We start from the raw sequence: 111,152 nt of genomic DNA on the forward strand, positions 1-111,152 counted from the left end.
TGGTGCTCGTCTGGTTCCGTAAAGGCGAGGACGTGACCCTGCTGGGCGCCGGGTTCGGGATCTCCCGCGCGACCGCGTACCGGTACCTGGCTGAAGGCGTCACGGTGCTGGCCGCGCAGGCCCAGGATCTGCACGCGGCCCTGCGCCGTGTCGCCGACGACGGCTGGTCGTACGTGATCCTGGACGGGAAACTGTTCGACTGCGACCGGGTGGCTGAAACCACCGTCAGCGTCAAGGGCGACACGATCGACGCCTGGTATTGCGGCAAGCACCGCGACTTCGGCGGAAATGTTCAAGCGATCATGCGTCCGGATGGACTGCCCGTGTGGACCTCCGAGGTGATGCCGGGGCACCTACACGACCTCACCTGCGCCCAAGTGCAGGGCATCACCGCCGCCCTGAACTGGGCCGCTTCCGAACTCGACCTGCCCACCCTGGCCGACTCCGGTTACGAAGGCGCAGGCCAAGGCGTCAAAGTCCCGATCAAGCAACCCACCGGCAGGCAACAACTCGCTCCCGACAACCGCGCCTACAACCGGCTACTACGCGGACTGCGCTGGCAGGGCGAACGGGGCTTCGCGATCCTGACCGGACGCTGGAAAACCCTCCGGCGCACCACCGCCAGCCCACGCCGGATCAGCGACATCGTCGCCGCCGCACTTCACCTGACCCACTTCGAGTACAAGTACCTACCGCAAAGTCGCTGAGATTACTTCATTAGCTTATAGCGAATTGATTACTCTTGATGGGGCAATGAAGGCAAATTTGCCGGGTAGTATTAGCGGTGCCATCGACCAAGATCCCACGAAAACGCATATTCCGTTCAGTGGGTGGAGGAGCTGGTCTTCTTGGGATCGGCCATGAGTGACATTCGATTTCCCGAGATGCGGCATGAGATGGTTCGGGCCGTGAAGGCCCTGGCAGACCCGGCGTATCAGTGGTCTGCGTGGATCCGACGCGAACTACCTCCCGGCGAGTATGACGAGTTCACTCATCGTATCCACATTCTGTGTGATGATACGCAGGTACTGGAAGATCCGGACGCCGCAATCGGCACCTACCTAAGATCTCAGAAGGAAGTCAATGCGATGCGATGCTTGGCCCAAGCAATCGATTCGTTATTCGACGAATTGGGCACGGATCTTTCCGACGAGGAATATTTACGGGCGCCGGGCTGGACAGCGATCGTGGATGCCGCAGGTGCGGCGCTCTCAACCCTGAGGGCTAATGGCTAACGTGGTCTGCGTCGATGCACTCTTCTGGGTGACATCGTTACGATCCGTGCCCTCGCCGCTCCTAAGTGCGCCGAGGGTGATGAGCGTTCGCGGACGTTGCCGTCACGGTTGCCGTCGGGGACTCGACACCAATCTAGATGTATAGGTGTGATGGTTTGCAGTGGAGGGCTAGCGGGTTTTGCGGTGGCGTGTCGCGTAGCGGTGCGGTGTCGATGTATGCCCGGCATGGGTGATTGCTTGGGGGTGATAGTCCCCTGGGGAGAGAGGTGGTGCTTGCCCCGAGCCGGAGGCAACGGCGTCGTTGTGAGGCGGGGTCGGGAGGAAGCCCGAGGCGAAGCCCTGCACCGAGGGATACGATCCGTGTAGTGAGGCGGGGCGGCTTGGGTGAGTCGGCATTGCACGACGAAGCCCGTCACCATCGATAGGGCCGTCACGTAGTCGCGGCGGGTGTAGGGGGAAAGTGATCGTTCTTTTCCGGGGAGGTCTGTCCGGGTGTTGCCGCCGCTGGTGGCGACGGTCTCGGCGGTGAGGGCGGGGTGGACTGGGCAGAAGTCAGCAGAGGCCGTAGTACCGGCGGGGGTCGATGTTTCATGTCGGGATGGGCTGAACGTTAAGTGAGGCGAAGGATCTGGTGTTGCTCGTGTCGGTCGTGGTGATCGCAGCCATCCTGCGGACGCGGGCTCGTTGTGGGCGGTGAGGGTGGGTCCGTCCAAGGCTGCGGTGGAGTGTGGCGGCCGGTCGGCGCGCATTGGGGATAGCGTCTTGGCGGTCGAGGGGCTGTCGTTGTGGGAGCAGGTGCTCTCGCCGCGGAATCTTGGTCGTGCGTTGAAGCGTGTGGAGTCCAATCGGGGTGCATCTGGTGTGGGTGGTCTGGTTACGCACGAGCTTCGTGGGTGGCTGCGCCAGCACTGGGGGCAGGTCCGGGAGGCTCTGGACGCGGGTACGTACCAGCCGCAGCCGGTGCGCCGGGTGGTGATCTCTAAGCCCGGGGGCGGTTCGCGGAATTTGGGTGTGCCCACGGTGCTGGACCGGTTGATCCAGCAGGCGATCGCGTAGGTGCTCACGCCGATCTTCGACCCGCATTTCAGTGGTGCCAGCTTCGGGTTTCGTCCCGGCAGGTCCGCCCATCGGGCGGTGCAGGTCGCGCGGCGAGCGGTCGATGACGGGCTGTGCTGGGTCGTCGATGTTGATCTGGACCGGTTCTTCGACCGGGTTCAGTTCGATGTGTTCATGGCGCGGGTGGCTCGCAAGGTTGACGACCGTAGGCTGCTCAAGTTCATCCGCCGGTACCTGGAAGCCGGGGTGATGGTCGATGGGGTCAAACTGGCGACCGAGGAAGGGATGCCGCAGGGCTCCCCACTCTCGCCGATCTTGTCGAACATGATGCTCGATGACTTGGACCGGGAGCTGTGGCAGCGCGGTCACCGGTTCGTTCGCTAGGCCGACGATGTTCGCGTGTTCGTGCGTAGCGAACGAGCCGCCCACAGGGTGCTCGCCTCGGTCACGAGGGTGATCGAGGAACGGTTAAGGCTCAAGGTGAACCAGGACAAGTCCTCAGTTCGCTCGGCTCCGAAGGCAACATTGCTCGGATTCGGGTTCTACTGTTCCGGGTCCGAGGTCAGGATCCGGGTCGATCCCAAGGCGGTGCTGCGGCGCAAGCAGCGGCTACGCCAACTGACCCGCCGCAACTGGCGGGTGCCGATGGGCAGTCGGATCGAAGAACTCAACGGGTTCATGCTCGGGTGGATGGGCTACTTCCGGCTCGTCGGCACGCCGACTGTGTTCCGCCGGATGGATGCCTGGCTACACCGCCGGCTGCGGCAGGTGCGCTGGAAGGAATGGAAACTTCCCACACGCAGAGTGCGAGCCCTCAAGTCGATGGGGATCCCGACTGGCCAAGCCCACCAGTGGGGCAACAGCCGCCGGGGCCATTGGCGTATGGCCAGGTCTACCGCGCTCAGCGTCGCCCTGCCCGGCGCCTACTGGGACAACCTCGGCCTGCACCGGCTCTTCGGACTCTGGCAACGGTTCAACCGAGCGGCTTGACGAACCGCCGGATGCGGGCCCGTATGTCCGGTGGTGTGAGAGGGGGTCGGGCGACCCGGCCCCCTACTCGATCCCCGAACCCACTGCGGTGCTGATCCACTGAGGGGATCGTCCCCGGCCTGTTGCCGCGCCGTGGTTGGTTTGATGCTTCTGGTGGTCCGTCGGGTGCGTGCGCGCGGGGCCGAAGGTGTAGCGCGTGCGCGCGGCCCGGCCCAAGCAGGGCCGTTCTTGATTAGGTGAAGCAATCTTTAGCCCAGTGGCTCCGTCGGCGGCGGGGTCGGTTGGTCGGGGTTTCGGGGCTGCGCCGCTTCTCTCATGCTGAACGGTACCGCATGGTACGGTGTGGTGTATGACGAGGATTACGTTGCGGGAGTTCCGTGATGGCGCGGGTCGGGTGCTGGACGGGGTGGAGCGCACCGGTGAGCCGGTTGTCATCACGAAGTACGAGCGGCCCGTGGCCGTCCTGGTCGGTATTGACGAGTGGGAGGAGATCGAGGCGTTCCGGGACCGTCGGGACGCTGCGGTGATTGCTCGTTCCCGTGCTGAGGGTGAGTTCGTGCCGTTGTCGGCGGCTCTGGAGTCGCTCGGGGTGGATCCTCGTGAGGTGGAGGCGCTGCTGGCCGACCGGGCCGGCGGCGCGGCGGCGTGAAGGTGTAGATCGACCGGGATGTGCTGGTCTGGCTGCACAAGCAGCCCCGCAACGTCTTCCTGACCGTCCTGAGCGCGATCCTCGGCCTGGTCTCCGACCCTGCGCCGCAGAACTCGACCGAGATGCGCGACGGATCCGGGCGTCGGTTGCGGGTCGGTGACTACCGGGTGCTCTACCGCCTCGACGGTGACGAATTGACCGTCCATGATGTCGGGCATCGCAAGGACGTCTACTCATGAACCGCCTGGCTCCGGTGGCCATGTCCGGCCGTCATGGGCTCGCGGTCAAGGGCCATCCAGGGAGCGGTCGCCCGACGCCGCCGGGATGCGCTTGAGCCGGCAGGGGTGGTGGCGTCCATCAGTGGTGGTCCGGGTCAACGGGCTGCCCTTGTTGCCGGGCGTGCGTCGGTGTTGCTGTCATGACTGCTGTCAGCATCGACGACGCTGATATTCGACGGGTAGAACCGTTAAGCGAATGTGCAGGTGGGACCCGTCATTATCTAGTGTCCTGCGCCGGGAATTCGTTGATTAATTGTAGGATTGGTGGGTGGCGCGTAGAGGTCGGCCGGTGGTTGTGGTGACGTTGACCGATGAGGAACGCGCGACGTTGGTGCGTTGGTCACGGCGGGCCACGTCGTCGTAGGCCCTGGCTCAGCGGTGTCGGATCGTGTTGGGCTGCGCGGAAGGCAAGTCCAATCAGGATGTTGCTGCGGAGTGGGGGATCTGGCCGCAGACGGTGGGCAAGTGGCGTAACCGGTTCGTGGCCCGCCGGTTTCAGGGTCTGGTTGACCAGCCCCGGCCGGGCGCACCACGCACGATCGGTGATGAGCAGGTCGAGCAGGTCGTGGTTGCTACCTTGGAGCGCACGCCGACCGACGCCACGCACTGGTCGCGGGCGTCGATGGCGGCCGAGTCTGGGCTGTCGCGCTCGACGGTGGGTCGGATCTGGAAGGCCTTCGGCCTTAAACCCACCTGGCCCCCACGCCGCCGGCAACCGCGCCCTGGAACTAGTAGTGCTTTGTTAGGTCGTTGTGGCGTGTCGCTTGTGTGAGCATGGTGGCGGTGTTTGGCTGCGGTGCGTGGATGAGCGGGAACTCGCCCGGGTGCGGGGGCGGTTGGAGGACTTCGCGGCGGGGATCTTCGCGGGGTTGCGGGCGGTCGGATCAGCGGGCGACGGGTCTGCGGTATCTGCGGGGGTTGATGCTGGATGGCCGGCGGAAGTCGATGCAGCCGATGGCGCAGCGGCTCGGGGTGGATCATCAGCAGTTGCAGCAGTTCCTGACCTCGTCCACCTGGGATGTCGGCGGTGTGCGGCGGCGGCTGGCCACGGCCGCGGTCGAGGTGGTGGCGCCTGAGGTGTGGGTGGTCGACGACACTGGATTCCCGAAGGACGGCAAGGCCTCGGCGTGTGTGGCCCGGCAGTACTCCGGCACTCTCGGAAAGGTCGCCAACTGCCAGATCGCCGTCACGGTTCACGTGGCGACTGACACGGCGTCGGCGGTGCTGAACTGGCGGTTGTTCCTGCCGGAGTCCTGGGATGAGGGCTGCGTGCCCGGCCCGGACGGCAAGCCCGCCAACGTGCACGCCCGCAGACTGCGTCAGCAGCCGGTCACCCTCGATGCGGCCGGGGCGAAGAAGCCCAACACCCGGGTGCGGCCGGCCGCGCCGAGCAGATCGCGCAGATCCGCCGCCGGCGGGCGGCATCCAAGGTCCCCGACACCGAGCGGTACCGGCCGAAGTGGCTGATGGCCCTGGACATGCTCGACGAGCTGGCCCAGTGGGGACTACGTCCGCCGCTGCTGACCGCCGACGCCGGCTACGGGCAGGTCGCCGAGTTCCGTCAGGGATTGACCGAACGCGGCATCGGCTACATTGTCGCGACCACGTCGTCGACCACCGCGCAACCCGGCGACGCCCAACCGGTGCAGGTGCCCTACGCCGGTGTCGGCAAGCATCCCGCACCGCGCTACCCCCACCCGGCCCGCAGCCTGATACACCTCGCACTGGCCCACGGCGCCGACGCCACGACGCTGGTGCGCTGGCGCGCCCGGCTACCCACACCCGACCGCGACCCGGACCGGCCTATCGGTGAACTATCCGGGCACTTCTTCGCCCTACGGGTGCGTCCCGCCGGCCGGGCCATCCGACGCGGACCCCACCGCGGCGACGACGGGGTCCTGCCCGAATGCTGGCTACTCGTGCAATGGCCCCCCGGCCAGGACGAACCCAGCGACTACTGGCTGTCCGACCTCCCCGCCGACACACCGCTTGCCGAACTGGTCCGCCTCGCCAAAAGCCGCTGGCGCATCGAACACGACTACCGCGAGCTCAACACCGCCCTCGGCCTCGACCACTTCGAAGGACGATCCTGGACCGGCTGGCACCGCCACGTCACCCTCACCGCAGCCGCCCACCTATTCCTCACCCACCTGAGGCTGACACGCCCAAAAGCAGCGGGGCAGACCTGAGCCTCTACGCCGTCCTGCGCGAACTGCAATACCTACTCGCGACCTGGCTCGGGTTCTGCCCCCTCTGCCACCAACTTGTCCCAACCTAACAAAGCACTACTAGGGCCCGGGGCGGGAAAGGTCGCGTACGCGCTGGCGGACCAGGGTGTGTCCGTCGTCGCGCTCGGCATCTCACCCACGATGTGTAAACGCATCGAACAACACCGGGGTACTCGTGCGGTGACCCCCGTCGTCGGTGACATGACCGTCATCGACGTCGACGGCTCGTTTGATCTGGTCTACTCCACCACCAGCACACTGTTCTCACTGCTGACCCAGCAGCAGCAGATCGACTGCTTCACGAGCATGGCCCGGGTGCTGACCGAGGAGGGCACCGTGGTCGTGGAAGCGTTCGTACCACTGCGGCAGTGCGCCGTGCTCAACCGCCAGAATGTGGCGCTACGCGCGTTCGACACCGACAGAGTAGACATTTTGGCCACCATGCACGATCCGGTCAGCCAGCGGATCACCTTCCGCGAGCTACGGATGGCAGACGGGCAACCCGCAGCGGTACTACCCGCCGACATCCGCTACATCTGGCCGTCAGAGCTCGACCTGATGGCACAACTGGCCGGACTCACACTGGTCAACCGGTACGGAGGGTGGGACAAACGCCCGTACGAGGCGTCCTGCCCACGGCACGTGTCGGTCTACGGCAGGCCGTGAGATGACGGTGCTGCCCTCTTGGGACCTTCCTCCTGGGACCGACGTGCTGGCCGACCTGACCGACCTGTACCAGCGGTACGAGATCGCGGCCGGTCCACCACTGGCAGCCGACCCGCACCTGCTCGACGTGTTCGACCTGGTACTGACCCGGACCAGCGCCCTGGCCTACCGCGAACGGCTGCTGAGCCTGACCCACGCCGGCCACTGGTGGGCCGGCGACCGAAGCGAGAACACCTCCGGCCTACCTGCGGGTCCAACAGCACCTCGCCCCGATCGCCGGCCTACACGCCCGGTTACAGGCGTGGGCGGCCCGACTGCCGGTGGGCTGGCTGACCACCCACAGTAGTACCGCCGCCGCGCACCGGCAATGGCTGCGGAACTGCCGCGCCGGCCGTTGGCTGTCCCCGGGTGAGGAAGACCTCCTGGCCGACCTGGACAGCACCACCGCCTGGCGGCAGCTCTACGAAGACACCGCAGCACGGGTCACCCAAACCAGCCGCGGTGCCACCGCGTGGGCGGGCATGGCCTCGGTCGCCGCGGCCTGCCGGAGTTGATGCGGGCGCGCCGGTAGCGAGGACGGTGGCAGCTGTGAGAGGTCAGCTTCCGGAGCGCCGGCTGGCGGTGAAGGCGCGGGCCATGCCGACCGAGGCTGGGGCGGTTTCGGTGAAGCCGAAGCGGGTGTACAGGTGGCGGGCGTCACCGTCGGCGATGAGGGAGACGTAGGCGCTGTCGGGCACTTGGCGTTCTAGTTCCGCGGTGAGCGCTTCCATGATCCGCTTGCCGAGCCCATGCCCCTGGTGCTCGGGGCGTACGCAGACATCGACCACCTGGAAGTGGCAGCCGCCGTCGCCGACCACGCGACCCATCCCGACCGGTTTACCGTCGTGCCGGACAACCACGCCATACCACGTGTTCGGCAGGCCGGCGGCGGCTGCGGAGATGGTCTTCGGGCTCAGCCCACTGGCTTCGCGCAGCTCGCGGTAGACAGTGACGGACGGCACCTCCGCCGCCACAATGTAAGGAGCGAATCCGTTAGTCATTCCTGACATGGTACCGGCCGGCCAGATCCCTGACCGGCCGGTACCCGCGAGTCAGTTGGGGTTGGTCGCGCGCTGGAAGCTGCCAGAACGACGAGCGGGCCGGCAAGGCGGCGGCTTCAGCCTGCCAGCGCTGCTAATCGGGTTCTCTCACCCGCATGTCCCTGCCATGCCGAGCCAGAATCGAAGCCGCGATGGGCGCGGAGATCGCTTTGGTGCAGCCGGGCGTGGTCACGTCGTTGGAGAACGCCCTCCTCGTCGGGTGGTGCGTACTTGGCGGCGCGGCGGACAATGTCCTCGGCGTCGAAGGTCGCCGACCATGGACCACGCCGACCTGACCTTCGTGCCGGCGCCGACACAGTACGAACTCGACCGAGGGCTCGGCGCCTTCCGGCGGCGCCGGATCAGCCGACGGTGATCCTGGATGCGCGGCCGTTGATGACGCGGTTGGCCCAGCAACGGGCCTGCCTGCGGTGATGGCCCAAGTCGGGTCAGGTGGTGATCGGCCTGCCGCCGGCGCAGCTATGCAACCGTATGGTCGTGTCCGCCCGGCGGATCATCGTCGAGCATTGGCCGCGGGCGGATCGGTGCCCGCTGTCCGCTGTCCGGTGTGTGGGTCGGTGGTGGTACCAGTCACCTAACTGGGCCAAAGGTATTTCGCCCCAGGCCAGGCCGGAGTCTGATGCGACGGCGTACAGCGATGGTGTGTCCTGGGCGGCCGCGGGCCAGCAGCGACCGCCTACGTGACTGAACTGATCTCAGCGACGCGAAGGTGTTGATTGGTGCGACACGGGCGAAAGCGATGAGATCGGACGGTGCTGGAAGTGGGCGTGGGGCCCTCGGTAGGTAGTTCTCACCACAAGATCACCCACACGGTGAGGACCCCACGTGATCGCATATCGTGCCACGGCCGACGTCCCCAGGGAACTCGTGCAGTACCTCGGCCGGCTGCTGGCCGCGCAACGCAACGCCAAGGGGACACGACGCGACACTCGCGCGTTGACCTGCTTCCACCAAGCGCTCCTGGTGCTCGTCTGGTTCCGTAAAGGCGAGGACGTGACCCTGCTGGGCGCCGGGTTCGGGATCTCCCGCGCGACCGCGTACCGGTACCTGGCTGAAGGCGTCACGGTGCTGGCCGCGCAGGCCCAGGATCTGCACGCGGCCCTGCGCCGTGTCGCCGACGACGGCTGGTCGTACGTGATCCTGGACGGGAAACTGTTCGACTGCGACCGGGTGGCTGAAACCACCGTCAGCGTCAAGGGCGACACGATCGACGCCTGGTATTGCGGCAAGCACCGCGACTTCGGCGGAAATGTTCAAGCGATCATGCGTCCGGATGGACTGCCCGTGTGGACCTCCGAGGTGATGCCGGGGCACCTACACGACCTCACCTGCGCCCAAGTGCAGGGCATCACCGCCGCCCTGAACTGGGCCGCTTCCGAACTCGACCTGCCCACCCTGGCCGACTCCGGTTACGAAGGCGCAGGCCAAGGCGTCAAAGTCCCGATCAAGCAACCCACCGGCAGGCAACAACTCGCTCCCGACAACCGCGCCTACAACCGGCTACTACGCGGACTGCGCTGGCAGGGCGAACGGGGCTTCGCGATCCTGACCGGACGCTGGAAAACCCTCCGGCGCACCACCGCCAGCCCACGCCGGATCAGCGACATCGTCGCCGCCGCACTTCACCTGACCCACTTCGAGTACAAGTACCTACCGCAAAGTCGCTGAGATTACTTCACTGTGTCCATTGCTCCCTTTCAGTGGTCTCCGGCATTCGGGACTCCTCGCCGGCGATCGCCGCTGTGCGCCGGCCGGTGCCGGCGGGGTCAGGTGGATGAAACTGAAGAGGGCGGTTCGGAGTGTTAGGTCTGGTTCGGGGCGAGGGTGAATACTCCGGGTTCGTTTTCGGTGAGGACGTGGCGGTTGACCATGTGTTTCAGCTTCGCGCGGGTGCCTTCGACGTTCTTGGGTGAGGGCTCGACGTCCAGTGCGAGGCAGATGCCTTTGGCGCGCATGCCGTGGGGCGCGGTGCCGAGGACATGCAGGATCTGCTGGTAGGTCCACTGGCGATGGTGAGATCGTCGGAAAGAACGGCTTGAAAGACGTGGCCGCGGACCGGTGCGGCCCGGCCGGACGCATCGAAGTCAGCAAATCAGCGACGGTGACGCCGTTGCGGGCGTGGAATTTGTAGAACGTGCTGACCGCGGCGAGCTTGCGGCTCACACTGGCCGCCGTCAGTGATGCTCGACCGTCGGCAACACCGCCACCGCCCCACGGGCCACCGGCGGCAGCCGCAGCCAGGCCACGAAACCAGCCACCACCTCCAGATCCGCCCGCTGCCAATCGCCGGCTCGGAGAGAGGACAGGTCAGCGCTGGCTCCAGATAACGGCCGACGATCTTCTTCCCGGCGTCGGGGCCCTGTGTGGGCAGGGGGACGTTGGTGGAGGTCTCACGCTCTGGCTGTCCATGATGGAGGCAGTGGGTGTGATGGTGCGGCCGTGGTGGTCGCGGACGAGGCCGGTGAGCTGGTAGTTGAGTTCGGTGAAGATGCCTTCTTTGCTCCAGGCGGCGAAGTAGCCGTAGACGGTGCGGTAGGGCGGGAAGTCGTGGGGTAGGTAGCGCCAGGCGATGCCGGTGCGGTTGACGTAGAGGATGGCGTTGAAGATGTCGCGCAGGTCGTGGGTGGGGGTACGTCCGCTGACGCCGGCGTCGGTGCGTGCCTGTCGTCAGGCGGTCAGGCGGGGTGCGATGAGGGCCCAGCGGGCGTCGGACAGGTCGGACGGGTAGGGGCGCCGTTCAGTCATGCAGTAGGCGTACGGTGTCCGGGCCTCGACCTGGCGGACGTCATGTCCGTCGGTGCGGGATGAAAGTGAGGCAGACACGATCCCGGGGTGATATCCGCTGAACCCGGTCAGGCCTACGTCCATCGATATGTTCTCTTTCTAGGTCGGGTCGGGCATCTCGCGCTACCGAGGTCGAGGCGCGAATCGGTCATTAACGGCTCGAAGACCCGCGAACTGCTCGTGCACCGCTCCTACGTTCCGCCCGAGCGGGCCATTCGGCAAGGGCAGGACCCGGATCGTGCAGTTGCCTGACGCATGGACGCGCTCAATTGCCCATCGCACACCGTTGTCGTCGGTCGTGAAGCGGACGATGTCTCCCTCCGCGATGCCGTCCAGCTTCATCCCGGACCTGCCTGTCTGGCGCTATCGATGCCACGCCGTATTCACCTCACGAGTAGCCGAAGTGCCGGATAGACCACGTCTACGGGTATGAAGGATAGGCGTCGCGCAGCGCGTTGGATCCGCCCGGCCCAGCGTCAAGCCCGTGATGGCCGCCTGGTTCCGTCGGGGGTATGTGATCGTAGCGTTCGTTGAGGTGCTGGACGCGTTCTGCCGGGTAGGCCTTCGTGACGGGTCGACAGTGGTGATCGGCTGTCAGCGGGTGCCGTAGAAGGCGGGCGGGGCGGCTGGGTCGGAGTCTTCCTCGCTGGCCATCTCCCTCGCGACCTCGGCGGCGGTCGGGCTGAGGGCTGCCATGGTGGCCGCGATGCCGAGGGCGGCGATCGCCACGCCGATCGCCGCACTGAGGAACAGGGTTTTGAAGGTGTTCATCTGGGCCTCCCCATCGGAATGAGAACCTGTACCTACGTCACCGACCCGGGGTGTCGCCGACGACCCACATCGAGAAGAACTGCGACCCGCCGCCGTACGCGTGACCCAGCGCCGTCTTCGCTCCGGCTACCTGGTGCTCGCCGGCCCGTCCCATCACCTGCCTGGCGGCCTCGGCGAAGCGCAGCATGCCGGAGGCGCCGATCGGGTTGGAACAGAGCACTCCGCCCGACGGGTTGACCGGCAGGCGCCCACCGATCTGGGTCTCGCCCGACTCGGTGAGTTTCCAACCGTGCCCGGCCTCGGCAAAGCCCAGGTTTTCCAGCCACATCGGCTCGAACCAGGAGAACGGCACGTAGATCTCCGCCACGTCGACCTCGGTGAGGGGGTCGGTGATTCCGGCCGCCTGCCACAGTGCCTGGGCGGCCTCGGCGCCGGCCCTCGGGTTCACGTGGTCCTTGCCGGCGAAGTAGGTCGGCTCGGTGCGCATCGCTGTCGCCCGGATCCACGCCACCGGCCGCTCGCTCGCCTCGGCTGCCGCCTGGTCGCCGATCACCATCGCGCAGGCACCGTCGGAGGAGGGGCAGGTCTCGTCGTACCGGATCGGGTCCCACAACATCGGCGAGGCCTGCACCGAGTTCAGGGTGATCTCCGGCTGGCGCAGGTGAGCGTAGGGGTTGAGCGCACCGTTGCGCCGGTCTTTCACCGCGACCATCGCTCCGACGTGCTCGGGTGCGTTCGAGCGTCGAATGTAGGCGCGGACGTGCGGCGCGAAGTAGCCACCGGCCCCGGCCCCGATCGGGGCGGTGAAGGGCGGTTGGATGGAGAGCGCCCACATGGCGTTGGACTCCGACTGCTTCTCGAACGCGACCGCGAGTACGCGGTGGTGTATGCCGGCCCGGACCAGGCTGGTCGCCACGACCCCGGTGGCGCCGCCCACCGAGCCCGCCGTGTGCACCCGCAGCAACGGGCGCCCGGCGGCTCCCAGCGCGTCGGCGAGGAACAGCTCCGGCATCATCACGCCCTCGAACAGGTCCGGCGCCTTGCCCAGCACGACCGCGTCGATCTGCGGCCAGTCGACGCCCGCGTCGGCCAACGCGCGGTCGATCGCCTCCCGGCACAGCCCGGCCATCGACACGTCGGTACGGCGCGTCTGGTGCTGCGTCTGCCCGGTACCCAGCACGGCTGCTCGTCTCATGACCTCGCCTCCAGCAGACAGATGAGGTTTTGCTGCAACGCCGGCCCGCTGGTGGCGTGTCCGGCCGCCCGCCGTGCCTGGCCGCTCATGACCTGTTCGGCGGCGGCGCCGATGCGCGCCAGCCCGGCCGAGAACATGGGGTTGCCGCAGAGCGCACCCCCGGATGGGTTGATCCGGACTTCGTCGCCGAGGCCGAGTGCGGTGCGCAGCAGTAGCTCCTGGTGGGTGAAGGGGGCGTGCAGCTCGGCCACGTCCAGGTCCGCCGGCAGGGCCACCGCCTCGGCCGCGGCGGTCGCGGACGGCACCGTGGTCAGGTCCCGCTCGCCGAGGCCCTGCGGGTCGACCCGGTGCGCCACGCCGCTGATCCAGGCCGGCCGCTTTCGGTGTCGGCGGGCGCGCTCGCCGGCGGCCAGCACCAGCGCGGCGGCGCCGTCGGAGACGGGTGCGCAGTCGTGCGCCCGGAGCGGATCGGCGACGTAGGGCGTGGCGACCAGGTCGTCCACGGTGAACTGGCCGGACACCTGGGCGTAGGGGTTGGTGCTGGCGTCGGCCCGGCTGCGGGCCGCCACGTCGGCCATGGCCTGCTCGGTGACGAGCCCGGCGTCGATGGCGAGCCGGGCCTGGAGCGCGGCGACACTCACCGAGTCGGGCCAGAGCGGCGCGGCCACGTAGGGGTCGAGCTGGAGCGTCAGCACCCGGCGCAGCAGACCGGCCGAGGACTTGCCGAAGCCGTAGACCAGCGCGGTCTCCGCCTCCCCGGCCAGAATCTTCACGTACGCCTCGTAGAACGCCCAGGCCGCGTCCATCTCCACGTGCGACTCACAGATCGGCGGGTACGCCCCGATCGCGTCGATCGCGTTGACGAAGGAAAACGCCCGGCCGGCGAGGTAGTCCGAGGAGCCGGAGCACCAGAAGTCCACCTCGCGGCGGTCGAGGTGGGCCGCCGACAGGGCCTGGTGGAAGAGCGGGACGAGGGTTTCGACGCCACTGGTGGTCCCCGCGGATGGTCGGCAGGGTGCCTGGGCGAAGCCGATGACGGCGACAGCCGGGTTCACAGGTGCTCCTGGTAGGACTCGTACGGCGCATCCGGTTCGCCGGTGGGGCGGAAGTGCGCGATGTTCTCCGGGGTGGTGGACCAGGTCGCCGGGTCCCGCCAGACCGCGGCCACCCGCATGCCCATCCGGACGTCACCGGCCTCGCCGAGGATCAGGTGGGGGATCGGGATGTCGGCACCGTCGAGGAGGACCTGGGCGACCACGTACGGCGGGTCCAGTCGCTGCCCGGCGAAGGGAACGTTGACCACGCAGAACGTGGTGACCGTGCCGTGGTCGCGGACCGGCACCTCCTCCTCGGTCGGCACGCCGTCGGCCGGACAGACCCGGGGCGGTACGTAGACCTTTCGGCAGGCCGGGCAGCGCTGGCCGAGCAGCCGTCCTTCGGAGAGTGCGTGCAGGTATCGACTCTCCTCGGCGGAGGTGGTGTGGGTGTAGGAGAGCCGAATCGGCGTCGTTATGCCGGTGACGAGCTCACCGTTGGCGCCAGCACCGCTGCTGGTGCCGGGATCGCCGCTGGTGCTGTCATCGGGCGGGTGGGGCGGCCCCGCGTCGGGCTCGAAGCAGGCGATGTCCCGGATGTGTCCGGATCGCTCCGCGGCCCAGCGGATGCGGACCCGCATGCCGGTCCGCATCGACTCCCGGGTGCCGGCATCGACGGCGTGCAGCAGCGCCGTGTCGGCTCCGTCGAGTCGGATCAGTGCCCAGCCGAACGGTCGCTCGAGAGGCTGCCCGTCGAGCGGGCGGTCGGTCCAGGTCCAGCTGGTCACGGTACCGGTGGGCGGGACGGGAACGAGCTCGGTCACCGGCGCGTGGGTCGCCGGATCGTATTCGAGTGGGGGAACGTGGACGCGGCCGTCGGCGGTGCGGGCGCCAAGCACTCGACGGTCGCGCAGGCCGGTCATGAATCGCCCCAGGACCGGGCCGAGGGAGCGGGTGTAGTCGAAGGCGATGTCCAGCGGGGCGGCGAGCGGGGGCGCCGAAGCGGTATCCACGAGGGCCAGTGAAACATGTTCTAGCAAGGCGAATCAAGGTCACTCCAGTCTGCTGTTCAGGAAGTGGAACACGTTATAGAGTCTGGTTTATGACTGGCATCGGGCTGTGGAACATCGCGAGTCAGGATCCGGATGGGATCGCCGTCGTTGACCCGGATGGCCGGGGCGTCACGTATGGCGAGTTGGCCGCCGAGGCCAACCGAATCGGGCGCGGCCTCCAGGCGCTCGGGCTGGCACCCGGGGACACCGTGGCGATGCTGCTGCCCAACAGCGCCGACCTGCTCGCCGCCGAGTTCGCGGCCCTGGAGACGGGGCTGTACTCGGTGCCACTGAACGGGCACCTGACCGCCGCCGAGATCGCCTACATTCTGCGCGACAGCGGCGCCCAAGCCTTCCTCGCGCACAGTCGATTCGCCGAGGTCGCCGCGGCTGCCGCCGTCGAGGCCGGCATCCCGGCCGACGGATGTTTCGCCGCGGCCGGTGGGGTTCCCGGGTTCCGTCCGCTCGCCGACCTCGGTGCCGGCAGCTCCGCTCGCCCCGCGCCGCGCACACTCGGTGCGTTGATGGTCTACACCTCCGGAACGTCCGGGCGGCCCAAGGGCGTACGCCGTCCGCTGACCGGCGCCGACCCGGACACCGTTCCGCCGGTGTCGCTCTGGTTCTTCGGGCTGTTCGGCCTCGAACCCTTCGACTCCCACGTGCACCTGTGCTGCTCGCCGCTCTACCACACCGCGGTGATGAACTTCGCGGTCATCTCGCTGCAGCTCGGCCATCCGGTGGTGCTGATGGACCGGTGGGACCCGCACGAGATGCTGCGGCTCATCGAACGGCACCGGGTCACCCACAGCCACATGGTGCCGACCCAGTTCCGTCGCCTGCTCGCCCTGCCGGAGAAGGTTCGGACGGCGTACGACCTGTCGTCGATGCGGGTGATGATCCACGGCGCCGCGCCGTGTCCGCACGAGGTCAAGCGTCGGATGCTCGACTGGTGGGGGCCGGTGGTGGTGGAGTACTACGCCGCCAGTGAGGGCGGCGGCACCCTGATCACCGCCCAGGACTGGCTGACCCGGCCCGGTTCGGTCGGGCAGGCCTGGCCGGGCTCGCAGGTGCGGGTGCTCGACCCGGACGGCAACGACGCGCCAGTGGGCGAGCCCGGGACGGTGTATCTGCAGATGGGTGACACGACCTTCGAATACCTCGGCGACGCCGAGAAGACCCGGCAGTCCTGGCGTGGCCGTATGTTCACCGTCGGCGACATCGGCTATCTCGACGACGATGGTTACCTCTATCTGTGTGACCGAAAGAGCGACATGATCATTACCGGCGGGGTGAACGTCTATCCGGCCGAGATCGAGGGGGAGCTCGCCGCTCATCCGGCGGTGGCGGATGTCGCGGTCTTCGGCATCCCGCACGACGAGTGGGGTGAGGAGATCAAGGCCGTGGTGCAGCCGGAGCTGGGGGTGACGGCTGGCTCGGAGCTGACCGGTGAGCTGCTGGAGTTTCTGACCGGCCGGCTGGCCCGCTTCAAACTGCCCCGAAGCGTGGACTACGTCGAGGAGTTGCCCCGCGACCCGAACGGCAAGCTCTACAAGCGACTGCTGCGCGACCCGTACTGGGCCGCGCAGCACCGCTCGATCTGACCTGGCTACCGCCCCTCGAACTGGGGGGTGCGCTTCTCGACGAAGGCGCGTGGGCCCTCCTTGGCGTCGGTGGTGCGGAACACCGCTGTCCCGATCGGGGCCTCCAGGGCGAACGCCTCGTTCTCGGCCAGGCCCTCGGTCTCCCGCATCGTGCGCAGGATCGCCTGCACCGCCAGCGGGCCGTTCGCGGCGATCATCCCGGCCAGCTCGAGGGCCTTGTCCAGGGCCTGCCCGTCCGGCACGACGTGACCGATCAGGCCCACGTCCCGGGCCTCGTCTGCACCCAGCTGACGTCCGGTGAGCAGCATCTCCGCCGCGACGGCGTACGGGATCTGTCGGACCAGCCGGACGGCGGAGCCGCCGAGCGGGAAGAGGCCCCAGCACGCCTCGGAGACCGCGAAGCGGGCGCTCGCCCCGGCCACGCGGAGATCGGTTGCCTGGAGGATCTCGGTGCCGCCCGCCACCGCCGGCCCCTCCACCGCGGCGATGAGCGGTTTGGTCAGCCGCCGTCCCTTGAGCAACGCGTCGATCCGGGAGAGGTCAGCGCCGTTGAACCGGTCACCGGGGTGGGACTGGGTCATCGCACGGAGGTCGGCGCCGGCGCAGAAGGCGCCCCCGGCCCCGGTGAGCACGCAGGCCCGGATCTCCGGATCGTTGTCCGCGCGGTCCCATGCGTCCCGCATGAGCGCGAGCATCTCGGGGGAGAGCGCGTTGCGGACCCGTGGCCGGTTCATCGTCACGATCAGGATGTGTCCACGTTGCTCCACGAGTGCGTGTGGCTGGTCGGCTGCCGATTCCACGGGCGCCTCCTTCGACGATTTCCAAGGCTTGTCAACAACGATAACAGGTTCTACTTTTAAGTGATGGTGGCAAATATCGCAGACCTGTTCGAGCATGCGGTTGACGCCTTCGGTGACCGGCCCGCCGTGTTCCTCGGCGAGCAGGCGATCAGCTACCCGGAGCTGGAGGAGCGCGCCAACCGGCTGGCCCACTTCCTCCGTGACCGCGGCGTGCGCCCCGGTGACCATGTCGGCCTCTACGCTGGTAACTCGATCGAGGCCGTGGTGGCCATGATCGCCGTCTACAAGCTGCGCGCCGCGGTCGTCAACATCAACTACCGGTACGTCGAGAACGAGCTACGCTTCCTCTTCGCCGACGCCGAGTTGTCGGCGTTGATCCACGACCGTCGCTTCGCGCCCCGGGTCGCTACCGTGCTGGCCAGCGCCGCCGGTCCGCACACCGTGGTGGCCCTGCCCGACGGCTCGGCGGAGGAGATCGGTGGATACGGCGGCGTGCCGTACGCGGACACGCTCGCCGCCGGCGACCCGGCTCGGGATTTCGGTGAGCGCTCGGCGGACGACATCTACCTGCTGTACACCGGTGGCACCACCGGCTATCCGAAGGGTGTGCTCTGGCGGCACGAGGACGTGTGGCGTGCCCTCGGCGGTGGCGTCGACTTCATGACCGGCATTCCGCTCGAGGACGAGTGGGCCCAGTCCGCCCGGGGCGCCGGCGCAGCCCCGACGGTCCGCCTGTGTCTGGCGCCACTGATCCACGGCAACGCGCAGTGGGCCGTGCTCGCCGCGCTCTTCGCCGGTGACACCGTGGTGCTGCTGTCGCACTTCGACCCGGAGGAGGCCTGGCGGACGGTCGAGCGGCGCCAGGTGAACGTGATGGTGTTGATCGGCGACGCGATGGCCCGTCCGGTCATCGAGGCATACGTCGCCGGTAGCTACGACAGCTCATCGCTGGCCGCGGTCTCGTCCAGTGGTGCACTCTTCTCCCCGGGGGTCAAGCGGCAGTACCTGGAACAGTTGCCCGACGTGCTGGTCACCGACGCGATCGGGGCGTCGGAGACCGGCTTCATCGGGCTGGGCGTGGTCGCCGAGGTGCCCGGCGGCGCGGTGCAGGACCCACGGGTCACGCCCGGGCCGAGCACGGTGGTGCTCGGCCCGGACGGGCGGCCGGTGCCGCCGGGCGGGGAGGGCCGGCTGGCGAAGAGTGACTTCCTTCCGCTCGGTTACTACAAGGACCCGGTCAAGACCGCCGCCCTGTTGATCGAGGTGGACGGTGTGCGGTACGCGCTCCCCGGTGACCTCGCCCGAGCTGAGCTCGACGGCACCATCACGTTGCTCGGTCGGGGTAGCACCTGTGTGAACACCGGCGGCGAGAAGGTCTTCCCGGAGGAGGTCGAGGGGGCGCTGAAGACGCACCCCGACATCTTCGACGCACTGGTCGTCGGGGTGCCCGACGAGCGGCTCGGGCAGCGGGTCGCGGCGCTGATCCAGCCCCGGCCCGGCAGCACACTCGACCTGGCGGCGGTTCGCACGCACCTGCGGGAGCAGATCGCCGGCTACAAGGTGCCGCGGTCGATCTGGCTGGTGGACGAGATCTCCCGCACGATCAGCGGTAAGGCTGACTACCGGTGGGCGCAACGGCACGCGGAACACCATCCAGCCGAGGAGGCGAGCCATGCGGACTGAGTTGTGTGATCGGCTCGGCATCGCGCACCCGATCGTCGGCTTCAGCCCCTCTGAGCACGTGGTTGCGGCGATCAGCCGGGCCGGTGGCCTGGGCGTGTTGGGCTGTGTGCGATTCAACGACCCGGACGAGCTCGACGCGGTCCTCACCTGGCTTGACGAGCGGACCGAGGGGCGGCCGTACGGCGTGGACGTGGTGATGCCCCGCACCGAGCCGGCCGAGGGCGCCCCGGCCGATCTCGACCGGCTGATTCCGGCGGGGCATCGCGACTTCGTGGAGCGAACCCTGCTGCGCCTCGGTGTGCCGCCGCTCGGCGGCAACGGCTCGCACCAGCCCGGCGTGCTCGGTTGGCTGCACTCCGTGGCCCGTAGCCACGTCGAGGTGGCGTTGCGGCACCCGGTCCGACTGATCGCCAATGCTCTCGGTCCGCCGCCGCCCGACGTGATCGCCCAGGCGCATGCGCGGGACGTGCTGGTGGCCGCGTTGGCCGGCCGGGCCGACCACGCCCGCGGGCACGTGGCGAGCGGGGTCGATCTGGTGGTCGCCCAGGGATACGAGGCCGGCGGCCACACCGGTGAGATCGCCAGCATGGTGCTGGTGCCGGAGGTCGTGGACGCGGTCGGCGCGCAGGTGCCGGTGTTGGCCGCGGGGGGCATCGGTAGTGGCCGCCAGATCGCGGCGGCGCTCGCGCTCGGCGCGGGTGGCGTCTGGATGGGCTCGGTCTGGCTCGGCACCGCCGAATACCAGAGCAGCTCCGCGTTGCGGGCGGCGCTGCTGAGGGCCGGGTCGGCCGATACGGTCCGTAGCCGGATCTACACGGGCAAGCCGGCCCGGCTGCTGCGCAACCGGTGGACCGAGGCGTGGAGCGAGGAGGGGGCACCCCGGCCGCTGCCGATGCCGCTGCAGAACCTGCTGGTGGCGCCGGCGCACGCCCGTCTGATGGATTCCGACGACCCGACTGTCGTTCCGATGCCGGTAGGGCAGATCGTGGGTCGGATCAATGAGGTGCGACCCGCCGCCGACGTGCTGGCGGACCTGGTCGCCGAGGCGGAGGAACGACTGGCCCGCCTCGGGACGTTGTGCCAGGGGCAGCCAGGGGCCGGGGAAACTGGATCAAGCGGCGCCGAAAAGCGCCCTGATCAGGCGGCCACGTTGACGGAAAAATAGAACACGTTCTATTATCGTTTCGTGCTTACTCAGCCATTTGTCAACGCCATTGCGGAAGCCGAGCGCGTCGTCGCCGAGGCGGCCCACGTCCGCGGCCAACAGGATCTGGTCGAGGGCTACGACTACCTGGCTGGCGGCGTGCGGAGCTCGATTCAGCTGGCCTGGGCCCACGACCGTGAATTCCCCTACTTCGTCCGCTCCACCGGCCCGTACACGAAGATGGGCCTCGACAATCCGGACACCCTCTACTTTCACGCGTGGCTGCGCGACGACGCGGAGTATGTGGTGACCGGCCGTCGGGGCAGCACCGCCGACCTGAGCTTTCAGATCCTCGACGGCTCCTACTCTCCGGTCAACGTCCCGGGCAGCCTCACCGCCTTCGACGACCGCGAGATCGAAATCGGTGCGGACGGCACCTTTGAGATTCGGTTCGGGCCGGGGCTCTCCGGCCCGAACGCATTCCCGCTCGCCCCCGGCTCGGCCATGCTCGTGGTGCGCGAGGTGTTCAGCGACTGGGCGGCCGAACGCCCCGGGACGCTGCGCATCCACCGCACTGACACCGTCGGCGTGGCTCCGCCGCCGCTGACGGAGGAGACGCTGGCCAAACGCTACGCCGTGGCGGGCAAGATCCTCACCGGTCGGATCCACACCTTCCTCGCGTTCGCCGAGCGGTTCTACCTGAACCTGCCGGTGAACACCCTGACCCCGCCCCGGCTCACCCCCGGCGGGCTGGCGACCCAATACTCCTCGGTGGGCCACTACCAGCTCGCCGAGGACCAGGCCATGGTGCTCACCGTGCCGGTCTCCGACGCGCCCTACCAGGGCATCCAGCTGGGCAGCATGTGGTACATCTCGCTGGACTACAGCAACCACCAGACGAGCCTCACCGTGCCCCAGGCCCGGATCGATCCGGACGGCATGATCCGGTACGTGATCAGCGAACGTGACCCGGGGGTGGCGAACTGGCTGGAGTGCACCGGCCACGATCGCGGCTACGTGCAGCTGCGTTGGCAGCGGCTCTCGCACGCGTTGACCGCCGCGGACGGGCCGCGGGTGGAGGTGCTCGCGGTGGATGACCTGCCCAAGCAGGTGCCGTACTACGAGCGGATCGGGCGGGCGGAGTGGCAGGAACGCATCGCCGCCCGACAGGCCGCGACCGCGGCCCGGATGCTGGGCTGAGCCGTGCTGCTCGCGGAGAAGATCGTTGTGGTGGCCGGGGTCGGCCCCGGGCTGGGTCAGGCCATCGCGGTGCGGGCCGCTCAGGCCGGCGCCGACGTGGTGCTCGCCGCCCGCACCGAGTCCTTCCTCACCGAGGTGGCCGGCACGGTGCGGGCAGTGGGTCAGCGGGCCCTGGCGGTACCCACCGACCTCACCGACGGGGAGTCGAGCGCCGCCCTCGTGCGGGCCGCCCTCGCCGAGTTCGGCCGCGTTGACGTGTTGGTCAGTAACGCCTTCGAGATGCCGCCGATGCGTGGTCTCGGAAAGGTCGAACTGGCCGACCTGCGATCGGGTTTCGAGGTCAACGTGCTGGCGGCGCTGCGGGTGACTCGGCTGCTGACGCCCGCGTTGGTGGAGTCCGGCGGCTCCGTGGTCATGGTCAACTCTGCGGTGCTGCGGCACTCCCGGCGGCCGTTCGGCCCATACAAGCTGGCCAAGGCCGCGCTCCTCGCGGCCGCCCAGAATCTGGCCAGTGAGCTCGGGCCGAAGGGCGTGCGGGTCAACTCGGTGGCACCCGGCTGGATCTGGGCCGACAGCCTGCGGCTCTGGTTCGACTACCAGGCGAGCCAGCGGGGCGTGCCACCCCAGCAGATCTACGACGAGGTTGCCGCCACGACCGACCTGCGCCGGCTACCGGTGCCGGACGAGGTCGCCGACGCCGTGCTGTTCCTCGGCTCCAGCCTGGCTCGGGGCATCACCGGCCAGTGCCTCGATGTCAACTGTGGCGAGTTCCATCACTGAACCCCGGGAGCGAGCATGCGCAGCACCCGTACGGACGTCGGCACGATCGAGGACCTGCACGCCTCGGCGACCCGGCTCACCGGGCTCGACGACTTCGGTGACGACGACTACCGCGAGGGGATGGGCGAGCTGCTCGCCGCGTACCGGAACGAGGCGGCCCTCACCCCCACCGGTAGCAAGGTCTCCCGAGCGTTTCTCCGTGCGGCACTGGTGTCCCGGCTCCTCAGCGAGGCTGCCTGGCGGCAGTTCCCGGAGTACGCCGAGGTCCCGGTCACCCGTCCGGTCTTCGTGACCGGCCTGCCCCGAACCGGAACCACCGCCCTGCATCGGTTGCTCACCGCCGACCCCGTGCACCAGGGGCTCGAGCTGTGGCTGACCGAGGTCCCCCAACCCCGCCCGCCGCGCCACACCTGGGAGTCACATCCTGTCTACGCCGGCTTGCAGGCCGGCTACGAGCAGTACCACGAGACCAACCCGGGCCTGCGGGGTGCGCACTACACCGCGGCCGACCAGGTGGAGGAGTGCTGGCGGTTGCTGCGTCAGTCCATGATGTCGGTCTCCTTCGAGTGCCTGGCCTACCTGCCGAGCTACTCGCGGTGGTTGAGTGCGCAGGACTGGACCGCCGCCTATCGGCGGCACCGGCGTAACCTCCAGCTCATCGGCCTGCACGATCGAGATCGTCGCTGGGTGTTGAAGAATCCGAGCCACCTGTTCGCCCTCGACGCGCTGCTCGCCGTCTACCCCGACGCCGTGGTGATCCAGACTCATCGCGCGCCGCGGGAGGTGGTCGCCTCGGTCTGCAGCCTCACCGCGCAGGCGTGCGCGGGCTGGTCGGAGGTGTTCCGTGGGGAGGTGCTCGGTGGGGCGCAGGCTCAGCTCTGGTCACGGGGGCTGCGGCGGTTCATGGCCGATCGCGAGCGACACGACCCGGCGCACTTCATCGACGTGTACTACGACGACTTCGTGGCCGACCCGATCCGGGTGGTTGAGGCGATCTACGACCGGTTGGGGGTCCGGTTGACCGCTGCCGCGCGCTCCGCGATGAGCTCGCTGCACCAGCAGCGACAGCGTCCCGGGCACCGCTATCACCTGGCCGATTTTGGACTGACCCCGGCTGCGGTGGATGCTGTCTTCGCCTAGCGGATCCTGCTGATGACCTCGTCGGCGAAGCGGCGGATGCCGTCGCGCTTGGCCGTGAGTTCGCCGTCGAAGCCGACGCCGTAGAAGCGCCAGGGCATCACGATCGCGTCGGTCACGCCGGCATCGGCCTGTTGCTGGAAGCCCGCCAGGCCGAATCGGTCGACGCAGACCGCCTGGATCTCGAACGGCTGGTCGGCCCGGTCGTACTCGCGGCGTAGCCGGGCAAGCTGGTCGATCGTCGCGCACAGGTCGTCGAAGCGCATCATGGCGGAGGACCAGCCGTCGCCCAGCCGGGCCGCACGGCGCAACGCCGCGTTGCTGTGACCGCCCACGTAGATCGGGATCTGCTCGGTCGGGGCTGGGCTCATCTGTAGCCGGCCGAAATCGAAGTGCTTGCCGTGGTGCTCCACCATGCCACCGCCCAGGATCAGCCGTAGCACCTCAATCGCCTCGTCGCCCCGGGCGCCCCGGGCGGCGAACGGCGCGTCGCACCAGAGTGACTCCTCCGGCGACCAGCCCAGCCCGACGCCGAGCCCGAACCGGTTACCGGTCAGGTTCGCCACCGACCCGACCTGCCGCGCCAACAGGACCGGGTTGCGGGGACCGAGTTTGAGCACCTGGGTGTGGAACCGGATCCGGGTGGTGACGGTGCCGAGTGCGGCGGCGGTCACCAGCGGGTCGGCCCAGGGCGTCTCCGCGTCCCAGAACCGGCTGCCGTCCGGCGTGTACGGATACCGAGCGCTGACCTCTTCGGAGTAGAAGAGGGAGTCGGGGAGGGCGATGGCCGAGAACCCACACTCCTCAGCCGTGTGCGTCAGGTCGACGAGCTGGTCGAGCGGGCTGAGCGCGATACCGAGGCTGAATTTCATCTATAGACTGTAACGTGTTCTACTCTCTTGCGGAAAGGCCTGAGGTGGCGTGGTCGAGTTGCGCATCCTGGATCGACCAATCGATTGTTTGCGGGTTAACATCGGCCGATGGAGGCCCTCGATTTCACCGGTCGTGCGGTAGTCGTCACCGGGGGGACGCGAGGCGTCGGTGCCGCGATCGCCGCTGCGTTCCTCGCGGCGGGCGCTCGGGTGCTGGTCTGCGGCCGGTCCCAACCGTCCTCGGTGGTGCCCGACTTCGTTCCGGCTGATGTCCGTGATCCCGGACAGGCCGCCGCGTTGGTGGCGGCGGCGGTCGACCGGTTCGGCCGCCTCGACGTGCTGGTGAACAACGCAGGTGGTGCGCCGCCGGCGGCGGCCGCCAGCGCCTCGCCCCGACTACACGCCAAGATTATTGAGCTCAACCTCGTTGCCCCGTTACATGTTTCCCAGGCAGCCAACACGATCATGCAACAACAGCCCGGTGGCGGCGTCATCCTCATGGTGGGGAGTGTCAGCGGCACACGCCCGTCGCCCGGCTCCGCGGCATATGGCGCGGCCAAGGCCGGTCTGCACAATCTGGCGACGAGTCTGGCCGCCGAGTGGGCGCCGGCGGTGCGGGTGAACAGCATCGTCCCTGGCCCGGTGGCCGGTGATGCGGGCCTCCAGCTGGATCCGGCAGCGGTGGCGCGCACCGTGCCCCTGGGGCGACCCGCGACGCCGGCCGAGGTCGCCGGAGTATGTCTGTTGTTGGCCTCTCCACTGGCCTCCTATGTGACCGGGGCGGCGGTGGCAGTGCACGGCGGTGGCGAGTGGCCGGGCTATCTTGCGGATCTGCGGGCGCAGATGCCTCCACCGGCCCAGAGGTAGCTTCGTCACGGCGCTCCGGACCTCGCCGTCGGACCACGGCCCCGCTTCGGGCGGCGCGCCGAACGGCTCAGGTCCCCAGCCGGCGGTGGTCCCAGCTGACCACCCGCCGCGGCTCCACCAGATAGGCCGTGCGTTTGGGCGCCGCGTGTGCGACGTAGCCGTCGAGCGCCGTGGCCACCTCGCCGGGTGGCAGGTCGCCCACCGCCAGAGGGCTGGGCATCCGCGCCGCGATCAGGCGGCCGACAGCGGTCACCTCCGCCAGATCGCCGATCCGGGTGACCTCGCCGGTAACCTGAACGCCGCGCAGCTCGAAGTAGCCGTCGCCCTCCTCCACCAGACAGGTCACCCGCGGGTCACGGGCCAGGTTTCGGGCCTTCTGGGAAGCGCGATAGGTCCAGAACGCGATGCGTCCGTCGTGCATCGCGTAGAACATGCTGACCAGGTGTGGCGTGCCGTCCCGATTGAGGGTCGCGAGCTGGAGCTTCCGGCTCTGCGCCAGGTGCTCTTCGACGTCTGCGGGTGGCATCGCCACCGTCGCGCGTTGGTTCACGAGTCCTCACTCTCCGGGCCGCTACTCGCGCCGGTCACGGCCGTCCCTCGTTCCAGCAGGGTCATCTCAGTACCCTGGCCCGGACAGGAGCCCGCCGTCGGCCACGAACTCTGCCCCCGTGGTGTACGACGACTCGTCCGAGGCGAGGAACGCCACCAGCCGGGAGATCTCCACCGGCTCGGCGAGACGGGCGATCGGCAGCGAGGTGAGGAATGCGTCCGCGCCGACGGCGGGCATGGTGGTGGCGGCGGCCAGCGCCATTGAGGTCAGCACGCCGCCGGGATGAACCGAGTTGACCCGGATGCCGGCCGGCCCGAGCTCCTGGGCCGCGGACCTGGTGATGCCGCGGATCCCGAACTTGCTGGCGCTGTAGGCCGAGAGGCCGGCCGCGCCGACGAAACCCTCGATCGACGACACGTTCACGATCGATCCGCCGCCGCCCCTTCTGATTGCGGGAGCCACGGTGTGGATGCCGAGCCAACAGCCGGTGAGGTTGACGTCGATCACGTGGCGGAACTCGGCCGGATCCATCGTGGTGATTGCTGCGTGCCGGAAGACGCCGGCGTTGTTGACCAGCACGTCGAGTCGGTCGAACGCCGCCAGCGCGGTGGCGACCGCGGCAACCCACTCCTGCTCGCTGGTGACGTCGTGGTGCACGTAGCGGCAGTGATCATCGCCGAGGCCGTCGGCGACGGCCGTGCCGCGGTCGTCGAGGATGTCGCCGATGACCACCCGGGCGCCCTCGGCCACGAACTGCCGGGCGTGCGCTTTGCCCATGCCGCGTGCGCCGCCGGTGATGAGTGCCACCTTGCCGTCCAGTCGCCCCATCAGGCCTCCTGCCAAGCGCTTGCTTGGTAGTATAGCATCGGCGCGACACCGGTGCCGCAACAAGAACGGCCGCCGCGGCTCCAGCCGCAGCGGCCGTCGACAATCGCGTTGTCGCTGGACTTGGTGGGGATTCGTCAGGGGACGAGGACCACCTTGCCGATGTTGCGACGCTCGCCGATCCGGCGGTGCGCCGCGGCGGCCTCCTCGAACGGAAAGACCTGATCGATCCGGGGCTTGATCGCACCCTCGCGCCATAGGTCCAGCAGCGCCGTCAGCTCCTCGTGCAGCAGGTCGGTGCGCTCCCACAGGTGCCCCAGATTGACGCCACTGACCGTGTGGTTGCGGTCCATCATCCCGTACGGCGTCAGCAGCGGTACGCCGGTGAGCTGGCCGACGAGCCGGCGAATGCTGCGCCGTTCCCCGGTGGACAGGTTGGCGAAGCCGTACGCGATGAGCTGCCCCACCGGCCGGAGCAGGCTCATCCCGCGCTTCCAGTCGCGACCGCCCAGCGAGTCCAGCACCAGGTCGAGACCTTCGCCGCCGGTGAGCTCCCGTACCCGCGCGACGTAGTCCTCGGTGCGGTAGTCGATGGGATGGGTGCAGCCCTCCTCGCGGAGTACGGCGTGTTTGGCCGCCGAGGCGGTACCGAAGGTGACGACTCCCGGTACGGTGCGACACAGCTGCAGCACCGCGGTGCCGACCCCACCCGCGGCCATGTGCACCAGGACGCGGGCCTCGGGGCGAAGGTTCGCTACCCGAAAGAGCATGTGGTAGGCGGTCAGGTAGTTGACCGGTATTGCGGCTCCCTCGATGAAGTCGAGGTCATCGGGCATCGGCAGCACCCGCGCGGCGGGCACGCAAACGGTGTCGGCGTGGCCGCCGAAACGCACCAGGGCCAGCACCCGCTGCCCCACCTCGAGGCCGGTGGCCTCGGCGTCAACGGCATCCACGACCCCGGCGACCTCGTAGCCCACCACGGACGGCGGCTTCGGAGCGTCCGGGTACAGCCCTTGCCGGGCCATGACCTCGGCGAAGTTCAACCCGCAGGCGCGGACCGCGATGCGCACCTCACCGCGACCCGGTTGCGGATCGGGGGTTTCCCGTACCGCTAGGACCTCGGGCCCACCCGCCTTGGTAATCCAGACAGCGCGCATCGATTCCTCGACCTCCATCGGTTGCTCCGCCTGCGGTCACCCGCTCGCCCGGTATTGGCCGCATGGGCTACCCGGGCGAGGCGGTGACTGTCGAAGGCCAGCGTAGGGGGTGCTGGTGGGCCCGCGATTGGCTGTCAGTCGTGGGACGACTCGGCGATGTCCAACGCGGCCAGGTATCCGAAGGTCATTGCCGGACCGAGCGTCGACCCTGCTCCGGCGTAGCCCTTCCCCATGACGGCCGCGCTCGCGTTGCCCGCGGCGTAGAGACCGGGAATGACCGAGCCGTCATCCCGCAGCGCCCGGCCCCGCTCGTCGGTTCGGACGCCGCCGTTGGTGCCGAGATCGCCGGGGACGATCCGCATCGCGTAGAACGGCGGCAGCACCAGCGAGGCCAGGCATGCGTTCGGTTTGTTCGTCGGATCGGCGTAGTAGTGGTCGTAGCTGCTCTCGCCTCGATGAAAGTCCGTGTCGCGACCCGCCGCCGCGAACGTGTTGAAGCGTTTGACGGTGGCCTTCAGGGCCGCCGGGGGGACGCCGATCTTGCCGGCCAGGCCCTGGATGGTCCAGTCCCGGACCAGGACACCGGAGTCATACCACTCGCTCGGATAGGGCAGCAGTGGTGGGATGTCGCGGAACAGGTAGCGGTTGCGGTACCGCTGATCCGTGATCATCCAGGCCGGGAAGGCGTCCTGCGCGTACATCGTGCGTACCACGTCACCGTACGGGGCGGCCTCGTTGACGAACCGTTCCCCGGCCGGGTTGACGAAGATGTTGCCCGGCAGCGTGCGTTCGGAGAGACAGAAGTAGGGGCCGGTAGGCAACGGGATCATTGGCCCCCACCAGGCGCTGTCCATGAGGTCCAGAGCGGCGCCGATCTCGGCGCAGGCCCGGATTCCGTCCCCGGTGTTCGACGCCGCGCCGACCGTCCAGTCAGTGCCGGTGGGAGCTTCCTGGTACTGCTTGCGCATCGTCTCGTTGTGCTCGAAGCCGCCGGACCCCACGATGACTCCGCGCCGGGCGGTGAGGAGTACCTCTTCTCCGTCCCGGACAACCCGTACCCCGGTGACTCGCCCCTCGCTGACGACCAGCTCGGTCAGGGGGGTGTTCAGCCAGACCGGTACGTCGGCGGCGAGCAGGCCGGCTCGCAGCCCGCCCGCGAGCGCCTGGCCCATGGTGATCGGCTTTTCTCCCTTGAGCCATGCCGCCAGGTAGCGCTGGACAATCTCCGTGGCCGTCGTCAGTCCGCGGGGGTGGCGGGCAATGAGAGCCAGCCACTTGTAGTCGACGTCCATTACCACGGTGCCGGGCGGAGTGGCCATATAGGGCGAGTTCAGTGCGGCGTACTCGGCGCCGAGGAGATTGGCGTCGAGCGGCTGCGGCTCGATTGACCGACCGTTGGGTAGGCCGCCGGGCAACTCGGGATAGTAGTCCGAGTAGCCCTCCATCCAGGCGAACCTCAGCGGGGTGTGCTCCAACAGGAAGGAGATCATGGCCGGCCCGGCCGACAGGTAGGCCCGCAGGCGGGTGGCGGGGACCTCGTCCCCGACGACCGCGTCCAAGTATTCGGTGGCCTTGGCGGGAGTGTCCGGCACTCCGGCATCGAGGAGCACCTCGTTGTTGGGTATCCAGATTCCGGCTCCAGAGCGGGCGGTAGAGCCGCCGTAGACATCGGCTTTCTCCACCACAACGGTCTGCAGGCCGCGTTTCGCCGCGGTGAGCGCACCCACCATGCCGGCCGCGCCGGCACCCACCACCACTACGTCGTACTCGACCACGGTCGTCATCGGACCCCCAGCCCAGCGGAAACAGATGGTGGAACACGTTACTGTATTTAGATCGGCGCCGGGAGGTATGACATGCACAAACTTCGATTGAAATATTGATCTTGATCGTGTCTACCCGGTCGCGGTGCTGCCCGGTCCGGATCGCCGACAGCGAGGCGGGCGCGATCGGGTCGGCACCGGATCGGTGTCATGATGGCCGTTAACCGGTCGAGAACGAGGTGCACGATGGTGACGATGAGTAGGTCGAACCACGAGCGTTGGCGTAGCCACCACCCCATGCGGGAGCAGCGGGACGCCAGCCCCTCCCTGCTGGACCGGCGGGAGGCCATCGCGGAGTTGGGAGATGCCTTACGCGACCTGGTGGAGCGGGCGGTCACCACGGAGGTGCCGGCTGACCAACTCCGTCAGGTCACCGCCGACCTGCGCCGAGCGACTCGTCCGTTGGCCACGCACGAGCGGGAGGTGACGCGGATACCGAGCGCCGACGACCTGTTGGGTGGAGTCCGGATGTACAACCCGGTTACCGGCGTCGGCAGTGCCCTGGCCCCACCATTGCGCATCGAGCTGGTTGACGGGGTCGCGGTCGGCGCGTGCACGCTTGGGCCCGCCTTCGAGGGGCCGCCCCGGTACGCCCATGGTGGAGTCAGTGCCCAACTGTTGGACCAGTTACTCGGCTACGTGGCGAGTGCCACCGGCAACGCGGGGATGACCGTCCGGCTCGACACCCGGTATCGCGCACCCATCCCGTTGCGCACTCCGCTGCACCTGACCGCCCGGGTCACCGCCGTGAACGGCCGGAAGACCACCGCCCACGGCGTCATCGCGACCGCTGCCCACCCCGACGACCTCTTGGTTGAGGCGACCGGGGTGTTCGTCGCGCCACGACCGGACCAGTCCTGGCGGCTCTTCGGCGCGGCAACGCACTGGGACGCCGGCAATCCCTCCGTCGAGTACGACTGATCTGCTGCCGCGGAGCCGCTGTGCGCTGCGGAGGTAGCCCTCTCAGAGTGCTGGCTATGCCACGACGCCGGTGCGGCAGAGGAGCATGAGCTGCTGGAGGGTGAGCTCCTGCGTGTAGGCGGCAGCGTGGCTGCTGGCCCAGCGGAAGACTGTCTCGGCTGGTTGTTGGTGTGGCGTTCCCGGGGTCACGTCGTAGCCGTCGGAGGCAACGATCTTCTCGATCATCCTGGCGAGTTCGGCGGGCCCACTTCCCGGGTAGCCGGTGCTGTAACCGGCGGTCTGCTTCTCGGGCAGGATGTGCAGGGTGCCGCGGTCGGTGCGGGCCCAGACCATGTCGGCCTCACGGTCGATGATGAGGGCGGTCAGTTGCTCGCCGTCGGGAAGTGCGAGGGGCGCGTAGGTGTGGTGCTCCCAGTGCTCGTGGTTGCCGGTGACCGTCCGATAGTGGTGCACGGCGACGGGCAGCCAGGTGAGCGGATCACGGAAGGCTCGCCAGCACACGCAGCCGTCGCCCGCGACCGCGGAGGGGGAGTCGGGATCGTCGTAGACGCAGGGGTGCCAGAGCTGGGGTGCCTCGTCCGGGGTGACGAGGGTGACGTGCAGGGCGTCCGGGGCGCAGGGCGTGAGTCGGTCCCGCCATTCGGCCGCGTATCGGCTGGCGTAGGTATCGAGCTGTTGGCCGGCGTTGATGGCGCCGCCGGTGTAGGCCGGTGGTTCGATGTAGAGCATGAAGTGCCAGTAGCCCCGCTCCGGGCTGTGGGTGAGATGCAGGTCCCGGTCGTGCTGGTACGTCATCGTGGGTGCTCTCCTGTCCTTCCCGGCGGATACCCTGCATCGGCAACGCCAGACCGGCTTCCGGCAAGCGGATCCGACGCGGCAGGCCCACCAGCGGAGAGCTCAGCCCGCCCGGCGCCCCGTCAACGGTGGCGTCGTGGACGAGAACAACGCGGTCGCCGCCGTGGGCAACGATCGCCTCATTCGGGTAGTTCCCTCCCACGTCGTTGACCCAGCCGGGATGTGGCCCGCATGGAGCCCTTGGTGCGCCGCCGACCCTCGCCCCCAGCACCGTAGGACAAGCTGAGTGACTGCGCCACCACCTAAGGTGAGTATCTATCGATTGTGGGGAATCGGCCCCCGGTTGCCTCGTGGACCGGGGGCCGGTGTCAGTCGCAGCCCGGTGGTGGCGAGCCCAGGCTTCGCCGCCCTGGCGACGGATCCAGGCGTTCGCCGCCGGCCACGTTTCCGTCAGCGCAGCAGCAGGCGGGCGGCGAGCTCGAGGTGCTCGTGCACGTCGTTGGCGGAGGCACGCCGGGTGACCCAGGCGACCAGGCTGGAGAGCCAGACGTCACCGATGACGCGGGCCTTGGCCCGGTCGTCCGCCGACGGCTTGCCGTCGCGCATGGCCAGGATGAACATGTCTTCCATGAGTCGGGCGACGGCGTTGACCTCGGCGGCGGCGGTCGGGTCGGCGAACATGAACGCCCGGGTCATCGCTTCGGTGAGCATGGGGTCGCGCTGCATGGCGCGGGTGACCCGGCCGAGGACGAATGCGGTCCGCTCGTGTGCCGTCTCACCCGGAATGGCGGTGCGACGGAGCCGGTCCTGCGTCCGCTCGAACTCTCTGGCCAGGGCGGAAACCAAGAGGTGGATTTTGGAGGGGAAGTAGCGGTAGAGCGTGCCGAGGGCGACGTTGGCGTGTTCGGCGACGGCGCGCATCTGCACCGCGTCGTATCCACCCCTGGAGGCCAGGACGAGGGTGGCGTCCAGGATGCGCCGTCGGCGCTCACGCTGCGCCGCCGACCCCTGCTCGGTGTCGGTGAGGCTGCCCGCGCCCGGGCCTCTGGTATGTGTTCTCGACGCCACCATCCTGCCTTCCGTGATCTTGGTCGAACTGGCAGCGGTCGTGCCATCCCAAGTCTAGCAACGGGCGGGATGCGGTGCGCTCAGGGCGGCTGGCGGTAGCTGATAGAACATGTTCTACTGACGTGAGATATTCGGAGTGGGGAGGGTCGATGCCGATCGCGATGACCACCGACCAGTTGGCGTTCCAGGACGCGATCCGGCGGTGGGCTGCCGAGGCCAACGTCCTGGCCACCGTACGCGCGCTGGAGAACGGGCCGTCCGCGGCGGCCGATCGGCACTGGGCCGGCCTCGCCGGCCTTGGCTGCTTCGCCCTGGCGGTGCCGGAGCAGCTCGGTGGTGACGGTGGCCGCGGCGGCGAGCTGGCCGCCGTGCTGGAACAGCTCACCGTCGCCCTGGTCCCCGGCCCGGTCATGCCCACCCTGCTCGCGGCACTGACACTCGCGTCTACCGGGCCGGCGCCTGCCGCGAAGAGCCTGTTGCCGGACCTCGCGGCCGGCAAGGTCTCGGTCGGGGTGGCGCTCACTCCAGGTGCGTTGACGGCCGTGCCGGTCGCCGGGGGAGCCTACCGGGTGACCGGGCAGGTCAACGCTGTGCTCGGGGCCGGGAGCACCACCCACCTGATGTTGACCGCTGGCACCGAAACCGAAACGTTGTCGTTCGTGCTCGACTCGGAGCACGCGGGGGTGCACCTCACCGCACGTACACCGGTTGACTTCTCCCGGCCCCTGGCCGACGTGCGGTTGGCGGGAGTGCTCGTCAAGCCCGATCAGCTCCTGCCCGCACCCGGGCCGGACCGACTCCGCGACTGCGCGGCGTTGCTGGCCGCGGTGGAGGCGGCGGCGGTGGCCTCGTGGTGCCTGCACACCGCCACCGAGCATGCCAAGGTACGGCGCCAGTTCGATCAGGCGATCGGGTCGTTCCAGGCGGTCGGTCACCTCTGCGCCGGGATGCTCTGCCGGGCGGAGCGGGCCAACGCGGTGGCCTGGGACGCAGCCCGCGCCTACGACCAGGCGCCGGAGGAGCTTCCCCTGGCCGCCGCCACCGCTGCCGCGATCGCTCTGGACGCGGCGGTGGACAACGCCAAAGACTGTATTCAGGTGCTCGGGGGGATCGGGTTCACCTGGGAGCACGACGCCCACCTCTACCTGCGTCGAGCACTTGCCCTACGGCAGTTGCTCGGCGGTGGTGCCCGATGGCGGCAGCGTTGCGCGGAGCTGACGTTGGCCGGGGCGCGTCGGCACGTGTGGGCGGTCGGCGACGAGTTCCGGGCCGCAACGGAAGCGGCAACACCGCCCTCGTCCGGAGCCGGGATCGACGCCGACTCCGCGGACCGGTTGGCGGTACGAGCCCAGCTCCGGGCGATCGCGCAGCTTCCCGACGCCGAGCGCCGTACCCGGTTGGCGGCCGTGGGCTACCTCGCACCACACTGGCCCGCACCGTACGGCATCAACGCCTCACCCGCCCAGCAACTCCTCATCGACGAGGAGCTGGACCGGGCCGGCGTCGTGCGCCCGGACCTGGCGATCGGCGGCTGGGCCGTCCCCACGATTCTGCACCACGGCAGTGCCGCCCAGCGGGATCGGTTCGCCGGCCCGTCCCTGCGTGGCGAGATCACCTGGTGTCAGCTCTTCAGCGAGCCGGAGGCCGGCTCGGACCTGGCCTCGCTGCGTACCCGGGCGAACCGGGTGCCGGGCGGTTGGCGGTTGTCCGGCCAGAAGGTCTGGACGTCGCTGGCGGCCGAGGCGGACTGGGCGATCTGCCTGGCCCGCACCGACCCCACGGCGAGCAAGCACCGCGGGCTGACCTATTTCCTGGTTGACATGCGCAGCCCCGGCATCGAGATTCGCCCGCTGCGCGAGATCACCGGACGGTCGGTCTTCAACGAGGTCTTCCTGGACGACGTCTTCGTCCCTGACGAGGCTGTGGTGGGCGAACCAGGACAGGGCTGGCGGCTGGCCCGGGCGACGCTCTCCTACGAGCGGGTCGCCATGGGGCGTGGCCCCGGGTTCGGTGCCGACGTGGACCGACTGGTCCGGATGGTTGGTGCCGGTGAAGCCGCCAGCGAGCCGGGGATGCGGGAACGCCTTGGTGGCCACATCGCGGATGGTCTCGCTGTTTCCCTGGTGGAGTGCCGGGCCACGCTACGCCGGCTCGGCGAGGATCGAGGTGGGCCGGAGTCGGCGGTGGCCAAGTTGATTGGGGTCAGCCACCGACAGGCGGTGGCCGAGACGGCGCTGACGCTCTGCGGTCCGGACGGTGCCGCGGCCGACGGTGCGAGTGTGGAGCCGATCCACCACTTCCTCCTCACCCGATGCCTCAGTATCGCCGGGGGAACCACCCAGATCCTGCTGTCCCTGGTGGCCGAACGGGTCCTCGGCCTGCCCCGGGCCACCGTCGGCTGACTGCGGATCAGGCCAGTCGTCGCGGGAGAAGGGAGGAACCTATGGAGGACACTGTCAACGCTGCCGCGGAGCGGATCCGGGCTGCTGGCGCGGGGCCGGCCCGACCAGCGCGCGATCCGGTCAACCTACCGATGATCCGGAACTGGCTGGAGGCGATCGGCGACCGCAATCCCCGCTACGAGCAGGACGGTCTGGCGCCACCAGCGATGACGCAGGTATGGACGATGCGCGGCCTACACCCGGCCGCGGATCCCACCGATCCCCTGTCGGCCATGTCCGCCGTACTCGATCAGGCCGGGTTCACCTCGGTGGTGGCGACGAACTGCGAGCAGACGTACCACCGGTATCTGCGCGACGGCGAACGGGTCGAGGTGCGCAGCCGGCTGGTAGACGTGAGCGGACCAAAACGAACGGCGCTGGGTGAGGGCTGGTTTGTCACCACCGACAGCACCTGGTACGTCGGTGCGGAGGCCGTAGCGTCGATGACCTTTCGGGTGCTCAGGTTCCGGCCGCCGGGATCCGTCGCGGCCACCCCGGCATCCGAACGGACCGCGGCGGCGTCCGACGTGCTGCGGCCGGTCGTCACCCGGGACACCTCCTTCTTCTGGGCCGGCACCGCCGCCGGCGAGCTGCGCATTCAGCGGTGCGGCCGTTGTGGTCGGCTACGACATCCGCCGGGGCCGGTCTGCCGACAGTGCGGCGCCGACCGCCAGGACCACCTGGTCGCCCGCGGTACGGGTGAGGTCTTCAGCTTCGTGGTGCACCGCCACCCGCCGGTGCCGGGGCGGCGGTTGCCGATCGTGGTCGCGTTGGTGGAGTTGACCGAAGGGGTACGGATGGTGGGCGAGGTGCTCGGAGCGGACCCGGCGCAGGTGCGGATCGGAGCCGCGGTCCGGGTCGACTTCGTACGGGTGGACGCCGAGCTGACCCTGCCCGCATGGCGGCTGCTGCCATGATCGTGGCGGTCGGCGTCGTCCTGCCGGAACTGCGGATCCCGGTCACCCCGACCTTCGTGATCACCACCGCTGTCGCCACCCGGGACTTCCAGGATGTGCACCACGATCGGGACCAGGCCGTTCGGCGGGGCTCGAAGGACATCTTCCTCAACATTCTGACCACGACCGGACTGGTGCAGCGGTACGTGACCGACTGGGCGGGAGCGACGGCGATGGTGCACCGCGTCGCTGTCCGGCTCGGGGCGCCGTGCTACGCGTACGACACCCTCGTCCTGACCGGTCAGGTGACGCAGGTGTCGTCGACCGGGTGTGTGGTGGCCGTGGTGGGACGGGTTGCCGGGGGCGATCACGTCACCGGACAGGTTGAGGTCGGGAGGCTTCCGTGATCTCGGGAAGAGTGGCGATCGTCGGGGTCGGCGAGACGGAGTTCTCCAAGGACTCCGGCCGCAGCGAGCTTCAACTGGCGGTGGCGGCCGTCCGCGCCGCACTCGCCGACGCCGGGCTGGCGCCGACCGATGTCGACGGCCTGGTGACCTTCACCATGGACAGCACCGCCGAGATCGCCCTGGCTCGGGAGGTCGGTGTTGGGGAGCTACGCTTCTTCAGCCAGGTCGGCTACGGCGGCGGCGCGGCCTGTGCCACGGTGCAGCAGGCGGCCCTGGCCATCAGCGCCGGGACAGCGCGGGTCGTGGTGTGCTACCGCGCGCTCAACGAACGCTCCGGCCGCCGTTTCGGCCGGGTGTCCCGGGCCATCTCGAGCGCACCCACCAGCTCCGGTGTCGACAACGCCTGGCACTACCCGATGGGGCTGGGCACCCCGGCCGCTACCGTGGCTATGGTCGCCCGGCGCTACCAGCACGTCTTCGGGGCCACCGGGGAGGACTTCGGCCGGGTGGCGGTGGCTGCTCGCCGGCATGCCGCGACCAACCCGCGCGCCTGGTTCTTCGAACGACCGATCACCCTCGCCGACCACCAGGCGTCCCGATGGATCGCCGAGCCGCTTCGGCTCCTGGACTGCTGCCAGGAGAGCGATGGAGCGGTCGCCGTGGTGGTGGCCGGGGCCGAGCAGGCCGCCGATCTGCGGCAGACCCCCGCGGTGATTACCGCTGCCGCGCAGGGTAGCGGAGCGGATCAGTACATCATGACCAGCTATTACCGCGACAACCTGACCGGGCTACCGGAGCTCGGCGTGGTCGGGCGACAGCTCTGGCAGCAGTCCGGTCTCGTCCCCGACGATGTACGGGTCGCGGTGCTGTATGACCACTTCACCCCATACGTGCTGATGCAGTTGGAGGAGCTGGGGTTCTGCCCGCCGGGCGAGGCACGGCACTTCATCGCCGACGGCGCGATCGAGCTGGGTGGTCGGCTCCCGGTCAACCCGCACGGTGGGCAGCTCGGGGAGGCCTACATCCACGGGATGAACGGCATTGTGGAGGCGGTGCGGCAGGTCCGGGGAAGCTCGGTCAACCAGGTTGCCGGGGCGGGTCCGGTGCTGGTGACCGCCGGCACCGGCGTACCCACCAGCGGCCTGCTGCTCGCACCCCGGGGCAGCGGCAAGGTTGGCCACTGAGCCCACTTCGGCTCCGGCTGGAGCCCGGGCGAACGGTCAGCACCCCACTGGTTGAATCACCCGGATGACGCGTTTGTATCCCGAGATCGAACCCTTCGCAGACGGCGTGCTCGACGTCGGGGACGGTCACCTCATCTATTGGGAGAGCTGCGGCAACCCACTCGGCAAGCCGGCACTGGTGTTGCACGGCGGCCCCGGTTCCGGCGCCAGCGCTGACTGGCGGCGGCTCTTCGATCCGGCCGTCTACCGGGTAGTCCTGTTCGACCAGCGGGGGTGCGGGCGCAGCACACCGGACGCGGGCGACGTGCGAACCGACCTGTCGACCAACACCATGCCACACCTGCTGGCCGACATTGAAAGGCTGCGCGCGCACCTGAACATCGACCGGTGGTTGCTGCTCGGCGGATCGTGGGGCAGCGCGCTCAGCCTCGGCTATGCCCAGCGGCACCCCGACCGGGTCACCGAGATGGTGTTGTTCAGCGTTGTCACCAGCACCCCGGCCGAGCATCGGTGGATCACCCGCGACCTTGGACGGATCTTCCCCGAACAGTGGGACAGGTTCCGGGATGCGGTGCCGGCCGCCGAACGCGACGGCAACCTGCCCGCCGCCTACGCCCGGCTGTTGGCCGATCCGGACGAGACGGTGCGGGACCGAGCCGCACGCGCCTGGTGCGCCTGGGAGGACGCACTCGTCTCGAACCTGCCCGGCAGTGGACCCGACCCCAGGTTCGAGGACCCGGTGTTCCGGATGACCTTCGCCCGCCTCGTCACCCACTACTGGGCGCATGACGGTTGGTTCGCCGATGGTGAGTTGATGGCAGGTGCACACCGGCTTGCGGGAATTCCCGGTGTGCTTGTCCACGGCCGGCTCGACCTGGGCAGCCCGGCGGACGTCCCGTGGCAACTGTCCAAGGTCTGGCCCGCGGCGCGGGTGGAGCTGATTGACGAGGCCGGTCATGGCGCCGGACACGGCGTCGGGGACGCGGTCATCACCGCCTTGGACCGTTTCGGCGCCCCCTACCGCTGAGTGCTGATGATCGCCTCCGCGAGGCGGGCGAGATGTGCCCGCGGATGCCCGAACAGGTGCGCTGCCCCGTGGGCCCGCTTGAAGTAGCGGTGCGCGTCGTGTTCCCAGGTGATACCGATGCCCCCGTGAAGCTGGATCATCTGCGCGGCGGCCTGCTCCAGCGCCTCGGCGCAGTGGACCGCGGCCCCGGCGGCGAGCAGGTGGGCGTCGGGCGCGCCGGAGTCGAGGCTCGACACCGCGGCGTACGACAGGGAGCGGGCGCTCTCCACCGCGACGTGCAGGTCGGCCAGCCGGTGCGCGATCGCCTGGAAGGCGCCGATCGGCCGGCCGAACTGCACCCGGGTCAGCGCGTGCGCCACGGTCAGTTCCACCGCCCGGGTAGCGGCCCCGACCTGCTCGGCGCTGAGCGCGACGCAGGCGATGTCCCGGATCCGCTCCAGCGGGTTCACCTCGCCGAGCTGACGACCGGGTGCCCTGTCGAGCACGACCGTCCCCAGCCGGCGGGTCAGGTCCACGGTGGTGACCGGGCGTCGTCGGACGCCGACGGCACCTGGATCCACCTCGAAGAGTCGGACCCCCCCAGGGGTGCTCGCGGCGACCAACAGCACGTCGGAGCGGTGTACGTCGAGCACGTAGTGCGCCTCGCCGGTGAGCTGTCCGCCTTTCGTCGCCGCGAAGGCGGGTCGGTGTGGATCCCAGTCACCGTGCCGGTCGGTCCAGGCGAGCGCGGCCAGCCGTTCTCCGCTGACCAGGTCGGGCAGGATTCGGCGGCAGGCCGCCTCGTCCCCGCTGTGCAGCAGGGCCTGGCCGGCGAGGACCGCACAGCCGAGCATCGGCGTGGGGGTGAGGGTGCGGCCCAACTCGTCCAACACGATATGGGCCTCGCCCAGGCCGGCGCCGAGCCCACCGAACCGCTCGGGTACGGCGAGTCCCGCCACTCCGATCTGACCACACAGCACCTGCCAGAGCTCGGTGTCGTCTCCCGCCGTTGACTCGGCCATCTCGGCGATGGACCGATCGGCGGTGTGCCGGGACAGCACACCGCGGACGCTCATCCGAAGGGCTCGCTGCTCGGCCGTCATGTCAGATCTCCAGCGGCTAGTGCGGTCCGGATCCGATCGCGGTGCCAGGACTGGGTGCCCCAGGCCCGAGCCAGCGCCCAGACTCTGGTCAGCCAGGAGTCGAGTCCGGACTCTCGGGCGTACCCGATCGCCCCGTGCACCTGGAGGGCGGTGCGGGCGGCCCGCTGGGCGGCATCGGCGCAGGCGACCTTCGCGGCGGAGACGTCGCGGGCAGCCGTGGACGGGTGGTCGGCGAGGGCGACGCCGGCGGCATACAGCAGCGGCCGGGCGAACTCGAGGCCGATCGCCACATCGGCGAGTAGGTGCTTGACCGCCTGGAACTGCCCGATCGGTTGACCGAACTGGGTGCGCTGACCGGCGTACCGGAGGGTCGTCTCGAGCAGCGCGTGGCCCGCTCCGAGAAGCTGCGCCGCGCAGGCCAGCGCGCCGGCGTCGAGGGCGTGGGTGACCGCCGAGCCGACGGCCGGGCCGGTCGCCAGCAACGCTCCGTCGGCCACCTCGACCAATCGTCGGGTGCCGTCCACCGAGCGCAGTCGCGGCCCCGGCACGCCGAGGCGCAGCGTCCGCTCATCCGCCCGGAGAACCAGGGACACGGCATCAGCGTCCGTCGCGTACGGCACGTGCGGCGGCACGGCGAGAGTACCGATCACCTCGCCGCTGGCGAGCCGGGGCAGCCAGGTCTCGCAGAGCGCGTCGTCGCCGAGCGTCGTGAGCAACGTGGGCAGGGCGGCGATGGACTCGGCGGCCGGACCAGGTAGGGCGTGGTGCCCGAGCTCCTCGCACGCGACGACGATGTCAGCCGGGTGCGCGGCCAGGCCGCCCCACCGTGCCGGCACCGCCAGACCGGTTACGCCGAGCTCTGCCAGCCGACGCCAGAGCGCCTGCCCGGGAGCCGGGTCGTCAGCGGCCCACCGGCGGGCGACGGTGGGAATGTCCGCCTCGGTCAACATCGCGTGGAGGGCGGCGGCGAACTGCTTTTGCTCCGCGGAGGGGGTCAGCTTCATCGTCGATCCCGGGGCAGGCCGAGTACCCGTTCGGCGATCACCGTGCGCTGGATCTCGTTGGTGCCGGCGTAGATCGGACCCGCCAGGGAGAACAGGTAGCCGTCCAGCCAGGCATCCGGGTCGCCGCCATCACCCGCCCGGCCCGCCGGGTCCGTCCGGAGACCACCCGTTTCGGCGTACGGCCCGAGCAGGTCGAGCGCCACCTCGTGCAGGGCGACGTCCAGCTCGGACCAGAAGACCTTGGTCATGCTGGCGGCGTGGCCACCGCCCGGCACCGTCGTCGCACCGGTCCGCGCTGGTCGATCGGCTTGGCCCGGGGGTGGCGGAGGCTCGGGCGTCCGGTCGGCGGCCTCCCGGGTGGCCGTGCCGTAGCTGTGCAGCTGATATGCCCGGGCGGCGATCCAGCCGGCAACGACGCGGTCGGACAGTGCCGGGTCACCGTGCGCGCCGGCCCGACGCCACAGCCGTACGAGCCGCTGCGCGGCGGCGGTGAAGCGGCCTGGACTGCGCAGCGACATCCCGCGCTCGTGGCCGGCGGTGCTCATCGCGACGGTCCAACCCTGGTCTACCTCGCCGAGCACGTCGGCGTCGGGCACGAACACCTGGTCGAGGAAGATTTCGGCGAAGCCGGTCGTACCGCCCAGCTGTTGGATCGGTCGGACCGTGACGCCCGAGGCGCGGAGGTCGAACATCAGGTACGTCAGGCCCCGGTGCCGGTCCACGCCAGTGCGAAAGAGCCCGAACGCGCGATCGGCCTGTGCCGCCCGGGTGCTCCAGGTCTTCTGCCCGGACAGGAGCCACCCGCCGTCGGTGCGTACCGCACGGGAGCGGATTCCCGCCAGGTCGCTGCCGGCCTCCGGCTCCGACCAGGCCTGCGCCCAGACGTCGTCGGCCTGTGCCATCCGTGGGAGCAGGCGAGCACGCTGCTCGGCTGTGCCGTGGGTGAACAGGGTTGGGGCCAGGAGGAAGAGGCCGTTCTGGTTGATTCTGACCGGAGCCCGCGCGCGGTGGTACTCCTCCTCAAAGATCAGCCACTGCAGGGGTGAGACGTCGCGCCCACCGTAGGTGGTGGGCCAGGACACCACCGACAGCCCGGCTGCGGCGAGGTGCCGTTCCCAGGCTCGGTGGGCCAGGTCACCCTCGGGGGTGTCAATGGGCGGCAACGGCGTGGTGGGCACGTTCGTGGCCAGCCACGAGCGGACCTCCTCCCGGAAGGCGCGGGCCTCGTCATCGAGGTCGAGGTTCATCGTGCCGGCCGGGCTCACGAGCTCGACCTCGCCTTCATGCTTGCGGCGTCCATCCCGGCGAGCGGGTCGCCGGCCACCTCCGCGTTGTGCGCGTGCGCGAGGTGGTGCAGACCGAAGGCGGCGTCCATTGCCGAGCGCATACCCATCAGGTCCTCCGCCTGGTTGATGGCCCGTTTGGTCAGCGCCAGTCCAAAGCGGGGCATCTCGGCGATTCGTTGCGCGAGACCGAGGGTGTGGGAGTACAACTCCGCGCGGGGGACGACCCGGTTGACCATGCCGACCTCGTACGCGCGCCGAGCATCGAACCGCTCTCCGGTGAAGAGGATCTCCTTGGCGAAGCGGGGGCCCAACGTCCACGGATGGGCGAAGTACTCCACGCCGGGGATACCCATCCGCACCACGGGGTCGGCGAAGTACGCGTCCTCGGCCGCGATGATCAGGTCGCAGACCCAGGCGAGCATGAGCCCGCCGGCGAGGCAGGCCCCCTGCACCATCGCAATGGTCGGCTTTGGAAGCTCTCGCCAGCGCCGGCACATGCCAAGGTAGACCTCCATCTCCCGGGCGTACCGCTGATCGGCGCCGGACCGACCGACGTGGTCCCACCAGAGCACTGCCCGGCGCTCGAAGCTCTGCTCGACGTCTCGGCCGGGGGAGCCGATGTCGTGGCCGGCGGAGAAGTGCTCACCTTCGCCGGCGAGCACGATGACCGCGACCGTGTCGTCATTCACGGCCGCGGCGAAAGCGGAGTCGAGGGCGTAGGTCATCGCCGAGTTCTGGGCGTTTCGGTAGCGGGGCCGGTTCATCGTGATCACCGCGGTCGCACCCTGGCGTTCGAGCCGTACCACTTCGTCCTCTGTCACTGTGCTGCCTCCTGCCGAAGTACCCACGCGAGCTGCTCGGCGCTCCATTGACACCTCCAAACACAAGCAAGTGCTTGGTAGGGTGAGCCTACGCGCGCTTCGGGAGGTGACACCAGTGCACGACGACGAGTTCCGGCGGGCGGTGCGCGCCTGGCTGGTGGAGAATGTCAGCGCTGAGCTGCGGGGGGCGGGTGGACCAGGCCGGGAGCACGAGGCATACCGCGAACGGCTGGTCTTCAATCGCCGGTTGGCCGCCGCCGGCTGGACCTGTCTCGGCTGGCCGGTCGAGCACGGCGGTCGGGGCGCGACGCTTGCCCAACAGGTCGCCTTCCACGAGGAGTACGCCCGGGCCGGCGCTCCGGCGCGCGTCGGCTATCTGGGGGAGGAGTTGCTCGGCCCGACGTTGATCGCCTACGGCACGCCGGAGCAACGCCGGCGCTTCCTACCCGGGATTCGGGCTGTCGAGCAGCTGTGGTGCCAGGGGTACTCCGAGCCGGGGGCGGGGTCCGACCTCGCCGCCGTGGCGACCCGAGCCCGACTCGTCGGCGACGAGTGGGTCATCGATGGGCAGAAGGTGTGGACGTCGTTGGCGCACGCGGCGCACTGGTGCTTCCTCCTGGCGCGGACCGAGCCCGCCGGCACCGGGCCGCGCCAGGCGGGGCTCTCCTATCTGCTCGTGCCGATGCGGCAACCCGGCATTACGGTGCGGCCCATCCGCCAGCTGACCGGCACCTCGGAGTTCAACGAGGTCTTCTTCGACGGCGCGCGCACCTCGCGGGACATGGTTGTCGGCGAGGTCGGCCAGGGGTGGCGGGTGGCGATGGGCACCCTCGCCTTCGAGCGAGGCGCGGCGACGCTCGGCCAGCAGGTCGGGTTCCAGCGGGAGCTGGACCGGCTGGTGGCGCTTGCCCGGCACACCGGTGTCGCCGGTGAGCCAGCGCTGCGCGACCGGCTTGCCCGCGCCGCTGTGGGGCTCTGGGCGCTGCGCGCACACACCCTACGGACGATGGCCGAGGCTGACCAGTCGGGCCCGGGGCAGGGAGCCTCCGCGGTGAAGCTGCTCTGGTCGCGGTGGCATCAGCAGCTCGGCGAGTTGGCGATGCAGGTGTGCGGCGCCGCCGGAACGGTTGCCCAGGGTGCCCCCTACGAGTTGGACGACTGGCAGCGACACTTCCTGTTCAGTCGCGCGGACACGATCTACGGCGGATCGGACGAGATCCAACGGGGCATCATCGCCGAGCGGGTTCTCGGCCTGCCGCGGCAGGCCCGCGGATGAGGCCCCCGGGCCCGACGCCGCTCCGCCCGGTCGGCCGGGAGCTGCTCGCGGAGAAGGTGGTGGTGGTGACCGCGGCGGCGGGATCCGGGATCGGGGCGGCCGTGGTGGAGCGCTGCCTGGACGAGGGGGCGCTCGTCGTGATCAGCGACCGGCATGTCCGCCGGCTTGCCGAGAGCCACGAACGGCTCTCGGCTGACTACCCGGGCCGGGTTCGGTCGTTGCCCTGCGACGTAACCGACGAGCAGGAAGTCGAGGCGTTAGTCAACGCTGCCGTGGCTGGCTACGGACGGCTGGACGTGGTGATCAACAATGCTGGGCTTGGCGGCACCTCGTCGGTCATGGAGATGACCGACGACGAGTGGTCGCGGGTGCTGGACGTGACTCTGACCGGCACCTTTCGCTGTACGCGGGCAGCGGTACGGCAGATGCTGGCGCAGGGCCACGGTGGGGTGGTGGTCAACAATGCTTCGGTGCTGGGCTGGCGGGCCCAGGCCGGCCAGGCGCACTATGCGGCCGCCAAGGCGGGGGTGATGGCGTTCACCCGGTGCGCGGCGCTGGACGCGGCACCCTACGGCATCCGCGTCAACGCCGTGGCGCCCAGCCTCGCCATGCACCCCAACCTGTCGAAGGTGACCAGTGCGGACCTGCTCGCCGAACTCACCGGCCGGGAGGCGTTCGGCCGGGCGGCGCAGCCCTGGGAGGTAGCGACCGTCATGGCCTTCCTCGCCAGCGACTACGCCTCCTATCTCACCGGTGAGGTGGTCTCGGTCAGTAGCCAGCATCCCTGAGAGCCGGCATCCGTGGAGCGTGAGCCGATCTGCCGGAAGCAGCCCCGCGCCCAACGGTGTGCGGTGACGCCACCTGCGGTCAGAGGCGCTCGATTATGGTCGCGGTGGACATGGCACCGCCGGCGCACATCGTGATCAACGCGGTGTGGGTGCCGGTCCGCTCCAACTCGTGGAGGGCGGTGGTGAGCAGTCGGGCCCCGGTACTGCCCACCGGATGCCCGAGGGCGATCGCGCCACCGTTGACGTTCACCCTCTCCGGGTCGGCGCGGTGCACCGACAGCCAGGACAGCACGACGGCGGCGAACGCCTCGTTGACCTCAAACCGATCGATATCCTCGATCTTCATGCCGGCGCGGGCCAGCACGCGTTCGGTCGCCTGCACGGGGCCGTCCAGGTGGTAGTAGGGCTCGGCGCCGACCAGGCACTGGGCGACGATCCTGGCCCGTGGGCGGAGACCGAGCGCGCGAGCGCGATCCGCCCCCATCAGCAGTACCGACGCGGCGCCGTCGGAGATCTGCGACGAGGTGCCGGCGGTGTGTAGTCCACCCTCGACCACCGGTCGCAGTCGGTTCAGCGCCACCAGGGTGGTGTCCCGCAGGCCCTGGTCGCGCTCCACCGTGCGGGCTTCTCCGGTCGGCTGTCCCTCGGTGTCGAGGACCGGCGCGGTCACGGGTACGACCTCGCGGTCGTAGTGCCGCTGTACCCACGCCCGGGCTGCCCTGTCCTGCGAGCGGACCCCAAACTCGTCCACCGCCGTGCGGGAGAGTCCTCGCCGGACGGCGATCCGTTCGGCGGCGACGTACTGGTTGGGTAGGTCGATCTCCCACGAGGCCGGCCGGGGCGTGCCGGCGTCAACGCCGAGATTCGCGCGTAGCGGTACCCGGCTCATCGCCTCGACACCACAGGCGATGCCGACCTCGATGGCGTCGGTGGCGATGAGACCGGCGACCAGATGGGCGGCGTGCTGGGATGACCCGCATTGGGCGTCGATGGTGAGGCAGCCCGTCCGGTACGGCAGGCCGGCGTGTAGCCAGGCGGTGCGGGTGATGTTGTTGGACTGCTCGCCGCCCTGGGTGACGCACCCGCCGATGACCTGCTCGACCGTGCCCGGGTCGAGGTCCGCATGGGTGACGAGGGCGCGTTGTGCCGCGCCGAGCAGCTCGGCGGCGTGCAGCCCCGCCAGCCAGCCGCCACGCTTGCCGATCGGCGTGCGAACCGCGTCAACGATCACCGGAGTGCCCATCGCACCGTCCCTTCGGATGGAGAACGTGTTCTCCGCGCCGGAGCCCACGTTACGTTGTCGAAACAACATGTGATCTGCTTGAATATTAGAACAGGTTACAGTAGGAGGTTCGATGACTGAGCCGCGTATTCCAGTGGGATTTGACTTCACCGACCCCGCCGTCCTGGAGCGTCGTGTGCCTCGCGAGGAGTTCGCCGAGCTGCGCCGGACGGCCCCGGTCTGGTGGAACGTCCAACCAAGGGGCTCGGCCGGCTTCGACGACGACGGGTACTGGGTGGTCACCCGGTACGCCGATGTCATGGCGGTCTCTCGGGACAGCGAAACCTACTCGACTCGGGAGAACACCGCGATCGCCCGATTCCAGCCGGGCACCACCAGGGCGGACCTCGAGATGCAGCGGGTCATCATGCTCAACGTTGACCCGCCGGAGCACACCAAGCTACGGGCCATCGTGTCCCGCGGCTTCACCCCCAGAGCGATCAACGCGTTGCGCGGATCGCTGGCGGAGCGGGCCGAGCGCATCGTGCGGGACGCGGCTGTCCGGGGCACTGGTGACTTCGTCACCGACGTCGCGTGCGAACTGCCGTTGCAGGCGATCGCAGAGCTGATCGGGGTGCCGCAGCATCATCGTCGCAAGGTCTTCGACTGGTCGAACCAGTTGATCGGCTACGACGATCCGACGTATGGCGTGGATCCGTTGACCGCCGCCGCCGAGCTGCTCGCGTATGCGATGGAGATGGCCGACGAGCGACAGCGCAACCCGAGCGACGATCTGGTGACCAAGCTGGTCAACGCGCAGATCGACGGGGAGCACCTGACCACTGACGAGTTCGGCTTCTTCGTGATGCTCTTGGCGGTTGCGGGCAACGAGACGACCCGGAACGCGATCACCCATGGCATGCTGGCCTTTCTCGAGCACCCAGAACAGTGGGAACTGTTCAAGGCCGAGCGCCCCCGGAGCGCGGTCGAGGAGATCATCCGCTGGGCGACCCCGGTGAACGTCTTCCAACGCACCGCGTTGGTCGACACCACCCTGGGCGGACAGGCGATTTCCGCCGGCCAACGGGTAGCGCTCTTCTACGGGTCGGCCAACTTCGACGAGTCGGTGTTCGAGGAGCCGGATCGGTTCGACATCACCCGCAGCCCCAATCCGCACCTGGGGTTCGGCGGTAGTGGCGCGCACTTCTGTCTGGGTGCGAACCTCGCCCGCCTGGAGATCGAACTGATCTTCAATTCGATCGCCGACCATATGCCGGACATCCGCAAGGCCGCCGAGCCGCAGCGGCTGCGGTCGGGCTGGATCAACGGGATCCGAGAGATGCCGGTGCGCTACCGCTGAACGGGAGCCCGGCTTGCGGCCGGGCTCCCGGACGGGTCAGGAGTGCGCGGCGAGGAACCGGTCCATGCAACGTTCGGCGTTCGCGGTGATGGTCAGGGAAGGGTTGGCCAGACAGGCCGTGCCCGGCAGGATCGATCCGTCGACGCAGAAGAGGTTGGGGTAGTCCACGCACCGACCGCCGAAGTCGGTGGCCTTGCCCATGACCATGCCGCCCAACGGGTGCCAGGTGTTCGCCGCGCCGAGCCCGGTGCCGACGCCTCGGGCGTAGGTCGGCAGACCGTGCAGTAGGTATCCCTTGCGGCCCTCGGTCTGCCACCACAACCGGGTAACCAGGTCAACTGCGGCCTTCTCGGCGGTGGTCTCCAGCACTCCGTACGGCCAGTGCACCTTGCCGGTCCCGGTCTCCGGGTCGTAGCGAATCTCGCCCCGTTCCGGAGTCATGCTGGTTACCAGGTGCGCGGTGGTACGCGGCATCCAACGGGGGACAGGTGCCGCCTCCCATGCCATCGAGGTGGGCGCGTACGGGTTGTCCTCGTCGATGTACTTGACGTTACCCGGACCGCCCTGGGCGTAGCCGACGTCCTTTCGGAGGTTGATCCGGGTCACCAGGAAGTCGCCGTTGTTGCCCCAGCCCTTGCCCACCTCCTGGTTGACCAGCCGGGGGAGCCAGCCCTTGGCCCGGGAGGTGAGCAGCAGCGAGGTGGTGTAGACGGAGCCGGCCGCCATGAACAGGTAGTCACAGACGAAGGTCCTGGTGGACAGGACCGTGCCGTGCTCGTCGATCTGCCGGCACCTGATCTCGAACTTGTCCTGGCCGGACACCTCGTGGATTTCGGTCACCTCGTGCAACGCCAGCGTGGTCACGTTGCCGGTCGCAGCAGCCCAGGCGAGGTAGTTGCGGTCCACGCTGTTCTTCGCCCCGGAGTTGCTGCCGTACGGGCCCTCGCCGATCGTGTGGCATGGCACGGCGTCACCGGAGAGTTCGGCGCGGATCACGTCCCAGTCCACGGCGAACGGAATGGGTAGGGGGGTCTGCTTGAACTCTGACAGGTAGTCGAGCCAGGCTCGGGCTCCCCGGTAGGGGCCGGTGCTCTGCACATCGTCGGGAATCGGCGTGGCGCCGAGGCGTTGCCGGGCCCGAGGCCAGTAGACATTGTTCATCTCGTCGTATCCGACCTCGGTCGGATAGACCTGTTCCCACTCGTTGCGTCGCGGCTGCGGTAGGAACATCCCGATGGCGAGGGAGCCGCCGCCGACTCCGGTGCCGCTCAGCACCGAGATTCCCTCTCCGTCGTGGCGGGCGATCAACCCAGCACGTTTCTCGATACGCGCGCCGAGGTTGATGCCCAGTGGCGGGTGGTCCAGGAACCAGCCACACCGCCAGTCCGGCTCATTGATGCCGCAGAACGTGGTGCCGGAGGCGTCAACATCCCAGCGGCGACCTCGCTCCAGCACCGTGGTCGCCACTCCGGCCTGGCCGAGTCGGTAGGCGGCGACCGCCCCGCCGAAGCCACTGCCAATGACCACGGCGGTCTTTCCGGCCAACGCGGGTACCGGACCACCCGCCTGGGCCGCCTGCTGACCTAAAGCAGCCCCGGCGACGGCGGCGCCGGCGCCGAGCGTGGTGGCCCGTAGTAGGCCACGTCGGGAAAAGCTCGTACCTGTCATGCTCGGCCCCTTCAATCGCTGTCGTGATCGGTGTCCGATGTCCCTTGATCGCGTCGGCCGCGTTGACCGCCCCTGGGCTCAGATCTCCCGCCCGGTGGTGACTGGCTCGCGTGTCGATCGAGATCGACCATTGGGCAGGTGACAGAGTTGGCGGTGGCTGTGGCCTACGCACGTGCGGAGGTCGTCGCCGCGGGTCGACCCGGTTGCGGCGGTCGTCGCCAATCAGGTCGGAGGGGAGTGGCTTCCGGGTCCGCGTCGAAGGCCCCGCGCGCCAACTACCGTTTAAATTTATGAACATCAATCTATGGTGTGCTTTTCGCGCCGTCAACGCCCCGGGGTCGGAGCCACGAGGCGATTGGTTGGGGCCGCCCGCGGTGCCGCACGGGTTCAGGTGGTGGGGGGTGACTCATCGCCCACGCCATCGTGATCTCCCAGGCCGGTCGAGGTGAGGGCGGCCCCGATCACCCGGAGTTGGGCCGTGGCACCGCCCAACCGGAACTCGTGGTGCTTCGCGGCGAGATAGTAGCGGTGCAGTTGGTGCTCAAGGTCGATTCCTACCCCACCGTGGAGGTGAACGGCGGTGTGCGCCACCCGGTGTCCGGCATCGGCGGCCCAGAACTTGGCCGTCGCCACCTCGGTGGGGCAGGGTAGCCCTTCGGCGAGCCGCCACGCCGCCTGCCAGAGAGTGAGGCGGATCGCCTCGACATCGACGTAGGCGTCGGCGAGCCGCTGCGCCACCGCCTGGAAGGTGCCGATCGGACGACCGAACTGGATCCGGGTGCGGACGTACTCCGCGGTCAACTCCAGCGCCCGCTCGGCCACGCCGAGTTGGACGGCGCAGGATCCGATGGTGGCCCGGGTGGTGAGCCAGGCGGTGATGGCCCTGCCGTCCGCGACGGTGCCGAGCAGCCGGTCGTCGGGAAGGGCCACCTGGTCCAGGTCCAGCCAGCCGGCCCCCTCGCCCCCCGCCACCTGCTGCAGCTCCACACTGACCCCGGGGTCGTCGGGGCGGACCAGGAAGACCGCGATCGCATCGTCAACCTCGGCCGGCACCAGCACCAGGTCGGCGTCCGGTGCGGCCGGTACGGTCGTCTTCGCGCCGGTCAGCACCCAACGACCGGCGACGCGCCCAGCCCGTACCGCACCCTCCGTGAGGGCGGCGGTCAGGACCATCGCGCCTTCCCGGGCTGGAGTGACCCAACGCGTGAGTTGTCGCTCGTCGCCGAAGGTGGCCAGGCCGGCCGCCGCGGTGACGATGCTGGTCAGGTAGGGCACGGGGGCGACGCTCCGACCCACCTCGACCAGGACACCACACTGCGCCAGGAGGCCGAGCCCGTCACCTCCCGCCCGGCGGGGCAGCGCGGCGGCGAGCACTCCGGCCGTGGCAAGCTCCTGCCAGAGTGGTCGGTCCAGGCGGAGTTCCTTAACCTCGATGTCCCGGAGTCGATCGGCGGTGACCCGGTCGGTGAGGATCTGCCGGGTGAGCAGGGCGAGGTCCCGGTGACTCTCGGCTGGTGTGAATCTCATGACTGCTCCTGCCGTTGACGGCGCCGACGGGCCGCCGGCAGACCCAGGCCGACGGTGGCGATGATGTCCCGCTGCACCTCGTTCGTGCCGCCGCCGAAGGTGAGGATCAGGGCGGCGCGGTGCAGCCGCTCCACCCGTCCGTGCAGCAGGGCACCACGGGACCCCTGCCGCACCGACGCGTTCGCGCCGAGCACCTCCATGAGAAGTCGGTACGCCTCGATGGCGAACTCGGTGCCGTAGACCTTGGTGGCCGAGGCGGCGGCCGGGTCGATGCCGGCGGCTGACTCGGCGGCGAGTCGCCAGTTGTAGACCTTGAGGAACTCGGCCTTGGCGTGCACTCGGGCCAGGTGTAGCTGGACCCACTCCTGGTCGATGACCCGCTGCCCGCTCGGCAGGGTGGTGGCGAGGGCCCAGTCCCGTACCTCGTGTAACGCGTGTCGAATCGGGGCTGCCGAGGTGAGCGCGACCCGCTCGTGGTTGAGCTGGTTCGTGATCAACGGCCAGCCCTGGTTCTCCGCACCCACCAGTGCGGAGCGGGGCACCCGGACGTCCGTGTAGTAGGTGGCGCTGGTGGTCGGTCCCGCGACGGTACGCACCGGAGTCCACGAGAAGCCGCTCGCGTCGGTCGGCACGATGAGGATGGAGAGGCCCTCGTGCTGGGGTGCCTCTGGTGCGGTGCGGCAGGCCAGCCAGATGTAATCCGCGTACTGGATGAGGCTGGTCCACATTTTCTGGCCGTTGATGACATAGGTGTCACCGTCGCGGACCGCGCTGGTGCGTAGGGCGGCGAGATCGGTGCCCGCCTCGGACTCGGAGTAGCCGATCGAGAAGTGCAGCTCGCCGGCGGCGATCCGGGGTAGGTATTCGGCACGTTGCCGCTCGGTGCCGAAGCGCATCAGCGTCGGCCCGATCGTGTTGATGGTCAGGAACGGAACCGGCACTCCGGCGACCGCGGCCTCGTCGGTGAAGATGAGTTGATCCAACATGGACCGATCACTGCCGCCGTACTCCCGGGGCCAACCAAGCGTCAGCCAGCCATCCTGACCCAGTCGCCGCACGATGTCTCGGTAGACCGTGCCGTCGCCGTATTCGCCGCCGGTCATCACGAGCGCCTCGCGGACCTCCGGGCTCATCAGGTCGGCGAAGTATGCCCGCAGTCGAGAACGGAGTTGTTGCTGATCGACCGAGTAGGTGAGGTACATAGCGCTACCCCGTTCAGCTAGATTTAGAACATGTTCTAGCATACTGGAGGAGGCGACAATGAGCGAGGCATACCTTGTCGACGCGGTGCGCAGTCCGGTCGGGCGGCGCGGTGGTGGGCTGGCCGGGGTGCACCCCGCAGACCTCGGCGGTGAGGTCATCGCGGCCCTGCTGGAGCGAGTGGGGGTTGATCCGGCCGCGGTTGACGACGTCGTCTTCGGCTGCGTGGACACCCTCGGGCCCCAATCCGGTGACATCGCCCGGACGGCGTGGCTGGCGGCTGGCCTACCGGAGGAGGTACCCGGGGTGACCGTCGACCGACAGTGTGGTTCGTCCCAGCAGGCGGTGCACTTCGCCGCCCAGGCCGTCCTGGCTGGCACGGCGGACCTGGTGGTCGCCGGTGGGGTCCAGAGCATGAGTCAGGTGCCGATCGCGAGTGCGATGGCTCCGCACGGCCCGTACGCCGGCTCGCTCGGGTGGGCCGCTCGCTACGGCGAGGAAGAGATCTCTCAGTTTCGCAGCGCGGACCGCATCGCCGCCCGGTGGGGGATCACTCGTCCTGAGATGGAACAGTACGCGTTGCTCAGTCACGAGCGGGCGGTCCGCGCCCGGGAAGCGGGACGGTTCGCCGCCGAGATCGTGCCCTGTGCCGGCTGCACGGTGGACGAGTGCCCGCGACCGGACACCTCCCTGGCGGCGATGGCCACCCTTGCCCCACTACGTCCCGACGGGACGACCACCGCGGCCCTCGCCAGCCAACTCGCCGACGCTGCCAGCGTCGTGCTGGTCGCCTCCGAGCGGGGACTACGGGTGCACGGGCTGTCGCCCCGGGCCCGCATCCACCATCTCAGCGCCCGGGGCGACGATCCGGTGTTGATGCTGACCGCGCCGATTCGGGCAACCGAGGTCGCGTTGCGGCGGGCCGGGATGACGCTCGACCAGGTCGACCTGATCGAGATCAACGAGGCGTTCGCCAGCGTGGTGCTCGCCTGGCTGCGGGAGACCGGTGCGGAGCTGGATCGGGTCAATGTCAATGGTGGGGCGATCGCCCTTGGGCACCCGCTCGGTGCGACCGGCGCGCGGCTGATGACCACCCTGCTGCACGAGCTGGACCGCTCCGGCGGCCGGTATGGGTTGCAGACGATGTGCGAGGGGGGTGGCCAGGCGAACGTCACCGTCATTGAGCGGCTGTAAGCCGGGAAAGGCAGCCGTCTGCCTCGGCCATGATCCGGTCGATGAGCTCCGCGCACGAGGGTAGGTCGTCGATGAGCCCCACCACCTGCCCGGCAGACATCACTCCGAGGTCGGCTCGGCCGTCCACCATCGCTGCCCGGAGGAGGACCGGGGTGTTGGCGGCCATCAGCATCTGGGACCAGGAGAGTTCGCGGCTGTGTCGGGTGGCGAAGCCATCCCGAATCAGCGTCCGCCAGGGCATTGCGGTGTGTCGGCGCAGCGCGCGGGCCCGCCCGAGCGCGTTGGCCAGGGTGCTGATCCGTCCCGATCGTTCGAGTCGGTCAACGAACCGGGTCCGGAGAACCCGGTGCGGTACGCCGTCAACCCGCGTGGTGACCACCGTATCGGTGGGGCCGCTGTCGAGATAGGTCTGTTTCACCGCGGGCCCGACCGGGCTGTCGCTGGTCAACAGAAATCGGGTACCCATGGCGATCCCCGCTGCGCCGTAGGCGAGGGCCGAGACCAGGCCGCGGCCGTCGAAGAATCCGCCGGCCGCGACCACCGGAATGTCGACCGCGTCCACCACCTGGGGGAGGAGCAGGCTGGTGGGGACGGTCCCCGTGTGCCCACCACCCTCGCCACCCTGGACCAGGACGGCGTCCGCCCCCCAGCCGGCCACCTTCTCCGCGTGCCGGAGGGCGCCGACGGACGGGATGGTGATGACCCCGGCGTCGCGGAACCGGCTGATGAGGTCGCGGCGCGGCGCGAGCGCGAACGAGACGACCCGGACCGACTCCGCGATAATCAACTCGACCCGCTCCCACACGTCCGTCGCGTCCGCGCGCAGGTTGACCCCGAACGGCGCGGAGGTACACCGACGCACCTCGTGGATCGCGGAGCGTAACTCGTCGAGGTTCATCGTGGCCGAGGCGATGATGCCGAGGCCGCCGGCCCGGGCCGTCGCCGCGGTCAACCGGGCACCGGAGACATAGCCCATACCGGTCTGCACGATGGGGTACCGGACGCCGACCAGCTCGGTCAGCTGGGTGCGCAGTGCGGGGTGCATGGTTGTCTCCCTGCTGTCGGCACCGGGCTGGTACGGCCTCCGGGAGAGTGGGACTCACCGACCCAGCTCGTGATCGCGCAGCCCGGCCGGGTCGAGTTGGTCGCGGATGAGCCGCAGCTCACGATCGCTGGGGGTTCTGGTCTCCGGCACCTGATCCGGCAGCTGCAACGGGAAGCCGGTCGCGGCCACGACCTCGTCCACGCTGACGCCAGGGTGGACCGAGCGCAACCGCATCCCGCGATCTGGTGACTGAAAGTCGAGGACTGCCTTGTCCGTCACCACCATCCGGATCTCGTGGAACCGGTTGCCCGGAGGGCCGAGGGCGGCGGCCTGGTCGTAGCCGATGCCGCAGATCACGTCGACCCGGTCCACAAAGACCCGCCGACTGTGGCGGGGCACCCAGTAGCTGGTGGGATGGTTGATGGTGTTCCCCGGGGCGCCGCGCACCCCGAGCAACTGGGCGGTGGGCTGTGCCCAGGAGCCGATGCAGGAGATGTTCTGGTTGCCGTACCGGTCCAGCTGGCTGGCGCCCATCATGACGTGGCGACGACCAGCGGCGACGATGCCGAACACCGCGCGGTAGGGAACCCATCCCTCCACCCCGTCCTCGCCGACCAACTCGGCCTCGCCGTCACCGAGCACCAGATCAGGCGCGAAGGTGCGGCGGGCCAACCAGGTGCCCAGGCGGGGAATCAGTCCCATGCCGCTGGCCAGGATCTCGCCGTCGCCCCGCCACGCCTCGGCGCAGGCGACGATGCAGACCTCGGCGCGGCTGGCCCCGATCACGACACGGCTCGCTGGTAGTGGGCCTCATCCGCATCGAGGTATTGAGCCCGGAACCGGCTCCACGCCTGCGGGCTGGCAGCGGCTTCCGCGTACTCACGCTGGAACGCCTCGTCGCGGTCGTAGTCCGGCACGCAGCTGGTGAAGTGTGCGCCGTGTGGGGTCTCGATGACGCCGTTGACCATCATTCGGCTGATCAGGAGGCTCTGCGCCGGGCCGCCGGAGCGCAGCTCGGCCGGGTCGACCACCCGCTCGCAGGAGACGAAGCTCCGGGCAGCGGAGAGGCAGAAGAGGTCGTCGAAGTACGGGTCCGGACCCAGGTATTGCCCATTGCCCCGGCGGTCGGCCCGGTTCAGGTGCACGAGGGCAACGTCCAGGGTGAGGGCCGGCATCGCCACCAGCTCTTCCCCGTCGGAGTAGGGGGACCGCACCGTACGAAGTTCGGGGTTCACCCGCAGGACGTCGGAGCCCAGCCCGGCGCGGATCGGCAGGTAGGGAAGTCGCCGCGCGGCGGCGAGCAGCCCCCAGTGCAGCATTCCCTCGTCCAGTTCGGTCAGTTCGACGGCACCCACCTGCCGCGCTCGTCGAAAGTGGGGTTCGAGGGCGATGCTGTCGAGGGAGACAAACCCGGTCACCACTCGCCGCACCCGCCCCGCCGCCACCAACAGGCCGATATCAGGTCCGCCGTAGGAGACGACGGTGAGATCTGTGAGTGCGGACCGGGCGATGGCCCGGACCAGCGCCATCGGCTTCCGTCGTGACCCCCAACCTCCGATACCGATCGTCATGCCGGAGCGCAACTCGCCGACTACCTCCGCGATGCTCATCACCTTGTCGGCCATGGGGACGGGCCATCCTCCCTCGTCGGTTCGGTCAGTGCTTGCCTCGGTCGAAGAAGCCCTGTCTGGCCCGGTCGGACACGCCCGCGAGGTTCAGCTCGTAGGTGAAGCCCTGCTCGTAACGGTAGGATCGCCGGAGGTCGATGGGGTCGATCCCGTTGAGTGACTCCTTTGCCCGGCGAATGATGACGGGGTCCTTGGCCGCGATCTCCTCGGCCACACGGCGAGCCGTGGCCGCCAGCCGTTCCCGTGGCACCACGTCGAGCACCGACCCGAAGTCCCGCAGCTCCGGTGCGGTGATCCGCCGGCAGGTGTAGACCATCGCCCGCATGAGTTGCTGCGGTACCAGCCGGGACAGGTGCGTCGCAGCGCCCAACGCGCCCCGGTCCACCTCCGGTAGGCCGAAGGTGGCATCGTCGGCGGCCACGACGATGTCGGCGGTGCCGGCGAGGCCGACACCGCCGCCGAGGCAGAAGCCGTGGACGGCTGCCACAACCGGCACCGGACACTCATAGACGGCGGCGAAGGCGGCATAGCAGCCGCGGTTGACGCCGATCAACGCCGCATGGTCGGTGCTGTGCTGGAGCTCCTTGAGGTCCACGCCGGCACAGAATCCTCGCCCCTCGGCGGTGAGGATCACGGCCGCCACAGCGGGGCTGGCTGCAGCGGTGTGGATGGCATCGGCCAGTGCAAACCAGTCGGCGCTCGCCAGGGCGTTGACCGGGGGGATGGCGATGACCACCTCGGTGATCCGGCCGTCGTCGCGAATGTCGATGCCCATCGTTGATGCCTCCAGATCCACCAGATGCTCCACACCGGAACCCATCGGATGCTCCGCATTGGAATCCACCGGACGCTCCGTGCGCGGGTAGCGACACGCCATGGATTAAACCTAGCGCTTGCTTGGCAAGAATCTATCACGAAGCCCAGGCATGTATCGATGCCTCCCCGGAGCCTGGCAGTACCCCCGGGTTCGGCGTATCCTGCCGAGAAATAGAACGGGTTATACCTGGTCGGCCGTGGAGGTGGGCATGGTTCTCTCGATCAAGTCACGACGGGATGCGGTGGGACTGACCCGGGGGGAACTGCTCCTCGCGGGTGACTGGCGGCCGTCGCGAGACGACCGGACATGGGTGCACCTGCATCCGGCGACGGGCGAGGAGGTGGGGGAGTTCGCGGTCGCGGACGCCGCCGACGTGGACACCGCCGTCCGAGCCGCCCGAACTGCTTTCGACGAGGGGCCCTGGCCCCACAGTCGGGCGAAGGAACGCATTCGGGTGCTGCGGCGAGCCGCTGATCTCATCCGTGAGCACGCCGACGAACTGCTCGCGCTCCAGGCGCTCGACAACAGTGTTCCGTTGAGCTTCGGTGACACCTATGCGGTGTCGGCCGACTGCGCGGCCGACATTTTCGATCATCACGCTGGCTGGGTCGACAAGCTTGGCGGCGAGACACTGTCGCCCTACCAGGGGGGTGACCACATGGTGTTCACCCTACGCGAGCCGATCGGGGTGGTGGCGGCGGTGATCCCGTGGAACGCACCCCTCCTGCTGGCGGCGCAGAAGCTCGCGCCGGCACTGGCCACCGGGTGCACCGTGGTGCTGAAGCCCTCGGAGTACGCCACCTTCGCCGTGCTGCGACTGGTGCGGATTCTTGAGGAGGCCGGCGTGCCGCCGGGCGTGCTCAACGTGGTGACCGGGCCGGGGGAGACCACCGGCGAGGCGCTGGTCACCCACCCGCTGGTAGACAAGGTCACCTTCACCGGCAGCCGGGCCGTGGGTCGGCGCATCCTGCATGCGGCGGCGGACGGAATCACCAGGGTGAGTCTGGAGCTCGGGGGAAAAAGTCCATCGATCGTCTTCGCCGATGCCGATATCTACGCCGCGGCGGCACTGACCATGGGGACAGTCACTGTGGGACTGTCGGGTCAGGTCTGCGTGGCTCATACGCGAGCGCTGGTCCAGCGGGAGGTCTACGAGGACTTCCTGTCCATCGCCGCCGGCGCGACCGCCCTGGTGAACTACGGAGATCCCTTCGACGCCGAGACCACCGCCTCTCCGCTGATCAACGCGCGGCAGCTGGACCGCGTGCTTGGCTATGTCGGGAAGGGGCAGGCGGAGGGGGCCCGCCTGGTCTGCGGCGGTGAACGGGTTGGCGGAGAGCTGGCTGCCGGCAACTTTGTGACGCCGACGCTCTTCGCCGACGTGGCCAGCGACATGACCATCGCCCGGGAGGAGATCTTCGGCCCGGTGCTGGGGGTGACGCCGTTCACCGACGAGCAGGAGGCGGTGCGCCTGGCGAACGACACCGAGTACGGACTCGCCGCCACGGTGTGGACCAGCGACGTGAAGCGGGCCATGCGGCTTACCCGAGCCGTGCGGGCGGGGACCGTCGGCGTCAATGGCTACCAGGTGGAGCCCCATGCGGCCTTTGGCGGTTTCGGCCAGTCCGGTCTCGGGCGGGAGGGCGGGCGCGGGTCGGCGGAGTCATTTACCGAGGTGAAGACCGTCCTGCTGCCCACTACGGACGAGCTCATGTAGGTGTCGGGCCGTCGTCGCCGGCCGGGCGGGGGTGTGTCCTGGTCGGCGACGACGGCGCCGCAGACCTGGCTACCGGCTCTCGCCGAACGTGGTCGCCGCCAGCGGCAGGGTGGCCTCGCAGGCGTATCCCGCTCCGGAGACCTGCTCGCCGAAGAGCGGTCCCAGGGCGTCGTGTAGGGCGGCCGGCGACCAGGACTCGCCGTCGGTGTGAAAGCTTGCGCGCACGGTGGGTGGGGCCAGCACCGCGGCCACGCCACCGTGGATCACGAAGACCTCGCCGTTGATCGGATCTCCGGCCGGACTGGCGAGATACCGCACGAGCGGTGCGACGTGTGTGGGGGACAACGGATCTGTCGTCTCCTCGGGGGAGGGTCCCATGAGCTCGCTGGTCATTGCGGTGCGCGCTCGTGGGCAGATGGCATTGGCCCGGACGCCGTACCGGGCGCAGCTACGCGCGGTCGCGACGGTGAGCGCCACAACTCCAGCTTTCGCGGCGGCGTAGTTTGGCTGGCCGGGCGAGCCGAGCAGAAACGCCTCGGAGGAGGTGTTGATGATCCGGCCGTACACCGGGGTGCCGAGGGCCTTGCTGCGTTTGCGCCAGTAGGCGGTGGCGAAGCGGGTGGTGACGAAGTGACCCCGCAGGTGCACCCGCAGGACGAGGTCCCATTCCTGCGCCGACATCGTGAAGACCATCCGATCGCGGAGGACGCCGGCGTTGTTGACCAGGATGTCCAGTCGGCCGTACGTGTCGAGGGCCGCGTGCAGGAGGGACTCGCCGGTTGACCAGTCGCCGATGTCGCCCGTGCACACCGTCGCCTCGCCGCCCGCCGCCGCGATCTCGGCGGCCACCGCTGCTACGGCGTCGCCGGGAAGGTCGTTGAGGATGAGCCGGGCCCCACCCGCGGCTAGCTCGAGGGCTTCCGCGCGCCCCAAGCCGTTACCCGCCCCGGTCACGATCGCGACCGCGCCATCCATTGTGAACTGCTGATCTGTCATTGGTGCTCCCTCGTCCGCGGGCAGTCGGTGACGCCGCCGGGCACATCGGTGACCAATCGCTTGCTTGGTAGCGTATCAGCTTCCCGTCGGCTTCGCCCGAGGCGAGTGATCCGCCCGTGACCCCCCAGCCGACCCGCTCTCCGGGGCGAGAATGCCGTCGAAGATCAGACGAATGACCGCACTGGCGATCTGGTCGGCATCCCAGCTGTTGCTGCCGTTCTGTCCCCACCGCGTCGGTATCCACAACACATCCCGCAGTAGTCGGTAGGTCAGCTTGGCGTCCAGATCGGAGCGGAAGAGTCCACCCTGTTTCCCCCGCTCCAGTTGGTCGACCCAGAGGTGTTCGATCTCCCGGGTGGCGGTGCGCAGGTAGTCGAAGCGGGGTACGGCGCGGAAGTGGTTCCAGTCGTTCTGCAGCATGGTCAGGGCGGCGCGATGCCGGGCCAGCGTCGCCGCGCTGGAGCGGACGAACTGCTCGATCGTGCTGCGTGGGTCGTCCGTGTCGGCGACCGCCTCGCGGTATCCGGTGAGCACCTCGTTGAGGAAGCCGGAGAGGATCTCGTCCCCGATCGACTCCTTGGAGTCGAAGTGGTGGTAGAGGCTGCCGGAGAGGATGCCGGCCGCGTCGGCGATCTCCCGCACGGTGGTGGCGCGGAAGCCCTTCTCGGCGAAGAGCTCTCCGGCGAGGCGTACGAGGTGGGTGCGACGCTCGGACGGCAGGCCCGCGCTGCTGGCTTTCTTTGTGGTCACGGTCGAATTATGCCGGCCGCCCCGGGCTGCGCCCCAGCCGCTTGCCTGGGCCCTCGCCGACCCCTAACCTAGAACAGGTTTCACTTTTGGAGGTGATCTCGTGCGGGCGGCGATCTATCACACGGTGGGTGACGACAAGGTCGAGATTCGTGATGACGTGACGGTAATCGGGCCGGGTGCGGGGGAGGTCCGGATCCGGGTACGAGCGGCCGGGGTGTGCCACTCCGACCGATCAACGCGCGATGGGGTGCTGCCGCACCCGATGCCCGTGGTGCTGGGGCACGAGGCCGCCGGCGATGTTGTCGCGGTCGGCGACGGGGTGGCCGACCTGGCCGAGGGGGACCGCGTCGTGGTCAACTGGCTGCCCGCGTGCGGGGCCTGCCCCTCCTGCGCGCGGGGGGAGTCCCACCTGTGCTTGACCAACGTGCTGGCCGGCTACGCCAACCCGCGGTTCCTGGTCGGTGAGACTCCGGTCTTCGCGATGGCCGGGTGTGGCGCCTTCGCCGAAGAGATCGTGATTCCCCGGGCCGGTGCCGTGAAGGTGGCCTCCGATGTTCCGTATGAGGTGGCCGCGCTGGTCGGCTGTGGCGTGATGACCGGTGTCGGTGCCGTGATCAACACGGCCCGGGTCGAGCCGGGTGCCGCCGTCGCGGTGATCGGCTGCGGTGGCGTGGGAATCGCCGCGATCCAGGGAGCGCGGCTCGCCGGCGCCGCCGTCATCGTCGCGGTCGACACGGTTGAGGCCAAGCAGCAGGCAGCACTGCGCTTCGGGGCAACGCACAGCTCTGGCCCGGAGGCTTTCGGTGAGCTGTCGGCTCAGCTCACCGACGGTGAGGGATTCGACACCGTCTTCGATGTGGTGGCTGTGCCGCAGACGCTGCGTGCGTCGTGGACTGCGGCACGTCGGGGTGGGACGGTGGTGGTCGTGGGTGCCGGTCGATCGGACCAGCAGGTCGCATTCAGCCCCTTCGAGCTGTTGTTCGAGGGGAAGAGCATCACGTCCTCGCTCTACGGTGCGTCGCAGGCGCCGCGAGACTTTGACCGGATGTTTGACCTCTGGCGGGCCGGCCGACTCGACCTGAATGAGATGATCACGCATCGGCTGCGGCTGGAGGAGATCGGGGACGCCCTCGCCGCTCTCGGTCGCGGCGACGTGATCCGGCAGGTCATCTGCTACGACGGCGCCGGCTGACCCACCGATGTAGATCGACTTGGCGACTCCGGTGGCCCACCGTGCGGCGGCGCGGGGCAGCCGTCAGGTGGGCCAACCGGGGTCGGGGCGATCGGGCTGGACGGGTGCTCAGCCCACCACCTCGGCGATCTGGCGTAGCTGCTGGGCGTTGCCCTGGACGAGCAGCGTGGTGACCACGGTCTCGCGCCACCGCTGCAGCTCATCGCGGACCTTGGCCACCGAGCCGATCAGGGCGATGTCCTCCACCAGTGCGGTCGGCACGGCGGCGGCGGCCCGTTTCTTGTCGCCCGCCAGGTACGCCTCGGTGATGACGTCGCACTCCTCTTCATAGCCGAGGCGGGCGAAGACATCCCGGTGGAAGTTGACTGACTTGGCTCCCATGCCGCCCACGTAGAGCGCGACGAAGGGTCGGAGCCGGTCCGCCGCCCGCTCGATGTCGTCGTGGACGACGATCGGTACGGTCGCGGCCACCTCGAACGTGTCCAGGTTGCGGCGGGCGCCAGGGCGAGCGAAGCCCTCGCCGAGCGCGGCCCGATAGAAGCTGTCTGCCTTGGGGGAGAAGAATATCGGTAGCCAGCCATCGGCGATCTCGGCGGCCAGGGCGACGTTCTTCGGCCCCTCGGCACCGAGGAAGATCGGGATGTCGGCGCGCAGCGGGTGGACGGTGGACTTCAGCGGCTTACCCAGGCCGGTGCCGCCGCGATGCGGTAGTTGGAAGAAGTCGCCGTCGTGCGTGACCGGCCCGGATCGGGCGAGGACGGCACGAATGATCTCGATGTACTCCCGGGTGCGGGCCAGCGGTCGTGGATACGGCTGGCCGTACCACCCCTCCACGACCTGCGGGCCGGAGACGCCGAGCCCGAGGACGAAACGGCCACCGGAGAGGTGGTCGAGGGTGAGGGCGGCCATCGCCGCGGCCGTCGGAGTGCGGGCCGACATCTGCATGATGTTGGTGCCCAGGCGGACGTTGGAGGTGCTCGCTCCCCACCACGCGAGTGGGGTAAGGCAGTCCGATCCGTATGCCTCGGCGGCCCAGACGGAGTCGAAGCCGAGTCGGTCGGCCTCGGCGATGGCCGCCGTGACGCCCTCGGGCGGCCCGGAGGACCAGTAGCCGGTCGTGTAGCCAAGCTTCATGGGGGTGTCCTTCCAGGTCCCCGGGGTCCCGGGCGCGGAGGAAGCCGGTGGGGGTCGCCTCGTTCCGCGTGGTGACGGTGGGCAGTGTGACGGCGGGCAGGATCGACGGTCGCGAGGACTACCACCGGTAGTCCCTAACAGGAATAGTCATATCATTGAGTACCCTTCGGGGGAAGGGCCGGCGACGCGGTGCCGGCCCGCCGAACTCTGTCCTCACCCGGAGCGGGAGGTGTGGCCATGGCGCTGCGGCACGCGGTGTTGGCGGTGCTGCTCGACGGGGAGTACAGCGGCTACCAGTTGGCCAAGATTTTCGATGTTTCCTGCTCCAACTTCTGGTACGCGGTTCCCCAGCAGCTCTACGCCGAGTTGACCAAGCTGGAACGGGCGGGGCTGATCGCCGGTCGGCAGGTCATCCAGCACGACCGCCCTAACAAACGGCTGTTCACCGTCACCCCCGCCGGCCTCGCCGAACTGGCCGCCTTCGCCGCCGTGCCGTCGAAGCCGTCGTCGATCCGGGAGGACCTGCTCGTCATGGTCCAGGCCGTGGACCGGCTGGACCCGGCACCGGTCATCGCCCAGCTCGAGGAGCGGGCGGTGATCGCCGCCGCCAAGGTGGAACTCTTCGACCGGATGCTTCGGCAGCTGCGCGGTGACCTGACCGAGGAGACATTCCTGCGCGAGAGCGACCGGATCGGGCCGTACCTCACCTGCCTGCGGGGGCGTCGCTTCGAGCAGGAAAACCGCGAGTGGTGTGAGCGGGTGGCGGCCCTGCTCCGCGCTCGCGCGCCAGTGCCCGGCTGACCCGCCAGTGCCGGTTGCCTCCCCCCGCCCGGCCGCCGGCGCGGGCCAGGACGTCGCCGATCCGGTCGGCCGCGCCGGGCGGTATTCGACCAAGCCGGCGTGCCGGGGCAGCGCGGCGTGGAATGGTGAGAGCCATGAAGCGGGACCGGGATGAGGTGTTCGTCGAGTACACAAAGTCGATCTGCCCGGTCTGCAAGGTCGTTGTCGACGGACAGGTCAACCTCCGCGACGACAAGGTCTATCTGCGGAAGCGCTGTCCGGAGCACGGCCAGTTCGAAGCGTTGGTGTACGGCGACGCGCAGATGTACCTCGACAGCGCCCGATTCAACAAGCCCGGCACGCTCCCGCTGACCTTCCAGACCGAGGTGCGTGACGGCTGCCCGGCGGACTGTGGGCTGTGCCCGGAACACAAGCAGCACGCCTGCCTGGGCATTATCGAGGTCAACACCGGCTGTAACCTCGACTGCCCGATCTGCTTCGCCGACTCCGGCCACCAGCCCGACGGGTACGCCATCAGCCTCGCGCAGTGTGAGCGCATGCTCGACGTCTTTGTGGCGAGTGAGGGCGAGGCCGAAGTGGTGATGTTCTCCGGCGGAGAGCCCACCATCCATCGGCAGATCCTGGACTTCGTTGACGCCGCACAGGCTCGCCCGATTCGGGCGGTCAACCTGAACACCAACGGGATCCGGCTCGCCAGCGATCGGGCGTTCGTGGCAGCGCTCGGCGAGCGGAACCGTCCCGGCCGGGCGGTCAACATCTACCTGCAGTTCGACGGGTTCGACGAGCGAACACACCGGGAGATCCGGGGTCGGGACCTGCGCGAGATCAAGCAGCGAGCGCTGGACAACTGCGCTGAGGTCGGCCTGACCGTCACCCTGGTGGCCGCGGTCGAGCGGGGGCTCAACGAACATGAACTCGGCGCCATCATCAGCCACGGCCTCGCGCACCCGGCGGTGCGCAGCGTCTCATTCCAGCCGGTCACCCACTCCGGCCGACACACGCCCTTCGACCCACTGACCCGGCTGACCAACTCCGACATCATTCACCTCGTCGCGCGGCAGCGGCCCGACTGGTTCCAGGCCGAGGACTTCTTCCCGGTGCCGTGCTGCTTCCCGACCTGCCGGTCAATCACCTATCTGCTCACCTCGGGCACGCCCGGCGCCGAGGACTTCGCGGTGGTGCCGATTCCCCGGCTGCTCGATGTGGCGGACCACCTCGACTACGTTGCCAACCGGGTGGTGCCGGACCCTGCTGTCCGGGAAGCGCTGGAGAAGCTGTGGTCGGCGTCGGCATTCATGGGCACCGACACAACCAACGCGCGCCTCGCCCAGACCGCCGCGGCGCTGGACTGCGCTGACGCCTGCGGCGTCAACCTACCCGAGGCGGTCGCGAACCTGACCGACCGGGCCTTCATGATCGTGATCCAGGACTTCCAGGACCCGTACACCCTCAATGTGCGGCAGCTGATGAAGTGTTGCGTCGAGGAGATCACTCCGGACGGCAGACTGATCCCGTTCTGCGCCTACAACTCAGTCGGCTACCGGGAACAGGTCCGCGAGCAGATGTCCGGGGTGCCGGTCGCCGACGTGGTGCCCAACGCACTCGCGCTGCGCTCGATGATCACGGACTCCCCGTACGGGTCGAAGGTGGCCCAGCGCTCCGACGGCGTCGCCGCCGGGCGGCGGGTGGCACCGGATACCACCAACGTGGGGTGGCGGATCCGGTGACGACGGGCGAGCCCGCGGCGGATCCGAAGGGTTGCTGCGCCGCGGTCTACGGTTCGGATCTTCTCGCCCTGCTCCTCGGCGATGCCTACCATCCCGGCGGTTCGTCGCTGACCCGCCGACTCGCCGCCCGACTGGCGCTGACCAGCGGTGAACGCGTGCTCGACGTCGCGAGCGGGCGGGGTGCCAGCGCGCTGCTGCTGGCGTCCGAGTACGGCTGCACGGTGACCGGTGTGGACCTCGCCGGTGCCAACGTCGCGGCGGCTACCCGGGGGGCCCGGTCTGTTGGGCTCGCCGACCAGGTGCGGTTCCGGCAGGGAGACGCCGAGCGGCTGGGTGTCGACTCACACGCGGTTGACGTGGTGGTCTGCGAATGCGCCTTCTGCACCTTCCCCGACAAGCCCACGGCAGCGGGGGAACTGGCCCGGGTGCTGGTCCCGGGTGGTCGACTGGGGCTGGCTGATGTCGTCGCCATCCCGGACCGGCTGCCTCCCGAACTGACCGGACTGGGAGCGTGGATCGCCTGCGTTGCCGATGCACGTCCCCTCGACGAGTACGTCGCCCTGCTGGCCGGCGCGGGGTTGACGACAACCCACATCGAACGGCACGACCCCGCGATCACCACGATGATCGACCAGATCGAGGCGCGCCTGACCGTGCTGCGGCTGACCGCCGCGGATCCGGCGGTGGCGCTCGGCCTGGACTTCGCCCGCGCCCCGGCGGTCCTGGCCGCAGCCCGGGCCGCGGTCGCCGACGGTGTCCTCGGCTACGCCATCCTGACCGCCCGGAAGCCGGGCTCTGGCCTGCGCTGAGTCTCGCGGCTCGCGGCGGAGCGTGGCCCTCGGGCTCACCGCAACCGGCGCCGGCGCGTACCCGTCAGCGCGAATCGACAGCTTGCCGTCCGGGCGAGCACCCGATAGCCTCTCGCCGTCAAGGTGCACGGGAAGCCGGTGGAAGACCGGCGCGGCCCTCGCCACTGTGACCGGGTAGTGATCTCTGACTGTGCCACTGGGCCCCACCAGGCCTGGGAAGGCTGGAGTGAACGTCGATCCGGAAGCCAGGAGACCGGCCTTGACACGGATCTCATCCACGAGGTGCTGGAAGGGAAGGTCAGTCGATGCATATCGCCGAGGGGTATCTCCCTCCGGAACAGGCGGCGGCGTGGTTCGTCGTGTCCGCGCCATTCGTCGTCCACGGGAGTCGGGCCCTGGTCCGGCAAATCCGTACAGATCCAGACTCGAAACTGCTGCTCGGGGCGGCCGGTGCCTTCACCTTCGCGCTGTCCGCCTTGAAGATCCCGTCGGTGACCGGGTCGAGCTCTCACCCGACCGGCACCGGTCTGGGGGCGGTGCTGTTCCGACCGCCGGTGATGAGCGTGCTGGGCAGCATCGTGCTGCTGTTCCAGGCGCTGCTGCTGGCCCACGGCGGGCTGAGCACGCTGGGCGCGAACATCTTCTCGATGGCGATCGTCGGACCGTGGGTGGCGTATGGGAGCTACACCATGGTCCGTCGCGCTGGCGGCGGCCTGGGCCCGGCGGTGTTCGCCGCTGCGGCCCTGGGCAGCCTGGCGACGTACGGGGTCACCGTCGCCCAGCTGGCCCTGGCGTTCCCCGACCCGGCGTCTGGCATCGCCGGTGCGTTGGCGAAGTTCGGCGGGATCTTCGCCGTGACCCAGATTCCGCTGGCGATCAGCGAGGGACTGCTGACCGTTCTGGTGGTCCGCCTGCTGAGTCGGACCAGCAGGGATGACCTGCGTCGGCTCGGTCTGCTGCGTCCGGCGGCGGAGGTGCGGGCATGAGGCGCTTCTCCTGGGTCAACCTGCTGCTGCTGTTCGCGGTGCTGCTCCTGGTGGTGATGCCGCTGGCGTTCGGCCTCGGCTCGGGGGAGGAACCCTTCTCCGGCGCGGACGCCCTTGCCGAGCAGGCCATCGTGGACGACCACCCCGACTATCAGCCGTGGTTCTCGCCGATCTACGAGCCGCCGTCGGCCGAGCTGGAGTCGGGACTCTTCGCCCTTCAGGCTGCGCTTGGCGCTGGTCTGCTCGGCTACTACTTCGGTGTCGCCCGGACCCGGCAGCGGCAGCGCGATGCTGCCGGCTGGCAGCGCGGCTAGCGTGTTCGCCCTCGACATCGCCGCGCACACCGGGCCCTGGCGAAATCGGCACCCCGCCGAGAAGGCGTTGCTCGCGCTCGGGCTGCTGGTCTGCGCGGTGGCCCTGCCCACCTGGCCCGGCGCGCTCCTGTCCGGTGGAGCGGCGGCGGTGCTGCTGGCCGCCGCACGGGTGCCGCCGGTCGTGGTGCTGCGGGCGGCCCGGGTACCGCTGCTCTTCGTCGCCACATCGACGGTCCCGTTGCTGGTGTCGATGCCGTCCCCAGCCCGACTGGCCATCGACCCCGCGGGCCTGCCGGTGGCGGCGCAGACCGCGGGTCGCTCCGTGGCGGCGTTGACCTGCCTGCTGCTGTTCACCGCCACCACACCGTTGTCGGATGTCCTGCCACGACTGCACCGGCTGGGGATCCCCTCGGCGGTCACCGAGGTTGCCGCGCTGACGTACCGGATGCTCTTCCTGCTGGTGGAGAGCGTGCGTGCGGTCCGGCAGGCGCAGGCGGCCCGGCTTGGCTTCCGTACCTGGCGGACCGCCTACCGGTCCCTGGCCGGCCAGGCGGCAGCGGTGTTCGTCCGGGCGTTGCACCGGGCGCGGCGGCTGGAGGAGGGACTGGCGGTGCGGGGCTACACCGGTTCACTCGCCGTGCAGGTGGCGGCCCACCGGGTATCGGCGCCGTTCGTTGCGGCAACCATGATGTTGCTCGGCGCGATCGTCACGACCAGCACCGGGTTGGTGTCCCCTTGGTGAACGTCCCGCTGCTGGAGTTCGACGGGGTGGGCTTCGCCTACCAGCCGGGTCGGTCGATCCTGGTCGAGGTCGATCTTCGGATCGACCCGGGTCAGCGGCTGGCCGTGCTGGGCCCGAACGGCGGCGGCAAGACCACGCTGTTCCGGCTGGCCGCCGGCGCGCTGCGGCCCGCCGCGGGCCAGATCGCCGTCGCCGGTACCCGGATGCGGTACACCCGGGCCGGCCTACGGGAGTTGCGGCAGCAGGTGCAACTGGTGGTGCAGGACCCGGACGACCAGCTCTTCTCCGCCAACGTCCGGCAGGATGTCTCCTTCGGGCCGGTCAACCTGGGGCTCCCGGCGGAGCAGGTGCGGCGGCGCTGTGACGCGGCGCTGGCGGCGCTCGGTGTGTCGGCGATCGCCGAGCGCCCCACCCATCTGCTCTCCTACGGCCAGCGCAAGCGGGTGGCGATTGCCGGCGCGGTCGCGATGCACCCGCGGCTGCTCATTCTCGACGAACCGACCGCCGGGCTTGATCCGGCCGGGGTGGAGACACTGCTGAACACTCTGTATCACCTGCACACAGCGGGTACGACGGTGGTGCTCTCCACCCACGATGTCGACCTCGCCTTCCGCTGGGCGGACGCGGTAGCGGTGGTCTCCGGCGGCGGTGTGCGTACCGTGGCCACGGCGGACGGCCTTGCCGATCCGGCACTGCTCGCAGCGGCAGACCTGGTGCCGGCGTGGGCGCCGCTGGTGCACCGGCTCCTGGACCGGATCCCGGAGCTGGCGGGAGCCCGTCCGCGCGCGGTAGCCGAACTCGCCGCGCTGCTCAACGATGCTGCGCCGGAGCGCCGGTGACCGCCGCGACCAGAACCGCAGCCTGGCCGTGGCAACGGCGCTGATCCCGCTGGGACCGGGTGCCAACGGGTGTCGGGCGTCAACGGGTGTCGGGCGCCGCCCGACACCCGTTGACGCCCGTTGGTCAGGTCGTGCTACGTCGGCGGCGTAGTAGTAGCACCAGGCCGCCGGCGACCAGGAGCACCAGGATCCCGCCGCCCATCACCGCTGGCGCGCCGAGCCCGCCACCGCCGCCGTCGTTGTCGGTCGCCGCCACTGGGCTGGCCGACCCGGGCTCCGTTGGCGCAGTGGCGGGCTCGGCCGTGGGGGACGACTCCGCCGGCGTCGGAGCCGGCGCCTCGGTGCCAGCGGGGTCAGCGACGGCGAACGCGTACGAGCCCTGGACCGGGTGCCCGTCGGCGGAGACTACCCGGTACGCGACGGTGTAGGTGCCGTTCGGCAGGGTTCCGTCGATGCTTATCGTACCTTTTGCGCCGGTGACCACGGGTTCACCGGTCGGGACCTTCTGCTCCGCGGCGTCGGAGAGGACGATGGTGGTGAACGCCGGATCCAGCCTCTGGAGGAACTCCAGGGTGATCTCGGTCGGTGCTGTGTCCAGCTCAGCGTTCTTGGCCGGTGTGGTGGTCTTCAGGGAGTTGTGTGCGGCGGCCGGGGAAGCCGGTACGAGCAGCAGCGCGGCGGCGGCGAGGACGGCGGCGAGGAAGCCGGCGGGTCTCGGGCGGGTGTTGGTCCGCATGGTTCTCCTGTCGAGGTCAGCCGAGCAGTTGCTGGCCGATCCAGCCGCCTTCGGGGCAGCCGGGTGGGATCGCGAAGACGGCAGAGCCGATCGGGGTGGTCCACTCGTTGAGTAGGTCCCGTTCGGCCAGGCGTCGTTGGATGGGTAGGAACTGACGGGTGATGTCGGCCTGGTAGGAGGCGAAGATCAGGCCGCTGTCCGCAGTACCGTCGGCGCTGGGCACGCCGTCGTAATTGTACGGGCGGCGCAGAATCCGGAGCCGGTCCTCGGTGACGTGGGAGCGGGTCAGGTGCGAGAAGTCCGGGATGACGGTGAGCCCGCCCGACCCGAGGGCGTCGAAGTCGGGCTCGTCGTGTTCATCCGTGCCGGTCAGCGGCGCGCCGGTGTCGAGCCGGCGGCCGACGGACAACTCACGGTCGGCGCGGCCGAGGAGGTCCCACGTCTCCAGGTTCATGCTGATCCGCCGGACGACCAGGGTGGTGCTGTCGCGTAGCCACGCCGGCCCGTCCGGCACCCACACCGCGGTCTCGAGGGGAGCGCCCGGTTTCGGGTTGGCGGTGCCGTCGAGTTGGCCGAAGAGGTTGCGCTGGGTGCGCCCCGGCTCGGCCCCAGCCGCGCGCCGGAAACCTTGCTGCACCCAGGCGACGGTGGCGAAGGGTCGGCTGTCCTTCACCAGCACCCGCTGGGCATGCGCGACGGTCAGCGGGTCGTCGGCGCAGATCTGCAGCAGGAGGTCCCCGTCGGACCAGCGGGGGGAGAGCCGGTCGATGCGGAACGCCGGGAGGGCGGCCACCGATGGCGGCCGCCGCCCGTCGAGGTTGGCCGCCTGGTAGAGACCGGGACCGAAGCCGAAGGTCACCGTCAGCCGGGCTGGCAGCAGCCCGAGCTCCGGCTCGGTGTCGGCCAGGGCGGGACGGCCCTGAGTGAGGCGGGCGGCGTCGTCGGAGAGCAGTCGCAGCATCCGTCCCAGCGCCTCCCGGTCCGTCTCCGGCCGGAGGGCGAGCGCGACGAACGCCGCATGTGCCTGCGGTTCGGTGGCGACCCCCGCCTGGCGGGTCCCGTGGAACGATTCGACGGCGAGCCCGAGTTCGCCCACCGGCGTCATCTCGGCGGGTCGGGTCGCGGGGTTGTCGGAGCCGACGGCGGTGACCGCCACGGTGGCGCCGAGCGCCCCGCCGGCAGCCAGGGCACCGCCGGCCAGCAGACCGCGTCGGCTTACCGCGCGGGGGCCGCTCCCAGTCACGACGCTGCGCTGGGGCTCATGGACATGTCCGGCATGCTGTGCTCGGGGTTGTAGCTCTCCTCCGCGCCGGTGAACGGCTTCGCCACCGCCGTGAACGACTGGGTTCGCCCGTCGGCGAAGGTGAGGGTGAAGCTCAGCTCGTCGCCGGCCTGCACCGGCTGCTGCAGATCCAGCATCATGAGGTGGTCGCCACCGGGCTCGAGGACGTGGCTGCTCTTCGCCTTGATCACGATGCCGCCCTCCTTGGCCTGCATGACCATCTCCCCATCCTTCATGGCCATCTCATGCAGCTCCATCGGCGACACCTCGGTGCTGACGCCGGTCAGGGTCACGTCGGCGTCGCTCTCGTTCACCAGGGTAGCGAACGCCGCGGTCATCCCCTGGTCGGCGGCCTTCACCCACGGGTCGTTGATCCCGACCACGCCGGCGGGGGCGTCCGCTGCCGCGGCGGCCGTCTCCGACGGGGCTGGGTTGGGCGCCGACGAGTCGTCGGACGAGCCACAGCCGGCCATGGCGGCGGTCAGCAGGGCGGCGGCGACCAGGGCGGCCGGGCGTAGGCGCCGACCGGTGATGTGACGTGGCATGGAGACCTCTCTGAGTTCGGTGTTGACTGTTGGTCGGTTCGGCGGGGCGGGAAAGTTCCCGGTGATTCGGCTAGCAACATCACCGGTGTCGGGACGCTCAGGCCGCAGCACTGTCCCGGTGGCACGCCGAACCCGGAAACGGCGGGGGCGCGAGCCGTAGACCCGGTGGGGGCGGCTCATCCTCGGCCGGGATGCGCCAGCGGGGCCGATCAGTGCGAAGGTCGGTGGGCGGGCCGCCCGGGTGTAGTCCCGGCCGGGACATGGCCACGACGATCGCGTAGCCAACGAAGAGGAACCCGTGGCTGACCAGCCGGGCGGTCTCCACCCGGCCGGTCATCAGGTCGTTGACCGACAGGAGCACCAGGGTGCCGACGAAGGCGCTCAACATCGGCAGCAGCCCGGTCGGCGGGGTGCGGCGGGCGGCCACGAACAGGAACCCGGCGCCGACGGCGATGTTCCACGCCGCTGCCTCGTGCCACAGGTGGCCCGAGGCCAATGGCCCGCCAGCGTGGATGTGCGGGCCCGCCGCCGCCCGACCGACCTGCGTCAGACCCAGCATGACCTGCAGCGCCCCCGTCAGCCCGAGCGCCGCGCGCAGGGCGATCACCAGCCGTTGTCGCCACGGCGGTCGCGCCGGGGTCGTCGCCGGAGTCGTCGCGGGGAGCGCGGCCAGGACCGCGTCGGTGAGGTCGGGGCCGATCACGCTGACCGACAGCCGGGCCCGACGGGTGATCGCCGCCGCCTGGTCGAACCACGTCCGGCACGCACCGCAACCGGCCAGGTGGGAGTCGGCTGCCGCCCGCTCAGCCGGGGTCTCCTCCCCGTCCAACTGCGCCGACAACACCTCGCGCCACTGCTCACACCCCATGTATCGGTAGTCGGACCGGTGCCGGCGCTGGTTCCCGCGCGGGACGGGAAGGTCGTCAGCCGGCTGCGGTGTGGCGGGCCGACCCGCCGGAGCGGGCCTGTAGCGCGACGACCAGATCTTCCCGAGCCCGGGACACCCGGGACCTGATCGTCCCGACCGGGCAGCCGCACACCTGTGCGGCCTCGGCGTAGGAGAGGCCGAGCACCTGGGTGACGACGAAGGCCTCCCGGCGGTCGGTCGGGAGCGCCGCGATGATCTGCTCCAGGGCGACCTGCCGGTCGAAGCCGCTCTCGTCGGCGTCGGCGACATCGTGGGAGTTGGTCATCGGGACCGTCCGCGGACGGGACGTGGCGGTCCGCACGTGGTCCACCGCGACCCGCCGGGCGATGCTGAACAACCAGGTACGCGCTGAGGAGCGGCCGGCGAACGAGGGCAGCGACCGCAGCGCGCGCAGGTAGGTCTCCTGCGTCAGGTCATCCGCCTCGGCCGGGGAGATCAAGGCGGCCAGGAAGCGCCGAACCTGCTGCTGGGTCGCCCGGATGAAGGCGGCGGCGGCCGCCTGGTCACCGCGTCCCGCCTCGAGAGCCCACGAGGTGACATCGGTGTCGTCGGTCACGGTGGGTACCTCCGGGTCGCCGTTCGGAGCGAACGACGGGCACAAAATGCCCGTACGAGACGGCTGAGCATCGTGCTGAACGGTAGCGTACGACATTCCCGGCGCGCCGGTCTCTCGCCGGTTCGGGGCCGCGCACCTGTTGTGGATCACTTCTGGGCGGTGGTTCCCGCCTCCCGGGCAGCCCGACCCATGCGGGTGACGGCGTCGGTGAGGATGGCGGGGGAGGTGGCGAAGTTCAGCCGGACCCAGCCCGCTCCACCGGCCCCGAAGGCGTGCCCGGAGCTGAGCGCCACCCGCGCGCGTTCCAGGAACAGCTGGGCTGGTCCGGCGCCGACCTCGCCGGATGCGCTGTCGGGTGGAGCACTGTGCGGGCCGAGGCGCCGGCAGTCCAGCCAGGCGAGGTAGGTGCCTTCGGGGCGGTGGTAGCCGACGGTGGGCAGGTGCTCGGCCAACAGTGACTCCAGTCGGGTGCGGTTGGCGTGTAGTCCGTCGAGGAGGTGGTCGAGCCACTCCCCGCCGGCCCGCAGGGCGGCCGTCTGCGCGACCACACCCAGGTGGCTTGGTCCGTGGCTGACCTCTTCCGGCATCCGGGCCAGATCGGCCGCGGCGCGCGTTCCCGCGATCGCGAGTGCCGCCTTCAGGCCGGCGAGGTTCCATGCCTTGGAGCCGGAGATCACCGCGAAAGCGTCCTGGCTGCCGGTGACGGTCAGGTACGGGGTGACGTCTGCCCCGGGCAGCGCCAGCGGAGCGTGGATCTCGTCGGAGATCACCCGGACGCCGTGCCGGTTGGCCAGCTCGGCGACGGCCTCGAGCTCCGCGCGGCGGTGTACCACGCCGGTGGGGTTGTGCGGGTTGCACAGCAGGAAGGCCGGCCGCCTGCCGCGGGCACGGGCGCGCCGGAACGCCTCGTCCAGGGCGGCGAGATCGATCCGTAGGTCGGCCCCGAGCGGGGCCTCGACCACCTGCCGTCCGGCGTGCCGGGTGAACGCGTAGAAGGGCGGGTAGACGGGGGAACAGACGACCACGGCGTCGCCGGGATCGGTCACCAGCCGGAGCACCTCGACGATGCCCAGCATCACGTCGGGTACCACCGCGGTGCGGCCGGGGGAGAAGTCGGTCCACCCCCAACGTTCGGCGGCGAACTCGCCGAACGCCTCCGCGTACCCCGTTGGGTGGGCGTAGCCGGTGTCGCCGAGCGTGATGGCGCGCTGCAGCGCCTCGGCGACGGCGGGGGCGAGGGGGACATCCATCTCCGCCACCCAGAGTGGAAGCACGTCCGGGGCGTATCTGCCCCACTTCACGCTGGTACGTCGCCGGAGCTGGGCCAGCGTGAGTTGGGTGAGCGGGTTCGGTGCGGCGGTGGGGAGATCGGCGGAGGGCGTGGGGCGGGACATCAGCCCACCCTAGGGCGTTCGGCGGCGGGTGGACTCCCGGCCCGGTATGCGCTTGCCTAACTATTAAACGACTGTTTAATCTAGCGGAGTGACAACGGTTGGCAGGGGTTTCGAGACGCCAGCCCTCGGGCGTATCACCCAAGGGCTGCACGTCAACCGCGTGATGCTCGACGACTATCTGATGTACGTCCCGGATCCGCCCGCGGCAGGCGAGGCAGAAGGTACTGCGCACCGGCTGTCACGTCCCCCGGCGTGAATCTCTCCGCGGCGGCTCACCGACTCGTCGTGGGCTCCGCGTGACCGACGACATCGGACCAACCCCGGGCTTCACCCCGCCCGGGTTTTCCCTCGAACGAGGTCTACGACCATGACCATGGCAATCGACATTCAACACATCGACAAGCTCTTCGGCCGCACCAAGGCGCTGGACGGTCTCGACCTGCAGGTCGAGACCGGCACCGTGCACGGCTTCCTCGGCCCCAACGGTGCCGGCAAGTCCACCACCATCCGCATCCTGCTGGGGCTGCTCCGGGCCGACCGCGGTCGGGTCCGGCTGCTCGGTGGTGACCCGTGGGTCGACGCGGTGCGACTGCACCGCCGGCTCGCCTACGTCCCCGGCGACGTGGAGCTGTGGCCCAACCTGACCGGCGGCGAAGCGATCGACCTCTTCGCCCGCCTGCGCGGCGGGACCGACCCGGTTCGCCGCGACGAGCTGTGCCAACGCTTCGACCTCGATCCCCGCAAGAAGGGGCGGACCTACTCGAAGGGCAACCGGCAGAAGGTCGCCCTGATCGCGGCGCTGGCCAGCGACGTGGACCTGCTGCTGCTCGACGAGCCGACCGCCGGGCTGGACCCGCTGATGGAGGCGGTGTTTCAGGAGTGCATCCGGGAGGCCTGCGCGGCCGGCCGGACCGTTCTGCTCTCCAGCCACATCCTCGCCCAGGTCGAGGTGCTGGCCGACCAGATCTCGATCATCCGGCAGGGGCGGATCGTCGAGACCGGCTCCCTGACCGACCTGCGTCATCTGACCCGGACCTCCGTGGACGCGATTGTCGACAGCCCGGCCGCCTCGCTCGCCACCCTGGCCGGCGTACACGGGCTGCAGGACACCGACGGCCACGTCCGCTTCGAGGTCGACGGGGAGCACCTCACCGTCGTCATCCGGCGGCTGGGCGACCTCGGCGTACGCGGGCTGACTGTCCGGCCACCGACCCTGGAACAGCTGCTGCTGCGGCACTATGGCGATGAGCCGGCCCGCCACGGGGCGGTGGCGTGATGGCCACCGTGATGGTGAACCAGCCGGTGGTCGCGGCGCCCGGCCAGGGCGGCGGCACGGTCACCGGGACCGGCACCCTACTGCGGTTCATGCTGCGCCGCGACCGGATCCGTTTTCCGGCATGGACGGTCGGCCTGGCGCTGCTGATGGGATACTTCGCCACCGCGCTGGAGACCTTCGTCGAGAGCCCGGAGGACCTGGAGGGGCTGACCGCCTTCTCCGGCAGCCCGGCCGGCGCGCTCTTCGGCGGCCCGGGATTCGGCTTCGACGACCTGACCACCGAGCGCTTCCTCGCCGGGCAGTACGGCCTCTACGTGGCCATCGGCGCGGGCCTGATGGGGCTGTTGACCGTCGTGCGGCACACCCGCGCCGAGGAGCGCTCCGGCCGAGCCGAGCTGATCCGCGCCAACGTGGTCGGCCGGCACGCCCAGCTCACCGCCGCGCTGGTGCTTGTCACCACGATGGCCGCGGTCGTCGCCATCCTGATCGGTGGCCTGATGGCCAGCCGGGGATACGACCTCGGGGGGTCGTTGCTGTTCGGCGTCTCGGTCGGTGCGGTGGCGCTGGTATTCGCCGCAGTCGCGGCGGTCACCGTCCAGCTGTCGGAGTATCCGCGGGCCGCCTCCGGCACGGCCGGCGCCCTGCTCGGAGCGGCATTCGTGCTGCGCGGGTTGGGTGACATGGCGGCGGTGCAGGGCAGCGGCGCGTCCTGGCTGTCCTGGCTGTCACCGGTCGGCTGGTCCCAGCAGACCGCGCCGTACGTGCACGACCGCTGGTGGCCACTGGTGATCTCGCTGGCCTTCGCGGTGACCGCCGCGGCCGCCGGCTACGCGCTCTCGGCCCGGCGGGACTTCGGTGCCGGGCTCGTGCCGCCCCGCCCGGGGCCGGCCCGGGCGGCGGCCTGGCTGGACGGGCCGTTCGCGCTCGCGTTCCGGCTGCACCGGGCCAGCCTGATCGGGTGGAGTGTGGGACTGCTCGCCGCCGGCCTCGCCTACGGCTCGTTCACCCAGCCACTCCTCGACGGATTCACCGACGCGCCCGAGGACCTGGTCGCCGTCATGGGCGGTGCGGAGAACCTGCTGGACGGTTACCTCGGCACCATGGGTCTGACCATGGCCCTCGCCGTCGGGGTCTACGTGGTGCTCGCCATGCAGACCCTGCGCTCCGAAGAGAGCGAGGGGCGGGCCGAGTCGGTCCTCGCGACGGCCGTCAGCCGCTCGACCTGGATCGGTAGCCACCTCGTGGTGACGGCGGTCGGCGTACCGTGGCTGTTGCTGGTCGCCGGCGTCGGTATGGGCGTCGGGGCGGCGGTGAGCACCGGCGACGCCGGGTCCTTCACCGGCCTGCTGCTCGGCCACGTGGCGCACACTCCGGCGGTCTGGCTTCTCCTCGCCGTTGCCGCGCTGCTCTATGCGGTGGCGCCTCGGGTACTGCCGCTGATCTGGGTGCTGCTCGGCTATGGGCTGATCTTCGGGTACTTCGCCCCGATCCTCGATATTCCCGCCGGCGCCGGGTGGCTGTCACCCTTCGCGCACGTCGGCGAACATCCGTTGGAGGAGGTCAGAGTGGTCGCGGTTGTGGTACTGACCGTGCTTGCCGCGGTGACCGCCCAGGTCGCCTGCCTGGTGTTCCGGCGGGACGTGGTCGGTCGCACCTGACGGGTGGCCGGTGGGGCGGCGAGGGATCGTCGCCCCACCGGAACCTTGCGGCGCCCAGCCACGTCTGATCCGACATGACCAATAGTCGACTCCGCTGGACGGCGCCCGCCGTGTCGCTGCTCCTGCTCGTCACCGCCTGTGGCCCGCAGGGTGAGGTGGCCAACGCTGACGGTCCTGGCCAGCCGGAGGGGCCCCACCCCGCGGACGCGGTGGTGTTCCAGCTGACCTCCATCGGCGGGTTCGGGATGCCGTCAGCGCTGGCCAGCCGCACCCCGTCCATCAGCGTCTACGGAGACGGACGGGTGATCAGCGAGGGCCCCACGATCCTGATCTATCCCGGGCCCGCGCTGCCCAACCTCCAGGTCCACCCAATCGCCCCCGAGGACGTGTCGACGCTGTTGGAGTCGGCGCGGGCCGCCGGCGTGGACGGCGCGGTGGACTTCGGCACCCCGGCGCTCGCCGACGCGCCGACAACCCGATTCACGGTACGCGGCGCGAACGGCACCGAGCAGATCGACGTCCCGGCCCTCGCCGAGGCGGGCGACGACGCGCCCGGCCTCACCGCCGAGCAGCAGGCGGCCCGGACGCGGCTGCGGGCGTTCGTCGCATCGCTCACCAGCGATTCGGGTCCACTGGCGCCGGCCAGGGGGGACAGCGCGAAGCCCTACGTGCCCACCGTGGTCGCGGGCGTCGCGGAACCGTTCACCGACCCCGAGGGCCTCGGCCAGCCCGAGGTGGCCTGGCCCGGGCCGACGTTGCCCGGCGAGCCCCTCGGTTCCAGCACCGGGCCGGGCTGTGTGACCGTCAGCGGCGATGCGTTGCAGACGCTGCTCGCGGCGGCGGCGGAGACCACCGCAGCGGCGCCGTGGACCTCGGACGGCAAGAGTTGGACGGTGCGGCTGCGACCGTTGCTGCCGGATGAGACGAGCTGCGGGGACCTCGTGGCCAACGGCTGACGCTGGCCCGGGCCGGGCAGCGCGAGCCGCCCGGGGGATTGCGGCGGCGAACACGAGGATTGATCATGTGCTGCCATGGACTCGGCATTGACCCTGATCGGACTGCCCGTCGCGCTCGGCATCATCATGCTCGGCCTGGGCCTCGGGCTGACCGTGGCGGATTTCCGCCGGGTGGCCCGCTACCCGAAAGCCGCCCTCATCGCCCTGGTGTGCCAGGTGCTGGTGCTGCCGGCACTCTGCTTCGGGCTGGTGCTCGCCTTCGACCTGGCTCCGGAGCTTGCCCTCGGGATGATGCTGCTGGCCGCATCTCCCGGGGGCACCACCGCCAACCTCTACAGCCACCTGTTCGGCGGGCACGTCGCCCTCAACATCACCCTGACCGCCGTCAACTCGGTGCTGGCTGTGGTCACCCTGCCGATCGTGGTCAACCTCTCGGCGGCATACTTCCTCGCCGACGGCGGGAGCCTGGGTCTGCAGTTCGACAAGGTGCTGCAGGTCTTCGCCATCGTGCTCATCCCGGTCGCGATCGGCATGCTGATCCGGGCCCGGGCGCCCCACGCCGCCGTACGCCTGGACCGGCCGGTCCGGGTCCTGTCGGTCGTGGTACTCGTCGCGGTGGTCGTCGGCGCGGTGCTGAACGAACGGGAGAACCTCGCTGACTACTTCGTCTCGGTCGGCCTGGTGGTGTTGGCGTTCAACGTGCTCAGCCTCGCGGTCGGATACGGGGTGCCCCGGCTGGCGGGGGTCGATCGGGGCGCTGCGACCGCGTCCGGATTCGAGATCGGCATCCACAACAGCACACTGGCAATCACCGTCGCGCTCAGCCCGGCGTTGCTCGACAACACCCGGATGGCCGTCCCCGGCGCGGTCTACGGCATCGTTATGTTCTTCACCGCCGCGGCCTTCGGCTTTCTGGTGACCCGCACCGGAGCCCGGCCGGACGAGCCGGTTGGCCAGAATCCGTAGCGGGGGATGGTAGACATTCGGCGTGGTGGAGTGGAGCCGGACCGGCGAGCGTGGCATCGAGGACGCGGTTCTGGACGCCGCCCGTGACTGCGTCCTCGCCTACGGCGTACGTCGCACGACCGTGACCGACGTGGCACGTCGCGCCGGGGTCTCCCGAATGACCGTCTACCGGCGCTGGCCGGATGTGCAGTCGCTGATCGGCGATCTGATGACCCGGGAGTGGCAGCAGGTGCTGCTGGCCACGGCGACCGACGAGGGCACCGGACACGCCCGATCCCGCCTGGTCGAGCGGGTGGTGGCGGGAGCGCGGGTGTTGCGGGAACACCCGTTGCTGTGCAAGATCCGCGACGTTGATCCGGAGGTGCTGATCCCGTACCTCCTCGACCGGCGCGGCGCGGGCCAGGAGGAGATGCTCCAATTCCTGGTGGCCGCCGTCGCCCACGGCCGGGCCGACGGCTCGGTGCGGCCCGGCGAGGCCGAGACCATGGCCCGGGTTGTCCTGCTGACCACGCAGTCCTTCGTGCTCTCCGCCCGGACCGTCGCCGACGGTCTTCCCGCCGCCAGCGTGGACCGAGAACTGGCTCGGATGGTGGACGGCTACCTGCGGCCGGACTAGCCGGCGTGGTGCGTCCACCACGAGCCGGGGTGCGACTAGGGCACCAGGATGCCGGGGTTGAGAATGCCGGCCGGGTCCAGGTGACGCTTGACCGTCCGGAGTAGGCCAACGCCGAGATCCCCGATCTCGGCCGCGTACCAGTCTCGGTGGTCCGTGCCAACTCCATGATGGTGGGTGATAGTGCCCCCGGCGCTGGCGATCGCGTCACTGGCCGCCGCCTTCGCGGTGCGCCACCGGTCGATCGGATCGGGACCGGGGGAGCAGATCACGGTGAAGTACAGCGAGGCACCGGTCTCGTAGACGTGGGAGACGTGCGCCAACACCAGTGTGCCCTCCGGCAGCGTGTCCATGATCGCCGCCCGGACCCGCTCGTGCACCTCGGGCAGTCGAGACCAGTACGCCGCGGTCTCCAGGGTCTCCGCGAACGCCCCCGCGTCCAGTAGCGCGTCGCGCAGGTACGGAGCGTCGAAGCGGTGCCGCTGCCACTGCCGGCCCGGCTCGGCGCCCAGCGGTTGGCCGTCCTGCGCCGTCAGCACCGCGGCGGCCGTCGCGGCGGTGGCGTGGACCTGCTCGCCCTCGTACCCGACGACCAGTAGACAGCCCCCGTCGGATCGGCCCCGGCCGGTCGCCCCGATCACGGTCTCGACCTCGTCGGAGAGTCGCAGTACGGTGGCCCGCGGCCCGTCCTGCGCCAGTCTCCGGATGGCGTGCAGCCCGGCGGGGAAGGAGTCGAACCGCCAGCCCTCGTAGTGTGTCTGCGCCGGGACCGGTCGCACCCGCACCGTCACGTCGGTGATGACGCCGAGTGTCCCCTCACTGCCCAGAAAGAGCTGTCGTAGGTCGGGGCCGGCGGCGGAGGCGGGGGCGCGCCCCACCCGGATGGTGCCGCGGGGGGTGGCGACGGTCAGCGCGGTCACCAGGTCGTCGAAGCGGCCGTACCCGGTTGACGCCTGCCCGCAGGAGCGGGTGGCGGCGAAGCCCCCGATGGTCGCGTATTCATAGGACTGGGGAACGTGACCGAGGGTGAGCCCGTGCTCGGCGAGCAGCTCCGCGGCGCGGGGGGTGGGTAGTCCCGCCTGGAGGGTCGCGGTGCGGGAGACGGCGTCAACGGCGATGACCCGGTCCAGCCGGTTCAGGTCGATGGTGAGGTGTGCGGGCGCCTTAGGTGTCAGTCCGCCGACGACCGAGGTGCCACCGCCGAAGGGGACCACGGCCACCCGGTGCTGGGAGCAGAGTTCGAGCACGGCGAGGACCTCGGCATGGTTGGCAGGGCGGACCACCGCCAGTGGGGCTTGGCGGAGCACGCCCTGGCGTCGTCGCAGGAGGTCGGGTGTGGACAGGCCAGTTGCGTGCCGGGCCCGGATCGGTCGGGAGGTCAGCACGTGCTCGGTGCCGACGGCTGCCCGAAGTGCGGCCAGGACCGCGTCGTCGGGTTCGGCCGCGGGCAGCGCGACGTCGGGCAGGGGCACGGCTGGGGGCGTGGGTGTCAGCTCCAGTAGCTGCGCCAGTAGCTCCGACGCGGAGTCCGGTAGGGGCTGCGCTCCCGCGGCCGACCCCCAGTGGGTCCATCGGTCGGCGTCTTCCCCAGCTCCATCCATGTGTGACACAGTGACATTCACTGTCACTTTTTGGCAAGGGGGTGTGGGCATGGACGCCACGCTGACCGGGTCACGCCGGGACCGGGAACTCGCCGAACTGGCCGGTGGCGGCGCCGTTGACCTCCTCGTCGTCGGGCTCGGCGTCACCGGCGCGGGCGTGGCCCTGGACGCCGCCAGCCGGGGCCTCTCCGTGGCCGCCGTGGAAGCCCAGGACCTTGCGCACGGCACCTCCCGCTGGAGTTCCAAACTGGTCCACGGCGGACTGCGCTACCTCGCCCACGGTCAGGTGCGCATCGCCCACGAGAGCGCGGTCGAACGCCACATCCTGATGACCCGCACCGCCCCGCACCTGATCCGGGCACTGCCGATGTTGCTGCCCACGACCGACTACACCGCCGGTTGGCAGGATTGGGCCGCGGCGGTTGGGCTCCGCGTCGGCGACCTGCTGCGCGTCAGCGCGGGAACCCCCCGCCGGACCCTGCCGGCTACCCGACGGCTCGGCCCGGCCGAGGCGGGCGCGATGGCACCGGCGTTGCGCCGGGTCGGCCTCCGCGGTGCCCGGCTGTCCTGGGACGGCCAGCTCTGCGACGACGCCCGGCTCGTGGTCGGTCTGGCCCGTGCGGCGGCGGCGCGCTCCGCGCGCATCCTGCCCCGCGCCCGGGTGGTCAACCTGCACGGCGACGGCGCCACCGTCGAGGACACCCGCACCGGGGCCACGCTGCACATTGCCGCCCGCGCCGTGATCAACGCCACCGGTGTCTGGGCAAGTAGCCTGACCCCACACGTGCGCCTGCGGCCCTCCCGCGGCACCCACCTCGTGCTGCCCGCCGCTGCGCTGGGTGGTCTTTGGGCCGGACTGACCATCCCGGTCCCTGGCGAGTTCACCCGCTACGTCCTCGCGCTGCCCCAGACCGACGGCCTGGTCTACGTCGGGCTGACCGACGAACCGCTGGCCGGACCCATCCCGGAGGTGCCGGAGCCCACCGAGGCCGACATCGCGTTCTTGCTCGACGTGCTCAACGGCGTCCTCGACCGGCCACTGCGAGGCAGTGACGTCGTCGGTGCCTACGCCGGGCTCCGGCCGCTGCTCGCCGGCGCCGCTGACCGTACCGCCGACCTGTCCCGACAGCACGCCGTCATCGACGACCCGGACGGGGTCATCACGGTCGTCGGCGGAAAGCTCACCACCTATCGGCGGATGGCCGAGGATGCGGTGGACACCGCGGTGCGTCGTCGGGCCCTGACCGCTGGTGTCTGCCGTACCCGCCGTCTCCCGCTGCCAGGTGCCGCGAGCCCCGCGCACCTGGCGCGGGTACCGGCCCCCCGGCGTCTGGTCGCCCGCTACGGTGTCGAGGCGGTCAACGTCCTGGCCGAGGCGCCAGCGCATCTCCACCGGCCGATCGGCGAAGAGATCCCGGTCACCGGCGCCGAGTTACTCTGGGCCGCCCGGCACGAACTGGCCTGTACGGTTGATGATCTGCTGGACCGGCGAACCCGCCTCGGGCTTGTTCCTGCCCACCGAGACGCGGCGCTGCCGGTGGCGGGCGAGGTCCTTGAGCTCGCCGCGACCCGGTGACCCGCGTCGCATCACCAACCCGCCGCCGGTCCTGGACGCCTACCTGTCACCGGTCGGCTCGGCCCGGAACTCGCCCGCCGTTCGGATGCGTCGGCGGTCCTCGCGGATCGTGTACCGGATCGCCTGGAGGGAGGCATCCGGCGTGAAGATCAGGGCGTACCAGCGGTCCAGTGTGGCGCGAAGCTGGGTGAGGCTGGCCTGGAGTCGACGGCTTCGCTCGTTCGAGGCGCGTAGCTGCTCCCGGATGGTCTGCGCCTCGGCCTCCAACTCGGCCATCCGGATGCGCATCGGCTGCATCAGGGTCAGGGCGGTATCGGTAATCACATCAGCCGCCTCGGCGCGGAACTTCCCCCGCTTCACCACCACCGTGGCGATGGTCGCGAATCCGCCGGCGCCACCAAGGACGCCGAGCACCGACAGCACGACCTGAAGCCACTGTGGGGCGGCAACTGCGGCGTCGGTCGGGGATGGAGGCGGGGGCGGGGGTGGGGGCGGGGCTGTCATGGGAACTCACCAGCCAGGTCCGGGGCTGGGCGCTGCGGTTCGACCAGCCGGTGTAGATCGTGCAGGAGCTCCCCGCCGCGCCACCACGAACCGAAGGCCACAGCAGTGATGAAGGAGACCGAGGTGACGGCGGCCAGGCCACCGCCGACGCCAAGGGTGATCGCGTACATGCTGGTGACGGCGCCGAGCATCAGCATCGACGCCAGCTCCAGCCCGAGCCCGGTGGCATACCGACCTGGCCATAACAACCCGGCGATGCCAATCAGGCCGGCGACGACCAGCGCCAGTTGCCAGCCGAGGCGGATCGGCTCGGGCATAGCGACCCCCAGGGTGGGTGGCGCGCCCAGGACGAGCATCATCGTGCCGCACAGCGGCGAGGTGAAGACGACGGCGTTCTGGAAGGGCCGTCGATTTCGCCAGATCAGCCTGTTCCGCACCGCAGCTCCTCACGTGGTCACTCGCCGAGCCGGTCTCGGGGACACGCGTGGACCGGCGCTGCGCGGGGAGGGGATGACGACGAGCGTCATTGATTGCCGATAGATCAGTCATATCACCCGCCGGAGCTGTCGCCCAAAAGATGCTGAGATCCGACAAAACTGCAGGTCAAGAGGGGTGTAGTGGCGACTTGGCCCGGTTGTCGACCTTGGTCATGATGGCCCGGGCGTACAGGATGACGCCGGCGAGGATGCTGACCATGGCGATCGGCAGTCCGAACAGGGGTCGTACGTGCATCGCCAGGAACCAGGACTTGACGTTGATGTCCCGGTGTTCCGGGCCACGGTGGGCCGGCCGGTACGCATGGTGTGTAGCAGGTCCGAATCGTCCTCGGTGAGCTTCCGGATCGCCAGACCGCCCAGCACCCAGGCGACGACGACGCCAGTGAGCACGCCGACCGGGGCCCCGGCCCAGGTCAGCCACGGCTGGTCGGAACGGGTGCCGAGATAGACCAGGGCGAGCGCGGGCGCCAATGGCAGCAGCCCGACCCAGAACAGCACGGTGGACTGACCGGTGGTGTCGGCGCGTTCGAGTGGGTTGCTCGGCCGCTTGTGGGCGTCGATCACGGTCAGCGCTGTCGGCGTCCATGCTGCGCTACTCGCAGGGTGTTGCACACGTCAGCCACGCCCGGGATATCCCAGGCGAGTTCACCCGCGACCTGCCGCGTCTCGAGGTCGGCAGTCGTGCCGGCCAGGATGATCACCCGATTCTGTACGGTTACGGTGATCTGCTGGCGGCGCGTCGTCCAATCAGTGCTGAGCCGCTGGGCGGTTATCGCGGCGAGCCGAGTGTCCTCGTCGTGGTGTGCCGGCGGGTCCCAGACAGGGTGGAAGGGGTCGTCCTCGGGCGGGGGCCAGGGCATGACCATGTGGCAGTCCTCATCAGGCGGGGCAGGCAGCGGGGTGCGCCGGTCGCCGGTCGCAGCGCGCCGGTCCGTTGCTCACACCAGCACCTTGGGTTCGTTCGCTGCGTGTGGTCGGTCGGTGACGACGGGGAACGCGGTGTCCAGGCGCATTGTGTGTAGCACGGTCAACACGAACCGGGAGGGTGCGTGGAGACACAGCTCCGCGCCGCGCTGACGAGCATCCTGCCGGGCCCGGACGAGCAAGCCGAGGCCGGTGGAGTCGATCTGCTCAACGGCGGAGAGGTCAACGACCACGCGCCCCTCGTGCTCGGCGGCCTTGCTCAGCGCGGTGCGTAGCGGGTCCGCCGTCGTCGCGGTGGCCTCGGCGACCTCGCCATGGTCGGTTTCCCCGAGCGGCTGGACGGGGACGGCTTGGCCGGGCGGGGGCGGGGTGCATCTGGCACAGCGGTGTGGACCGGTGGCGAAGGGAGACCCGCTCCAGCCATGCTCGGATACGAGTGTCCAGACCACTTCATCGTCAGGTAGTACGACGGCCGTGCTGGCGGCGGTCTCTCCGCAGCCATCGCAGATCAGGGTCATCATGTTGTCGTCTGGCACGACGGTCATGGTCGGTTCCCTTCCTGGTCCGCTGGCGCCGAGGGGTCGCCGACGGCACGCCACCGGCGGATGGACCGCCCCGTTGGCCCCGGCGTGTGCCTCGCCGTCACGACCGCGAGGACTACCGCGGCGCCGGCAAAGCCGGACTGCACGGCCAGCCGCAGCACGGAGGGAGCGGCGACATCGACGCCAGCGACTCGGGCGATGATGGTGCCGAGCAGGGCGGCGCCGAGACCCACGGCGACGGCCAGCCACACCGGGGCGGCGTTCCGGCCCGGGAGAACGAACCGCCCGAGTAGGCCGACGGAAGCGCCGATGACGAGGGCGTGGATGAGGGCGTTGCCGGTCACTGCTGCCTCCTCTCGGCGGGACTGGGGCCAGGTTGGCGCGACGAGTGGCCCGACACGCCTCTCACCCTCTAAGTGGGTCGTGTAGCGACCGGTGCAGTTGGATGACAGTCACATGACAAATCTTGCGACTGCCCCGGAGTGGGTGGTTGCCGGGGCGCCGGGGATGATGCCGTAATGACCGCGGTACTGGTGATCGAGGACGACGACCGGATCCGGTTGGCGCTGCTGCTCGCCCTGGAAGAGGAGGGCTACACCGCGCGCGGGGCGGCGACCGCCGAGGAGGGGCTGCGGATGCAGCGGTCCGATCCGGCCGACAACGTGTTGTTCGACCTGATGCTGCCTGGTCTCGATGGATTTGAGGGGATCCGCCAGCTGCGCCGCGACGACGATGTTCCGATCGTGGTCGTCAGCGCTCGGGACGACACCCACGACATCGTCGCCGCGTTGGAGGCCGGTGCCGACGACTATGTGGTCAAACCGGTGGCCATCAAGGAGCTGTCCGCCCGGCTGCGGGCGCTGCGACGGCGGGCCCGGACGGTGGCCAACCCGGTCGCGGTGCAGGTCATCGGTGACCTGGAGATCAGCCCGGAGGCGGGGGAGGTACGTCGTGCCGGAGTGCCGGTGGCGTTGACCCGCACCGAGTTCCGGCTCCTCTGCGAGCTGGCCGAACACACCGGCCGGGTGCTGTCCCGGCAGCAGCTGCTGCAGCGGGTGTGGGGATACGACAGTGGCGACGAGCGCCTGGTGGACGTGCACGTCGGGCGCCTGCGTCAGAAGATCGAGGCGGAACCGGGCAACCCACGACACCTGGTCACGCTCCGTGGCCTCGGCTACAAGCTGCAGCGATGAGGCATCTCGGGCTCCGCGCGCGAGTGACGGCCGGGTTCGCCGTCGGCGCCGCGTTGCTGGCCGCGTCGATGGCGTTGATCTCCTATGATCTGACCCGGCGCAGCCTGCTCGACGAGCGGGAACGCACGGCTGTGCGGGCAGCCTACTTCGACGCGGGGGTCGTGCGCATCGGGCTGAACACCGATGAACCCGATGTTGTCGAAGTGCTCCGTTCGCTGGACACCGGCAGCTCCCGGCGGCCCCTGCTCCACCTCGACGGCTCCTGGTACGGGCGTACCGCCGAGACAGCGGCGACGAGCGTGCCGGCGGCGCTGCAGAAGCAGGTCCGGGCCGGACAGCCCGGGGTGCAACGGGTCCAGTTGGCCGGGCAACCGACGCTGCTGGTCGGGGTGCCACTGCCCGACGGCGCCAGCTACTACGAGCTGACCTCCCTGCGTGAGCTGGAGGAGACCTTCCAGGTTCTCGCGCTGGCATTGACCGCCGTGGCAATCATGGTGGCCGGCTCCGGCGCCGCCTTTGGTTGGTACGCGACCCGGCACAGTCTGCGCCCGTTGACCGCCGTCGCGGACGCCGCCGAGCGGATCTCCGCCGGTGACTTCACCACCCGGCTGGCGCCGGCCACGGACCCGGACCTGACCCGCCTGTCGACCTCCTTCAACGATATGGTCGACCAGCTGGCCAGACGGATCGAGCGGGACCGGCGCTTCGCCGCCGACGTGAGCCACGAGCTGCGCTCGCCGTTGCAGACCCTCTACGCCGCCGCGAGCGTGCTGACCCGCCGGCGGGGACACCACGACGAACGGACCGCAACCGCGGCGGGGCTGGTGGCCGATGAGATCGGCCGCTTCCAGCAACTGGTCAACGATCTCCTGGAGTTGGCCCGTACCGACCAGCCTACCCAGCGGGAGTCGGTCGACATCGTCGCGCTCGCCAGTGAGATGTGTCAGAGCCGGGGACTGCCGAAGAGCCTGGTGCGGCCCGATGCCGGTACGCCGACGGAGTGGCGGGTCGACCGGCGGCGCACCGAGCAGCTGCTGGTCAATCTGCTCGAGAACGCGGTCCGCTACGGCGGTGGCCCGGTGGTGGTCCGGTTGTCGACCGTCGGCACCACGGGCGTCGTCGAGGTGGACGACGCCGGCCCGGGCGTACCGGTGGCCGACCGAGCTGTCATCTTCGACCGTTTTGTTCGCAGCCGCGCCGCCCGCGCCCGCGGGGGTACCGACGGCACCGGGCTCGGCTTGGCGATCGTCGCGCAGCACGCCACCGCCCACGGCGGACACGCGACGGTCGCGGACCGACCCGGGGGCGGGGCGCGGTTTCGGGTGGAGCTGCCCGGGAGCCTGGAGTGAACGCCCGCCTGGCGCTGGCCGCGCTGCTCGCGCTGCTGCTGGCGGGCTGCGGCGTACCCACCGACGACCGGCCGCGGGCGGTAGAAGCGCCGTACGGGCCGTTCCCGACCCCGGGTACGGCGAGCTCCGACTCGGCCGGGCGGTTTACCGAAGCGCTCTACTTTGTGCGCGATGACCGCCTCGTCCTGGTCCACCGTCGCCTCGACATGTCGCCGACGGTTGCCCAACACCTGGAGCACCTGCTGGCCGGTCCGAACGAGGCCGAGCGGGCCGAGGGTCTGGCCACGGCGCTCTTCGGCGCGGTCACGGTGGCCGGCATCCGCCTCACCGGGACGCGGGCTCAGGTGGACGTGCCGTCGGTGGCAGAGGGCGCCGGCCGGAGTGACGAGGTCTTCGCCTTTGGCCAGATCGTCTCCACCCTTACCGCTCGCCCGGAGGTTGACGCCGTGTCCTTCCTGCGCGACGGTGCGCCGCTGGAGGTTCCCCGGGCGGACGGGTCGTTGTCGGCGGGGCCGCTCACCGCTGCCGACTACGCCGACCTGTCCGGCTCCGACTGAGCGGCGGAGGTCAGCCGGCGACCGGTACCGTGTCGCCGGGGAGGGTCGGCTCGTCGGGGCGCACCGAGGTCTCGCCGCTGTGCCCGTCGTCGCCGGCGGCGCCCTCGTCCGGCTGTTCCGACTGCTGGCCGCCGGTCGAGTTGTTCGGCTGGCCGGGTGCTGGTGTTGGTGCGTCGCCGTCGGCGGGGACGTTGCGGGCGACTACCTGCGGGTACTCCGCGGTCGCGGCGCCGCCCGTCGCGGCTGCCATGACCGCCGCCGCGGCCAGGTCGGCCACCCGCTTCGCCTCGCGCTTGACCCGCGACCTGACCTCCTTGGCGTGTTGGTCGGCGTAGTCGGCCGCGCGCCGCGCCTCCTCCAGCCGGTGTAGCTCGTCGGCGAGTTCTCGGCGGGTCGTGCCGAGTCGCTGCTGCTGCTTGATCAGCTCCTGATCGACGGCGTTGCCGTCCTGGCGGACCTGCGCGAGCTGCTGCTGGCCGGCCTCCAGCTCGGACTGGAGCCGGCCGAGTCCCTCCCGGCGGTCTCGGATGTCCTGCTGCACCGCAGCGAGCTGCTGCTGGTGGCTGGCGGCCTGCTCGTCGATGCGCTGGCGCACCTTCGCGGCGTACTCCTGTGCCTCGGCGATGAGCGCGGCGATCTCCTGCTCGGCGGCGGTGCGCTGGGCCGCGAGTTCCCGTTCGGCCGTGGCTCGCTGCTCGGTCAGCTCCTGCTCGGCGCCGGTACGCTTGTCGGTCAGCTCTCGTTCCACAGTGGACTGCCAGCGGGCCAGCTCCTCCTGGGTTCGGGTCCGGGCCGCCTGCACCTCCTGCTGGATCTGCGTGCGGGCGGAGCTGAGGAACGCCTCGGCCTCGGCCCGGGCCTGCTCGATCCGCTGGGCGCTCTGCTCCTCGACCTGGACCGCCTCCTGCCGGGCTCGCTCGTGGGCGGTCTCGCCCGCCTCCCGCAGCTGGTCGGCGGCGGCGCGGATCTCGGCCAACTCGGCCTGGGCGGCGGCCCGCCGCTCCTCGTCCACCTGCTCCTGTTCGGTGCGCCGGGTGGCCAACTCCGCTTCGAAGTCGCGCATCGTGCTGGCCGCCTGTTCCTGGGCGTCAGTGAGCGTCCGCTCCGCCTCCGTCGTGAGCTCGGCTGCCCGCTGTCCGGCCGCCTCGCCGATCATGTCGGCCTGCCTTTCGGCCAGCACCAGGATTTCTTCGACCATCGGTCCCAGATCGCGGAACGCGGCGCGGTCGACCCGGGCTGGCCGCTCGCGTAGCTCGGCGACCTCCGTCTCCAGGTCGGCGAGCTGGGCCGTCAGTGCCTCGGCTCGGACGTGTGCCTGGTTGCGGTCGGTCACGGCCCGGAGCAGCTCGCCGTCGAGCTGGTCAAGGTGTCGTTCCACCTGCCGTTTGTCGAAGCCGCGCATGGTGACGTCGAAAGCCGGCCGCGACACCTTGTGGTCGCTGGCCGCGAACGACTCGTTGCCGTGGGACATGGCTGCATCCTCCGTACGATCGCTAGCGCCACGCCGGGGCGGGGACCACCCCACGGGCAACGGTGTGGCGACACGCTACCGCCGTCGTGGTGTGGGCTGAAGACCTGCCCCGGCCTTGGTGCGGTGGTGGCGAGCTGTTGGTCGGCCGAGCCGTTCGGCTACGTCGATCTCCACTTGACAGTGGTCAAGGTAAGGCTAACCTAACTGGGTCGAGTGCGGCGCGGGACAGGTTCCCACGCCCGACCCCGGAAGGCATCATGACCCAGACCCTGCCCGTCGCGCCCTGGCGGCTGTTCACTGTCGAGGTTCGCGCCGTGCGTCGGCTCAGCCCGTCGTTCGTGCGGGTTACCTTCACCGGTCCGGACCTGGACCGGTTCGCAGACAACGGCTACGACCAGCGTGTCAAGCTGGCATTCCCGCTGCCGGGTGAACGGGGAGCCGGGTTGCCGGAGGGGCCGGACTGGTACGCCCGCTGGCGGGCGCTGCCAGAGGGCCAGCGCAATCCGATCCGCACCTACACCGTCCGCGCCGCGCGACCCGAGCTCTCCGAGGTCGACGTTGACCTCGTTCTGCACGGTGACGGCGGGCCGGCAACCCGCTGGGCGCGCCGGGTGCAGCCCGGGGACCAGATCGTCATTGTCGGTCCGGATGCGGGTTACGACGGTGAACACGGCGGTCTCGAGTTCCGGCCACCGGTCGCCGCAAAGCTTCTGCTCGCCGGTGACGAGACGGCGGTACCGGCGATCTCCTCCATCCTGGAGCGGCTCCCGGTCACCGCCCGCGGTCGGGTGCTGCTGGAGGTGCCGGAGGCTGACGACGTGCAGCCGTTGGCGGCACCACCCGGGGTGACAGTGCGTTGGCTGGCCCGAGGCGGGCACCCGCACGGCACCCGGCTCGTGCCGGCCGTGTCGGCCGCGGCGGGTGAGCTGATGTCCGGCCCGTCGGTCGGGGTGCCGGTCACAGAGCTCAACCTGGACACGGAGCTCCTCTGGGAGGTGCCCATCTCCGTTCTCCCGGTCCCGCTCTACGCCTGGCTGGCGGGCGAGGCGGGCGTCATCCGGACCCTCCGGCGTCATCTCATAACTGAACGTGGCGTGAATCGTCAGGCAGTTGCCTTCATGGGCTACTGGCGCCTCGGCCGCCCGGACCCGGCCTGACCGGCGGGCCGCCCGGCCGTCGTGATCTCGCGCCCGACGCCGCCGCGGCCCGTAAGCTGCGGGGCTCAACGGGAGGAACTGCCGCCGCCGAATCACCGCCGCCGGGCAGGCTTCGCAGTGTCTGGCGCGCCGGTTGATCGGCTGGCACCGAACAGGCCCAGCCGCAGTAGGCGTTGGTTCGCGGCGCTGCGGCGGGCCAGCGCCGGCGCTTCGAACATGGGCCGGTCCAGGTTCGGTTGCATGACCGGTTCGAGCAGCAGCGGGCCTACGATCAGGCACAGCATCTGGAACGGTGCCCACTGCAGATCCGCATCCGTGCGGCCACCCTCGGCCGCGATGAGTCGCTCCAGTTCGCTACGTGCACCCTCCAGAAGGCGGCCGAACAGCGCCGCGCTGGCGGGGCTGTCCTCCTGCAGTACCCGACGCAGGTAGCCGCGCAGTACCGGGTCAGCGCCGAACATCCGCGCGGATACCTCACCCAGGGACCCCATCAGATCCCCGCCGCCCGGATCCAGGTCCCGCAGGGCAGCGCCGAGTCGGGCCAAGACCTGCTCATCGACGGCGGCGCGCAGCCCTTCCTTGGAGCCGAAGTGGTGCATCACCAGGGCCGGTGACAGCCCGGCCTCGGCAGCTACTGCGCGGGCCGAGGTGGCGGCGAAGCCACGCTGCGCGAACAGGCGCAGGGCCGCGTCGCGCAGCCGTGCCCGTCCGGTTAGGTCCGACGGCGACGCTTCCATGCCAGCACGGTATGTCATTGCCCCGGCACCGTCCTCGGGGGCATCCCGCGAGGTGATCTCCGGGGTGCTACGGATTCACTTGCTGAACATGTGTTCAGTATATTGAACACATGGCCAGTGTCGTTGATGAGCCCTCCGCACGTCGCACCCAGTACCTGCACTACCTGGACAATCTGCGAGTTGCGATGATCCTCATGGTGGTGATCCACCACGCAGCCCAGGCATACGGCCCCGCCGACTGGTGGTACGTCAACGGCGGCCAGCAGGCGCCCGTCCTAGCCTCCCTCTCCGCGGTGGGCGGGGCGTTCCGGATGAGTCTGTTGTTCTTCGTCGCCGCGTTCCTCGTGCCCCGCGCCGTTGACCACAAAGGCAGCTGGGGATTCATGCTCGGCCGACTCAAGCGCCTCGGCATTCCGTTTCTGATCGGCTCGGCCACGATCATTCCCATACTGATGTATGTCTACTATCGCGAATACCGGAACTACCCGCCGATCTCGTTTCCTCGCTACTACCTGCACGTGTTCCTCGGCTTCGGCCCGCAGCCGGCCGACTGGACCGGCCCGATCTGGCCCGACCTGCAGTTCGGACACTTGTGGTTCATCCAGACCCTGCTCGCCTTCAGCGCCCTCTACCTGCTTTTCCACTGGCTCGGCGAGCTACTGCGCCGCGTTCGCCCAAACCCGAGGCCGGCCCCGCTGACCTGGATAGCCGACAACCACAGCCTGGTCATTTTCCCCCTTTCCCTGGCCGCGGTCGTGTTCCTCATCCGAATCTGGTACCCGCTTGACCAGTGGGTGCCGCTGTTCGGGTTCATCCAGGCTGAACCAGCTCGCCTCGCCCAATACACGGCATTCTTCGCCGCCGGCGCCATGGCCTACCGACACGATTGGCTTGCCCGACTGCCCCGTTCCACCGGCTATACCTGGCTGGCCATCGGTGCAGCACTCACCGCCGTACTGTTCTGGACTGGTACCGACACCCGGTTCTTCGCCCCCGGCGGTGCCTCCTGGGCCTCGGCCTGCTGGACCCTGACTGAGTCCCTCCTGTGCGTCGGCCTCAGTATCGGCCTGGTCACCCTGTTCCGGGACCTCTTCGCCGGCCACAACCGGCTCACCCGCGCCATGGCCGCCAGCTCCTTCGCGACGTACATCATCCACCTGCCGATCGTCGTCGCCCTGCAGTTCGCGTTCGTCCACGCTGGCCTACCCACCATGGCCACCTTCGTCGCCGTCGCCACCCTCGGCATCGTTATCAGCGTCGCCGCTGCCATGACCATCCGTCGGCTGCCCGGCCTCCGCACGATCCTGTGACTGTCATCCCCTCGCCGGCGCGAGGGTCGGGGCCGATGACCGCACCGCTCGGTGCCCGAGCTTCCGGTGCCCGAGCCTTCCGGGGTACGGATCTTCCCGCTACCGGTCAGTCAGCGGCCCGCGGCGGCGCGGTCCAGGAACATCAGTCGGGCCTGCTTGTCCGGCAGGTCAACCAGGGGCCCGTCGACGAAGCCGGTACGGCGCAGTCGCGCCTGTGCCCGCTCGTTGCGAACGTCTGGCTCGGCGACGATCCGGTGGTGGGTGGGGTCGGCGAAGACGAAGTCGACCAGGAGCCCGAAGAGGTGGCCGGTGAAACCCGGCTCGGTGCGGGCCGGCGGGCCGATCAGAAAGTGGATGCCGTGGTCGCCGGGCTGGACCGGGTACACCTCGCCGACTGGGTCGGCGTCCGGCTGGTATGTCTGGAACAACGCCGCCGGAGCCCCGTCGCGCAGCGCCAGCCAGGCATGGTGAGTGGGGAGTGAGTCCAGGTAGTGGTAGATCTCCGCCACCCGCTCCCGACCGGCGTCGCGCATCCCCCAGAACCGGGCCCGCTCCTGGCTGACCCAGCCGTGGATGAGGTCCAGGTCGCCCTCCGGATCGACCGGGCGTAGCTGCACCTCGCCGAAGCCCGCGACTACCCGCCCGAAGACCACCCGGTCAGCCATTTGCTCCTCCGTCAACTTGTCCCTGTCGGTGACCACCGGCAGCAGTTCCCCGCGTTGCCAGGCTGCCAGCTGGTCGTCGTCGTGCGCCGAGCCGGGCACGCCATCTGCGCCGAGGGGCACCACCCAGCGGCTGTTCTCGCGCCGGGCGAGGTCCCAGGCGTAGCGGGCGGCCGGCCCGCGCCCGCACCGGTCGGTCATCCCGGGCACGCTGGAGGTGGAGAGTACACAGTCGTGCTCCCCGCCGAGTTCCGGCCCGGCATCCACCTCCGGGGAGCCCGGCACCGGTGTGTCCGCAACCACGTTCCCCGCGACCACGTTGACCGGCACTGCCCGCCAGGGCGCGAGCCGGTGCCGGGCGCCCCACCGGGCCGCCTCGCCGCCGACGGCGGGATCGAGGTCGCTGCCCGCGACCTCCAGCAGCGCGGCCCGGACCAGGGCCGGCGCGTCCAGCCCGGGTAGCGCGTCGGGAGCGAGCAGTGCGCCCAGCGCCGTCCCCACCCGGGGGGCCAGCGCCAACCAGGGCGCGAAGACCTCCGGGTACGCCGGTGGGTCGGCGAGCGCCGCCAGCGCCGGGTGCGCGGTGATCCCCCGGACCAGGGCGGCCCGGACGGCGGCGAATGCGCCCGCGTCGGCGCTCTCGGCGGCCATCCGTCGATCCCAGCGCAGCAGCCGGTCTCGCAGCGCGGCGGCCGGCGTCGGCAGTTCCTCCAGGCCCGCCAGGATGGTGAGCAGCGGCCCAGCGGCGGCCGTGTACGTGTCGGTGTGCACGTCGGCCATTCGCTCCGCCGTCCAACCGGTGGTTGCCCCGAGCAGCTCGCGGATGCGCCGGGCCCGGTGTGGGGGTGCGAACTCCACCCCCAGCGGAGCGGAGACAGCGCGCTCGTTGGCCATCACGGCGACCTCGGTGACGGTAGCCCGCGGCATTGAGCACCAGCCAACCCAGGCGTACCGGGACTCCCATGCCGGCACGACCCGCACGCCGTTGGCCGGGGGGCGGACCGGCACCGCACCGGCCACCCGGTGCAGCAGCCCACCGGCGGTGTCGGCGGCGAGCACCACATTGACCGGCTCCACCCAGTGCTCCACCGCGGCGTCAACGTCGGCGACGGTGCGTGCCCGCAGTAGCGCCGGCAACGCGGCGAAACCCAGCTCCCCGGTGACCCGAGGCGGGTAGCGGAGGCTGATCGCCTCGGCCGACTCCGGACCGCCGACCACCACCGGACCCCGGTCGGTCTCCACCACCTCCACCTCGACCGGCTCGCCGCCGGCCACCATGATCGTCTCTACCTGTGTGTGCGTCGGCTGCCAGCCGTCCGGCCCGTACGCCTCCACGCCGCTGCCCTGTCGCCGAAGCCGCTCGGCGTACAGGTCCTGGTAGTCGGCCATCGCGTTGGTGATCGCCCAGGCGACTTCGCCGGTGTGCCCGAAGTGGGCGATGCCGGGGACCCCCGGCACCGCCAGGCCGACCACGTCGTACGCCGGGCAGGCGAGGCGGATCTGCTGGTAGATGCCCGGGTCCTCGATGTACCGGTGTGGGTCGCCGGCGATCAGTGCGGCACCGGTGGCAGTACGTCCGCCGGCCAGCAGCCAGCCGTTACTGCCGGAGCTGATCGGCGCGTCGGCCTGGAAGAGCGCGACGGCGTCCGGGCCGAGTTGCCGGGTGACGTGCTCGCGCCAGAGCTTGCTGGGGAAGCCGGCGAAGAGCACGTGGTGGGCCAGCCAGATCGCCAGCGGGGTCCATGGCTCCCAGCGGCCGGCGTCGAGCCCAGCGGTGGCGAAGCGCGGGTCGCGGGCCGCCCCCGCGGCCAGACCGGCGTTGATGCCGGCCACGTACCGGCCCACCCAGGAGGCGGTCGCCGGGTCGAGGCGGGCGTGGCAGCTCCGGGCAGTGTCGGCGAGGCGTGCCTGCCGGGCGAGCCGGTCCCACGGCACCGCCGCAGGGCCGAGGAACGCGGCGCTCGCCCCGAGCGATCGGTGCCGCTCCACCTCGACCTGCCAGGCCCGGTCGTACGCGGTGACCCGGCCCTGGGCGTATGCCAGCTCGTCGGGGTCGGCGGCCTGCAGGTGCGGGACACCCCACTGGTCTCGGAAGAGTCTCACGCCGTGACTCCGATCGGGCTCCGGCGCCGGGCCGCCGGCACCACCAGCGGGGTGCCGGTCTCCGGATCGTCGATGACCCGGCAGGGGAGGCCGAAGACCTCCTCGACGAGGGCGGCGGTAACCACCGTCTGGGGCGGGCCTGTCGCCACCACCTGCCCGTCGCGCATCGCGATCAGGTGGGTCGCGTAGCGGGCGGCCTGGTTCAGGTCGTGGAGTACGGCGACCAGCGTACGGCCCTCTTCCTCGTGTAGCCGGGCGCAGAGGTCGAGGATCTCGATCTGGTGGGCGATGTCCAGATAGGTGGTGGGTTCGTCGAGCAGCAGCAGGGGGGTCTGCTGGGCGAGGGCCATAGCGAGCCAGACCCGTTGTCGTTGTCCGCCGGAGAGTTCGGCTACCGGACGGTCGGCGAGCTCGGCGACGCCGGTGGCCGCCATCGACTCGGCGACCACCGCCTCGTCCTCGCGGGACCACTGCCGCAGCAGCCCCTGGTGTGGATATCGGCCCCGGGAGACGAGTTCGGCCACCCCGATGCCGTCCGGGGCGATTGACGACTGGGGCAGCAGGCCAAGGGTCTTCGCGATCTCCCGGGCGGGACGCCGGTGGATGTCCGCCCCGTCCAGCAGGACCGCACCGGCGCTCGGCCGAAGCAGCCGGGACAGGGCGCGCAGCAGGGTGGACTTGCCACACGCGTTCGGTCCGATGACGACGGTGAACGACTGGTCCGGAATGTCAACGGTCAACTCGCGGGAGATGGTCCGCCGTTCGTACGCCAGGGTCATCGCGCTACCGCGTATCCGGGACCGCATCTTCGGTGCTCCGTTCTCCGTCGTTGTCACAGTCGGCCCGCCCGGCGTTCGGCCGCCAGTAGCCAGATCAGGTATCCGCCGCCGATCACACCGGTCACCACGCCTACCGGCAGTTGGTGGCCGGGGACGGCGCGCTGAGCGATCTGGTCGGCAACGACCAGTAGTAGCGCCCCGAGCAGCGCCGAGGGCAGCAGGTTGGGACCGGGCGCGCGGGTGAGTCGTCGGGCCAGGTGCGGCGCGGTGAGCGCCACGAAGTTGACCGGGCCGGCAGCCGCCGAGGCGAGGGAGACCAGCAGCACGGCTGCGCCGAGCAGGGCCAGCCGCAGGCGCTCGACCGGCACGCCGAGGGCGTTGGCGGAGTCATCGCCCATCTCCATCAGCCGCAGGGCGGGCCCGGCACCGGCCAGCACCGCCGGCCCGAGTAGGGCGAGGGCGATCAGGACCGGCAGGGCGTGTATCCAGCCCCGGCCGTCGAGGCTGCCGGTGAGCCAGAGTACGGCTCGGGCGGCGTCCATCAGTGGGGCGCGGGTGAGCAGCCACCCATTGATCCCGGTGAGGATCGCGGCGACCCCGATGCCGGCCAGTACGAGTCGGTAGCCGTGCACTCCGCGCCGCCAGGCGATCACATAGACCAGGAGTCCGGTGGCGAATCCGCTGACGGCGGCGGCGCCGGAGAGCATCATGCTGGTGCCGCCGACGACGATCACCACCAGCGCGCCGGTCGCTGCGCCCTGGGTGAAGCCGAGCAGGTCGGGACTGCCGAGGGGGTTGCGGACCAGGGTCTGGAAGACGGCGCCGGCCAGAGCCAGTGCGGCGCCGACCGCGATGGCGGTGGCGAGGCGGGGCAGCCGTAGCTCGTGGACGATGAACTCCTCGGCCGGGGTGCCGTCGCCGACCAGGGTGCGGAGCACGTCCGCGGCGCTCATCGGGTAGTCGCCGCTACCCAGTGCCAGCACCCCCACGGCCAGGGTGAGTAGCGCGCAGGTCACGCCGACGGTGAGGGTGCGCGGGTGCAGGCGCAGCGAGACACCGCCCGGAGTACGCACGACAATCATGGTTGCCCCACCCGCCCGCGGAGTACCAGCCAGAGGAAGAGCGGTCCACCCAGCACGGCGGTGACCATGCCGACCTGGAGTTCGCCGGGGCGGCTGAGGATCCGGCCCAGCACGTCGGCGCCGAGCAGGAGCACGGGTGCGAGCACGGCGCAGTAGGGCAGCAGCCATCGCAGGTCCGGCCCGGTCAGCGCGCGTACCAGGTGCGGGACCAGCAGCCCGACGAAGACGATCGGTCCGCAGGCGGCGGTGGCGGCGCCACAGAGGAGGGTGACCGCCGCGATGACCACCGCCCGGATCAGCGCCGGCCGCGCGCCGAGCGCCCGTGCGGTGTCGTCGCCGAGGGCGAGGGCGTTCAGTGGGCGGGCCACGGCGAGGGCGAGCAGCAGCCCTGCCGCGATGAACGGCGCCACCGTGCCGACGATGGCCAGTTCGGCGCTGGCCAGCGAGCCCACGGTCCAGAACCGCAACCGTTCCAGCGAGGCGGTGTCGAGCAGCATGATCGCGCTCACATATGAGTAGAGGGTGGCGTTGAGCGCGGCGCCGGCGAGGGCCAGTCGCGCAGGGGTGGCGCCGCGCCCGCCGCCCACAACGTAGCCGGCGGCGGTGACGGCGGCGGCGCCGATCAGCGCGAACCAGACCTGTCCGTTCAGTCCCGCGACACCGACGAGGGCCGTGCCGGTGGCTACCGCCGCGGAGGCGCCGGCGTTGATGCCGAGTAGCCCGGGGTCGGCGAGCGGGTTGCGGGTGAGCGCCTGCATGACCGCCCCGGCCACCCCGAGGGCGGCCCCGGCGAGCAGGCCGAGCAGTGTGCGGGGCAGTCGCATCTGGTGGACCACGGTGTATTCGTCCGCGTCGGGGTCGAGTAGTCCGGGCCAGACGTCGGTGAGGGGGAGGGCCTTTGCCCCGACGGCGATGCTGAGCACCGCGACGGCGGCGAGCAGGAGCACGGCGGCGGCGAGGCCGCTGGCACGGGTGGCGGTGCGACCACGTTGGATGGGGTGCGCCGACGTCGCTTGCGCAGCGGACGGCGGTGAATAGGTGACGGACAGGGTGAACTCCGAGTTGGTGCGAATCGCCGAGGCGGGACTTGACAGCATCTTAGGTTAGGTTAGCCTAACTCCGCTGTCCATGGTCGCCCGCGACCCCGACCGAAAGATCTAACATGTCGCACCCCGCCTCCGCCCGTCGACTTTCCCGTCGTGGCCTGCTCGCCGCCGCCGGCGGTGTCAGCCTGGCCGCCCTCCTCGCCGGCTGCGGCAGCGAGGACACCGACACCCCCTCCGCCAACACCAGCTCCGGTCCCTGGTCCTTTACCGACGACCGTGGCGAGAAGCTCTCCGCCGACGCGCCTCCCACCCGCGTCGTCGCCTTCACCGGAGTGGCCGCGGCGCTGGTCGACTTCGGCGTCAACGAGCAGGTCGTCGGCGTGTTCGGCGAGACCACCCGCGCCGATGGCAGCAAGGACCCACAGGCCGGGGAGCTGAACGTGGAGGGCGTGGAGATCCTCGGCAACACCTGGGGCGAGTTCAACCTGGAGAAGTACGCCGGCCTGCGGCCCGAACTGCTGGTCACTCACATGTACGACCCCGACGCGCTCTGGTACGTGCCGGACGAGAGCAAGGACAAGATCGTCTCCCTCGCCCCGGTCGCGGCGGTCACCACTGCCCGGGTGCCGATGACCCAACCCATCGAACGATACGCGCAGCTCGCCGAGTCCCTCGGGGCGAACCTGTCCGCGCCGGCGGTCACCAAGGCGAGGGCCCGCTTCGACGCCGCCGCGGAGTCGGTCCGCGAAGCCGTCAAGGCCAACCCGGGTATCAAGGTGATGGCCTGCTCCGGCAGCCCCGACCTGTTCTACGTCTCCAACCCACAGGTCAGCACCGACCTGATGTACTTCGCCGAGCTCGGCGTCGACCTCGTGGTGCCCACCAAACTGGAGGCGGGCGACTACTTCGAGGCACTCAGCTGGGAAAACGCCGGAAAGTTCCCGGCCGACCTGCTTCTGCTCGACAACCGTGGCACCGCGCTGCAGGCCGACGACCTTGCCGCCAAGCCGACCTGGGCGCAGCTACCGGCCGTGGCGGCCAACCAGGTCACCGCCTGGGACTCCGTGCCCCGCTTCTCGTACGCCGGCGCCGCTCCGCTGCTGGAGAACCTGGCCACCGCGATCAAGGGTGCGAAGAAGGTCAGCTGACCGTCGGGTCCCGGCCGGCGACGCCGCCGGCCGGGACCCCCGCCCGAACCTACTCACCGCAACCGCCGTCAGCGCACGGCGGACGATGGCGGCTGCCCGCACTCGGGTGCCACGAATATGAGGATCGCGCATGAACCCATCCGCAGACCCCGTTGACGCCGTACCGCTCGACCAAGGGCCCACCTCGACCCGGCCCGACCCGGAGTCCGCGTCCTCGGGCGCCGTCGGGGCCGCCCAGGCGTACCTGCTCGGCAACGGTTCGGTCGACCACTACCGACAGGCGCTCGCCGACGGGGTGGAGCGGGTGGCCCGTCGGGTCGCCACGGTCGACCGACCCTTCACCGGGGTCACCCCGGACGAGCTGGCCCCGCTCGTTGGCGGCATCGAGCTCGACCGGCCGCTCGGCGACCACACCACCGCCCTGAACGAGCTGGACGAGCTGTGGCTGCGAGACGCGGTCTGGTTCCACCACCCCCGCTCCCTGGCCCACCTCAACTGCCCGGTGGCAATCCCCGCGCTGCTCGGCGAGGCGATGCTCACCGCGGTCAACCCGTCGCTGGACACCTGGGACCAGAGCGCTGGCGCCACCTTCATCGAGCGCCGGTTGATCGAGTGGACGGCCGCCCGCATCGGCCTCGGAGCGACCGCCGACGGGATCTTCACCAGCGGTGGAACCCAGTCCAACCTGCACGCCCTGCTGCTGGCCCGGGAGGAGGCCGTCGCGCACGCCGCCGATGCCGACACCCGGTCCACGCTCCTGCCCCGGCTGCGGATCCTCACCTCCGCCGCCGGACACTTCAGCGTCCAGAAGGCCGCGAAGCTGCTCGGACTGGCGCCGGACGCGGTGATCACCGTCGAGACCGACGCGGCCCGGCGGATGTGCCCACAGGCGCTGGACCGGGAACTGGAGCGTTGTCAGCGGGCCGACCTGCCGGTGATGGCGGTGGTCGCCACCGCCGGTACCACCGACTTCGGCACCATTGATCCGCTGCCGGAGATCGTCGGGCGCTGCGCCACCGCGGGCGTCTGGCTGCACGTTGACGCCGCGTACGGCTGCGGCCTGCTGGTCTCGCCGACCCGCCGGCACCTGCTCGACGGCATCGAGCAGGCCGACTCGGTGACCGTCGACTACCACAAGTCCTTCTTCCAGCCGGTCAGCTCGAGCGCGCTGCTGGTCCGGGACCGCCAGGTGCTGCGGCACGCCACCTACCACGCCGACTACCTCAACCCGGCCCGGGCGGTCGCCGAGCGCATCCCGAACCAGGTGGACAAGAGTCTGCAGACCACCCGTCGGTTCGACGCGCTGAAGCTGTGGTTGACCCTACGGGTGATGGGCCCGGACGCGATCGGTGCGCTCTTCGACGAGGTCTGCCACCGCGCCGCTGACGCCTGGGCCCTCGCCGACGCCGACCCCCGCTTCGAGGTGGTCGCCCGCTCACCGCTGAGCACCGTCGTCTTCCGCTGGTGCCCCGCCGGCACCGACGCCGAGCTGGCCGACGAGGCCAACCGGCACGCCCGGGCCCACCTCGCCGCCTCCGGTGCCGCCATGGTGGCCGGCACCATGGTTGACGGCCGGGCGCACCTCAAGTTCACCCTGCTCAATCCCGCGACCACGAGCGCGGACGTGACCCTCGTGCTGGACCTGATCGCCGAACACGCCGGTCGGTACGCGCACGACCACGCCCCCGAGCGGAGCGACCACCCCGCCAACCTGTCCTGCTCGGTCGCCTGATCAATCATGCCGCAACACCCCGTCTGGAGAACCACATGACCACCCACGACTTCATCGCGATCGGACTCGGCCCGTACAACCTGGGTCTGGCCTGCCTGACCGAACCGATCTCCGAGCTGGACGGGCTCTTCCTGGAGGCCCGTGCCGATGTCTCCTGGCACCCCGGCATGCTGCTGGAGTCCACCCGACTACAGACGCCGTTCCTCGCCGACCTGGTGACCTTCGCCGACCCCACCTCGCCGTTCTCCTTCGTCAACTACCTGAAGGAGACCGGCCGGCTCTACCCCTTCTACATTCGGGAGAGCTTCTTCCCGCTGCGGGCGGAGTACGACGCGTACTGCCGGTGGGCGGCCGACCGGCTGTCGAACCTGCGCTTCGGGCACACCGTCACCACGGTGGAGTACGACGAGGCCAACGGTGAGTATGTGGTGCACGCGGAGACCGCCGACGGTCCGGTCACCCACCGGGCCCGGCGTCTGGTGCTCGGTACCGGCACCTCGCCGGAGCTGCCCGCCGTCTGCCAGGGGCTGGGTGGGGACGTGTTCCACAACTCCCGCTACGTCGAGCACCGCGACGCGCTGCGGAGCAAGCGGAGCATCACGATCGTCGGTAGTGGGCAGAGTGCCGCCGAGATCTACCACGAACTGCTCACCGACATCGACAGCTACGACTATCAGCTCAACTGGGTGACGCGGTCGCCCCGCTTCTTGCCGCTCGAGTACACGAAGCTGACGCTGGAGATGACGTCACCGGACTACGTGGACTACTTCCACGCGCTGCCGGAGGAGACCCGCTACCGGCTGGAGAAGGAGCAGGTCGGGCTGCTCAAGGGGATCAACTCCGACCTCATCAACAGCATCTTCGACCTGTTGTACGCGCGCAGCACCGACGGCCCGGTCCGTACCCGACTGCTCACCAACACCGAGCTGGTCAGCGCCGCCCACGATGCCGGTACGTACACGTTGGGTCTGCGCCACCACGAGCAGGGCCGGGACTTCACCCTCGACACCGAGGGCCTGGTGTTGGCCACCGGCTACCGGTTCCAGGTGCCGGCGTTCGTGGACGGGATCCGGGACCGGCTCCGCTGGGACAGCCACGGCCGGTTCGACATCGCCCGTAACTACAGCATCGACCACACCGGACGGGAGGTCTTCCTCCAGAACGGCGGCACCCACACGCACAGCGTCACCTCACCCGACCTGGGCATGGGACCGTACCGGAACTCGTACCTCATCCGCGAGCTGCTCGGCCGGGAGTACTACCAGGTGGAGAAGAGCATCACCTTCCAGGAGTTCGGGGCGCCGGTGGCGGTGGACTCGTGACCGTGCACACCCGCCGGGACCCGCTCCTGGGCGAGTTCACGCTGCGCGCTCTCGACCCGGACGGTGACGCCCCGCTGCTGCACCGCTGGGTAACGCATCCGAAGGCGGCCTTCTGGCTGATGCAGGACGCCGACGTGGCGCAGGTCGCCGCCGAGTACCGGCGCATCGCCGACCATCCGCACCACGAGGCGTACCTCGGGTGGCACGCGGGGGCGCCGGTGTTCCTCGCCGAACGCTACGACCCGGCCCACGTGGAGCTCGTGGGCCGGTACGACGCCCGCCCCGGCGATGTCGGTATGCACTTCCTCTGTGCTCCCACCGAGACACCCGTGCACGGATTCACCCATGCCGTCATCACGGCGGTGCTGGACTGGCTCTTCGCCGACCCCGCCACCCAGCGGGTCGTGGTGGAGCCGGACATCCGCAACACCGCTGTCCACGCCCTGAACGCCGCCGTGGGCTTCCAGGTCGTCGGCCCGGTGGAGCTACCGGCGAAGACCGCCCTACTGAGCATCTGCACCCGCGCGGCCTTCCGCGCCGCCACCCAAGGAGCGCCCGCATGACCCCCGGCGACGCTGTCACGCACCTCACCCCGGCGCGCTGGGAGCAGGCCAACCGGCTGTTGGTGCGCAAGGCCCTCGCCGAGTTCGCCCACGAACGGCTGCTCACCCCGGAGCCGATGCCGGCCGAGCCAGGTCGCTACCGCGTCCGCAGCGACGACGGCACGGTCGAGTATCGCTTCACCGCCCGGCTGCTCGCCCTGGACCACTGGCAGATCGACCCGGACAGCATCACCCGACACGGGGATTCCGGGCAGCTGCCGGTTGACGCCGGCGACTTCTGCCTGGAGCTGCGCGGCGCACTCGGTCTCTCCGACCGGGTCCTGCCGGTCTACCTGGAGGAGATCACCGCCACCCTCGCCGGGACCGCGTACAAGCTCGCCCGAGGTGGGCCGGCGGCAGAGAAGCTGGTCGCCGCCGACTTCCAGACCGTGGAGTCGGCGATGACCGAGGGGCACCCCTGCTTCGTGGCCAACAACGGCCGGCTCGGGTTCAGCTCCGACGAGTACCACCGGTACGCGCCGGAGGCCGCCGCGCCGGTGCAGCTGATCTGGCTCGCCGCGCACCGCGACCACTCGACCTTCAGCTGCTCGGCCGAGCTGGACTACGACACGCTGATCCGTACCGAGTTGGATGAGCAGACCCGGTCCCGGTTCGCTGCCACCCTGGCCGGGCTCGGCCTGGACCTCGCCGACCACCACCTGATCCCGGTGCATCCCTGGCAGTGGCGGCACAAGCTGTCGGTCACCTTCGCCGGGGAGGTGGCCCGACGGCACCTGGTCTACCTCGGTGCAGGGCCGGACGACTACCGGGCTCAGCAGTCCATCCGGACCTTCTTCAACCTCACCGAACCCAGCCGACACTATGTGAAGACCGCGCTGTCAGTGCTGAACATGGGCTTCATGCGGGGCCTGTCGGCCGCCTACATGGCGGCCACGCCGGCCATCAACGACTGGCTCGCCGACCTGATCAACGGCGACGAGGTGTTCCGCGGCACCGGGCTGACCATCCTGCGCGAGCGGGCCGCCGTCGGCTACCGGCATCGGCAGTACGAGGCGGCCACCGATCGCTACTCCTCGTACCGGAAGATGCTGGCGGCGCTGTGGCGGGAGAGCCCGGTGCAGGGGTTGGCGCCGGGGCGGCGACTGGCCACGATGGCCTCGCTCCTGCACGTCGACCCGGACGGCCGGTCCCACACCGCCGCGTTGATCGCCGCCTCGGGGCTCACCCCGGCGGCCTGGCTCCGCCGTTACCTCGACGCCTACCTGGTGCCGTTGCTGCACGCCTTCTACGCGCACGACCTCGCGTTCATGCCGCACGGTGAGAACGTCATCCTGGTCCTGCACGAGGGCGTGGTCGAGCGCGTGATCTTCAAGGACATCGCCGAGGAGATCGCGGTGATGAGCGCCGACGCGCCGTTGCCCCCGGCGGTGGAGCGCATTCGTGCGGACGTGCCGGAAGAGATGCGACTGTTGTCGATCTTCACCGATGTTCTCGACTGCTTCCTGCGGCACCTCAATGCCGTGCTGGTCGAGGCGGGGGTCTGCCCGGAGGAGACCTTCTGGCGGACGGTCGCCGAATCCGCCGCCGGATACCTGGACCGGGTGCCGCACCTGGCCGAGCGGGCCCGCCGGTACGACCTCTTCGCGCCCGAGTTCGCGCTCTCCTGCCTCAACCGGCTCCAGCTACGGGACAACCAGCAGATGGTTGACCTCGCCGATCCGGCGGGGGCGTTGCAGCTCGTGGGGACACTGGCCAACCCGCTCGCCCCGTACCGCCCCGGGACCTGACGGCCCGGCCCACAGTGCGCCTACCCGACCCACAGCGCGCCTACCCGGTGGGTAGGCGCGTCCGCTAGCCCGCCGGGTAGGCGCGCGTCTCCGTCACCCCGACCGCGGCCCACACCCGTTGGCCTGGCACCAGGCGCAGGGTCGCCGCGGTCGCGGGCGGTACGTCGGCAGCCACCCGGACCGGACCGTCCAACTGCACCCGCAGGTTGTCACCGTGGCGCTGCACCCCGGCGACCGTGGCCGGCCAGGTGTTGGGCGGGCTACCGGCGGGCTGGTCATCGTGCAGCGCCACCGCCGAGGGGCGGAACGCGACGAAGGCGTCCCCGTCGAGGCGCTCCGGGACGGTGAGTAGGAGCCCGTCGGCGACCCGGATGTGGTTGTTCTCGGCCCGGCCCCGGTGCAGGTTCAGCCCGACCAGCCGGGCGACGTAGTCGGTACGGGGCCGGGCGGTGACGGTGGCGGCATCCCCCTCCTGGACGACCCGGCCCTCCTCCACGATCACCAGCCGGTCGGCCAGCACCAGCGCGTCGAGGGGGTCGTGCGTGACCAGCACGGTGGCACCGGGGTGGGCGGCCAGGTGCCGGTGCAGCTCGGCACGGGTGTCCAGGCGGGTACGGGCGTCCAGGGCGGCCAGCGGCTCGTCGAGCAGCAGCACGGCTGGCCGTACCGCGAGCGCCCGGGCCAGCGCCACCCGCTGCGCCTGCCCGCCGGAGAGCTGCCCGGGTCGCTGGCGGGCGTGTTCGCCCAGCCCCACCCGGGCCAGCCAGTCGACGGCGCTCCGCCGGGCCGTCCGCCGGTTGGCGCCGTGCCGGCGCGGGCCGAAGGCCACGTTGTCGAGCGCGTTCAGGTGTGGGAAGAGCAGGTAGTCCTGGAAGACCACGCCGACCGAGCGGTGCTCGGCGGGGACGAATGTGCGTCGGTCCGGCCGGTCCTGGTCGCTGCCCGCCACCGTGATGTGACCGGCGGTCAGGGGCTGCAGGCCGGCAAGCGCCCGTAGGGCGGTCGTCTTGCCGGCGCCGTTTGGACCCAGCAACGCCACCACCTCACCGGCGGCGACTCGCAGCGGTACGTCCAGCCGGAAGCCGCCCCGCTCCACCGTGAGGCGCGCGTCCAGGAGGTGCCCGGTCACGGTGCGCTGATCCACCGGTCGCGTAGCCCCGCCAGGATCACGACCGAGACGACGAGCAGGATCAGGCTGAGCACGATCGCGGCCTCGACATCGGTCTCGAGCGCCAGGTAGACCGCGAGCGGCATGGTCTGGGTCCGGCCCGGGAAGTTGCCGGCGAAGGTGATCGTGGCACCGAACTCGCCCAGCGCGCGGGCCCAGCACAGCACCGCCCCGGCGGCCAGGCCCGGGCCGACCAGCGGCACGGTGACGTGTGTGAACGTGGTCCACCGGCCGGCGCCGAGGGTGGCGGCGGCCTCCTCGTATCGGCGGTCGGCACCTCGTAGCGCCCCCTCCACGGCGATGACCAGGAACGGCATCGCCACGAACGCCTCGGCGAACACCACGCCGGTGGTGGTGAACGGCAGGGTGATCCCGAAGGTCTGGTCGAGCCAGCCGCCGATCAGCCCGCGCCGACCGAAGACCAGCAGCAGGGCCACCCCGCCCACCACCGGCGGGAGTACCAGGGGCACGGTGACCAGGGCGCGCACGAGACGTCGGCCGGGGAACTCCACCCGGGCGAGCAGCCACGCCAGCGGTACTCCGAGCAGCAGGCAGAGCAGGGTCGCCAGGGTGGCGGTGAGCAGCGACAGCCGCAGCGCGGCGAGCACCCCGGGCTCGGCGAGCCGCTGCGGCAGGGTACTCCACGGGGTGCGGGCCAGCAGACCGATCAGCGGCAGGGTCAGGAAGGCCAGACCGAGCAGCGCCGGCAGCAGCAACGCGACCGGAACGCCACCGCCCCGCCGACGGGCGCCGCGCGGTCGGCGGGAGCCCGCCGACCGGCGGACCGGATGCGCGATGAGCGTCACGGCGCCTGGAACCCGGCCTCGGCGAGCACCGCCCGCGACTGGGCGGATCGGACGTGGGCCACGAAGGCGTGGGCCGCGGTCGGGTTCGGCGCGTCGGCCAACACGGCGATCGGGTAGTCGTTGACGGCCTGGGCGGACTCGGGGAACTCCACCGCCGTCACGTCCGGCGCGGTGGACCGCGTGTCGGTGCGGTAGACGAGAGCGGCGTCCACCTCACCCAGCCGCACCTTTGCCAGGGCCCCACGAACGTCCGCCTCCAGGGTGACCGGGGTCAGCGCGACTCCGGCGGCGTCAAGCGCCCGGCTGGCCGCCGACCCGCACGGCACCTGCTCGGCGCAGAGCGCCACCTTCAGCCCGGGCCGGGTCAGGTCGCTCAGGCTCCGTACGCCCTCGGGGTTGCCGGCGGCGACCGCGATGACGAGCTGGTTGCGGACGAAGACGGCCGGCGTGCCGTCGGCGGTGGCGACGGCGGCCAGGTGCCGCGGGGCGGCGGAGGCGAAGACATCCGCCGGGGCCCCTTCGGTGATCTGGGTGGCGAGGGCGGAACTGCCGGCGAAGTTGAACATGACGGTGCTGCCCGGGTGGGCTGCCTCGAAGTCGCGCCCGATCCGGTCGAACGTCGCGGTGAGGGAGGCGGCGGCGAAAACGGTTACCGTGCCGGTCACCCCACCGTCGGCGGTTCCGTCTCCTGGGGTGCCACAGCCGGTCAGGACCAGCGCGACGGCACCCGCCACGATCGAGGTGCGCAGCCTCACGGCGCGGGCCTTCCCCGGGCGCCGGCCGGCGGCGTAGCCCGTTCGACCAGTACGTTCGTCGACTTGATCACGGCGACGGCCAGCGAGCCGACCCGCAGGTCCAATTCGTCGACGGCCTCCCGGCTCATCAGGGAGACGATGCGGAACGGGCCGGCCTGGATGTCGACCTGGGCCATCACGGTGTCCCGGACGACACCGACGACGATGCCGCGTAGTCGGTTGCGGGCCGACGAGGCGTCGGACCGCTCGTCGCGCTCGGCCGCCTGCGCGCGGGCGAACGCCGCCAGATCCACCCCGTCCACGGCGCGGTGTCCGTGCTCGTCGCGCTCGGCCCGAATGCGCCCGGCGTCGATCCAGCGGCGGACGGTGTCGGCGCTCACCCCGAGCAGCTCGGCCGCTTCCCCGATCCGGAACCTCGTCACCGGGTCACTCTAGCGTCTGCATCCGAGAGCCGTTACCCCGCTCCTCCCGGGTGGTTGCAAGGTTCCGGAGTCAAATTTCCTCGCAACCGCGAGGTTTGGGTTCTGGTCGGGCACTGGGCGTGGCCACCTGCCCCGGTGGTCAGTCGACCCCGGCGGCGGGATCGACAGGCTCGGCCGGCGCCGCGGTGTACGCCTCGGGCCGGGTCTGACCCGGCGGCGCATAATGTGGGTATGCCGGAGCTGCCCCGGCGGTCAGCACACGTGAAATGGTGGGGAGTACGGTGCCGCAGACGATCCCGAACGCAACCCGGAACACCCGGCAGCGGGCCGAGGTGCTCGCGCTACTCGGGGAGGTCGACGGGTTTCACACGGCGCAGCAACTGCACCGGATGCTCTGCGACCGCGACGCCCGGGTGGGCCTGACCACCGTCTACCGGACCCTGCAGCTCCTGGTGGACGCTGGTGAGATCGACTCCACCCGGCTGCCCGGCGGCGAACAGCTCTTCCGCCAGTGCAGCCAGAGTCGTCACCACCACCACCTGGTCTGCCGGTCCTGCGGACGGACCGTGGAGGTGGCCGGCCCGGCGGTCGAACGCTGGGCCGACCAGGTGGCGGCCGAGCACGGCTTCACCGATGTCGGGCACACCCTGGAGATCTTCGGCACCTGCGCCGCCTGCGCCGAGTCCTGAGCTCTGCCGGCTGTCACCAGCCGGGGCGTTTCCCGCCCCGTCGGCCGGGAAATCGGCACCGCGGCACCCCGGCAACGCGGCGTCTCGCGCGCCGCCCGACGAACGGACGCCGATCGCCATGACGTACCGTCCGGCCACCGACCGTCCCGACCTGGACACCCTCACCCTCGGGGTGGAGGAGGAGTTTCTGCTGCTGAACTCCGACACGGGAGAGAGCATGCCGGTCGCCGCCCGGGTGCTCGACGGGTTGTCCGGTACCGCCTACGAGCAGAGCCGGCGGGAGTTTCGACACAGCATGGTCGAGATGGTCACGCCGGTCGTATCCGATCTGACGGAGCTGCGGCGGCACCTGGTGGCGCTGCGTACCGCCGCCATCGACGCGGCCGAGACCGCCGGCGCCCGCCTCGTCGCGGTGGGAGCTACTCCGGTGAACGAGGCGCACCGGACCGTACCGGACGAACCCCGATATCACGCGATGTCCCGGCGGTTCGGACCGGTCGCGCACGACCCGGCGGTCTGCGGCTGCCACGTGCACGTCGGCCTGCCCGACCGGGAACTGGCGGTCCAGGTCTGCAATCACCTGCGCCCGTGGTTGCCGGTCGTGCAGGCCCTCACCGCCAACTCGCCGCTGCACGACGGCCAGGACACCGGGCACGCGAGCTGGCGGGCGATGCAGCTGGAGCGTTGGCCGAGCATCGGCCCCACCCCGTACTTCGACTCGGCCGCCGACTACGACGCCACGGTGGCGGATCTGATCAAGGCGGGGATCATGCTCGATGCCGGGATGGTCTACTGGTATGTCCGACCCTCCGTCGCGTATCCCACGGTCGAGATTCGGGTTGGCGACGTCTGTCCCACGGTTGACGACACGGTGCTGGTGGCTGCGCTGGTCCGAGCCCTCGTCGCCACCCTCGCGGCGGATGTCCGGGACGGTGTCCGCGCGACCAGGATCCGTGGCTGCCTGGTCTCCGCCGCCCACTGGCGGGCCGCTCACGACGGGCTCGACGGTGACCTTGTCGACCTTCGCACCGGGCACGCGCGGCCGGCCTGGGACCTGGTGGACGAGTTGTTCGCCCTCGTCACGCCCGCCCTGGAACGCCAGGGCGACCGGGGGTACGTGCTCGACCAGCTAATCCGGCTCCGGGACGAGGGCACCGGCGCGGCACGGCAGCGTCGGATTCTGGAGCGGACCGGATGCGATGTCCGCGCCGTGCTGGCCCACCTGGCCGCACAGACCCGCCCCGTCCCGGCCTGAGCTGGGCCGAACCGCCCATCGCCTGAGCCGGCCGAACCGCCGGTCCCGGCCTACCGCTGGGCCGTGGCTGCCCGTTCTACCGCGGGTGTGGCCGTCCGTTTACCGCTGGTGCGTCTGCAACCACAGCTCCAGCAGCCCGAGCTGCCACAGTTTGTTGCTGCCGGCCGCGGCCTGCGTCGCCGCCGGGTCGGCGAGCAGTGCGTCAACGTACTCGGGCTGGAACAGCCTTCGTTCCTGGGCGGCGGGTGCCCGCAGCGCGTCGAGCACCAGCTCCCGTACCCGCCCGGAGACGTTGCGCAGCGCCGGCACCGGAAAGTATCCCTTCGGCCGGTCGATCACCTCGGCCGGCAGCACCTCCCGAGCGATCTCCCTGAGCACGCCCTTGCCGCCCTGCGCCACCTTGTGCTCGGGCGGACAGGCCGCAGCCAGCGCCACCAGGTCCTGGTCCAGGAAGGGGGTGCGGACCTCCAGCCCCCACGCCATGGACATGCTGTCCACCCGCTTGACCGGGTCGTCGGGGAGCATCCGGTGCGTGTCCAGGCGTAGCACCGCGTCCAGCGCGGTCTCCGCGCCGGGCGCGGCCAACTCGGCGACGAGCAGCTCCCGGCTGGCATCCCGGTCGTGGGCGTACGCCGGACTGACAACCCGGGACAGCTCGGCGTGGTCGCGGTCGAAGAAGGCCGAGGCAAACACCTCCGCCGCCCCGTCCCGGGGTACCGCCGCGAGCGGCTGGTGGTAGCCGTACCCGGCGAACACCTCGTCGGCGCCCTGCCCCGACTGGGCCACCTTGACGTGCGTGGCCACCTGCTCGCTGAGCAGGTGGAAGGCCACCACGTCGTGGCTGCCCATCGGCTCGGTCATCGCGGCAATCGTGGCCTGGACCGCCGGCAGGAGGTCGTTGTCGGCGAGCCGGATCCGCCGGTGGTCGGTGCCGAAGGCCCGGGCCACCTGGTCGGAGTAGTGGAACTCGTCGCCGGCCTCGTCGCCCCGGCTGTCGAACCCGATGCTGAACGTTTGCAGGTGGTGTTGGCCCGCCTCGGCGAGCAGGGCCACGATGAGACTGGAGTCCAGGCCACCGGAGAGCAGCACTCCGACCGGGACGTCCGCCACCAGCCGCCGGCGAACCGCCGTGCGCAGGGCGTCACCGACCGCCGCCTGCCAGTCCCGGGCATCCCGGCCGGCGTGGGCGGGGTCGCGGGCGTACTCCGGCTGCCAGTAGACGTGTTCGCGGCTGCGCCCGTCCGCCTCGACCACCCGCAGCGTCGCCGGGGGCAGCTTCCGGACGCCGCGCAGCACGGTCCGCGGCGCCGGCACAATCGAGTGCCAGGAGAGGTAGTGGTGCAGGGCAACCGGGTCGATCTCGG

Annotated in this window: 112 protein-coding genes, 3 pseudogenes and 1 riboswitch (1 of these 116 running past the window's edge); of the genes and pseudogenes, 59 read left to right on the top strand and 56 right to left on the bottom strand. The window is 70.2% G+C overall.

All coding sequences use genetic code 11. The annotated features are described in order from the left end of the window. The 12 genes and pseudogenes from SALPAC6_RS26585 to SALPAC6_RS29520 all read left to right on the top strand — a co-directional run. On the top strand, window positions 1-707 hold a 707-nt coding region (locus tag SALPAC6_RS26585; protein ID WP_018255550.1), incomplete at its 5' end, for a transposase family protein. A gap of 123 nt (window positions 708-830) precedes the next feature. Next, window positions 831-1,235 carry an SCO4402 family protein gene (locus SALPAC6_RS0122375; RefSeq protein ID WP_018255551.1) on the top strand — a complete coding sequence of 135 codons (405 nt, stop codon included), beginning with the start codon at window positions 831-833 and terminating at the stop codon, window positions 1,233-1,235. Window positions 1,236-2,096: 861 nt separating this feature from the next. Next, the gene (locus SALPAC6_RS30550) at window positions 2,097-2,291 is read left to right on the top strand and encodes a hypothetical protein (RefSeq protein ID WP_223874374.1); all 195 of its coding nucleotides are present in this window, start codon (window positions 2,097-2,099) and stop codon (window positions 2,289-2,291) included. Then, entirely contained in the window at window positions 2,292-2,675 is a 384-nt protein-coding gene (locus tag SALPAC6_RS30555; RefSeq protein WP_018255553.1) for a reverse transcriptase domain-containing protein, read from the top strand. Window positions 2,676-2,690: 15 nt separating this feature from the next. Next, window positions 2,691-3,281, top strand: coding sequence for a group II intron maturase-specific domain-containing protein (locus SALPAC6_RS30560; RefSeq protein ID WP_018255554.1), 591 nt, complete (start codon window positions 2,691-2,693; stop codon window positions 3,279-3,281). Window positions 3,282-3,630: 349 nt separating this feature from the next. Next, window positions 3,631-3,930, top strand: coding sequence for a type II toxin-antitoxin system Phd/YefM family antitoxin (locus tag SALPAC6_RS0122395; RefSeq protein ID WP_188115270.1), 300 nt, complete (start codon window positions 3,631-3,633; stop codon window positions 3,928-3,930). Between the two features lie 8 nt (window positions 3,931-3,938). Then, window positions 3,939-4,169: a type II toxin-antitoxin system RelE family toxin gene (locus tag SALPAC6_RS0122400; RefSeq protein WP_033666949.1), complete on the top strand. Its 231-nt coding sequence runs from the start codon at window positions 3,939-3,941 to the stop codon at window positions 4,167-4,169. A 406-nt stretch (window positions 4,170-4,575) separates the two neighbouring features. Further along, a complete protein-coding gene (locus SALPAC6_RS28450; RefSeq protein WP_317889036.1) occupies window positions 4,576-4,980 on the top strand; it encodes a helix-turn-helix domain-containing protein in 405 nt (134 codons plus the stop codon). Between the two features lie 28 nt (window positions 4,981-5,008). Next, window positions 5,009-6,397: pseudogene (locus SALPAC6_RS26590) on the top strand (IS701 family transposase). Between the two features lie 75 nt (window positions 6,398-6,472). Further along, window positions 6,473-7,102 (top strand): class I SAM-dependent methyltransferase, encoded by a 630-nt coding sequence (locus tag SALPAC6_RS26595; protein ID WP_080636119.1) that lies wholly within the window; start codon window positions 6,473-6,475, stop codon window positions 7,100-7,102. 1 nt (window position 7,103) lies between these two features. Beyond that, complete coding sequence (locus SALPAC6_RS0122425) at window positions 7,104-7,448, top strand: hypothetical protein (protein ID WP_033666995.1); 345 nt, start codon at window positions 7,104-7,106, stop codon at window positions 7,446-7,448. After that, window positions 7,423-7,656 (top strand): hypothetical protein, encoded by a 234-nt coding sequence (locus SALPAC6_RS29520; protein ID WP_027661730.1) that lies wholly within the window; start codon window positions 7,423-7,425, stop codon window positions 7,654-7,656. The genes SALPAC6_RS0122425 and SALPAC6_RS29520 overlap by 26 nt, the downstream gene beginning before the upstream one ends. A gap of 42 nt (window positions 7,657-7,698) precedes the next feature. Here the strand turns inward: SALPAC6_RS29520 and SALPAC6_RS0122430 are convergent, their stop codons facing one another. Continuing rightward, complete coding sequence (locus SALPAC6_RS0122430) at window positions 7,699-8,142, bottom strand: GNAT family N-acetyltransferase (protein ID WP_026189977.1); 444 nt, start codon at window positions 8,140-8,142, stop codon at window positions 7,699-7,701. Window positions 8,143-8,333: 191 nt separating this feature from the next. Between SALPAC6_RS0122430 and SALPAC6_RS29525 the strand changes: the two genes are divergently transcribed. The 3 genes from SALPAC6_RS29525 (at window position 8,334) to SALPAC6_RS0122445 (ending at window position 9,870) form a co-directional block, all read left to right on the top strand. After that, window positions 8,334-8,477: a hypothetical protein gene (locus SALPAC6_RS29525; protein WP_162562055.1), complete on the top strand. Its 144-nt coding sequence runs from the start codon at window positions 8,334-8,336 to the stop codon at window positions 8,475-8,477. Continuing rightward, complete coding sequence (locus SALPAC6_RS31355; RefSeq protein ID WP_026189978.1) at window positions 8,431-8,616, top strand: hypothetical protein; 186 nt, start codon at window positions 8,431-8,433, stop codon at window positions 8,614-8,616. The genes SALPAC6_RS29525 and SALPAC6_RS31355 overlap by 47 nt, the downstream gene beginning before the upstream one ends. 411 nt (window positions 8,617-9,027) lie before the next feature. Beyond that, the gene (locus SALPAC6_RS0122445; protein ID WP_018251432.1) at window positions 9,028-9,870 is read left to right on the top strand and encodes an IS5/IS1182 family transposase; all 843 of its coding nucleotides are present in this window, start codon (window positions 9,028-9,030) and stop codon (window positions 9,868-9,870) included. A gap of 134 nt (window positions 9,871-10,004) precedes the next feature. Here SALPAC6_RS0122445 and SALPAC6_RS26600 read toward each other — a convergent pair whose 3' ends face one another. From SALPAC6_RS26600 to SALPAC6_RS0122490, 7 genes and pseudogenes are all read right to left on the bottom strand, one after another. Next, window positions 10,005-10,157, bottom strand: a complete 153-nt coding sequence (locus SALPAC6_RS26600) for a hypothetical protein (RefSeq protein ID WP_018255561.1) — start codon at window positions 10,155-10,157, stop codon at window positions 10,005-10,007. 371 nt (window positions 10,158-10,528) lie between these two features. Next, window positions 10,529-10,947 (bottom strand): annotated as a pseudogene (locus tag SALPAC6_RS26605) (transposase); the annotation flags it as partial. 162 nt (window positions 10,948-11,109) lie between these two features. Further along, entirely contained in the window at window positions 11,110-11,328 is a 219-nt protein-coding gene (locus tag SALPAC6_RS28460) for a DUF4265 domain-containing protein (protein WP_027661625.1), read from the bottom strand. A 252-nt stretch (window positions 11,329-11,580) separates the two neighbouring features. Next, window positions 11,581-11,757 (bottom strand): hypothetical protein, encoded by a 177-nt coding sequence (locus tag SALPAC6_RS29765; RefSeq protein WP_018255564.1) that lies wholly within the window; start codon window positions 11,755-11,757, stop codon window positions 11,581-11,583. A gap of 37 nt (window positions 11,758-11,794) precedes the next feature. Beyond that, window positions 11,795-12,952 carry a thiolase domain-containing protein gene (locus SALPAC6_RS0122480; protein ID WP_026189979.1) on the bottom strand — a complete coding sequence of 386 codons (1,158 nt, stop codon included), beginning with the start codon at window positions 12,950-12,952 and terminating at the stop codon, window positions 11,795-11,797. Next, entirely contained in the window at window positions 12,949-14,007 is a 1,059-nt protein-coding gene (locus SALPAC6_RS0122485) for a thiolase domain-containing protein (protein ID WP_018255566.1), read from the bottom strand. The genes SALPAC6_RS0122480 and SALPAC6_RS0122485 overlap by 4 nt, the downstream gene beginning before the upstream one ends. Further along, window positions 14,004-14,999, bottom strand: a complete 996-nt coding sequence (locus SALPAC6_RS0122490; RefSeq protein ID WP_018255567.1) for a Zn-ribbon domain-containing OB-fold protein — start codon at window positions 14,997-14,999, stop codon at window positions 14,004-14,006. Before SALPAC6_RS0122490 ends, SALPAC6_RS0122485 begins: the two co-directional genes overlap by 4 nt. A gap of 89 nt (window positions 15,000-15,088) precedes the next feature. Here SALPAC6_RS0122490 and SALPAC6_RS0122495 point away from each other — a divergent pair, with 89 nt between their 5' ends. Beyond that, the gene (locus SALPAC6_RS0122495; protein ID WP_018255568.1) at window positions 15,089-16,639 is read left to right on the top strand and encodes an acyl-CoA synthetase; all 1,551 of its coding nucleotides are present in this window, start codon (window positions 15,089-15,091) and stop codon (window positions 16,637-16,639) included. A gap of 5 nt (window positions 16,640-16,644) precedes the next feature. Here the strand turns inward: SALPAC6_RS0122495 and SALPAC6_RS0122500 are convergent, their stop codons facing one another. Next, the gene (locus tag SALPAC6_RS0122500) at window positions 16,645-17,439 is read right to left on the bottom strand and encodes a crotonase/enoyl-CoA hydratase family protein (protein ID WP_018255569.1); all 795 of its coding nucleotides are present in this window, start codon (window positions 17,437-17,439) and stop codon (window positions 16,645-16,647) included. A 63-nt stretch (window positions 17,440-17,502) separates the two neighbouring features. On the opposite strand from SALPAC6_RS0122500, the gene SALPAC6_RS0122505 reads away from it, so the two are divergent. Genes SALPAC6_RS0122505 through SALPAC6_RS0122525 form a run of 5 tightly spaced genes read left to right on the top strand, consistent with a single transcriptional unit; the run spans window position 17,503 to window position 23,386 of the window. Next, window positions 17,503-19,122 (top strand): acyl-CoA synthetase, encoded by a 1,620-nt coding sequence (locus SALPAC6_RS0122505; protein ID WP_018255570.1) that lies wholly within the window; start codon window positions 17,503-17,505, stop codon window positions 19,120-19,122. Then, on the top strand, window positions 19,112-20,287 hold the full coding sequence (locus SALPAC6_RS0122510) for an NAD(P)H-dependent flavin oxidoreductase (protein WP_018255571.1): 1,176 nt from the start codon (window positions 19,112-19,114) through the stop codon (window positions 20,285-20,287). The genes SALPAC6_RS0122505 and SALPAC6_RS0122510 overlap by 11 nt, the downstream gene beginning before the upstream one ends. Before the next feature lie 21 nt (window positions 20,288-20,308). Then, window positions 20,309-21,466, top strand: coding sequence for a hypothetical protein (locus SALPAC6_RS0122515; protein WP_018255572.1), 1,158 nt, complete (start codon window positions 20,309-20,311; stop codon window positions 21,464-21,466). A gap of 3 nt (window positions 21,467-21,469) precedes the next feature. Continuing rightward, window positions 21,470-22,246 (top strand): SDR family oxidoreductase, encoded by a 777-nt coding sequence (locus SALPAC6_RS0122520; RefSeq protein WP_018255573.1) that lies wholly within the window; start codon window positions 21,470-21,472, stop codon window positions 22,244-22,246. A 15-nt stretch (window positions 22,247-22,261) separates the two neighbouring features. Next, a complete protein-coding gene (locus SALPAC6_RS0122525) occupies window positions 22,262-23,386 on the top strand; it encodes a sulfotransferase family protein (protein WP_018255574.1) in 1,125 nt (374 codons plus the stop codon). Here SALPAC6_RS0122525 and SALPAC6_RS0122530 read toward each other — a convergent pair. Continuing rightward, window positions 23,383-24,255, bottom strand: a complete 873-nt coding sequence (locus SALPAC6_RS0122530) for a TIGR03619 family F420-dependent LLM class oxidoreductase (protein WP_018255575.1) — start codon at window positions 24,253-24,255, stop codon at window positions 23,383-23,385. The two genes, SALPAC6_RS0122525 and SALPAC6_RS0122530, sit on opposite strands and share 4 nt — an antisense overlap. 108 nt (window positions 24,256-24,363) lie before the next feature. Between SALPAC6_RS0122530 and SALPAC6_RS0122535 the strand changes: the two genes are divergently transcribed. Next, the gene (locus SALPAC6_RS0122535; RefSeq protein WP_018255576.1) at window positions 24,364-25,122 is read left to right on the top strand and encodes an SDR family oxidoreductase; all 759 of its coding nucleotides are present in this window, start codon (window positions 24,364-24,366) and stop codon (window positions 25,120-25,122) included. Between the two features lie 67 nt (window positions 25,123-25,189). On the opposite strand, the gene SALPAC6_RS0122540 is transcribed toward SALPAC6_RS0122535, so the two are convergent. From SALPAC6_RS0122540 to kstD, 4 genes are all read right to left on the bottom strand, one after another. Continuing rightward, window positions 25,190-25,672, bottom strand: coding sequence for a pyridoxamine 5'-phosphate oxidase family protein (locus tag SALPAC6_RS0122540; RefSeq protein ID WP_018255577.1), 483 nt, complete (start codon window positions 25,670-25,672; stop codon window positions 25,190-25,192). A gap of 66 nt (window positions 25,673-25,738) precedes the next feature. Further along, window positions 25,739-26,500 carry a glucose 1-dehydrogenase gene (locus SALPAC6_RS0122545; protein ID WP_018255578.1) on the bottom strand — a complete coding sequence of 254 codons (762 nt, stop codon included), beginning with the start codon at window positions 26,498-26,500 and terminating at the stop codon, window positions 25,739-25,741. 134 nt (window positions 26,501-26,634) lie between these two features. Beyond that, the gene (locus tag SALPAC6_RS0122550) at window positions 26,635-27,654 is read right to left on the bottom strand and encodes a synaptic vesicle VAT-1 family membrane protein (RefSeq protein WP_026189980.1); all 1,020 of its coding nucleotides are present in this window, start codon (window positions 27,652-27,654) and stop codon (window positions 26,635-26,637) included. A 134-nt stretch (window positions 27,655-27,788) separates the two neighbouring features. Continuing rightward, a complete protein-coding gene (gene kstD, locus SALPAC6_RS0122555) occupies window positions 27,789-29,438 on the bottom strand; it encodes a 3-oxosteroid 1-dehydrogenase (protein ID WP_018255580.1) in 1,650 nt (549 codons plus the stop codon). 276 nt (window positions 29,439-29,714) lie between these two features. Between kstD and SALPAC6_RS0122560 the strand changes: the two genes are divergently transcribed. Next, complete coding sequence (locus SALPAC6_RS0122560; protein ID WP_018255581.1) at window positions 29,715-30,398, top strand: PaaI family thioesterase; 684 nt, start codon at window positions 29,715-29,717, stop codon at window positions 30,396-30,398. Between the two features lie 54 nt (window positions 30,399-30,452). On the opposite strand, the gene SALPAC6_RS0122565 is transcribed toward SALPAC6_RS0122560, so the two are convergent. After that, window positions 30,453-31,193, bottom strand: coding sequence for a hypothetical protein (locus SALPAC6_RS0122565; RefSeq protein WP_018255582.1), 741 nt, complete (start codon window positions 31,191-31,193; stop codon window positions 30,453-30,455). A gap of 450 nt (window positions 31,194-31,643) precedes the next feature. Then, a complete protein-coding gene (kstR, locus tag SALPAC6_RS0122570) occupies window positions 31,644-32,264 on the bottom strand; it encodes a cholesterol catabolism transcriptional regulator KstR (RefSeq protein WP_018255583.1) in 621 nt (206 codons plus the stop codon). 146 nt (window positions 32,265-32,410) lie between these two features. On the opposite strand from kstR, the gene SALPAC6_RS0122575 reads away from it, so the two are divergent. The 5 genes from SALPAC6_RS0122575 to pip all read left to right on the top strand — a co-directional run bounded on the left by SALPAC6_RS0122575 (window position 32,411) and on the right by pip (window position 38,216). Further along, window positions 32,411-34,663, top strand: coding sequence for an acyl-CoA dehydrogenase (locus SALPAC6_RS0122575; protein ID WP_018255584.1), 2,253 nt, complete (start codon window positions 32,411-32,413; stop codon window positions 34,661-34,663). A 41-nt stretch (window positions 34,664-34,704) separates the two neighbouring features. After that, a complete protein-coding gene (locus SALPAC6_RS0122580; protein ID WP_018255585.1) occupies window positions 34,705-35,619 on the top strand; it encodes a bifunctional MaoC family dehydratase N-terminal/OB-fold nucleic acid binding domain-containing protein in 915 nt (304 codons plus the stop codon). Continuing rightward, window positions 35,616-36,005 (top strand): hotdog family protein, encoded by a 390-nt coding sequence (locus SALPAC6_RS0122585; protein ID WP_026189982.1) that lies wholly within the window; start codon window positions 35,616-35,618, stop codon window positions 36,003-36,005. The genes SALPAC6_RS0122580 and SALPAC6_RS0122585 overlap by 4 nt, the downstream gene beginning before the upstream one ends. Continuing rightward, the gene (locus SALPAC6_RS0122590) at window positions 36,002-37,189 is read left to right on the top strand and encodes a lipid-transfer protein (protein WP_026189983.1); all 1,188 of its coding nucleotides are present in this window, start codon (window positions 36,002-36,004) and stop codon (window positions 37,187-37,189) included. The genes SALPAC6_RS0122585 and SALPAC6_RS0122590 overlap by 4 nt, the downstream gene beginning before the upstream one ends. Before the next feature lie 64 nt (window positions 37,190-37,253). Continuing rightward, the gene (gene pip, locus SALPAC6_RS0122595) at window positions 37,254-38,216 is read left to right on the top strand and encodes a prolyl aminopeptidase (protein ID WP_018255588.1); all 963 of its coding nucleotides are present in this window, start codon (window positions 37,254-37,256) and stop codon (window positions 38,214-38,216) included. On the opposite strand, the gene SALPAC6_RS0122600 is transcribed toward pip, so the two are convergent. From SALPAC6_RS0122600 to SALPAC6_RS0122615, 4 genes are read right to left on the bottom strand one after another with little or no spacing between them, the layout of a single operon-like run. Next, on the bottom strand, window positions 38,207-39,298 hold the full coding sequence (locus SALPAC6_RS0122600) for an acyl-CoA dehydrogenase family protein (RefSeq protein ID WP_018255589.1): 1,092 nt from the start codon (window positions 39,296-39,298) through the stop codon (window positions 38,207-38,209). The genes pip and SALPAC6_RS0122600 overlap by 10 nt on opposite strands. Next, window positions 39,295-40,302 carry an acyl-CoA dehydrogenase family protein gene (locus SALPAC6_RS0122605; protein ID WP_018255590.1) on the bottom strand — a complete coding sequence of 336 codons (1,008 nt, stop codon included), beginning with the start codon at window positions 40,300-40,302 and terminating at the stop codon, window positions 39,295-39,297. The genes SALPAC6_RS0122600 and SALPAC6_RS0122605 overlap by 4 nt, the downstream gene beginning before the upstream one ends. Continuing rightward, window positions 40,299-41,567, bottom strand: a complete 1,269-nt coding sequence (locus SALPAC6_RS0122610) for an acyl-CoA dehydrogenase family protein (protein ID WP_018255591.1) — start codon at window positions 41,565-41,567, stop codon at window positions 40,299-40,301. Before SALPAC6_RS0122610 ends, SALPAC6_RS0122605 begins: the two co-directional genes overlap by 4 nt. Next, on the bottom strand, window positions 41,564-42,409 hold the full coding sequence (locus SALPAC6_RS0122615) for an enoyl-CoA hydratase (RefSeq protein ID WP_018255592.1): 846 nt from the start codon (window positions 42,407-42,409) through the stop codon (window positions 41,564-41,566). Before SALPAC6_RS0122615 ends, SALPAC6_RS0122610 begins: the two co-directional genes overlap by 4 nt. Window positions 42,410-42,524: 115 nt before the next feature. On the opposite strand from SALPAC6_RS0122615, the gene SALPAC6_RS0122620 reads away from it, so the two are divergent. Further along, a complete protein-coding gene (locus SALPAC6_RS0122620) occupies window positions 42,525-43,685 on the top strand; it encodes an acyl-CoA dehydrogenase family protein (protein ID WP_018255593.1) in 1,161 nt (386 codons plus the stop codon). Beyond that, window positions 43,682-44,473 carry an SDR family oxidoreductase gene (locus SALPAC6_RS0122625; RefSeq protein WP_018255594.1) on the top strand — a complete coding sequence of 264 codons (792 nt, stop codon included), beginning with the start codon at window positions 43,682-43,684 and terminating at the stop codon, window positions 44,471-44,473. Before SALPAC6_RS0122620 ends, SALPAC6_RS0122625 begins: the two co-directional genes overlap by 4 nt. Before the next feature lie 79 nt (window positions 44,474-44,552). Here SALPAC6_RS0122625 and SALPAC6_RS0122630 read toward each other — a convergent pair whose 3' ends face one another. Further along, window positions 44,553-45,716, bottom strand: a complete 1,164-nt coding sequence (locus SALPAC6_RS0122630) for a steroid 3-ketoacyl-CoA thiolase (protein ID WP_018255595.1) — start codon at window positions 45,714-45,716, stop codon at window positions 44,553-44,555. Between the two features lie 112 nt (window positions 45,717-45,828). Between SALPAC6_RS0122630 and SALPAC6_RS0122635 the strand changes: the two genes are divergently transcribed. After that, on the top strand, window positions 45,829-47,055 hold the full coding sequence (locus SALPAC6_RS0122635) for a cytochrome P450 (RefSeq protein ID WP_026189984.1): 1,227 nt from the start codon (window positions 45,829-45,831) through the stop codon (window positions 47,053-47,055). Window positions 47,056-47,091: 36 nt separating this feature from the next. On the opposite strand, the gene SALPAC6_RS0122640 is transcribed toward SALPAC6_RS0122635, so the two are convergent. The 3 genes from SALPAC6_RS0122640 to SALPAC6_RS0122650 all read right to left on the bottom strand — a co-directional run bounded on the left by SALPAC6_RS0122640 (window position 47,092) and on the right by SALPAC6_RS0122650 (window position 51,452). Next, window positions 47,092-48,723, bottom strand: coding sequence for a GMC oxidoreductase (locus SALPAC6_RS0122640; protein ID WP_020493619.1), 1,632 nt, complete (start codon window positions 48,721-48,723; stop codon window positions 47,092-47,094). Between the two features lie 387 nt (window positions 48,724-49,110). After that, a complete protein-coding gene (locus SALPAC6_RS0122645) occupies window positions 49,111-50,250 on the bottom strand; it encodes an acyl-CoA dehydrogenase family protein (protein ID WP_018255598.1) in 1,140 nt (379 codons plus the stop codon). Then, window positions 50,247-51,452 carry an acyl-CoA dehydrogenase family protein gene (locus SALPAC6_RS0122650; protein WP_018255599.1) on the bottom strand — a complete coding sequence of 402 codons (1,206 nt, stop codon included), beginning with the start codon at window positions 51,450-51,452 and terminating at the stop codon, window positions 50,247-50,249. The genes SALPAC6_RS0122645 and SALPAC6_RS0122650 overlap by 4 nt, the downstream gene beginning before the upstream one ends. A gap of 58 nt (window positions 51,453-51,510) precedes the next feature. Here SALPAC6_RS0122650 and SALPAC6_RS0122655 point away from each other — a divergent pair, with 58 nt between their 5' ends. Then, window positions 51,511-52,644 (top strand): acetyl-CoA C-acetyltransferase, encoded by a 1,134-nt coding sequence (locus SALPAC6_RS0122655; protein WP_018255600.1) that lies wholly within the window; start codon window positions 51,511-51,513, stop codon window positions 52,642-52,644. Here SALPAC6_RS0122655 and SALPAC6_RS0122660 read toward each other — a convergent pair. Genes SALPAC6_RS0122660 through SALPAC6_RS0122675 form a run of 4 tightly spaced genes read right to left on the bottom strand, consistent with a single transcriptional unit; the run spans window position 52,628 to window position 56,092 of the window. Next, entirely contained in the window at window positions 52,628-53,689 is a 1,062-nt protein-coding gene (locus tag SALPAC6_RS0122660; protein ID WP_018255601.1) for an NAD(P)H-dependent flavin oxidoreductase, read from the bottom strand. The two genes, SALPAC6_RS0122655 and SALPAC6_RS0122660, sit on opposite strands and share 17 nt — an antisense overlap. A gap of 54 nt (window positions 53,690-53,743) precedes the next feature. After that, a complete protein-coding gene (locus SALPAC6_RS0122665; RefSeq protein WP_018255602.1) occupies window positions 53,744-54,475 on the bottom strand; it encodes a CoA-transferase subunit beta in 732 nt (243 codons plus the stop codon). Then, window positions 54,472-55,314, bottom strand: coding sequence for a CoA transferase subunit A (locus SALPAC6_RS0122670; RefSeq protein WP_018255603.1), 843 nt, complete (start codon window positions 55,312-55,314; stop codon window positions 54,472-54,474). The genes SALPAC6_RS0122665 and SALPAC6_RS0122670 overlap by 4 nt, the downstream gene beginning before the upstream one ends. A 31-nt stretch (window positions 55,315-55,345) precedes the next feature. Beyond that, a complete protein-coding gene (locus SALPAC6_RS0122675) occupies window positions 55,346-56,092 on the bottom strand; it encodes an enoyl-CoA hydratase family protein (RefSeq protein WP_026189985.1) in 747 nt (248 codons plus the stop codon). A 250-nt stretch (window positions 56,093-56,342) separates the two neighbouring features. Here SALPAC6_RS0122675 and SALPAC6_RS0122680 point away from each other — a divergent pair, with 250 nt between their 5' ends. Beyond that, window positions 56,343-57,851: an aldehyde dehydrogenase family protein gene (locus SALPAC6_RS0122680; RefSeq protein WP_018255605.1), complete on the top strand. Its 1,509-nt coding sequence runs from the start codon at window positions 56,343-56,345 to the stop codon at window positions 57,849-57,851. A gap of 69 nt (window positions 57,852-57,920) precedes the next feature. Here SALPAC6_RS0122680 and SALPAC6_RS0122685 read toward each other — a convergent pair whose 3' ends face one another. Then, window positions 57,921-58,847, bottom strand: a complete 927-nt coding sequence (locus SALPAC6_RS0122685) for an SDR family NAD(P)-dependent oxidoreductase (RefSeq protein ID WP_018255606.1) — start codon at window positions 58,845-58,847, stop codon at window positions 57,921-57,923. 75 nt (window positions 58,848-58,922) lie between these two features. Then, window positions 58,923-59,597, bottom strand: coding sequence for a TetR/AcrR family transcriptional regulator (locus SALPAC6_RS0122690; RefSeq protein ID WP_018255607.1), 675 nt, complete (start codon window positions 59,595-59,597; stop codon window positions 58,923-58,925). Window positions 59,598-59,697: 100 nt separating this feature from the next. Between SALPAC6_RS0122690 and SALPAC6_RS0122695 the strand changes: the two genes are divergently transcribed. Next, complete coding sequence (locus tag SALPAC6_RS0122695) at window positions 59,698-60,789, top strand: Zn-dependent alcohol dehydrogenase (protein WP_018255608.1); 1,092 nt, start codon at window positions 59,698-59,700, stop codon at window positions 60,787-60,789. Between the two features lie 108 nt (window positions 60,790-60,897). Here the strand turns inward: SALPAC6_RS0122695 and SALPAC6_RS0122700 are convergent, their stop codons facing one another. After that, window positions 60,898-61,923, bottom strand: coding sequence for an LLM class F420-dependent oxidoreductase (locus SALPAC6_RS0122700; RefSeq protein WP_018255609.1), 1,026 nt, complete (start codon window positions 61,921-61,923; stop codon window positions 60,898-60,900). 237 nt (window positions 61,924-62,160) lie between these two features. Here SALPAC6_RS0122700 and SALPAC6_RS0122705 point away from each other — a divergent pair, with 237 nt between their 5' ends. The 7 genes from SALPAC6_RS0122705 (at window position 62,161) to SALPAC6_RS0122735 (ending at window position 68,141) form a co-directional block, all read left to right on the top strand. Then, on the top strand, window positions 62,161-62,724 hold the full coding sequence (locus SALPAC6_RS0122705) for a PadR family transcriptional regulator (RefSeq protein ID WP_018255610.1): 564 nt from the start codon (window positions 62,161-62,163) through the stop codon (window positions 62,722-62,724). 134 nt (window positions 62,725-62,858) lie between these two features. Then, on the top strand, window positions 62,859-64,451 hold the full coding sequence (locus SALPAC6_RS0122710; RefSeq protein ID WP_018255611.1) for a radical SAM protein: 1,593 nt from the start codon (window positions 62,859-62,861) through the stop codon (window positions 64,449-64,451). Then, window positions 64,448-65,260, top strand: a complete 813-nt coding sequence (locus SALPAC6_RS0122715) for an SAM-dependent methyltransferase (protein WP_026189986.1) — start codon at window positions 64,448-64,450, stop codon at window positions 65,258-65,260. The genes SALPAC6_RS0122710 and SALPAC6_RS0122715 overlap by 4 nt, the downstream gene beginning before the upstream one ends. A gap of 104 nt (window positions 65,261-65,364) precedes the next feature. After that, a riboswitch (cobalamin riboswitch) is annotated at window positions 65,365-65,536 on the top strand. 29 nt (window positions 65,537-65,565) lie between these two features. Further along, a complete protein-coding gene (locus SALPAC6_RS0122720; protein ID WP_018255613.1) occupies window positions 65,566-66,246 on the top strand; it encodes an energy-coupling factor ABC transporter permease in 681 nt (226 codons plus the stop codon). Next, complete coding sequence (locus SALPAC6_RS0122725; RefSeq protein ID WP_018255614.1) at window positions 66,243-66,560, top strand: energy-coupling factor ABC transporter substrate-binding protein; 318 nt, start codon at window positions 66,243-66,245, stop codon at window positions 66,558-66,560. The genes SALPAC6_RS0122720 and SALPAC6_RS0122725 overlap by 4 nt, the downstream gene beginning before the upstream one ends. Before the next feature lies 1 nt (window position 66,561). Next, the gene (gene cbiQ, locus SALPAC6_RS0122730; protein ID WP_026189987.1) at window positions 66,562-67,302 is read left to right on the top strand and encodes a cobalt ECF transporter T component CbiQ; all 741 of its coding nucleotides are present in this window, start codon (window positions 66,562-66,564) and stop codon (window positions 67,300-67,302) included. Next, entirely contained in the window at window positions 67,299-68,141 is an 843-nt protein-coding gene (locus SALPAC6_RS0122735) for an energy-coupling factor ABC transporter ATP-binding protein (RefSeq protein ID WP_018255616.1), read from the top strand. Before cbiQ ends, SALPAC6_RS0122735 begins: the two co-directional genes overlap by 4 nt. Before the next feature lie 124 nt (window positions 68,142-68,265). On the opposite strand, the gene SALPAC6_RS0122740 is transcribed toward SALPAC6_RS0122735, so the two are convergent. The 6 genes from SALPAC6_RS0122740 to SALPAC6_RS26610 form a co-directional block, all read right to left on the bottom strand. Then, the gene (locus SALPAC6_RS0122740) at window positions 68,266-68,877 is read right to left on the bottom strand and encodes a copper resistance CopC family protein (protein WP_018255617.1); all 612 of its coding nucleotides are present in this window, start codon (window positions 68,875-68,877) and stop codon (window positions 68,266-68,268) included. A 16-nt stretch (window positions 68,878-68,893) separates the two neighbouring features. Continuing rightward, window positions 68,894-70,120: a Dyp-type peroxidase gene (locus tag SALPAC6_RS0122745; RefSeq protein ID WP_018255618.1), complete on the bottom strand. Its 1,227-nt coding sequence runs from the start codon at window positions 70,118-70,120 to the stop codon at window positions 68,894-68,896. Next, a complete protein-coding gene (locus tag SALPAC6_RS0122750) occupies window positions 70,117-70,704 on the bottom strand; it encodes a copper chaperone PCu(A)C (protein WP_026189988.1) in 588 nt (195 codons plus the stop codon). Before SALPAC6_RS0122750 ends, SALPAC6_RS0122745 begins: the two co-directional genes overlap by 4 nt. Window positions 70,705-70,801: 97 nt before the next feature. After that, a complete protein-coding gene (locus SALPAC6_RS0122755; RefSeq protein ID WP_018255620.1) occupies window positions 70,802-71,572 on the bottom strand; it encodes a zf-HC2 domain-containing protein in 771 nt (256 codons plus the stop codon). 55 nt (window positions 71,573-71,627) lie between these two features. Then, entirely contained in the window at window positions 71,628-72,188 is a 561-nt protein-coding gene (locus SALPAC6_RS0122760) for a sigma-70 family RNA polymerase sigma factor (protein WP_018255621.1), read from the bottom strand. A 146-nt stretch (window positions 72,189-72,334) separates the two neighbouring features. After that, on the bottom strand, window positions 72,335-73,582 hold the full coding sequence (locus tag SALPAC6_RS26610) for a MalY/PatB family protein (protein ID WP_018255622.1): 1,248 nt from the start codon (window positions 73,580-73,582) through the stop codon (window positions 72,335-72,337). A 367-nt stretch (window positions 73,583-73,949) separates the two neighbouring features. Between SALPAC6_RS26610 and SALPAC6_RS0122770 the strand changes: the two genes are divergently transcribed. The 5 genes from SALPAC6_RS0122770 (at window position 73,950) to SALPAC6_RS0122790 (ending at window position 79,054) form a co-directional block, all read left to right on the top strand. After that, entirely contained in the window at window positions 73,950-74,858 is a 909-nt protein-coding gene (locus tag SALPAC6_RS0122770) for an ABC transporter ATP-binding protein (RefSeq protein ID WP_018255623.1), read from the top strand. Further along, window positions 74,858-76,516, top strand: a complete 1,659-nt coding sequence (locus SALPAC6_RS0122775; RefSeq protein WP_018255624.1) for an ABC transporter permease — start codon at window positions 74,858-74,860, stop codon at window positions 76,514-76,516. Before SALPAC6_RS0122770 ends, SALPAC6_RS0122775 begins: the two co-directional genes overlap by 1 nt. 74 nt (window positions 76,517-76,590) lie before the next feature. Continuing rightward, the gene (locus SALPAC6_RS0122780; protein WP_026189989.1) at window positions 76,591-77,472 is read left to right on the top strand and encodes a hypothetical protein; all 882 of its coding nucleotides are present in this window, start codon (window positions 76,591-76,593) and stop codon (window positions 77,470-77,472) included. A gap of 75 nt (window positions 77,473-77,547) precedes the next feature. Further along, window positions 77,548-78,438, top strand: a complete 891-nt coding sequence (locus tag SALPAC6_RS0122785) for a bile acid:sodium symporter family protein (protein WP_018255626.1) — start codon at window positions 77,548-77,550, stop codon at window positions 78,436-78,438. 22 nt (window positions 78,439-78,460) lie between these two features. After that, on the top strand, window positions 78,461-79,054 hold the full coding sequence (locus SALPAC6_RS0122790; RefSeq protein WP_018255627.1) for a TetR/AcrR family transcriptional regulator: 594 nt from the start codon (window positions 78,461-78,463) through the stop codon (window positions 79,052-79,054). A 35-nt stretch (window positions 79,055-79,089) separates the two neighbouring features. On the opposite strand, the gene SALPAC6_RS0122795 is transcribed toward SALPAC6_RS0122790, so the two are convergent. Further along, a complete protein-coding gene (locus tag SALPAC6_RS0122795; protein WP_018255628.1) occupies window positions 79,090-80,652 on the bottom strand; it encodes an FAD-binding oxidoreductase in 1,563 nt (520 codons plus the stop codon). A gap of 49 nt (window positions 80,653-80,701) precedes the next feature. Here SALPAC6_RS0122795 and SALPAC6_RS0122800 point away from each other — a divergent pair, with 49 nt between their 5' ends. Then, window positions 80,702-82,228, top strand: a complete 1,527-nt coding sequence (locus SALPAC6_RS0122800) for a glycerol-3-phosphate dehydrogenase/oxidase (RefSeq protein WP_018255629.1) — start codon at window positions 80,702-80,704, stop codon at window positions 82,226-82,228. A 39-nt stretch (window positions 82,229-82,267) separates the two neighbouring features. On the opposite strand, the gene SALPAC6_RS0122805 is transcribed toward SALPAC6_RS0122800, so the two are convergent. The 6 genes from SALPAC6_RS0122805 to SALPAC6_RS0122830 form a co-directional block, all read right to left on the bottom strand. Then, entirely contained in the window at window positions 82,268-82,651 is a 384-nt protein-coding gene (locus SALPAC6_RS0122805; RefSeq protein ID WP_018255630.1) for a hypothetical protein, read from the bottom strand. 77 nt (window positions 82,652-82,728) lie between these two features. Further along, window positions 82,729-83,169 carry a hypothetical protein gene (locus tag SALPAC6_RS0122810; RefSeq protein WP_018255631.1) on the bottom strand — a complete coding sequence of 147 codons (441 nt, stop codon included), beginning with the start codon at window positions 83,167-83,169 and terminating at the stop codon, window positions 82,729-82,731. A gap of 210 nt (window positions 83,170-83,379) precedes the next feature. Beyond that, entirely contained in the window at window positions 83,380-83,793 is a 414-nt protein-coding gene (locus SALPAC6_RS0122815) for a hypothetical protein (protein WP_026189991.1), read from the bottom strand. A gap of 2 nt (window positions 83,794-83,795) precedes the next feature. Then, window positions 83,796-84,095: a BON domain-containing protein gene (locus SALPAC6_RS0122820; RefSeq protein WP_018255632.1), complete on the bottom strand. Its 300-nt coding sequence runs from the start codon at window positions 84,093-84,095 to the stop codon at window positions 83,796-83,798. 72 nt (window positions 84,096-84,167) lie between these two features. Next, window positions 84,168-84,698 carry an STAS domain-containing protein gene (locus tag SALPAC6_RS0122825; protein WP_018255633.1) on the bottom strand — a complete coding sequence of 177 codons (531 nt, stop codon included), beginning with the start codon at window positions 84,696-84,698 and terminating at the stop codon, window positions 84,168-84,170. Then, window positions 84,695-85,039, bottom strand: coding sequence for a hypothetical protein (locus SALPAC6_RS0122830; protein WP_018255634.1), 345 nt, complete (start codon window positions 85,037-85,039; stop codon window positions 84,695-84,697). Before SALPAC6_RS0122830 ends, SALPAC6_RS0122825 begins: the two co-directional genes overlap by 4 nt. Before the next feature lie 174 nt (window positions 85,040-85,213). On the opposite strand from SALPAC6_RS0122830, the gene SALPAC6_RS0122835 reads away from it, so the two are divergent. The 3 genes from SALPAC6_RS0122835 to SALPAC6_RS0122845 are packed head-to-tail and all read left to right on the top strand — an operon-like array spanning window position 85,214 to window position 87,794. Beyond that, entirely contained in the window at window positions 85,214-85,888 is a 675-nt protein-coding gene (locus SALPAC6_RS0122835) for a response regulator transcription factor (protein WP_018255635.1), read from the top strand. After that, window positions 85,885-87,237 (top strand): sensor histidine kinase, encoded by a 1,353-nt coding sequence (locus SALPAC6_RS0122840; protein ID WP_026189992.1) that lies wholly within the window; start codon window positions 85,885-85,887, stop codon window positions 87,235-87,237. The genes SALPAC6_RS0122835 and SALPAC6_RS0122840 overlap by 4 nt, the downstream gene beginning before the upstream one ends. Then, on the top strand, window positions 87,234-87,794 hold the full coding sequence (locus tag SALPAC6_RS0122845) for a GerMN domain-containing protein (RefSeq protein ID WP_018255637.1): 561 nt from the start codon (window positions 87,234-87,236) through the stop codon (window positions 87,792-87,794). The genes SALPAC6_RS0122840 and SALPAC6_RS0122845 overlap by 4 nt, the downstream gene beginning before the upstream one ends. A 10-nt stretch (window positions 87,795-87,804) precedes the next feature. Here SALPAC6_RS0122845 and SALPAC6_RS0122850 read toward each other — a convergent pair whose 3' ends face one another. Next, window positions 87,805-89,265 carry a coiled-coil domain-containing protein gene (locus SALPAC6_RS0122850; protein ID WP_018255638.1) on the bottom strand — a complete coding sequence of 487 codons (1,461 nt, stop codon included), beginning with the start codon at window positions 89,263-89,265 and terminating at the stop codon, window positions 87,805-87,807. A 257-nt stretch (window positions 89,266-89,522) separates the two neighbouring features. Between SALPAC6_RS0122850 and SALPAC6_RS0122855 the strand changes: the two genes are divergently transcribed. Further along, on the top strand, window positions 89,523-90,422 hold the full coding sequence (locus SALPAC6_RS0122855; RefSeq protein ID WP_018255639.1) for a siderophore-interacting protein: 900 nt from the start codon (window positions 89,523-89,525) through the stop codon (window positions 90,420-90,422). A 92-nt stretch (window positions 90,423-90,514) separates the two neighbouring features. Here SALPAC6_RS0122855 and SALPAC6_RS0122860 read toward each other — a convergent pair whose 3' ends face one another. Then, a complete protein-coding gene (locus SALPAC6_RS0122860) occupies window positions 90,515-91,159 on the bottom strand; it encodes a TetR/AcrR family transcriptional regulator (protein WP_018255640.1) in 645 nt (214 codons plus the stop codon). Window positions 91,160-91,269: 110 nt separating this feature from the next. On the opposite strand from SALPAC6_RS0122860, the gene SALPAC6_RS0122865 reads away from it, so the two are divergent. Beyond that, window positions 91,270-92,469, top strand: a complete 1,200-nt coding sequence (locus SALPAC6_RS0122865) for an acyltransferase family protein (RefSeq protein ID WP_018255641.1) — start codon at window positions 91,270-91,272, stop codon at window positions 92,467-92,469. 110 nt (window positions 92,470-92,579) lie between these two features. Here SALPAC6_RS0122865 and SALPAC6_RS30565 read toward each other — a convergent pair whose 3' ends face one another. The 5 genes and pseudogenes from SALPAC6_RS30565 to SALPAC6_RS0122890 form a co-directional block, all read right to left on the bottom strand. Then, on the bottom strand, window positions 92,580-93,134 hold the full coding sequence (locus tag SALPAC6_RS30565; protein WP_026190051.1) for a GNAT family N-acetyltransferase: 555 nt from the start codon (window positions 93,132-93,134) through the stop codon (window positions 92,580-92,582). Then, a pseudogene (locus SALPAC6_RS26615) lies at window positions 93,135-95,234 on the bottom strand (penicillin acylase family protein); the annotation flags it as partial. After that, the gene (locus SALPAC6_RS0122880; protein ID WP_026189993.1) at window positions 95,231-96,040 is read right to left on the bottom strand and encodes an ABC transporter ATP-binding protein; all 810 of its coding nucleotides are present in this window, start codon (window positions 96,038-96,040) and stop codon (window positions 95,231-95,233) included. The gene SALPAC6_RS0122880 and the pseudogene SALPAC6_RS26615, both read right to left, overlap by 4 nt. 26 nt (window positions 96,041-96,066) lie before the next feature. Beyond that, window positions 96,067-97,095, bottom strand: a complete 1,029-nt coding sequence (locus SALPAC6_RS0122885) for a FecCD family ABC transporter permease (protein WP_018255644.1) — start codon at window positions 97,093-97,095, stop codon at window positions 96,067-96,069. Beyond that, window positions 97,092-98,192, bottom strand: coding sequence for a FecCD family ABC transporter permease (locus SALPAC6_RS0122890; protein WP_018255645.1), 1,101 nt, complete (start codon window positions 98,190-98,192; stop codon window positions 97,092-97,094). The genes SALPAC6_RS0122885 and SALPAC6_RS0122890 overlap by 4 nt, the downstream gene beginning before the upstream one ends. A gap of 65 nt (window positions 98,193-98,257) precedes the next feature. Between SALPAC6_RS0122890 and SALPAC6_RS0122895 the strand changes: the two genes are divergently transcribed. The 5 genes from SALPAC6_RS0122895 to SALPAC6_RS0122915 all read left to right on the top strand — a co-directional run bounded on the left by SALPAC6_RS0122895 (window position 98,258) and on the right by SALPAC6_RS0122915 (window position 104,693). After that, on the top strand, window positions 98,258-99,289 hold the full coding sequence (locus SALPAC6_RS0122895) for an ABC transporter substrate-binding protein (protein WP_018255646.1): 1,032 nt from the start codon (window positions 98,258-98,260) through the stop codon (window positions 99,287-99,289). Between the two features lie 130 nt (window positions 99,290-99,419). Next, window positions 99,420-101,021, top strand: a complete 1,602-nt coding sequence (locus tag SALPAC6_RS0122900; protein WP_018255647.1) for a pyridoxal phosphate-dependent decarboxylase family protein — start codon at window positions 99,420-99,422, stop codon at window positions 101,019-101,021. Between the two features lie 35 nt (window positions 101,022-101,056). Beyond that, on the top strand, window positions 101,057-102,343 hold the full coding sequence (locus tag SALPAC6_RS0122905) for a lysine N(6)-hydroxylase/L-ornithine N(5)-oxygenase family protein (RefSeq protein ID WP_018255648.1): 1,287 nt from the start codon (window positions 101,057-101,059) through the stop codon (window positions 102,341-102,343). Continuing rightward, window positions 102,340-102,906: a GNAT family N-acetyltransferase gene (locus tag SALPAC6_RS0122910; RefSeq protein ID WP_018255649.1), complete on the top strand. Its 567-nt coding sequence runs from the start codon at window positions 102,340-102,342 to the stop codon at window positions 102,904-102,906. The genes SALPAC6_RS0122905 and SALPAC6_RS0122910 overlap by 4 nt, the downstream gene beginning before the upstream one ends. Further along, window positions 102,903-104,693 (top strand): IucA/IucC family protein, encoded by a 1,791-nt coding sequence (locus tag SALPAC6_RS0122915; RefSeq protein WP_018255650.1) that lies wholly within the window; start codon window positions 102,903-102,905, stop codon window positions 104,691-104,693. Before SALPAC6_RS0122910 ends, SALPAC6_RS0122915 begins: the two co-directional genes overlap by 4 nt. 64 nt (window positions 104,694-104,757) lie before the next feature. On the opposite strand, the gene SALPAC6_RS0122920 is transcribed toward SALPAC6_RS0122915, so the two are convergent. Genes SALPAC6_RS0122920 through SALPAC6_RS0122935 form a run of 4 tightly spaced genes read right to left on the bottom strand, consistent with a single transcriptional unit; the run spans window position 104,758 to window position 107,844 of the window. Continuing rightward, the gene (locus SALPAC6_RS0122920; protein ID WP_026189994.1) at window positions 104,758-105,822 is read right to left on the bottom strand and encodes an ABC transporter ATP-binding protein; all 1,065 of its coding nucleotides are present in this window, start codon (window positions 105,820-105,822) and stop codon (window positions 104,758-104,760) included. Next, the gene (locus SALPAC6_RS0122925) at window positions 105,819-106,667 is read right to left on the bottom strand and encodes an ABC transporter permease (protein WP_018255652.1); all 849 of its coding nucleotides are present in this window, start codon (window positions 106,665-106,667) and stop codon (window positions 105,819-105,821) included. The genes SALPAC6_RS0122920 and SALPAC6_RS0122925 overlap by 4 nt, the downstream gene beginning before the upstream one ends. Beyond that, window positions 106,664-107,422 (bottom strand): molybdate ABC transporter substrate-binding protein, encoded by a 759-nt coding sequence (gene modA, locus SALPAC6_RS0122930; RefSeq protein WP_018255653.1) that lies wholly within the window; start codon window positions 107,420-107,422, stop codon window positions 106,664-106,666. Before modA ends, SALPAC6_RS0122925 begins: the two co-directional genes overlap by 4 nt. Next, entirely contained in the window at window positions 107,419-107,844 is a 426-nt protein-coding gene (locus SALPAC6_RS0122935; RefSeq protein WP_018255654.1) for a TOBE domain-containing protein, read from the bottom strand. The genes modA and SALPAC6_RS0122935 overlap by 4 nt, the downstream gene beginning before the upstream one ends. 266 nt (window positions 107,845-108,110) lie before the next feature. On the opposite strand from SALPAC6_RS0122935, the gene SALPAC6_RS0122940 reads away from it, so the two are divergent. Next, window positions 108,111-108,533, top strand: coding sequence for a Fur family transcriptional regulator (locus SALPAC6_RS0122940; RefSeq protein WP_018255655.1), 423 nt, complete (start codon window positions 108,111-108,113; stop codon window positions 108,531-108,533). A 118-nt stretch (window positions 108,534-108,651) separates the two neighbouring features. Continuing rightward, window positions 108,652-109,788, top strand: a complete 1,137-nt coding sequence (locus SALPAC6_RS0122945) for a carboxylate-amine ligase (RefSeq protein ID WP_018255656.1) — start codon at window positions 108,652-108,654, stop codon at window positions 109,786-109,788. Between the two features lie 99 nt (window positions 109,789-109,887). On the opposite strand, the gene SALPAC6_RS0122950 is transcribed toward SALPAC6_RS0122945, so the two are convergent. Then, a protein-coding gene (locus SALPAC6_RS0122950; RefSeq protein ID WP_080636121.1) for an N-acetylglutaminylglutamine amidotransferase crosses the window boundary here: on the bottom strand, window positions 109,888-111,152 show its 3' portion. It continues 517 nt past the right edge of the window; the window shows 1,265 of its 1,782 coding nt (coding positions 518-1,782); its start codon lies beyond the right edge, outside the window; the stop codon is at window positions 109,888-109,890.

The organism is Salinispora mooreana, assembly GCF_000379065.1.
In the GTDB taxonomy this organism is placed as follows: domain Bacteria; phylum Actinomycetota; class Actinomycetes; order Mycobacteriales; family Micromonosporaceae; genus Micromonospora; species Micromonospora mooreana.

Coding starts and splice junctions, on each gene's coding strand:
- SALPAC6_RS0122395 (WP_188115270.1), top strand. CDS start 3,631: ATGACGAGGATTACGTTGCGGGAGTTCCGTGATGGCGCGGGTCGGGTG.
- SALPAC6_RS0122425 (WP_033666995.1), top strand. CDS start 7,104: ATGACGGTGCTGCCCTCTTGGGACCTTCCTCCTGGGACCGACGTGCTG.
- SALPAC6_RS0122430 (WP_026189977.1), bottom strand. CDS start 8,142: ATGACTAACGGATTCGCTCCTTACATTGTGGCGGCGGAGGTGCCGTCC.
- SALPAC6_RS29525 (WP_162562055.1), top strand. CDS start 8,334: ATGGGCGCGGAGATCGCTTTGGTGCAGCCGGGCGTGGTCACGTCGTTG.
- SALPAC6_RS31355 (WP_026189978.1), top strand. CDS start 8,431: ATGTCCTCGGCGTCGAAGGTCGCCGACCATGGACCACGCCGACCTGAC.
- SALPAC6_RS26600 (WP_018255561.1), bottom strand. CDS start 10,157: ATGCGCGCCAAAGGCATCTGCCTCGCACTGGACGTCGAGCCCTCACCC.
- SALPAC6_RS28460 (WP_027661625.1), bottom strand. CDS start 11,328: ATGAAGCTGGACGGCATCGCGGAGGGAGACATCGTCCGCTTCACGACC.
- SALPAC6_RS29765 (WP_018255564.1), bottom strand. CDS start 11,757: ATGAACACCTTCAAAACCCTGTTCCTCAGTGCGGCGATCGGCGTGGCG.
- SALPAC6_RS0122480 (WP_026189979.1), bottom strand. CDS start 12,952: ATGAGACGAGCAGCCGTGCTGGGTACCGGGCAGACGCAGCACCAGACG.
- SALPAC6_RS0122495 (WP_018255568.1), top strand. CDS start 15,089: ATGACTGGCATCGGGCTGTGGAACATCGCGAGTCAGGATCCGGATGGG.
- SALPAC6_RS0122505 (WP_018255570.1), top strand. CDS start 17,503: ATGGTGGCAAATATCGCAGACCTGTTCGAGCATGCGGTTGACGCCTTC.
- SALPAC6_RS0122510 (WP_018255571.1), top strand. CDS start 19,112: ATGCGGACTGAGTTGTGTGATCGGCTCGGCATCGCGCACCCGATCGTC.
- SALPAC6_RS0122525 (WP_018255574.1), top strand. CDS start 22,262: ATGCGCAGCACCCGTACGGACGTCGGCACGATCGAGGACCTGCACGCC.
- SALPAC6_RS0122530 (WP_018255575.1), bottom strand. CDS start 24,255: ATGAAATTCAGCCTCGGTATCGCGCTCAGCCCGCTCGACCAGCTCGTC.
- SALPAC6_RS0122535 (WP_018255576.1), top strand. CDS start 24,364: ATGGAGGCCCTCGATTTCACCGGTCGTGCGGTAGTCGTCACCGGGGGG.
- SALPAC6_RS0122545 (WP_018255578.1), bottom strand. CDS start 26,500: ATGGGGCGACTGGACGGCAAGGTGGCACTCATCACCGGCGGCGCACGC.
- SALPAC6_RS0122550 (WP_026189980.1), bottom strand. CDS start 27,654: ATGCGCGCTGTCTGGATTACCAAGGCGGGTGGGCCCGAGGTCCTAGCG.
- kstD (WP_018255580.1), bottom strand. CDS start 29,438: ATGACGACCGTGGTCGAGTACGACGTAGTGGTGGTGGGTGCCGGCGCG.
- SALPAC6_RS0122560 (WP_018255581.1), top strand. CDS start 29,715: ATGCGGGAGCAGCGGGACGCCAGCCCCTCCCTGCTGGACCGGCGGGAG.
- SALPAC6_RS0122565 (WP_018255582.1), bottom strand. CDS start 31,193: ATGACGTACCAGCACGACCGGGACCTGCATCTCACCCACAGCCCGGAG.
- kstR (WP_018255583.1), bottom strand. CDS start 32,264: ATGGTGGCGTCGAGAACACATACCAGAGGCCCGGGCGCGGGCAGCCTC.
- SALPAC6_RS0122575 (WP_018255584.1), top strand. CDS start 32,411: ATGCCGATCGCGATGACCACCGACCAGTTGGCGTTCCAGGACGCGATC.
- SALPAC6_RS0122580 (WP_018255585.1), top strand. CDS start 34,705: ATGGAGGACACTGTCAACGCTGCCGCGGAGCGGATCCGGGCTGCTGGC.
- SALPAC6_RS0122585 (WP_026189982.1), top strand. CDS start 35,616: ATGATCGTGGCGGTCGGCGTCGTCCTGCCGGAACTGCGGATCCCGGTC.
- pip (WP_018255588.1), top strand. CDS start 37,254: ATGACGCGTTTGTATCCCGAGATCGAACCCTTCGCAGACGGCGTGCTC.
- SALPAC6_RS0122600 (WP_018255589.1), bottom strand. CDS start 39,298: ATGACGGCCGAGCAGCGAGCCCTTCGGATGAGCGTCCGCGGTGTGCTG.
- SALPAC6_RS0122605 (WP_018255590.1), bottom strand. CDS start 40,302: ATGAAGCTGACCCCCTCCGCGGAGCAAAAGCAGTTCGCCGCCGCCCTC.
- SALPAC6_RS0122625 (WP_018255594.1), top strand. CDS start 43,682: ATGAGGCCCCCGGGCCCGACGCCGCTCCGCCCGGTCGGCCGGGAGCTG.
- SALPAC6_RS0122630 (WP_018255595.1), bottom strand. CDS start 45,716: ATGGGCACTCCGGTGATCGTTGACGCGGTTCGCACGCCGATCGGCAAG.
- SALPAC6_RS0122635 (WP_026189984.1), top strand. CDS start 45,829: ATGACTGAGCCGCGTATTCCAGTGGGATTTGACTTCACCGACCCCGCC.
- SALPAC6_RS0122640 (WP_020493619.1), bottom strand. CDS start 48,723: ATGACAGGTACGAGCTTTTCCCGACGTGGCCTACTACGGGCCACCACG.
- SALPAC6_RS0122645 (WP_018255598.1), bottom strand. CDS start 50,250: ATGAGATTCACACCAGCCGAGAGTCACCGGGACCTCGCCCTGCTCACC.
- SALPAC6_RS0122650 (WP_018255599.1), bottom strand. CDS start 51,452: ATGTACCTCACCTACTCGGTCGATCAGCAACAACTCCGTTCTCGACTG.
- SALPAC6_RS0122655 (WP_018255600.1), top strand. CDS start 51,511: ATGAGCGAGGCATACCTTGTCGACGCGGTGCGCAGTCCGGTCGGGCGG.
- SALPAC6_RS0122660 (WP_018255601.1), bottom strand. CDS start 53,689: ATGCACCCCGCACTGCGCACCCAGCTGACCGAGCTGGTCGGCGTCCGG.
- SALPAC6_RS0122670 (WP_018255603.1), bottom strand. CDS start 55,314: ATGGCCGACAAGGTGATGAGCATCGCGGAGGTAGTCGGCGAGTTGCGC.
- SALPAC6_RS0122675 (WP_026189985.1), bottom strand. CDS start 56,092: ATGGGCATCGACATTCGCGACGACGGCCGGATCACCGAGGTGGTCATC.
- SALPAC6_RS0122680 (WP_018255605.1), top strand. CDS start 56,343: ATGGTTCTCTCGATCAAGTCACGACGGGATGCGGTGGGACTGACCCGG.
- SALPAC6_RS0122685 (WP_018255606.1), bottom strand. CDS start 58,847: ATGACAGATCAGCAGTTCACAATGGATGGCGCGGTCGCGATCGTGACC.
- SALPAC6_RS0122700 (WP_018255609.1), bottom strand. CDS start 61,923: ATGAAGCTTGGCTACACGACCGGCTACTGGTCCTCCGGGCCGCCCGAG.
- SALPAC6_RS0122705 (WP_018255610.1), top strand. CDS start 62,161: ATGGCGCTGCGGCACGCGGTGTTGGCGGTGCTGCTCGACGGGGAGTAC.
- SALPAC6_RS0122710 (WP_018255611.1), top strand. CDS start 62,859: ATGAAGCGGGACCGGGATGAGGTGTTCGTCGAGTACACAAAGTCGATC.
- SALPAC6_RS0122720 (WP_018255613.1), top strand. CDS start 65,566: ATGCATATCGCCGAGGGGTATCTCCCTCCGGAACAGGCGGCGGCGTGG.
- SALPAC6_RS0122725 (WP_018255614.1), top strand. CDS start 66,243: ATGAGGCGCTTCTCCTGGGTCAACCTGCTGCTGCTGTTCGCGGTGCTG.
- SALPAC6_RS0122740 (WP_018255617.1), bottom strand. CDS start 68,877: ATGCGGACCAACACCCGCCCGAGACCCGCCGGCTTCCTCGCCGCCGTC.
- SALPAC6_RS0122750 (WP_026189988.1), bottom strand. CDS start 70,704: ATGCCACGTCACATCACCGGTCGGCGCCTACGCCCGGCCGCCCTGGTC.
- SALPAC6_RS0122755 (WP_018255620.1), bottom strand. CDS start 71,572: ATGGGGTGTGAGCAGTGGCGCGAGGTGTTGTCGGCGCAGTTGGACGGG.
- SALPAC6_RS26610 (WP_018255622.1), bottom strand. CDS start 73,582: ATGTCCCGCCCCACGCCCTCCGCCGATCTCCCCACCGCCGCACCGAAC.
- SALPAC6_RS0122770 (WP_018255623.1), top strand. CDS start 73,950: ATGACCATGGCAATCGACATTCAACACATCGACAAGCTCTTCGGCCGC.
- SALPAC6_RS0122775 (WP_018255624.1), top strand. CDS start 74,858: ATGGCCACCGTGATGGTGAACCAGCCGGTGGTCGCGGCGCCCGGCCAG.
- SALPAC6_RS0122780 (WP_026189989.1), top strand. CDS start 76,591: ATGACCAATAGTCGACTCCGCTGGACGGCGCCCGCCGTGTCGCTGCTC.
- SALPAC6_RS0122785 (WP_018255626.1), top strand. CDS start 77,548: ATGGACTCGGCATTGACCCTGATCGGACTGCCCGTCGCGCTCGGCATC.
- SALPAC6_RS0122795 (WP_018255628.1), bottom strand. CDS start 80,652: ATGGATGGAGCTGGGGAAGACGCCGACCGATGGACCCACTGGGGGTCG.
- SALPAC6_RS0122800 (WP_018255629.1), top strand. CDS start 80,702: ATGGACGCCACGCTGACCGGGTCACGCCGGGACCGGGAACTCGCCGAA.
- SALPAC6_RS0122820 (WP_018255632.1), bottom strand. CDS start 84,095: ATGGTCATGCCCTGGCCCCCGCCCGAGGACGACCCCTTCCACCCTGTC.
- SALPAC6_RS0122825 (WP_018255633.1), bottom strand. CDS start 84,698: ATGACCGTCGTGCCAGACGACAACATGATGACCCTGATCTGCGATGGC.
- SALPAC6_RS0122835 (WP_018255635.1), top strand. CDS start 85,214: ATGACCGCGGTACTGGTGATCGAGGACGACGACCGGATCCGGTTGGCG.
- SALPAC6_RS0122840 (WP_026189992.1), top strand. CDS start 85,885: ATGAGGCATCTCGGGCTCCGCGCGCGAGTGACGGCCGGGTTCGCCGTC.
- SALPAC6_RS0122850 (WP_018255638.1), bottom strand. CDS start 89,265: ATGTCCCACGGCAACGAGTCGTTCGCGGCCAGCGACCACAAGGTGTCG.
- SALPAC6_RS0122855 (WP_018255639.1), top strand. CDS start 89,523: ATGACCCAGACCCTGCCCGTCGCGCCCTGGCGGCTGTTCACTGTCGAG.
- SALPAC6_RS0122860 (WP_018255640.1), bottom strand. CDS start 91,159: ATGGAAGCGTCGCCGTCGGACCTAACCGGACGGGCACGGCTGCGCGAC.
- SALPAC6_RS0122865 (WP_018255641.1), top strand. CDS start 91,270: ATGGCCAGTGTCGTTGATGAGCCCTCCGCACGTCGCACCCAGTACCTG.
- SALPAC6_RS30565 (WP_026190051.1), bottom strand. CDS start 93,134: ATGGCTGACCGGGTGGTCTTCGGGCGGGTAGTCGCGGGCTTCGGCGAG.
- SALPAC6_RS0122880 (WP_026189993.1), bottom strand. CDS start 96,040: ATGCGGTCCCGGATACGCGGTAGCGCGATGACCCTGGCGTACGAACGG.
- SALPAC6_RS0122885 (WP_018255644.1), bottom strand. CDS start 97,095: ATGATTGTCGTGCGTACTCCGGGCGGTGTCTCGCTGCGCCTGCACCCG.
- SALPAC6_RS0122890 (WP_018255645.1), bottom strand. CDS start 98,192: ATGCTGTCAAGTCCCGCCTCGGCGATTCGCACCAACTCGGAGTTCACC.
- SALPAC6_RS0122895 (WP_018255646.1), top strand. CDS start 98,258: ATGTCGCACCCCGCCTCCGCCCGTCGACTTTCCCGTCGTGGCCTGCTC.
- SALPAC6_RS0122900 (WP_018255647.1), top strand. CDS start 99,420: ATGAACCCATCCGCAGACCCCGTTGACGCCGTACCGCTCGACCAAGGG.
- SALPAC6_RS0122905 (WP_018255648.1), top strand. CDS start 101,057: ATGACCACCCACGACTTCATCGCGATCGGACTCGGCCCGTACAACCTG.
- SALPAC6_RS0122915 (WP_018255650.1), top strand. CDS start 102,903: ATGACCCCCGGCGACGCTGTCACGCACCTCACCCCGGCGCGCTGGGAG.
- SALPAC6_RS0122940 (WP_018255655.1), top strand. CDS start 108,111: ATGGTGGGGAGTACGGTGCCGCAGACGATCCCGAACGCAACCCGGAAC.
- SALPAC6_RS0122945 (WP_018255656.1), top strand. CDS start 108,652: ATGACGTACCGTCCGGCCACCGACCGTCCCGACCTGGACACCCTCACC.